Raw genomic sequence first — 115,343 nt, 5'->3', positions numbered from 1 at the left:
CGCAACTACGAAGGTCTGGTGCGGACCGAATTGCAACGCCTGGGATTTGTGCAGCAGGATAACGCCGCCGCTGCGCAACTGAAGGTAGCCCTGAAATACGACATCGCCGCGCGCGATGTCCATGTCGTCGAACCGGTGGTGGCCGATCCGATGTGGTACGGCCCCTACGGTCCTTACGGCTGGGGGCGCTTCGGTCCGCGCTATTTCGATCCTTTCTACGATCCGCTCTGGTACGGACCGCAAGTGGTCGGCCAGCGTGAATATAACTATCAGCTGTTTCTGCGTCGCCTCAATGTCACGATCACGCGCGCCGCCGGCGGCCAGAAACTGTATGACGTCAGCGTCAGCAGCGAAGGAAAAATGAGCTCGCTGCCCGCTGTGATGCCATACCTGGTGCGCAGCGCCTTTACCGATTTCCCGGGCAAGAGCGGCGTGCCGCATGTGGTCAAGATAAAGGTGGAAGACCAGCAGTAAACACCGGCCATGAAAAAAAACGGCCTGTGCTCCCGCACCAGCGGGGTCACAGGCCGTTTTCTTATGCAGCGGCGTCAGCTATAAAGCCATTCGCTGGCAAAGGTGATGAAACCGATCAGTATCACCACCAGCACCAGCACGATCAACAGTCGGCCGAATTTGGGCGAACCATCGCTGCCGGTCGGTTGTTCTTCCGGATGCTGCATCGGATTTTCCAGCCCATCCTGCGGCTGGTCTTTCATTGGGTCATTCATTCATGCCTCAGTGGGTGCTCAGGGAACCAGGATGGTGGAACCGGTGGTCTTGCGCCCCTCCAGGTCCGCATGCGCCTGCGCCACGTCTTTCAGGGCATAGCGCTGGTTGATTTCAATCGTGATCTTTTTGCTCTCCACCATCTGGAACAGATCCGCTGCGGCGGCGTCCAGGTCGGCGCGCGTCGAGATATAGCTGGGCAGCGAAGGCCGCGTGATGGTCAGCGAACCGCGCGACGCCAGTTCGTTCAGGCTGAACGGCGGCACCGCACCGGAGGCATTGCCGAAGCTGACCATGGTGCCCAGCGGCGCCAGGCAATCCAGCGAGCCGATGAAGGTATCCTTGCCGATCGAGTCGTACACTACCGGCACGCCCTTGCCGCCGGTGATTTCACGCACCCGTTCGACAAAATTTTCGGTCTTGTAGTTGATGACATGGGTACAGCCGGCCGCCGTCGCCAGCGCTGCTTTTTCAGCCGAGCTGACGGTGCCGATCATGGTCACCCCGAGCGCCCGCGCCCATTGGCTGGCGATCAGGCCGACGCCGCCGGCGGCCGCGTGGAACAGGATGGTTTCGCCGCCGCGCAAAGGGAAAGTACGGCGGAACAAGTACTGTGCGGTCAAACCTTGCAAGGTCATGGCTGCCGCGGTATCGAAACTGATGGCATCGGGTAATTTGATCAGGAACGCGGCTGGCATCACGCGCGCCTCGGAATAGGCGCCGTTGGGCCGGGTCGCATAGGACACGCGGTCGCCGACTTTCACGTGCGTCACGCCCGAGCCGACTGCCTCGATCACGCCGGCGGCCTCCTGGCCAAGGCCACCCGGCAAGGGCTGCGGATACAAACCGGTGCGGAAATAGACGTCGATAAAATTCAAGCCGCAGGCGGCGTGCCGGATCCGGACCTCTCCCGGGCCGGGGTCGCCAACTTCAACGTCGACATACTCCATGACTTCGGGACCGCCGGTTTTCGATATCCTGATTGCTTTTACCATGATTGCTTTCACCTCCTAATGATTCTCTTGTGCTATTGCTTAACATCGCATGAAACTGCAAAAATCATTATCTGACTGGGCTTTTACGCCTTCTTCTTTGAGATCAGATAAATCCCCACCAACACCAGACCGGTGCCTGTCAGCTGAATCACCGTAATCGGCTCTCCCAAGATCAGCGCACCCAAAAACAAGGTTGAAACCGGCCCCACCATGCCTGCCTGCGCCGCCGTCGCGGGGCCGATGCGCGCCACCGCGATCATCGTCAGGAACACCGGCAGCACCGTGCAAAACACCGCATTAATCAACGACAAGCCATACACTTGCGGAAGCTGCTGCAACAACATCGGCCAAGGCCGCAGCAGCAGGAACTGCACGATGCAGGCGGCGCACGAAACGCACATCGCATACGCCACCAGCCGCATCGCTCCGACCCGGCTCACCAGCTCGCCCGACAGCATCAGGTAGAGCGCGTAGCTGATCGCCGCTCCCAGCACCAGCATGCTTCCCAGGCCGACACTGGCGCCGCCCAGGCGCACGTCATGCAAAAACACCAGCACCGTTCCCAGATAGGAAATCAGCAATGCCGCCCATTCCAGCCAGCTCACCCGGCGCTGATAAAAAAAGAAAGACATCAGCAGCACAAAGGACGGCGTCAAAAACAGTATCAAACGTTCCAGCCCGGCCGAAATATACTGCAAGCCGAGGAAATCCAGAAAACTCGACAGGTAATAGCCGATCAATCCCAGCACCACTATCCGCACCCGGTCCGGATTCGACAGCGGCGTTTCGCTGCGCGCCTTCCACACCGCCACCGCAGCAAACAAAGGCAAGGCGAACAGCATGCGAAAAGTGATCAGCAACACCGCATCGACCGGATAGCGATAAATCAGCTTGGCCACAATCGCCTTGGCTGAAAACAGAATCGCGCCGGCGACGGCAATTGCCAGGCCGCCAAGAAAAAGCTGGCGATCGACCGCCGGTAACTTGCTGCTCATCGAATGCTCATGGGGGAATTGTAATGGGTATGTGAAGATCGCGTTGTTAAGGGATTGGATAGGAAAAAATGGCGATGCCATTTTTCCCGTTCGCGCGATCACGGATTGCCTGCAAAGCGCAGGGGAGGTTTACTTTTTCTTCAGCAAGGAGCCCAGCACGCCGCGTATCAGTTCGCGGCCGACTTGCGAACCGACGGTGCGCGCAGCCGATTTCACCACCGCCTGCACCACGCTATCCTTGCGGCCGGAACCGCCGCCGAGCAAGCCGCCCAGTGCGCTGCCCCAGGAACTGACGGTAGCGCCTATCGATGAATCCGCGCCGGCTTCAGCGCCGTCTTTGGCCGTTGGCGTAGCGCCGCCGCGGCCTTTGAGTTTTTCGTAAGCGGACTCGCGGTCGACCGCGTTTTCATAAACGCCGGCAACGATGGATGTCGCCATCAGCTGCTTGCGTTCCTCATCGCTGATCGGTCCGATCTGTGAAGCCGGCGGCAGGATGAACGCACGTTCGACAATGGTCGGACGGCCCTTCTCGTCGAGGAAAGATACCAGCGCTTCGCCGACCCCGAGTTCGCCGATCACCTCCGCGGTATTCAAGGCTGGATTGGCACGGAAGGTGTCGGCGGCAGCCTGCACCGCCTTTTGATCGCGCGGGGTATAAGCGCGCAGCGCATGCTGCACGCGGTTGCCGAGCTGGCCCAGCACGGTGTCGGGAATGTCGAGCGGATTCTGGGTGACGAAGAAGACGCCGACGCCCTTGGAACGTATCAGGCGCACCACCTGCTCGATTTTTTGCAGCAAGGGTTTGGGCGCCTCGCTGAACAGCAGATGCGCTTCGTCAAAGAAAAACACCAGCTTCGGCTGGTCGAGATCGCCCACTTCCGGCAAATGTTCAAACAGCTCCGACAGCATCCACAGCAAAAAGGTGGAGTACAGGCGCGGCGCGTTCATCAGCTTGTCGGCGGCCAGGATATTCACCACGCCTTTGCCGTTGCCATCAGTCTGGATCAGATCGTCGATATTCAGCATCGGTTCGCCGAAGAATTGCTCGCCGCCCTGCTCGCCGATGCCGATCAGGCCGCGCTGGATGGCGCCGATGCTGGCCGCCGAAATATTGCCGTATTCGGTCTGGAAGCTGGCGGCATTGTCGCCGACGTGCTGCAGCATCGCCCGCAAGTCCTTCAGGTCCAGCAGCAGCAAGCCGTTGTCGTCGGCGATCTTGAACACCAGCTGCAGCACACCCTGCTGGGTATCGTTCAGGTTCAGCATGCGCGCCAGCAGCAGCGGACCCAAGTCAGAAATGGTGGCGCGCACCGGATGGCCTTGCACACCGTAGACGTCCCAGAAAGTGACCGGCGTGGCCTTCCACTGCGGCTCCTCGATGCCGAGCGTCTCCAGGCGCTGCTTCATCTTGCTGGAAGCGGCGCCGGCCTTGGCCATGCCGGACAGGTCGCCCTTGACGTCCGCCATGAACACCGGCACGCCACGCTCCGACAAGGCCTGGGCGATCACCTGCAAGGTCACGGTCTTGCCGGTGCCGGTGGCGCCGGTAATGCAGCCGTGGCGGTTCACCAATGCCGGCAGGAGCATCAGGTCTTGCTTGGCATTCTTGGCTATCAGGAGAGGGTTTGACATGTTTTCGCGAGCTCAGAAGTGGATTTCAAGAAAGGCCAATATGGTAAAATTGCGCTTTGATTATAGCTAACTAGAGCAAGAAAGAACCATCATGGCTGGACACAGCAAATGGGCCAATATTAAGCACAAGAAGGCCGCCACCGATGCCAAGCGCGGCAAAATCTGGACCCGCTTGATCAAGGAAATTACCGTTGCGGCCCGCATGGGCGGCGGCGACATCGACGCCAACCCGCGTTTGCGGCTGGCGGTCGACAAGGCGTCTGACGCCAATATGCCCAAGGATAACGTCACCCGCGCGATCCAGCGCGGCAGCGGCAGCCTGGACGGCGTCAGCTATGAAGAAGTACGCTACGAAGGCTATGGCATCAACGGCGCGGCGATCATCGTCGATTGCATGACTGACAACAGAATCCGCACGGTGGCCGAAGTGCGCCACGCTTTTTCCAAGTTCGGCGGCAACATGGGCACCGAAGGTTCGGTGGCATTCATGTTCAAGCATTGCGGCCAGCTGCTGTTCGCGCCCGGCACCAATGAGGATGCCTTGATGGAAGCGGCGCTGGAAGCCGGCGCCGAAGATGTCATCACCGACGAAGAAGGCGGCATCGAGGTCATTTCCGGCCCGCACGACTTTGCGGCGCTCAAGCAAGCCCTGGAAAAGGCCGGCTTCAAGGCTGAAATGGCGGAAATCATCATGAAACCGGCGACCGAAACCGTGTTTACCGGCGACGACGCGGTCAAGATGCAAAAGCTGCTGGATGCGCTGGAAAACCTGGACGACGTACAAGAAATTTATAGCAACGCAGTCATTGCAGACTGATACTGAAGACAGATACACGGACTCATATGAAAATTCTGGTAGTGGGCTCTGGCGGCCGCGAGCATGCCCTGGCGTGGAAAATCGCCCAATCCCCGCGCATTCAAACGGTCTTCGTCGCGCCTGGCAACGGCGGCACGGCGCTCGACCAGCGCCTGGAAAACATCAACATCACCGATCCGGCCGCCCTGGCCGATTTCGTCGAGAGCGAACATGTGGCGCTGACCGTGGTCGGCCCGGAAACGCCGCTGGCGGCCGGCATCGTGAATATTTTCCGTGCCCGCGGCCTGAAGATCTTCGGCCCGACGCGGGAAGCGGCGCAGCTGGAAAGCTCGAAGGATTTCGCCAAGTCGTTCATGCAGCGGCACCACATCCCTACTGCGGAATACCAGACCTTCTCCGACGTCGCCGCGGCGCATCGGTATATCGATCAAAAAGGCGCACCGATCGTCATCAAGGCCGACGGCCTGGCCGCCGGCAAGGGCGTGGTCGTGGCCATGACCCTGGAAGAGGCGCATGGCGCGGTCGACATGATGCTGTCCGATAATCGCCTGGGCGATGCCGGCGCGCGCGTCGTGATCGAAGAATTCCTGGCCGGCGAAGAAGCCAGCTTCATCGTCATGGTGGATGGCAAGAACATCCTGCCGCTGGCGACCAGCCAGGACCACAAACGCCTCAAGGACGATGACCTGGGACCGAATACCGGCGGCATGGGCGCGTATTCGCCGGCGCCTATCGTCACGCCGGCGCTGCATGCGCGCGTGATGCGTGAAATCATCACGCCGACCGTGCAAGGCATGGCCAAGGACGGCATTCCGTTCAGCGGCTTCCTGTACGCCGGCCTGATGATCGACGACAAAGGCAATCCGAAGACGCTGGAATTCAATTGCCGCATGGGCGATCCGGAAACCCAGCCAATCATGGCGCGCCTCAAGACCGATCTGCTGGTGGTGATGGAACATGCCGTCAACGGCACGCTCGACACGATTGAGCTGGAGTGGGACCGCCGCACCGCGCTGGGCGTGGTGATGGCAGCCGCCGGCTACCCGGACGCACCGCGCAAGGATGACCTGATTTCCGGCATTCCGCCGGAGAACGCCGATACCGTGACATTCCATGCCGGCACCACACTGAACGGCGAACGCCTGACCACTTCCGGCGGCCGCGTGCTGTGCGTGGTGGGTTTGGGCGACAGCGTCAAGATGGCGCAGAAACAAGCCTACGGCGTGGTCGACCTGATTCATTTCAGCGGCTCGCAGTTCCGCCGCGATATCGGCTGGCGCGCGCTGAAAAAGCACGGCTGAGCAGCTTAGCCGCTGGCGGCGGCTGCAGCAAAACAAGTTGGGGTCAGGAGTTTCGTCACGCACGGCGAAATATCCTGACCCCAATTTAACTAAACGGTTTATGCTTTTGACGTTGGCAAACCAGCATATTTATAGGCACCACCGATTCGCACGATGACTTCAAACATCTCTCCCGGCAGTCCGGCCAGCGCCGTCAAATCCTATCTGCTCGACCTGCAGGCGCGCATTGTCGCGGCCCTGGAACAGATTGACGGCAAGCCCTTCGGCAGCGATCAATGGCAACGTGCCGAAGGCGGCGGCGGCAATTCTCGCATCATCGAAGAAGGCAATGTGCTGGAACGCGGCGGCGTCGGCTTCTCGCACGTGATGGGCAGCAGCCTGCCGCCCTCCGCAGCAGCCAACCGCCCGGAACTGGCTGGCCGCACCTGGGAAGCCATGGGCGTCTCGCTGGTCATGCATCCGCGCAATCCGTTCGCGCCCACCGTGCACATGAATGTGCGCTTCTTCATCGCCAGCGCGGAAGGCCAGGAGCCGGTCTGGTGGTTTGGCGGCGGCATCGATCTCACGCCCTACTACGGTTTCAGCGAAGATGTGGAACATTTCCACCGCACCTGCCGCGACGCGCTGACGCCCTTTGACACCGCTGGCGGCCAGGGCCCGGGACTGTATCCGCGCTTCAAGCAATGGTGCGACGACTATTTCTACCTGAAGCACCGCAAGGAACCGCGCGGCGTCGGCGGCATTTTCTTCGACGATTTCAATGCTCTGGGCTTTGAACAAAGCTTCGCCATGATGCAAAGCGTGGGCAATGCGTTCATCCCGGCGTACACGCCGATCCTGGCGCGCCGCAAGGACACGCCGTATGGCGAAACCGAGCGCGATTTCCAGGCATATCGTCGCGGACGCTATGTTGAATTCAATTTAGTGTATGATCGCGGCACTTTGTTCGGTCTGCAATCCGGGGGACGCACCGAGTCTATCCTGATGTCGATGCCGCCCGTGGTCAAGTGGCGCTACGACTGGCAGCCAGCGGCAGGAAGCCCGGAAGCCCGTTTATATTCCGATTTCCTGATCCATCGCGAGTGGGTTTGATAAGCAAGTCCGCAATGACATCCAATCATTCTCCACGATCCAGGCAGTGCGTAGCAGTTCTCGGCGGTAGTTTCGATCCGGTCCACAATGGTCATGTGGCGCTGGCGAAATATTTTGTCACCTTGCTGGCGCCAGACGAGCTGCGGGTAATTCCTGCCGGCAACCCTTGGCAAAAACACGGGCTGGAAGCCAGTCCGGAGCAACGGGTCGAGATGGTGAAGCGCGCCTTCAGCCAGCAAAGCGTGCCGCTGGTCATCGATAGCCAGGAAATCGAGCGCAAGACGGCAACGTATACCATTGATACATTGCAATCATTGCGGGCCGAGCTCGGCCCGCAGGCATCTATCGTTTTCCTGATGGGTGCGGACCAGTTGCAGCACTTGAATACCTGGCAAGGCTGGGATCGCCTGTTTGACTACGCCCATCTGGGCGTGGCTTCGCGGCCCGGTTTTGCCATGGATGCATCGCAGGTTCCAGCCGAGGTCACGCGCGAATTCACACGCCGCGCCGCCACCCCGGAACAGATACGCCAGAGCGCGCACGGCTTGACCTACCTGGCAAGGAACCTGGCTGTAGATATTTCGGCAACAGAAATTCGTGCCGCACTGCACAACGCAAAACGACCCGACACGCTGGTCCCGGCGACAGTACTGGACTATATTGAACAACATCATCTCTATAAGAATTAAATGGATATCAAAAAACTACAAAGTCTCGTCATCGATGCCCTCGAAGACGTCAAAGCCCAAGACATTCGCGTCTACGACACGGTCCACCTGACCGGCCTGTTCGACCGCATCGCGATTGCTTCCGGTACTTCCAACCGCCAGACCAAGGCGCTGGCCGCTTCGGTGCGCGACAAGGTCAAGGAAAACGGCGGCAACATTCTCAGCGTTGAAGGTGAAGACACTGGCGAGTGGGTGCTGGTCGACATGGGCGACATGGTGGTGCACATCATGCAGCCGGCGATCCGCGCCTACTACCGCCTGGAAGAAATCTGGGGCGACAAGGAAGTCAAGTTCGGCGCCGCCAAGCGCGTTTCGACCCGCACGGCAGCCGAAGAAGAAGCGCCGAAGAAGATCTCGCGCCACCTGACCACTTCGCAAGCCTTGAAGCCGGAAGACGACACCCCGAAGAAAGCGCCGGCGCGCAAGAAGCCGGTCAAGACCGACGGCGTCAAGAAGGCGGTCGGCAAGACCATCAAGGTAGCGCCATCGAAGAGCTCGATTCCGCCTAAGAAGACTGCCGCGCCGAAGAAGGCACCGGCCAAGAAGCCGGCCGTCAAGCGCGCTCCGGCAAAAACCAAGGCAGCTGAATAAGCTGCTGCAGGAACAGCTCCAGCAATGCAGCTCATCATCGCTGCGGTCGGCCACAAAATGCCGGCATGGATAGAGACCGGCTTCGGCGAGTATGCGAAACGCATGCCGCCGGACTGCCGCATCGTCCTCAAGGAAATCAAACCCGTCGAACGCTCCGGCAGCAACACGGCCGCTTCCGCCATGGCGCTGGAGCGCAGCCGGATTGAAGCCGTCCTGCCGAAAGGCGTGCGCATCGTCGCCCTCGACGAGCGCGGCAAAGACCTCACCAGCGTCCAGCTGTCGCAGCAACTGACGCAATGGCAGCGCGATGGCCGCGACGTCGCCTTCATCATCGGCGGCGCCGATGGCCTCGATCCTGAGTTCAAGGCCAAGGCCGACAGCCTGCTGCGCATTTCCAGCCTGACGCTGCCGCACGGCATGGTGCGGGTGCTGCTGGCGGAACAGCTTTACCGCGCCTGGTCGATTACCCAGAACCACCCTTATCATCGCGTGTAAACAGCACCTGGGGCGCGGTAAAACACCCCCGTCGAGCGCGTAACTCTGTAATAATCGCTGGAAACATCCGACGCCGCATCTGCCGTAAAGCCAGCAATGAAAAATCCTTACCAGAAAATCTATCTTGCTTCGAAAAGCCCGCGCCGCCGCGAGCTGCTGCGCCAGATCGGCGTGGTCTTCGAATTGCTGCTGCTGCGCGACCAGACGCCGCGCGGCCCCGACGTCAGCGAGGATGTCCTGCCGGATGAATTGCCGCAGCACTATGTCGCCCGGGTCACCATGGAAAAAGCCCGCGCCGCGCATCAGATGATGGTGTGGCGCAGCCTGCCGGCACGGCCGATACTGGCTGCCGACACCACGGTCACGATCGACGGCCTGATTCTCGGCAAACCTGCAAACAGGCGCGAAGCGGTCGAGATGCTGCAAATGCTGTCCGGCCGTACGCATCAGGTGCTCACCAGCGTCGCCGTTATCCATCAGGAACAATCGTGGCAACTCACGCAGGTTTCCGATGTCATATTCCAAAGCTTGAGCGCTGCCATGATCGATGCCTACTGCGATACCAGCGAGCCTTATGACAAAGCGGGAGGCTATGGCATCCAGGGGCCGGCAGCGATCTTCATCGAAAGCATACGCGGCAGCCATTCCGGCATCATGGGACTGCCGCTTTTCGAAACCGCACAATTACTTCAACAGGCAGGCATCCGCATTTTATGAGCGAAGACATCCTCGTCAACATCACGCCGCAGGAAACCCGCGTCGCCCTGATTTTCCAGGGCGCGGTGCAAGAGCTGCACATCGAACGCACCTTGTCGCGCGGCCTGGCCGGCAATATCTACCTGGGCAAGGTGGTGCGCGTGCTGCCCGGCATGCAATCGGCATTCATCGATATCGGCCTGGAACGCGCCGCCTTCCTGCACGTCGCCGACATCTGGGAAACCCGCGCCCACGATGGCCAGGCGGCGCAGCAGACGCCGATCGAAAAACTCTTGTTCGACGGCCAGTCGCTGACCGTGCAAGTGGTCAAGGACCCTATCGGCACCAAGGGCGCCCGCCTGTCGACCCAGATTTCCATCGCCGGCCGCATGCTGGTGTATCTGCCGCAAGACCGCCATATCGGCATTTCGCAGCGCATCGAAAACGAAGCGGAACGCGAGCTGCTGAAAAACAAGGTGCAGAAGCTGCTGCCGCCGGAAGAAAAAGGCGGCTTCATCATCCGCACCATGGCCGAGGATGCGCCGGAAGCGGACCTGCAGATGGACATCGAATACCTGCGCAAGACCTGGTCCTCGATCACGCTGCTGACCAAGACCAAGCCGGCGCCGACCTTGCTGCACCAGGACCTGAGCCTGGCGCAGCGGGTACTGCGCGATTTCGTCAATGACGAGACCACCACCATCCAGGTCGACTCGCGCGAAAATTTCCAGAAGCTGCAGGAATTCGCTGCCAGCTATACGCCGTCGGTGACCGAGCGGCTGATGCACTACACCGGCGAACGTCCCTTGTTCGATCTCTACGGCGTGGAGGAAGAAATCCTGGAAGCCCTGAGCCGCCGCGTGCCGCTCAAGTCCGGCGGCTACCTGATCGTCGACCAGACCGAGGCCATGACCACCATCGACGTCAACACCGGCAGCTTCGTCAATGGCCGCAATTTCGACGACACGATCTTCAAGACCAACCTGGAAGCGGCGCACGCGATCGCACGCCAGCTGCGCTTGCGCAACCTGGGCGGCATCATCATTCTCGATTTCATCGACATGGAAAACGGCGAGCACAAGAGCGCCGTGCTGGCCGAGCTGCACAAGGCCTTGCTGCGCGACCGCACCAAGAAATCGGTATCGGAATTTTCCGCGCTGGGCCTGGTGGAAATGACGCGCAAGCGCACCCGCGAATCGCTGGCGCACATCCTGTGCGAGCCCTGCCCTGCCTGCAACGGCAAGGGCCAGGTCAAGACCGCGCGCACCATCTGCTACGAAATCCTGCGCGAAGTGCTGCGCGAAGCCAAGCAGTTCAACCCGCGCGAATTCCGCATCCTGGCGTCGCAAGTGGTGGTCGACATGTTCCTCGAAGAAGAATCCCAGCATCTGGCAATGCTGGGCGACTTCATCCATAAGCCGATTTCGCTGCAGGTGGAAACGGTTTATCCGCAGGAACAGTACGACATCATTCTTATGTAAGGTTTGCATGAACAATTCTTTACCGCTTTCTTCGGCTGACACTGTAGTGGACGATTCCTTCCACGTCGCCTTCTGCGTCGACGACCACTACTGCCGCAGCATGGGCGCGACCATCGCCTCCATCATCGCCAACAGCCCGGGCGTGAAATTCACCTTTCATGTGTTCGCCTTCAAGCTTTCCGACGACAATCGGACCCGCTTCAAGCAGCTGGAAGCAATGTATGGGCTCAAGACGCACATCCACATCATCGATCCGGATGTATTCAAGCCGTTCGCCCACATCTCGCAATTTTCCTACTACTCGCCAACCATCTTCACCCGCTTACTGATCCCCTCGACCTTGCGTGGGCTGTGCAACAAGGTGCTGTACCTGGACGCCGACATCCTGTGCGTCGGCAGCATGGCCGAGTTGCTCGGCATGGAGTTCGGCGACAGCGCCGCGATTGTAGTGCCGGATGCCGACGAAACTACCAGAAGGCGCTGCGCCGCCCTGCAGCTGGCATCGGGGAAGTATTTCAATTCCGGCGTGATGTACATGCATGTCGAAAACTGGATGGCGCAGGAAATCACTGAGAAAACCATCCACGCCATCCTGGAGAATGGAAAGGAGTATCGTTTCCCCGACCAGGATGCGCTGAACGTGGTGCTGGAAGGGAAAATCCAGTACATCCCGCGCAAATGGAATTTCCTGTATGACCTGATCCATGACCTGGAAAAGGACAAGCGCCAGATGCGCGATATCGGCGCGGTCGTCTTCATCCACTTTGCAGGCGCCGTCAAGCCGTGGAACGACTGGTGCCTGCATGCCTCCAGGGACTTGTTCGTCAAATACCAGGCGCTCTCTCCATGGGCCGACCTGGCGCTGGATAAAGCGCCCAGGAACTACAAAGAGATGAGGATGTATTCGCGCTTCCTGATGAAACGCGGGCAGATGCTGGCCAGCTTCAAGTGGTATATGAAATATCTGGCGGCCAGATAAGTGCCGCTTGTGGGATCACCTTACCCAGCTTTTTTGCAAATCGATTTGACCATGGCAATTTCGCATATCTTGATTTGTCGCACCGATAACATCGGCGACGTCGTCCTCACGCTCCCTCTTACCGCGTATATCAAGCAGCACTTCCCTGAAATAAAAATCAGCTTCCTGTGCCGTGCTTACGCAGCGTCGGTGGTGCGCTACTGCACGACGGTGGATGCCGTGATAGAGATGGAAAGCCTGAGCGATCCGGCTGCCTTTTTTGCGCAATCGGATATCGATACCGTCATCTTTGCGCAGCTCGACAAGCGCCTGGCAGCCGCTGCCTGCAAGGCCCGCGTGCCTGTGCGCATCGGCAATGCCTATCGCACCTGGTTCAACTGGTGGTATTGCAATCGCCCGGTGCACTTTACGCGCGGCGGTTCCGACAGTCACGAAGCGCAACTTAACTTCAAGTACCTGCGTCCGCTCGGCATCAGGCATGTGCCGAAACTGGCTGAGATTCCAGCCATGTATCACTTCAAGATCCCGCACGAGGCGGCACTGGACCAGATGCTGCAGCCGCATCGCTTCAACCTGATCTTCCACCCGAAATCGAATGGGCACGGGCGCGAATGGCCGAGCGACTATTTTGTGCAACTGGCCAGATCCCTGGAGCGGCAGCCTGACGTACATGTGTGGGTGACCGGCAGCGCCGCTGAAGGCCAGTGGCTGGCCGAGCATGCGCCGGAACTGCTGCGGTTGCCGAATGTAAGCAATGTCTGCGGTCAGCTCACGCTGGCGCAGCTGGCTTGTTTCATCCAGGCCGCCGACGGCCTGATCGCCAGCGGCACCGGTCCGCTGCACATGTCGGCGGCATTCGGCCAGCGCACCATCGGCCTGTTTCCTACCGCGCGCTCGATGCATCCCGGCCGCTGGGGCGCGCTGGGACGCCGCGCGCAGTCCCTGTCGCAAACGGTGAACTGCGCCGGCTGCAAAATCAAGCACGCCATGACTTGCGAATGCATGCGCGCCATCACGCCAGAGCAGGTTGAAACGATCGTGCTGGAGTGGCTGGATCAAAAACGCCGTGAGCAGCAGATCTCCGCCAATGCCTGAGACGCCTACCTGGAAGTAAATTTGTTCAGCACGAACCTAGCGTACCAGAGCCAGCCTTGCAGCTGGCGGCCTGACTTGCGCAGGCCCTGCGAATACATGCGGATTTCCTTGTAGTTTTTCGGCGGATGCAAAACAGCGTCTGCCCATGGCGAGATTGCCTTGTACTTGAGAAACAGCTGGTTTTCCGGATTGCAGCACCAGTTGTGCCACGGCTTCAGACGGCCGACAAAATGAACGAACAGCGCCTCTTTCGCAATCTTCTTGCCTGAGGAGGTTTCGCCAAACAAGTCGTACATCCAGTTGAACTTCGGCGGCAGGATCTTGGCGCGGCCATCCAGCACAATGTTCAGGGCATCCTGGTCAGGGAAGGAAAATTTCTTGCTGGTTCCCAGGATCGCCTTCACCGCGCCGTGCCAGACATCGCTGGCCATCCACTTGTCGACGTTGATATACAGGACACCAGAGTTGAAATACCGCTGGTGCGACAGCTGCAAGGTTGCGATCTGCTTTTCCGCGATACTGCCGACGTCGCCGACCGCGGCCACCACAACGTCATCGATATCCATCGCCATCAGCTCCGCCACGCTGCCCTGGCAGACGACGTCCGCATCCAGGTAAAGCACCTTGTCGGCGACGCCCTGCAGCGTACCGGCGATCAGCAGCCGGCTGAAGATCGCCGCCGAATACTGGCTGAAGCTGGGGAAAACGGCGAACTCGTCGAAGATCGACGGATCGATAATGTGCACCTTGATTTCGGTCCCGTAGCGCACCTCGAGCTGGCGCAGCCTGGCGGCATTTTCGTCGGAAATCGACGGCGTCAAGACATGAAAAATCAACGGCTGGCCGCGATTATTTTCCAGCACCGATACCATGGCGACGCCCATGCCGAGAAAATAATTGGCATCTACGCCAAAAGCAATATGCAAGGGCTCTGAAGCATCTGCTGCGCTATTCATATTCATCGCAGATGTCACCTTCCCAAGACCTCGGTTACCTGGGCAACGGTAATCGCTTTCACCCAGTCACGCCGGCTGGCGGTGGCAATCACCACGCTGCGCTCCTGGTCGATTGGCGCCCATTCTGGATTCTTTTGCCGCATCAGGGCCACTACCGGCACGTGCACGGCGTTAGCCAGATGCATCACGGCGGTTTCAACCGATACGATCAGATCGCATTCACTCAGTATCGCCGGCAACTGGAAAAAATTTTCCTGGGCGCTGAACAAGCGCACCCGCTGCCCGGCATGCTGGGCAAAGAACTGCTGCGCATGCGCCATCTCTTCCGGCACCACGTTGACGATGAAATGCGCGCCGCGCCATGCGTCCATCTGATTCAGGGCAGCCACCAGTTCGACCACGCGCTCCAGCGGCCAGCAGCGCTTGTTGTTCTTAGCGTACGGATTGATAAACAGCAGCTTGCCGGTCGCCGGTTGCGCCTGATATTTGAACCCCCATTCCCGCAGCTGGTTTTGGGCATAGCTTTGCCATTGCTCCGGAATCTGCACAAAGGGATAACGTTCGGCGCCGGCGGCAGGCATGCCGAACAATTGCTGAAACCAGCCGGCGTAGACCTCGCTGATATGCATGCCGGAGCGCACGCCATGGTCCGGATCGAGCGCGGCATCCAGCTTGCGATATGCCAGGCGCTTGTGCACGGCGAGCATTCCAAAGGGTTTTTTCATCCCTGCGACAAAGCCGCGCGGGCTGATCTGGCGCGCCAGCGTGGCGTACATCGGCGGACGCAAGGTCGATAGTGACACCACCAGCGGATAATCTTGCCGCTGCGCTTCGGCGATCGATTGCTCGAACAAGGCGGGGCTGTAGGTTTGCTGATAAATCCGTTCAACGAAGGGGCATTCAGCCAGCCAGTCGTACAAGGCATACTTCTTCAGGAACGGCCACGCTTCAGCTTTGCCGGTGCGGCGCACTTCGTCCACCCAGATGTGGATCTTGATATGGGGGAAGGCCTTTGCAAACGCCTGGAAACAGTTTTGCAGGTAGGTAAAGTCACCGAGAGCAAGGTGGGCGATGAACAGGATCTTGTCTGTTTTTTTTAGAATTTCGTCTGGAACGAGTTGTGCTGTCATGAGGTTTCTTTTCTTATTGACGATATTTCCAGATGAAGGCTGGCTGCAGTCTCAAGCATGACGCTCAAGACCGCCGGCATTACATCTCTACATGCATCGCGTCCTTGGAAAACTGGAGGCGATATAGGTTGGCGTATGCCCCTTGCCTGCTCAACAATTCGTCATGCGTGCCGATTTCAACAATGCTGCCGTTCGCCAGCACAGCGATGCGGCTGGCACGCTCAATGGTGGACAATCTGTGGGCAATGACGAAAGTGGTGCGGCCCTGCATCAGCTGATCCAGCGCAGCCTGTACCGCCCGCTCCGATTCGCTGTCTAGCGCCGATGTCGCTTCGTCCAGGATCAGGATCGGTGCATCCTTGTAGATGGCGCGCGCCATCGCCAGCCGTTGCCGCTGGCCGCCCGACAGGCGCGAACCATTATCGCCGACCTGGGTTTCATATCCCTCGGGTAGAGCAGCGATCATTTCCTCCAGGTGCGCTGCCTTGGCTGCCGCTTCGATGCGCGCACGGTCAGGCGCACTGTCGCCATAAGCAATATTGGCGGCGATCGTGTCGTTGAACAGCACGACGTTCTGGCTCACCATGGCGATCTGGGACCGCAAGCTATGCAGCGAAATATCCTCGATAGGCAGATCATCCAGCAGGATGCGCCCTTCGGTGACGGAATAAAATCCGGGAATCAGGTTCACCAGAGTCGACTTCCCGCCTCCCGACATACCCACAAAAGCGATGGTTTCGCCGGGTTCGACGCTCAGGTTGATGCCTTTCAGCGCAAGCTTGTCCTGCCCTGGATAGGAAAACCCGACATTGGAAAATTCGATTTTTCCCATTGCCCGCCGATCCAGCTCTATGCCGCCGGTGCGTTCCACCGGACTGTCGATCAGCTTGAAGACCGCTTCCGCCGCGGCCATCCCTCGCTGCAACGGGCCATTCACTTCAGCCAGCTGCTTCAACGGTACCTGCAGGGCGATCATGGCAGCCAAGAAGGAAACGAAATCGCCGGCAGTAAGCTGGGAGTGGCTCGCCTGCACCAAGCCCATCGTGATCATCACCGACATTGCGCAAGCCATCATGATTTGCGTAACTGGCACGGTAGCGGCAAAAGTGCTGGTCATGCGCATGCTGTAGTGGCGGATATGCTCGGCCGACTCCTCGAAGCGCCGCTTTTCATAGGCTTCGCCGCCGAACACCTTGATGACCTGCTGGGCGCGCGTGGTTTCTTCGATGACCTGGGTCAGCTGAGCATTGACGTCCAGCGAATCCTTGTTCAGCCTTTTCAAGCGCTTGGCCGTGGTGCGCACCACCAGGATCATCAGCGGCATCAGCACCAAGGCAACAATCGTGAGTTTCCAGCTGATAAACAACATATAGCCCAGCAAACCCGCCACAGTCAGGACGCAACGCACGATCGACGTAAACAGCTTGCTGATCATTTCGATGATCTGCTGCACTTCAAACATGATCGAATTGATCACGCGCCCTACCGTATGGGTGGCATGAAAATCGATCGAGACGTTCAGGATGCGGTTGAACATTTGCTGGCGCAGAGTATTCAACACCCGGGTCGAAACCCAGTTGGTCATGTAGGTTGTCAGGAAAGTCGAAGCGCCGCGGGCGACGAATGCGCCAATCACCGCCACCGGCACCAGCCACAGTGGAAAGGTAGGCTTTTCAACAAAACCGTGGTCCAGCAGCACCTTGAAAATATACGCTACCAGCGGCTCCGTCGCCGCCGTCACCACCATCCCGAGCAGCCCAAAGACCAGGCGCTTTTTATAAGGCCGGTGCAGAACTGCGAGACGTTTGAAATAAGTCAAATAGGAAGATGAGCTCATCGGTCAGGCTGCTTTCAATTCTTTTTTACGCTTTATGATGCAAGCAAAAAATGCCGCGACGCTCATGCTATACACACCGCCCAATACGCTCCAGAAAAACATCATGTCGGTCAGGCCGAAGACGAAAAAGCCCAAGCAAAGAACCAGGCCCATACCGGCAGCTGTTCTTACTATGCTGTCCGGATTCCGCAGTTCCCTGGCGAAGTAATAGCCAGGCACCAGGTAAATCGACAGGATCGCCAACAAGCCGAACACGCCCAGGATCGCCATATTGAACAGGATTTCATTGTGCGAGTGCGAAAAGGAAGTGGCCAGCGGCGTAATGACGTTGCGCGCTGCCAGAGACTCCAAGCCATCGCTGAAATTCTCTCGGCCTACACCTACAACCGGGTTTTCTTTGAACAGCTCCCATGATGCCCGCCAAAGTTGCAGGCGAACACCCAATGAAGTGTCGGTGTTTTCCTGGTCGGCATACTGAGTCATATCTGACTTGGCGGCGGCGATTCTGGTTTTAACCACGTCGCTGCAGGTAAATACTGTTCCCAGCGCTACCAGCGTAATCACAAGAATCGTCAGTCTGTAGCGAATACGTATATTCCTAAGCAACATAAGGGCGGTCACAGCGAAAACCGGGATCGCAAGCCAGCTGCCTCTGGTCTGGGACAAAATCGTGACATATATGCCGGCACCACAAGCTACAACTTTCAGCAGTAAGGCCAGTTTTTCGTCAAGATTGTTCCAGCCTATCGAAACCAAAGCGATGACGCCAAACAGCAACGCCATGTCAGAAAATGGAATGGTCGCCAAAAAACCTATATTCTGAGGGCGCATAGTCCCCCCTGTTGTCAGAAGATGGATCTTGATCACAGCAAGAACTGCTCCCAACACAAACGCCCACTGTATCTTTTTCAAATAGTTCAACGGTAGTGCCAGCACAATCCACAATACCGGTGCGAACAAGCCGATTCTGAGCGCCGTATCGTAATACTTTACAGCGAATTTTCCTGTCAAAAGCTGGTTCAGGAATACCGCAATAACCAAAGAAGCCATCGCGAGATGTAGCGGCCAATAGTCTTTCAGCAATTGACTGAATTCTATGTCCATCGGTTTATATCGGCACACTCCGGCAACAATCGCTAGTAATAACAACGAGAACAAACATGCGTTTCCGACATTGTGTAACGAGATTGATAAGGCTGGAAACAGCACAATGGCTAAGAACACTGGCCATTTGAAATAAGACGACAAATTTTTCTCCAAAATTAGTGCAAAGTGCTTTTTACTCATAAGTTGTTGTCGGCAATATTTGGCAACATCTGGTTAGTATTCAATCGCTACCGACTCCTTGCCCAATTTTTCCACCAGCGATCCCTGCAACTCATCGTTGGGCGCGACTCGCCAGTCATCGCCCAGCATGATTTCACAGGCGACGCCGTTGCCGGCATAGCGCAAGGTCAGCGGCAGGCCGTTGTCCGTACGATGCGGCGCCAGCACGCTCTTCAGCAGCGCGGCATCCATCGCCTGCTCGCCGGAGACCAGCGACAACACGAACTGGCGGCCATAATGAATCCGCGCAGTGGCAATATCCATCACCTTTTCAGCAGAAACCCGCAAACCGCCGTTGAAACGGTCTTCCGAGACCTTGCCCTGCACCACCAGGAATTCGTCTTCCTTGAAAAACGCCTTGTTCGGTTCGAACTGCTCGTTGTACACAGTGACGTCAAGCGTCGCGCTGCCGTCATCCAAGGTGACGATCATCATTTTTCCGCGCTGGGTCATCTGCGTCCGCAAGCCGGAAATGATGCCTGCCAGTGTGCGCGGTTCGCGCGACGGTTCCAGGCTGCCGAGCGGCGTGCGCGCAAAACGGCGCGCTTCGGCGGCGTAGGCATGGAACAGGTGTCCCGACAGATAGAAGCCGAGCGCGCTCTTCTCTTCCGTCAGTTTCTGTTTATCGGTCCATGGCGTCGCCTGCACATATTCGATGGGCGCTTCCAGATCGCTGTCGTCGCCGCCGAACAGGCTCACCTGATTGGCAGACGCCAGCTTCTGGTCGGCCGCTTCCATCGCACGCGGCACTGAAGCCAGCAGGATCCCGCGGTCGACCTTGAAACAGTCGAAAGCGCCGGCGCGTATCAGCGACTCAATGGTGCGGCGATTGATCTGGCGCTTGTCCACGCGCAGGCAGAAATCGAAGAGGTCGACAAAGGGCTTTTCCTGGCGGGCGGCGATGATGGCTTCAATCGCATTCTGTCCCGAACCTTTGACGGCGCCGAGGCCGTAGCGGATGAAAGTCGCCTTCTTGCCGGGTTCGCCTTCCGGCGTGAAACGGTAGTCCGACAGATTGATGTCCGGCGGCAGCAGGGTCAGCTTGCAGATGACCAGCGAATCTTCCACCAGGATCTTGATCTTTTCCGTGTCGTCCATCGCCAGCGACAAGTTGGCGGCCATGAACGCGGCGGGGTGATGTGCCTTGAGGTAGGCGGTATGGTAAGACAGCAATGCGTAAGCGGCAGCGTGCGACTTGTTGAAGCCGTAGCCCGCAAACTTTTCCATCAAGTCGAAAATCTCGTCGGCCTTGGCTTCGCTCAGGCCGTCCTTGGCCGCGCCGTCGCGGAAAATCTGGCGATGCTCGGCCATCTCTTCCGCTTTTTTCTTACCCATCGCCCGCCGCAGCAAATCGGCGCCGCCGAGCGAGTAGCCGCCGACCACCTGCGCCATCTGCATCACCTGCTCCTGATACACCATGATGCCGTAGGTTTCGGACAAGATGCCCTCGGTGCGCGGATCCGGATAGTCGAAGCGCTCGCCGTGCTTGCGCTTGCAGAAATCGGGAATCAGGTCCATCGGACCCGGCCGGTACAAGGCCACCAGCGCGATAATGTCTTCAAAGCGATCCGGCCGCGCATCTTTCAGCATGCCTTGCATGCCGCGGCTTTCCAGCTGGAACACGGCGACTGTTTTGGCAGCGGTCAGCAGCTCATAGGAGGCACGGTCGTTGAGCGGCAGTTTCTCCAGGCTGAAATCGGCCATGGCGGGATCGAGCTGCTTGATGTAGCGCACCGCCCGATCGAGGATCGTCAAGGTGGTCAGACCCAAGAAGTCGAACTTCACCAGGCCGACCGCTTCGACATCGTCCTTGTCGTATTGCGAGACCACGCCGGCATCGCCGCCCTGCGTATAGAGGGGGCAGAAATCGGTGAGCTTGCCCGGCGCGATCAGGACGCCGCCAGCGTGCATGCCGATGTTGCGGGCGATGCCTTCGACCTGCTGGGCCAGGTTGAGCAGCTGCTTGACCTCTTCCTCGTTTTCGAGGCGCTCGGCCAGCATCGGCTCTTCCTGGATCGCGTCGGCGATCGTCACGTGCTTGCCGGGCTTGAAAGGGATCAGCTTGGAAATGCCGTCGCAAAAGTTGTAGCCGAAGTCGAGCACGCGGCCGACGTCGCGGATCGCACCCTTGGCAGCCATGGTGCCGAAGGTGGCGATCTGCGATACCGCATCCTTGCCGTACAAATCCTTGACGTGCTGGATGACGCGGTCGCGCCCCTCCTGGCAAAAGTCGATATCGAAGTCGGGCATCGATACCCGTTCCGGGTTGAGGAAACGCTCGAACAGCAGATTGTATTTGAGTGGATCCAGATCGGTGATCTGCAGTGAATAGGCGACCAGCGAGCCGGCGCCGGAACCCCGTCCCGGCCCGACCGGCACGCCATTCTGCTTGGCCCAGCGGATAAACTCGGCAACGATCAGGAAGTAGCCGGGGAAACCCATCTTGATGATGGTGTCGGTTTCAAACTTGAGGCGGTCCTGGTAGCGCTGGCGTTGCTGCTCACGCTTGGCTTCGTCCGGGAACAGATGTACCAGGCGCAGCTCCAGGCCTTCCTGCGATTGCTGTATCAGGAATTCGCCAATCGTCATGCCGTCTGGCGTCGGAAAATCCGGCAGTTGCGGCTTGCCCAGCTGCAGGGTCAGGTTGCAGCGTTTGGCGATTTCAATCGAATTCTGCAGGGCCGCCGGCATGTCCGCAAACAGCTCAGCCATCTCGGCCTGCGACTTGAACGATTGCTGGACATTGAAGCGGCGCACGCGGCGCGCATTCGCCAGCATCTCGCCTTCGGCGATACAGGTGCGCGCTTCATGCGCGATAAATTCTTCCTTGTCCAGGAACTGGGTTGGATGGGTGGCGACCACCGGCACGCCGAACTTCGCCGCCAGCGCCACCGCCTGGCGCACATGCGCTTCCATGTTCGGCTGTTCGGCGCGCTGCACCTCTACATAAAAATTGTCCGGGAAAATATTCTGCCAGCGCTGGATGCAGCGCTCGGCCGCTTCCAGGTTGCCGTTGTCGATGGCCATACCGATATCGCCGAAGTGGGCGCCAGACAAGGCAATCAGGCCGTTGCCGCCATTTCCGTGATCCTTGAGACCTGCCAGCCATTCGGTGCGGATTTCAGCGCGGCCGCGGTGCAGGTTTTCCAGCCAGGCGCGCGACAACAGTTCGCACAGCTGCAGATAGCCGCTGCGATTCTTGACCAGCAGCAGCAAGCGCGACGGCTTGTCGCGTTCGTCGTCATTGGTGATCCAGACATCGCAGCCGATAATCGGCTTGATGCCCTTGCCGCGCGCAGCTTTGTAGAACTTGACCATGCCGAACAGGTTAGCCAGGTCGGAGATGCCGAGCGCGGCCTGGCCGTCGCTGGCTGCTGCTTTCACTACGTCGTCGATGCGCACCAGGCCATCGACGATGGAATACTCAGAGTGGAGGCGGAGATGAATAAATTGCGGTGTCGTCATGGGCGGTATTTTACCCCGAGGCCTGACAGACTTTGAGCAAAATTGGGCAAACCCATGGCCGCCGTTTATAATACTGATAAATCAACGACTTACCGAGAAATTTCCCATGCAGTCCAGTCACTCTTTTGTCAATATTGCGGCCTATAAATTCGTCACTTTCATAGACACAGAGCAGAAACGCCCTGAATTTCTTGCAATTTGTAAGCAATTGCAACTAAAAGGCACGATCTTGCTTACTCCGGAAGGAATCAACCTGTTCCTGGCCGGCCAGCGTGAGCAAATCGACCAGTTTCTGGCGTGGCTGCGTGCCGACGAGCGCTTTGCGGATATCGAAGTCAAGGAAAGCTACTCGGAAAAGCAGCCGTTCACGCGCATGCTGGTCAAGCTGAAAGCGGAAATCATCACCATGAAGCATCCGCTGATCAAGCCGGAACTGGGCCGCGCGCCTGCGGTGCAGGCGCAGACGCTGAAACGCTGGCTGGACCAGGGTGTCGACGACAATGGCAGGCCGGTCGTCATGATGGATACCCGCAATGCCTTTGAGGTCGATGTCGGCACGTTTGAAAACACCATTGACTACCGCATCGAAAAATTCAGCGAATTTCCGGCGGTGGTCGCCGAGCACAAGGACGAACTGGCCGGCAAGACCGTCGTCACCTTCTGCACCGGCGGCATCCGTTGCGAAAAAGCAGCGATTCACATGCAGGATATCGGCTACGACAGCGTGTATCAGCTGGAAGGCGGCATTCTCAAGTATTTCGAGGAATGCGGCGGCGCCCATTACGACGGCGATTGCTTCGTCTTCGACTATCGCACCGCGCTCAATCCGCAACTGCAGGAAACCGCAACGGTGCAATGCTATGCCTGCCGCGCCGTGGTGACGCCGCGCCAGCAACTGTCGCCGCATTATGTTGCCGGCAAATCCTGCCCGCATTGCCTGCCTGAGGCGCCTCCATCCGAAGCCGCTGCAGCCCCGTCGGAAATCAGCGCTGCGCATTAAGCCCCGGCAGTCGCGCCCCCATGAAAAAGCCCGCTTGCAGACAAGCGGGCTTTTCGTTTTCTGAATGCGAGGGGTTGCTTTAGCCCCCTCCCTTTCAGGTTAATTACTTCTTGAACTTCTGCGCCGTCTCGGCAACACGCTGGCCGAACTGGCTGGCGGTTTCCAGATCGCCTGCCGCCGGACCTTCCTGCGGCGACGAGTCGGATGGGCTTTGCGCCAGCGCGCCGGAGAAGCCCCCTACGAAATTGACATCATTGCGTTGCGCCGCCTTGCTGTTGGCAGGCATCAGGCCAGTGCCGACCCACACCATGCTGTGCTGCATCGCGAAGGTGATCAGGTAGCTCATGGTGCTGCCCTTGTCGCCATTCATGGTTGCCGAATTGGTGAAGCCGGCAGCAACCTTGTCCTTCCATTTCTGGCCGAACCATTGCTTCGACGAGGTATCGGCAAATTTCTTGAATTGCCAGGACGCCATGCCCATGTAGGTCGGCGTGCCAAAGATGATGGCGTCAGCGGCTTCCAGCGAGGCCCAGGCGGCGTCGCTCAGGTTGCCTTCAGCATCGATGGCGATCAGCTCAGGCGTCGCGCCCTGCGCACGCAATACGCCGGCGTGTACTGCCTCAGCCTGGTTTTTGGTATGGCCGTAGCCTGAGTGGTAAACGATTGCAACTTTGGTCATGACAATACCCTTTTGATGTAAAACTCAGTTAACAAAGCAAACCAACGGGAAATAACAACGAAAATCGATGGCGGCCGCCGTGCCTGAAAAACTCCGGCGCCGGCGAACCAAAGACAGCATCAGCAGTCAGTTAAGCATGACCTGCCGGAATACAAGCCCGCTCATGATATATGCGAAAAATAATCTCACTATAGAAACAGCGCATAGCTATCCATCGCATTACTTGGCACTATAGACGCAAGAAATAGCTTAGGACAGTGGCAAAATTTCGATATATCATTCAATTTATCTGAATGAAATTTTAACAATAATTGCATGCCATGAGCCCGGCATGACTGTCATCTGATTTTTACTCTTCAAGCAATAATGAAACTGACGCTGGAAGCTTTGCAGATTCTTGACACGATAGATCGCAAAGGCAGCTTTGCCGCCGCCGCTGTCGAGCTGGACCGGGTGCCGTCGGCGCTGACCTACAGCGTGCGCAAACTGGAAGAAGACCTGGACGTATTGCTGTTCGATCGCCGCGGCCATCGCGCCAAACTGACCGTTGCCGGACTCGAACTGCTGACCGAAGGCCGCCATCTGCTGCTGGCGGCGCAAGAACTTGAACGGCGCGTCAAGCGTGCCGCCACCGGCTGGGAAGTCGAACTGCGCATCGTCCTCGACAGCATCATCCCCTTCGATAGCTTGCTGCCGCTGATCGATGCCTTCGATCGCGAAAATGCCGGCACGCGCCTGCGCATTTCGCACGAGGCCTTGTCCGGCGTGTGGGAAGCTTTGTTGTTCGACCGCGCCGACCTGGTGATAGGAGCTCCTCACAGCGGCCCCGACAGCATCCGCATGAGCGGCGGCTTCCAGACCCGCCAGCTGGGCACGATCGACTGGGCCTTTGCGGTAGCGCCGGGACATCCCCTGGAAAATGCCCCCGAACCGCTGACCGCCAGCCTGGTGCAGCAATATCGGGCAATCGCCGTCGGCGACACCGGCCGCACCCTGCCCAGCATCAACTCCGGCTTGCTGAATGGCCAGGATATCCTGACCGTGCCATCCATCCCGGCAAAATTGCAGGCCCAGCTGAGCGGTCTCGGCTGCGGCCATCTGCCGCGCTGGATGGCGGCCCCCCATTTCGCCTCCGGCGCGCTGATCGAAAAACAGACCACCGAGGCCAAGCCTAGCGACAAGACGCAGATCGCCTGGCGCACGCCAGCCGTGGGAAAATCTCTCAAATGGTTCATCGCCCAGCTCAGCGAACCGGCAACGCAGCGCGCCTTGCTCGGATCGCCAGCGCCGTCGGCACCTCACCATGAATCGACCAACAATGCCTAATCAAGCAAACTATATCGGCCGCTTCGCTCCGTCACCCACCGGTCCCTTGCATGCGGGTTCGCTGGTGGCGGCGATGGCCAGCTACCTGGATGCCAAGGCCAATCATGGCCGCTGGCTGCTGCGCATGGAAGACGTGGATGAAGCCCGGACTGCAGCGGGCGCGGCAGACTCGATCATGGCGGACCTGGACGCGCTCGGCATGCATTGGGATGGCGACGTCATGTTTCAAAGCCGGCGCGGCGCGGCTTATGAAGCGGCATTTGACCGGCTCGGACGGCTGGCCTATCCCTGCGGCTGCACGCGGCGCGAAATCGTCGATTCCCGCATCTGCGTCGCCGCCGACGGCGCGGCCGTCTATCCCGGCACCTGCCGCGGCGGCCTGCCGGTCGGCAAGCCGGCCCGCGCCTATCGCCTGCGGGTGCCGGATCCGGGACATATCGATGAACTGATCATCTTTGACGATCGCTGGCTGGGCCGCGTACAGCAGCACCTGGCGATCGAAGTGGGGGATTTTGTATTGAAACGCGCCGACGGCTTCTGGGCCTATCAGCTGGCCGTGGTGGTCGACGATGCCGAACAGGGCGTGACCCACGTGGTGCGCGGCGCCGACCTGCTGGATTCGACCGGCCGCCAGATTTACCTGCAACGCCAGCTGCTGCTGGCGACGCCGCAATACTTGCACGTACCGGTAATCACCAATGCCGACGGCGAAAAGCTATCCAAGCAGAATGGCGCGCAGGCGATCGACATGACGCAGCCGCTGCAAGCGCTCAACAAGGCAGCATGGTTCCTCGGACTGGATATCGGGCAAGTGGAGAATATCGCCGCATTCTGGCCCCTGGCCACCGCGGCGTGGGCGAATCTGGAAGCGACTCGCCCGGGCTGAAGCAATCAGCGCTTAGGCACGCCGCCCAGCAGCGCCGCCAGCTTGACCTTCGGCGATTTGATGGAGCCGCCGACAGGCGCCGCAGCGGCCGGTTGCACATCCGCCGAAAGCGTCGGCTCGTAAGGCTTGAGGAACCACGGATCGATTTTTTCCCGGCGTCCGGTCGGCGTCGAGGTATAGGCGCTGCGCGTATGCTGCTGGCTGCGGCTGGAGGAAGCACTGCTGCTGTCGCCACGGCCTTCGCTGCGCTCAGCACGCCCAGCACGATCGCCTCTGCCGTCAACGCCGTCACGACGGCCCGAGCGCTCAGAGCTCGACGGCTTGGCGACAAACCCGGTCAGTTCAGCGCGCACGAACTTATGCTTGATCATCTTTTCGATATCGACCAGCAAGCGCTCGTCCTTATCGACATACAGGGAAATCGCATCGCCGGAAGCGCCGGCGCGGCCGGTACGGCCAATCCGGTGCACATAGTCTTCGGCGTTGTACGGCAGGTCAAAATTGATCACGCATGGCAGTTCGGCGATATCCAGGCCGCGCGCCGCGACGTCGGTCGCCACCAGCACTTCGATCTCGCCCTGCTTGAAGGCTTCCAAAGCGGCCATGCGCTCATTCTGGGTCTTGTCGCCGTGGATCGCCGAAGCCTTGACGCCTTCGTTCTCCAGGTGACGCGCCAGTTTCGAGGCGCCGATCTTGGTGTTGGAAAAAACGATCACCTGCTTCAGCTTGCGTTCACGGATGATGAACGAGACCGCCTCGGCCTTGGTCTGATCTTCAACCCGGTACATGGTTTGCGTGACGTTGTCGGCGGTGGCATTGCTGCGCGCGACTTCGATGGTGACCGGATTTTTGAGGAAAGTCGCTGCCAGCTTCTTGATTTCACCGGAGAAGGTCGCCGAGAACATCAGGTTCTGGCGCTCTTTCGGCAACAGGTTGATGATGCGCTGCAAATCCGGCAGGAAGCCCATGTCGAGCATGCGGTCGGCTTCATCCATCACCAGGATCTGCGTCTGCGACAGGTTCAACGTCTTTTGCTGGACGTGATCCAGCAAGCGGCCAGGAGTGGCAATCACGATCTCGATGCCGGAACGCAGGGCCGCGGTTTGCGGCCCGATGTCGACGCCGCCGAACACCACCGTCGAGCGCAAGGAAGTATGGCGGCAATAGGCCTTGACGTTGTCCGCCACCTGATCGGCCAGTTCGCGCGTCGGCGTCAGGATCAACGCTCGTACCGGATGCCGCGCCGGCGAGGCGCTGGTGTTGGCGTGCGCCAGCAGCAACTGGATGATCGGCAGGGAAAAACCGGCGGTCTTGCCGGTTCCTGTTTGCGCCGCACCCATGACGTCGCGTCCTTGCAGCACGATAGGGATGGCTTCGGCCTGGATCGGCGTCGGATGCACATACCCTTGATCGCTCAGCGCGCGCAGGATATCTGGAGACAGCCCGAAGTCGGCGAAACGGACGGAGGGTGTGGTTGGCACTGCTGTTTCAGCTTGAATCTCGGACTGTGTGTCTGACATGGTAGTTGGCGGCCTCCGGTGCAAGTTGCACTCAAACAACGAATCCAGGGGCCGATTGGGTCCTGTGTTCGTAAAAAGGCACTAATGCTTTCAATTGAATTCGTGAATTTCGTGTCAGCTCATTAAGGTGAGCCAAATGATTGTGGAAGCGCCTTCAGCAGCGCCGCAAACCAAGTTGTCATTTAAGCATCTACCCGGCGCGTTTTGTACCACAGTCGCGCATTATACGCCTAGCCGGGATTTTGCTAATACTCAGATGCCAAGTTCGTTCAACGGCCAGCGCGGCCGCACATTGAAGGCATAGTTGCGCTGCGCCGCTTCCGGATTGATTTGCAAACGCATGGCGCCGGCAAAGGCGATCATCGCGCCGTTATCGGTGCAAAACTCCAGTTCCGGGTAGTACACGCGAAAGCGCCGCTTGGCAGCCGCGGCATCGAGCGCGCTGCGCAATTGCTGGTTAGCGCCCACGCCGCCTGCGATCACCAGGCGCTTGAGGCCGGTCTGCTTCAATGCGGCCAGGCATTTCGCCAGCAGCACTTCTACCAGCGCATCGACAAAGGCGCGCGCGATGTTAGCTTTGTCTTGCTCGCAAATATTCGCGGGACGATTCTTGACCAGCGTGAGCACTGCGGTCTTGAGGCCGGAGAAACTAAAATCCAGGTTTTTCGAATGCAGCATCGGCCGCGGCAACTGATAAGCCGACGAATCGCCGAACTCGGCCAGGCGTGAAATCGCCGGGCCGCCCGGATAGCCGAGGCCAAGCAGCTTAGCCGACTTGTCGAATGCTTCGCCGGCGGCGTCATCCAGCGTTTCACCCAACAAGCTGTATTGCCCGACGCCGTCGACGCGCATCAACTGGGTGTGGCCGCCCGACACCAGCAAAGCCACAAAGGGAAAGGTCGGCGGCTCGCTGGCCAATAGCGGCGACAGCAGATGACCTTCCAGATGGTGTACGCCCAGCATCGGCTTGTCCAGCGCCATGCCAAGACCGCAGGCAATCGATGCGCCTACCAGCAGCGCACCTGCCAGGCCGGGACCCTGAGTATAGGCAATGGCGTCGATCTCCTGGCGTTCGATGCCGCTTTCGGCAAGCACCTGCTGCAACAGCGGGATAGCGCGCCGGATATGGTCGCGCGACGCCAGTTCCGGCACTACGCCGCCATACTGTTCATGCATCGCGACCTGCGAGTACAAGGCGTGCGCCAGCAAGCCGCGCTTTGTGTCATAAAGCGCAAGACCGGTTTCGTCACAGGAGGATTCAACGCCGAGAACAATCATGGATGGGACAATTCATATGCAATGCCGCATTGTAAAGGAAAGCGGCGCCGCCACTCTACACCGGCGCGATTAATCCTTGCCAAGCCGCTGCATCGCCTGCCGTATGAATGCAAGCTGCTGCGAAAACCGTGTGCAGGCGGTACAGGTCCACAAATGAATGCGCACCCGCGCCCTGGTTAACAGCGACAGCTTGCTATCCTGCGCCTGCGACAAGAGTTGCTGGGTATCTTTGCAATGAGGAATCAGGCGTTTATAGGGCATAAAAGGAAATAAAAGGCTGGGCAAGCACCGCGTCGAGATTGATTGGTCGCGCCATGCGGCAAATGCTTACAATTAATATGGGTGCTCCCTTGGATCTTGCAAGAAGCCCGCGCATCAAGCCTGGACGCCGAACCACGTCAGCTGCAGGCACTCCTTGAGCCGGGTGCGCGCCCGATGCAACAGCACCCACGCATTTGCGGCGGTGATGTCGAGTTCCTTGCATATCGCATCGGTATCCAGTTCCAGCCATTCCCGCATCATGAAAATGCGTCCGGTCTTGGCGGGCAGCTTGTCTATGCATAACTGCAAGATATCGAAAAACTCCTTGCGCTCCAGAGTCTCGTCCGGGTTGCCCCAGCTAGGCGCGGCCTCCAGCGCATGCCCGGCGGGCGTGAACAGAGCATCCATCATGTCGGCGTCGCTGCGGTCGCCGTCTTCGTCGCTGCTCAACTGCACCTCGCGCTTGCCGCGCCGTAGCTGGTCCAGCAGCTTGTGCTTGAGGATGCCGATGACGTAGGTCTTGAACGAAGACTGTTCCTGGAAACGATCGGGATGCTCCAACACCGCCAGCATCGTTTCCGACACGGCATCTTCGGCCAGGGCGTCGTTGCGCAACTGCAGCGCCGCAAAGCGCACCAGCTGTGGCCGCAATATTTCAAGCTGGCGAGGATCGAATGCCATATAAACCCGGATAAGAGATAGATACTGCACAAGAGCAGCGCACAGGATGCGCGGCCAGAGACAAAGAACCGTTTTGAGCGACGATTCTACCCGATGGACCTCTATTCCGGTGGGTAAAGTAAAATCCTTAGCAATATCCTCGCTCTGCTCAAACACGACCAATCACATTGCCTTACCATCCATGACAAATATTCCCACAGCCGAACCGTTCGCCGCCGCCCGCTTCATCAAGGAAATCGGGCGCGGCAAGGATGGCGCGCGCAGCCTGGCGCGCCACGACGCGCATGACCTGTATGCGGCCATGCTGGACGGCCGGGTCTCCGATCTGGAGCTGGGCGGGATCCTGCTGGCGATGCGCATCAAAGGGGAATCGGTAGAGGAAATCGCCGGCTTCCTGGAGGCGGCCGAAGCCTCGTTTACGCGGATAGCACTGCCCCAACTGCCAGGCGTGGCGCGACGTTACGCGCCTGTGGTCATCCCGAGCTACAACGGCGCCCGCCATATGGCCAACCTGACGCCTTTGCTGGCGCTGCTGCTGGCGCGGGAAGGCGTGCCGGTGTTGATACATGGCGTGCGGACCGATCCGGGGCGCGTCACCAGCGCAGAAATTTTCCAGGCGCTGGGCCAGCCGCTTTGCAGCAGCATCGGCCAGGTGCAAGCGTGTTTTGCGCAACGCTTGCCAGCCTTCATGACTATCGACGCGCTGGCGCCAAAGATGGCGCGCCTGTTGGCCATGCGCAGGGTTCTGGGAGTCCGCAACTCGACCCATACCCTGGTCAAGATCATTCAGCCGTTTGTGGTTCCCGCCCTGCGCCTCAGTTCGTATACCCATCCGGAATACTTGACCATGCTTACCTCATACTTCATGACTACCGCGGCGGCTGAGCGGGGAGACGTGTTTTTGATGCGCGGCACGGAGGGCGAAACGGTAGCGAACGCCAGGAAAGCGCAAAAAATCGACTGGTTTCATGCTGCCACGCAGACCACGCTGATCGAAAAGCAGGAAATCGCAAACGAAATCCCGGCTCTCCCCGCACAACGCGACGCGCTCAGCACGGCCAGCTGGATACAGCAGGCGTTGCTGCAGCCGGAGCTGATTCCTAAGGCGATTGCAGCACAGGTTGAACAATGCCTGATGGCTTGCCGCAATCTATATATGCGAGAAGACTCGGCAAGTTTCGGCGGAAAGGGAAAGGCGCCTCAGGAAACAGGCTCAATTTCCCAAGGGAACTAATTTTTGCACAAAAGAACAAACCACACTGATTCGCGACGCCAAAGCGGATACATGTACTATCTGGCAGTCGATATGGCAAAAATTGCCAATAAGCATTATCACAACAGGGATTTCTTAGGCTGCACCTTAAACCGGTGGAATCGCGCAATGGCAATATAATCAAGACAAGGAGCGCGCGCGTAATAGGACTCATGAAGACGCACGAAGACGCAAGGCATGCATTTCAGCATACCCCATTCATCTGCCCATACGGCATCTTGTCCAGCGTAGCATTGACGCTGCAAGACTAACTTTCTGGAGGATCCATGGATTGGACTCTTCCGCCCTTTGCGCTAGCACAGCCCATTCAATGGAATGCGCTGTTATTGTTCGGCAGCTTGCTGCTGTCCGGGCTAGTGGGCGGCTATATCGTCACGAAGAACCCCTGGTTTCCACGCATTACCGGCTACCTGATCGTCGGCTTCCTGCTCGGCGTCGGCGGCTTCAACCTGCTGTCCGGCGACGTGTTGAAGCTGGCCAACATTTTTGCCGACATGGCGATGGCGCTGGTCGTCTACCAGCTTGGACGCTATGTCGACATCGGCTGGCTGCGCCGCGAAAAATGGCTGCTGGCGACAGTCATGCTGAGCGCCGTGCTGTGCTTCGCTTTCGTCAGCGGCGCCCTGATCTGGTTTGGCACCTCGCGCGTGCTGGCCCTGCTGGGCGGCGTGCTGGCCATCGCCACGGCGCCGGCGGTAGTGATGGTGGTGGTGCGCGATCTTAAGGCTGAGGGCCAGGTGACGCGCCGCCTGGCCGCCATGACCGCGCTGAATAATTTTGTGGCCCTGCTGGCCGCCTATGCGCTGCTGCCTGTCGTAGCGCACGAAAGCGCCACCCCCTTCGGCACCTTGCTGGCGCATACCATGTACTCGCTGTGCGGCTCCCTGGTGCTGGCTTACCTGACTTATCGCCTGATGATTCCGCTGGCGCGCTTACTGGGCCGCCAGCCGAGCCGGCAGTTCGTGCTGGTGATCGCGGTCATCACGCTGACGATAGGCGCCGCCCACGCGCTGCAGCTGCCGATCTTGCTGACCATGCTGATCTTCGCCATCATGTCGAAAAACCTGGATCACCAGTACGACTTGATGGAGCTTGAATTCGGGGTCGCCAACGAATTGTTCATCGTCATGCTGTTTATCACGATCGGCGCTTCGATCCGCCTGTCGGACCTGTCGATGGTGGGCGCCTCGGTGGCCGTGCTGATCGCTGCGCGTTTCATCGCCATGGCTTGCGGGGTATTCACGTTTGCGCATTTCGCCAAGATGAAATGGAAGCAGGCGGCGCTCATCACACTGGGCACGCTACCCATGACCGAAGCCGGCCTCGGGCTGATGCAAACCACCGCTTACCTCTACCCCAACACCACCGCCGACGTCTTGCCCTTGCTGGCCGGCTGCCTGATCGTCCTGGAGCTGCTGGGGCCGATCGCCACCCAGTTTGCCTTGATCAAATCGGGTGAAAGCGGACGCGAATGAAAGGTGAACCCATGACCGACAATACACAAGGCGGCGCTGCCAACGCGGAACAAACGCCAGCCGAGATTCTGCCCTTCACCAGTTCCACGCCATTTACGATGGGGATCGAGCTGGAACTGCAGCTGGTGAATCGCCGCAACTACAATCTCGCCAGCGACGCCGTCGATCTGCTGACCTGGATCGAACCGCGCGATCTGCAAAAGCAGATCAAGCTGGAAATGACGCAGGGCATGATTGAACTCAATTCCGATGTGCATACCCGGGTAGACCATCTGATCGAGGAACTGAAAGGTTTGCGCGCTGCCTTGAACCGCGGTGCGCACTATCTCAACATCGACGTCTCCGGCGGCGGCGCGCATCCTTTCCAGCACTGGAACGAACAACGGATTACCCCGAGCGAACGCTTTCATCACCTGCACGAAAAATACGGTTACCTGGCCAAGACATTCACTGTGTTCGGCCAGCACATCCATGTCGGCGTGCCGAACGGCGATGACGCGCTATATCTGACCCACGCGTTTTCGCGCTTTGTGCCGCATTTCATCGCGCTCTCGGCCGCCTCGCCGTTTTACCAGGGTGCGGATACCCAGTTCGAATCCTCGCGCAGCAACGTGGTGCGCGCCTTTCCCTTGTCGGGCACGGCACCGACGCTCACCCGCTGGTCCGATTTCGAGTCTTACTACGATGAATTGCTGCGCGTCGGCATCATCGGCAGCATGAAGGATTTTTACTGGGATATCCGCCCTAAACCGGAATACGGCACGGTTGAAATACGGGTGTGCGACACCCCCCTGACAATTGAACACGCAGCGCACCTGGGCTGTTATGCGCAATTGCTGGCGCGCTGGATCCTGACCGAACGGCCGTTCGTGATCACCAACGACTTCTATCTGTTGTATCAATACAACCGTTTCGAAGCCAGCCGCTATGGCCTTGCCGGCTCTATGGCCATACACAGCAACAACCCGGCCGACTCATCCAAACTGCCGATCTACGAACATCTTCTGGGCCATCTGCAAGACTTACAGCGGTATACTCAGAACGACGCGGAACAACTGACCCTGAATCGTCTGCGCCATATGGCAGAAGGACGCCTGAGCGATGCCGGCTGGCTGCGGCAGACATTTGCCCAGCGCGGCTCGCTGAATGACATGATGCGTTTGTCGTCTGAGCTGTGGATGGGGCAGGAGCCGCCACCGTACTACCAATAACACCAATAAATAATAATAAATACTTAATTTAGATCGATGCAAAAACAATTTGATGTCGCCGTAATCGGCGCCGGAGCGGCGGGCATGATGTGCGCCTCGGTTGCCGGACAGCGTGGAAAAAAGGTTGTTGTGATCGATCACGCCGCCAAGCTGGCGGAAAAAATCCGCATCTCGGGCGGCGGCCGCTGCAATTTCACCAATATCAATGCGGGGCCGCAGAATTTCCTGTCGCAGAATCCGCATTTCTGCAAAAGCGCCCTGTCGCGCTATACCCCGCAAGACTTCATCAGCCTGGTCAAGCGCTACCGGATCGGCTATCACGAAAAACACAAAGGGCAGCTGTTTTGCGATGACTCCTCGGAACAAATCATCGCCATGCTCAAAGCCGAGTGCGACCTGGGCAACGTCAGCTGGCGCATGCCTTGCAGTGTCGCCAATATCGGCAAGAACGGCGAGCTGTTCCGGATCGACAGCAGTGCTGGAGAGATACTTGCAAGCAATGTCGTCATCGCTACCGGCGGCTTGTCCATCCCCAAGATCGGCGCCACCGATTTTGCCTATCGCATCGCCCGCCAATTCGATCTGCGCGTGATCGAAACACAGCCGGGACTGGTGCCGCTGACCTTCGATTCCGCTGCATGGCAGCCTTTTTTGCCCTTGGCCGGGATTGCCCTGCCGGCGGAAGTCGCTGCCGGCGAGAAAAAAAGCCGCGGCGAATTCAAGGAAGACTTGCTGTTTACTCATCGCGGCCTGTCCGGCCCGGCGATCCTGCAGATCTCCAGCTTCTGGAAGAGCGGGACGCCGCTGCTGCTCAATCTTTTACCGGAAATTGATATTGCCAAGACCCTAATCGAGGGAAAATCCTCGATTAAAAAAAATCTGGGGAATGTCTTCGCGCAATGGCTGCCGACGCGACTTGCCCAAGGCATCATCGAAGCAAATAAACTTGACCCGGCGGCCCGCCTGGCCGACACTCCCGACCGCCTGTTGCGGGATTTGGGAGAAGCCGTCAACCGCTGGGCTATCCGGCCAAGCGGCTCCGAAGGCTACCGCAAGGCGGAAGTGACTCTCGGCGGCATCGACACCAGGGAACTATCGCAGCAGAGCATGATGTCCAAGCAGGTAGCAGGTTTATATTTTGTCGGCGAGGCGGTCGATGTCACGGGCTGGCTCGGCGGCTATAATTTCCAGTGGGCCTGGGCGTCTGCTGCCGCTGCAGGGCTGGCAATTTAAATTCCGAACTACCGCCCATTGAATTTTTGCTACTGTAAAATAATATCTAATAATTAATACCAATAATAAAATTCATCAAACTGACTCAATAATCAACTCCATGCCAAATAATTCCCCAAACAACAACAATTCCAGCCAAATCGAAGATGCGGAACTCATTGATCTCGCCGCGATATGGATCAGCATCAAACGTCGGTGGGTGTCGATATTGGTATGCGTTGTCGTCGCGACCGCCGTGGCGGGCGGACTCTGGAGCATCACCCCCGCGCAATGGAGAGCCTCGGCAACCCTGCAAATTGGTCAGTTGCCAGTTACCCCCACCACACTGATCGAATCGACGGCACAAGCAGCAGAACGCTTTAATCAGCGCCAATTGCAAGATCAGGCCCTGGTCTCGGCAGGCCTGCCGCTGGATGAATCCGTAGATAACCGCACACGCCTCCTGCGTAAAACACTTAAAGCGACACCTGGGAAAAACACCAATTTCGTGGACGTTACAGTTGCAGCTTTTTCCCAGGAAAACGCGAAAAGCTACTTGAACGCGGCAATACTTGCCTTGATTAAAACGCATGACGAACGCCTGGCGCCGCTCATGAAAAATCTCGATGACAGACTTGCCGTCAATAGCCGCCAGATGACAGAAGCCGCGGCGGAAAAAATACGCCTTGAGGCCGTCCTGAAAAGTGCCGCTGCGTCAGCAAATGGGATTAAATTCGAACCAAACGTCCTCGCAAGCAATCTTGCATCAAAGCAAGAAGATTTAATTCGCGGCCTGACAGCTGAACGCGCGGCATTGGTAGATCTGCATACCAAAACCAACACTTTCCCGACCATGGTAGTCGATGCCATCTACGCCCCCGCAGCCCCCGCCTCGCCGAAATTGCCGATATTCCTCGTCATCGGCTTGACACTCGGAGCTCTGGCCGGCGTCGTACTAGCTTTGTTTCTGGATCGCAATCGCCCTAAGACATCACGCTAAGCAGAGCTGCTGTTGCAAATAAACGGCAGTATGCAGACAGGCCGGGATAAGACTTCCATTTATTCATTTTCCCGGCTATAATCTCGCTCTTCCCTACACAAACTTGGTTTGAATTTACATGACCACAATTCGTCTTAAAGAAAACGAGCCCTTCGAAGTTGCGATGCGTCGCTTCAAGCGCACTATTGAAAAAACAGGTCTGCTGACTGAGTTGCGTGCACGTGAATTTTACGAAAAGCCAACAGCTGAGCGCAAGCGCAAGCTGGCAGCTGCTGTGAAACGTCATTACAAGCGCATTCGCAGCCAGCAATTGCCGAAGAAACTGTACTAATATTTGCATTAATTCTTCACCGCACTCAGCGCGGTTGATTGAATTGCGTTACAAACCCGCTCCGGTGTTGCTCCGCAGCGGGTTTTGCCGTTTTTCACTTCGTGATTGGCAGCGATAACAATAGTATTGCGCCGCGCAACCGGCATAACAATCCAGCAATTTTGTTTTTCCCGTCTACAATGGAAAACACCACCGAATGGAGAGCTGCATGGGCTTGAAAGAACAGATTACCGAAGACATGAAGGCCGCGATGCGCGCCAAGGAAACTGCAAAGCTGGGCGCCATCCGCCTGATCACCGCAGCCATCAAGCAGAAAGAAGTCGATGAGCGTATCGAACTGGGCGATGCCCATGTGCTGGCGATCATCGAAAAAATGATCAAGCAGCGCAAGGACTCGATCAGCCAGTTTGAAGCCGGCGGCCGCCAGGACTTGGCCGATATCGAAAAAGCCGAATTGGCGATTCTTTCCACCTATATGCCCGCAGGTCTGTCCGAAGCGGAAATCCAGGCTGAAGTTGCCGCCGCCATCAGCGCCAGCGGCGCAGCGGGCCCGCAGGATATGGGCAAAGTCATGGCCATAGTGAAACCGAAGCTTGCCGGCCGCGCCGACATGGGAGCGGTTTCGGCACTGATAAAAGCCGCACTCGCCCAAGCCTGAACGCCTGACATTCCCGCCATGGCGCTGCCTGCCGTCGAATCCAAGTGATCCCGCAATCGTTTATCCAGGACCTGCTCAACCGCGTCGATATTGTCGACGTGGTGGGCAAGTACGTGCAGCTGAAAAAAGGCGGCGCCAACCTGATGGGCCTGTGCCCTTTCCACAACGAAAAATCTCCCAGCTTCACAGTCAGTCCTACCAAGCAGTTCTATCACTGCTTTGGCTGCGGCGCTCACGGTACGGCGATCGGTTTCCTGATCGAATATTCCGGCCTCGGCTTTGTCGAAGCCGTGAAAGACCTGGCGCAAGGCGTTGGCATGGTAGTACCGGACAACGATGACAAGATTCCGCCTGCGCAACGAGCGGAATACCAGGCAAAAAGCCTGGCCCTGTCAGACGCCATGAGCGCAGCCTGCGATTTTTACCGGCAGCAGCTGCGCAATGCACCGAATGCTGTCGACTACCTGAAGAGGCGCGGCCTGACCGGCGAAGTGGCGGCCAAATTCGGCCTGGGGTATTCTCCCGACAACTGGGACAGCTTGCGCCAGGTATTTCCCGACTACGAAGTCACCGCACTGGTCGAAGCCGGCTTGGTGATCGACCGCACCGATGAAGAAGGCAATAACCGCAAGCGCTACGACCGCTTCCGCGACCGCATCATGTTCCCTATTCGCAATACCAAGGGACAGGTGATCGGCTTTGGCGGGCGTGTACTGGACAGCGGTGAACCGAAGTACTTGAATTCGCCGGAAACACCCTTATTTCAAAAGGGTAGCGAGCTGTACGGCTTGTTCGAGGCCCGCCAGGCAATCCGAGACGCCGGTTATGTGCTGGTGACCGAAGGCTATATGGACGTAGTGGCGTTGGCGCAACTGGGATTCCCCCAGGCAGTAGCCACCTTGGGAACTGCCTGCACGCCGACCCATGTGCATAAGCTCTTGCGCCAGACCGACCACGTCGTATTCAGTTTCGACGGCGACCGCGCCGGCCGCAAGGCTGCGCGGCGCGCGCTGGATGCGTGCCTGCCGCACGCCACCGACAACAAGATCATCAAGTTCCTGTTTCTGCCGCAGGAACACGATCCCGACAGCTTTGTACGGGAAATGGGAGCGGAAGCGTTCGAGCGCCAGATCCATGACGCCATGCCCTTATCGCAGTTTTTACTGAACGAAGTAAGCAGTGAAACCGATTTGAGCACATCCGAAGGACGTGCACGGACACAGTACGATGCCAAGCCGCTGCTGCAGCTGATGCCGCCCTCCTCGCTGCGATTGCAAATCGTGCGTGGCCTGGCCCAGCTGACGCAATCGACGCCCAGCGAAATCGAATCGCTGTTTGAGCTGAGCAAACCGATCGCCGCCGCGCGCCGCGCGCCGCCGCGCAGCAACCGCCAGGCGCCGATAGGGCTGGAACGGCAGATTATCCGCCTGCTGGTGGCGCATCCGGCTTTCGCCTCGGAACTGGACGATGCTGCGCTGGACGCAGTCGCCAATTTTGCCCCGGACCGCGCAGAAATGCTGGCGCGCCTGATCACCGCCAGCCACGAAATGGGCGACCAGGCAAATTTTGCAACATTGGCTGAACATTTGCGTGAAGGTGGGGAAGATTTTGAATCGCTGATCGCGGAAATCGCGGCGGAATCGGAATCGGAAACGGAAGCCGCGCGATTAGAACTGGCGGGCGCGATTCGCCAGACTAAAATGAAGATATTGAAGGATGAGCTTGATCAGCTGGCAGCGACCGGACTGGGCTCGGAAGAAGCCCGCAATCGCTATCGGGAGTTGATGCAAAAGCAAGAACAGCTGCGCCGGGAGGCTGAGAGCGAAATGAATTTGCGTTGAAAATGCTTAAAATACAAGCACATCGGATCGGAAAACGAAAATCCGGCGGCGTCGCAAGGCCGCTTGCATTGGAGGATGTCACCTCCATATGCTATAATTAAAGGCTTTAGATTCAAAGCCTTAGAGCTTGCCAAGTTGAGCGCGATTTTGGCGTTCGATTGATAGTAGCACCAGATTGATTTAGATGGATAGGAAGGTAGTGAGGAAAGTAGTAAGAACCGGTGCTCAGAGGATTCTGTCAGCGATTTAAGCTTCTCGACAACGGACAGAGTACAGGCAGCGGCACCCATAGCGCAAATCAGTGTAACCAGATTGGTATTTGATTCCATGGCGAATGCAATGAAGAGACCCGCAAAACCCCTGACATCTCCCGTTAAGAACACGAAGCCGGCTACGGCCAGGCCAAGCGCCTCCTCCTCGACACCGAAGTCTCCCGTAAAAAAAACGGCCGCTTCATCCAAAACATCGCCGCCTGTCAGTAAGCCTGTTAGCAAGAAAGTAGTTTCTAAAGCAACTGCAACGACCACGAAAGCGTCAAGAACTGTTGCAAAACCAGTATCTGTGAAATCGAAAGCCCCTGTGACAAACAAGAAACCACAACTCAAAGTCGTCAAATCAGCCAAAAATGTAGCGGCGGCTCCTGTTAAAGCCGACGTCAGCGTGATGATTGGATCAGGCGTAAGTCAAACCACGGATGCCGCAACCCTGGCGGCGATCGATACCTCCGGCTACATCCTGCCGTCGGTTAAGGTACCTGGACGTCGTGGTCGCAAGCCAAAAGAATTCCAGCCTGAGAACGATGAAGTCGCGGCGCTCAACGCGGTCGAACGCGCTGAACTGAAAGCCGTCGACAAGGCCAAGGCCAAGGATCGCAAAGCCAAGGAAAAGGCTTTGCTGAAAGACGCCTTCTCGTCCGACACCGAAGCCAGCGAAGAAGAACTCGAAGCGCGCCGTCAAAAGCTCAAGACCCTGATCAAGATGGGCAAGGAGCGCGGCTTCCTGACTTTCTCCGAAATCAACGATCACCTGCCTGAAAACATTATCGATCCGGAAGCCATCGAAGGCATCATCGGTACTTTCAGCGACATGGGGATCGCCGTCTACGAGCAGGCGCCTGATGCGGAAACACTGCTGCTGTCGGACAACGTGGCGACCGTCGCCAGCGACGACGACGCAGAAGCCGCGGCAGAAGCCGCGCTGTCGACCGTCGATTCCGACTTCGGCCGCACTACTGACCCGGTCCGCATGTACATGCGCGAGATGGGTTCGGTCGAGCTGCTGACGCGCGAAGGCGAAATCGAAATCGCCAAGCGTATCGAAGACGGCCTGAAGGACATGATCCAGGCAATCTCCGCTTGCCCGACCACCATCGCCGAAATTCTTCTGGCCGCTGAAAAAATCAGCAAGGATGAAATCAAGATCGATGAAATCGTCGACGGCCTGGTGGACCCCAACCAGACCGACGAAGCGCTAGCCGCCAGCGCCGCCGCGCCTGCTGCCGACGAAGACAGCGAAGAAGACGAGGAAGAGGAAGAAGAAGACGAAGAAGAAGATGACGCCAGTTCGACATCCGGCGCTGCGGGCTTCTCGGCGGAACAGCTTGAACAGCTGAAGCGCGATGCGCTGATCAAGTTTGAAACCATCTCGACCCAGTTCGACAAGATGCGCAAAGCGTTTGAGAAGGAAGGCTACAACTCGAAGCCTTACGTCAAGGCGCAGGAAATCATTTCCAACGAATTGCTGGGCATCCGCTTTACTGCCAAGGTCGTCGAAAAGCTGTGCGACACCCTGCGCGGCCAGGTCGATGAAGTGCGCCAGATCGAACGCCAGATCCTCGACGTCGCGGTCAACAAGTGCGGCATGCCGCGTCCGCATTTCATCAAGGTTTTCCCAGGCAACGAAACCAATCTCGACTGGGTCGACGGCGAAGTCAACGGCAACCATGCCTACAGCACTGTGCTCAGCCGTAACGTACCTGCGGTCAAGGAACTGCAGCAGCGCCTGATCGATCTGCAGGCGCGCGTCGTGCTGCCTTTGCCTGACCTGCGCGGCATCAACAAGAAGATGGGCGCCGGCGAAAAGAAAGCACGCATGGCCAAGCGCGAGATGACCGAAGCCAACTTGCGCCTGGTGATTTCGATCGCGAAGAAGTACACCAACCGCGGCCTGCAATTCCTGGACCTGATCCAGGAAGGCAATATCGGTTTGATGAAAGCGGTCGACAAATTCGAATATCGCCGCGGCTATAAATTCTCGACCTATGCGACATGGTGGATCCGCCAAGCCATCACCCGTTCGATCGCCGATCAGGCGCGCACCATTCGGATTCCGGTGCACATGATCGAAACGATCAACAAGATGAACCGCATCTCGCGTCAGATCCTGCAGGAAACCGGCGCCGAACCGGATCCCGCAACGCTGGCGATCAAGATGGAAATGCCGGAAGATAAGATCCGCAAGATCATGAAAATCGCCAAGGAACCGATTTCGATGGAAACACCGATCGGCGACGACGACGATTCCCATCTGGGCGATTTCATCGAGGACAACAACACGCTGGCGCCAGCCGATGCGGCATTGCATGCATCGATGCGCGGCGTTGTGAAGGACATCCTGGATTCGCTGACCCCGCGCGAAGCCAAGGTATTGCGCATGCGTTTCGGCATCGAGATGTCGACCGACCACACGCTGGAAGAAGTCGGCAAGCAATTCGACGTGACACGCGAACGGATCCGTCAAATAGAAGCTAAAGCGCTGCGCAAGCTGCGCCACCCTTCCCGTTCCGACAAGTTGAAGAGCTTCCTCGAAGGTAATTGAGATTTGCGATGAGTCGCCAAGCAATTTTTAGGTGATTCATTGCAATTCGGCTACCCTTAGCTGCGGTATTTTTCTATAATACGAAATTAGTTTTGAGATGCTGTTGTGTTTGTTTGGTTAGGCAGTGCCTACACCGTCAGCACACATGGCAGCGCCCTGAGGAATTGGGCCCCTAGCTCATGCTTGGTTAGAGCAGCGGACTCATAATCCGTTGGTGCCCAGTTCGACTCTGGGGGGGCCCACCAAATAAATAGAAGGGTTACAGGCAACTGCGCTTGTAACCCTTTTTGCTTTCCTGCCCTTGAAATCTTGAAATCCAGCATAGTACCTGCCAAGGTCTTGCAAATTTAAATTCCCGTCTCTGGCTGTCGCCTACCTCTCATCCCGGTATCGCCCCGGCTTGCCGCATCCATTTCCCTCCCCCCAAACCAGCAAACCGCACTCGCGCCATGCACGAGTCCAACATCACGCATGCCGCTATACGGACTTCTCAGCCAAGTCAATCGCGGATAGCCAACACGTCGGAAAACAATACTTTACGGCAAGTATCTTTCGCACCTACAATCTCGCTCGCCATTCCTATAAAGCAATATTTCGCCGCGAAGCCGCTGGCGGCCCCTTTCCTCTTTTAATCAAACCATCAAGTTCTCGATAGCTCAAAGGCAGTGCTTCAACATGCAAAATCAAAGAATTATTCTCGCTTTAGCGTTGCTCGGCATGACGCTGAGCCATTCCGGTTGCGGTGGCGGCGGCGGATCAAGCGACAACACGGCATCTAAGCCAAACTCGATTTCCGCCCCGACCCCAGCTGCTGCCGTGAGTATTGCAGCAGTGTCGGCCCCTAGCACGTCCGCCGGCGCAATCATTACTGTCACCGGCAGCGGCTTTCAAAAAGTGACGGCGGTCAGCATCGGCGGCGTTGCAGTCACCTTTTCCATCGTCAGCGACAGCCAGATTGCGATTACTATCCCGACCGCCTCCGTGAGCGGCGCGATCACCGTATCCGGCCCGGGATTCTCGGTGCAATCGTCAACCACCTTTGTTTCCAGCCTGCCGGCGCCGCTGGTCACCAGCGTCTCCTCCGGCAGCGTGGCGGTCGGCGCCAACTTCACGATCCAGGGCAAGAACCTGAATCTGGCCAGCGCTTATCAGATTGCCGGCGCCAATCTGGCGATAGTCAGCAGCTCCAGCAGCGCTGTAACGCTGACCATGCCGGCGCAGCCGATTTCCGGTGTGCTGACGCTGATCGTCAACGGTGCTCCGGTCAATACTTCCTATCAACTCCACAGCTATCGTCCGGCGTCGATTGTTGCCGTGCTGCCGCAGCTCGGCATCGTCGGCAGCAGCGTGACAATCAATGGCAGCGGCCTGGCGGCAGCGACGAATATCCGCTTTGCAAATGGCACGGTGGCCTCGGTAACGACAGCCTCCAGCAGCGCCGTCACCTTCGTCGTGCCGCCGGGCGCGGCATCGGGCCCGTTGACCGTGATAGATCCCAATCAGGAAGTGGTCAGCGCCAGCGCGTTTACCGTCGTGCCGACAGTCACCGCAACCGCCCTGCAAACCGCCAGCAGCGGCGGCACAGTGGTACTGACCGTAACAGGAACCAATCTGGGCAGCGTCACCGCGGCCACCGTAGGCAATGTCACCGCCACCATCGTCAGCAGCAGCAACACGCAACTGGTGTTGAGCGTTGCCTTGGGAAGCAGCGGCACGCTGACATTGAATGCTCCCGGCCAGGCAGCCATCAACGCCGGCACGATCGACAGCACCGGCAACGTCGGATTGTGGATCAGCGGCGTCGACTTTGTGCATGTATTCGATAAAAGCGCCAGCGACCTGACGCTGCGCCTCACTCCGGGCCGCCCTGCCCTGGTGCGGGCAACCGTACTGGCGCCGGCCGCAGGCGCCAAGAGCCCGCTGGTGAACCTGTCAGCCACCAGCAAGGCAGGCGTAGCGCTTGGCACGCTGGCGATGAACGGCCCGGCCAACCTGCCTACCGCAAAAGACGACTACAACCTGAACAGCACTTTCAATGCTGTCATGCCTGCCGCCTGGGTACAGCCTGGCGTCAAGGTGAGCATCAAGGTAGCGGCAGGCGCCAGCACCAGCCCGGCCAGCCAGGATGCATCGCCGGTAGTCGGCGCGCCGACCAGCATGCGCGTGGTGCTGGTGCCGCTGACAGTGGGCGGCGCTACCGGTGTCCTGCCGCCCTCGCTGTCGGATGTGCAAAAAGCCTTGGCGCGGGTCTATCCGTACGCCAATGGCAATATCGTCGTGCAGAGCCACGCGCCGTTGACAATCAGCGGCGCAAGCAGCACCACGTCGATGGATTGGTCGTCCGCACTGAGCCAGCTGGAAAGCACGCGTGAAACGGAAGACAAGAATGCCTTTTACTATGGCTTGGTGCCGATGTACACGCCGATCCCCGGTTCATTCGTTGCCGGCCTGGGTTATGTAGGCAACCGTGCCAACGGCGGCAATTCCGCGGTCGCGGCGATTGGCCTGGACTGGAGCAGCAGCGCCGGCCAGGGCGATCCGTTCAACAATAACTGGCCGCAATGGCAGGCCATCATGGTCCACGAGATGGGACACAACCATTCCCTGAGCCACGCCCCCTGCGGCGGCGCTGCGAGTCCGGATCCGGCCTTTCCCAACACTAACGCCGACCTGAGTTCGCTGCCGGTCTACAACAGTCTGTATGACAGCGACACGCAGATTGGTACGCTGAGCGCACCGCTCACGCCAAGCAACACGCAGATGAAAGATGTCATGGGTTACTGCGGTGGCACCTGGTTCTCCGATTTCAGCTACGTCCGGGCGCAGCAATTCGCCGAGTCGCGCACCACTGCGATTCCACAGCCGCTGGTGCTCGGCTCCACCGCCAGCATGGCCACCGCGCCGGACGGTTACCTGACCATCGCCGGCGAGATCACTGCGCAAGGCGTGCTGCTGCATCCGGCATCGGCCTCGGCGACCAAATTGCGCCTCGATACCGCGACCGCCAAATCGGCCTATGCGCTGCGCGTGCTGACCGTATCGGGCCAGACCTACACCTTGCCGTTTGAACCGGTCAGCGTCGCCGACACCACCGACAAAACCAGCCATTTCTGGGTCAGCTTGCCGAACCCGGGCGAGATCGCCACTGTCGACGTGCTGTACAACGGTCAACCGCAAACCATGCGCCAGCCTGGCCAGGTGCAACGCGCGAAAGCGTCCAGCGCTACCGCCGGCAATGCCCAGGCAATGGCGTCTTCAGTTGGCTGGAATGTCCAGAACGGCCAATTGAGCGTCACCTGGAATGCTGTTTTGGAACCATTCCTGTCGCTGATGTATATCGCGCCGAACGGCGCTAAAACCGTGCTCGGCAACGGCCTGCAAAACGGCAGCGCAACGTTTGACATCAAGGCCTTGCCAAGCGGCGGCCGCTTTGACCTGAGCTTGTCGTCGGCAATACAGGCACGCCTGGTGAGCTTCCCGCACTGACCGAACCGCCTAATGGCTGGATCATGCACGTGATCCGGCCGATCTCCTCGCAGCAGCAAGCCGGTTCAAGGCTGCTGCGAATCGGGCCTGTCGCTGAAACAACGAAACAGCAGTCAAAAAAAAAACGCCAGGGAGAGGAATCTCCCTGGCGTTTTTATTGTTCCAATCAATTGGCGGCTGCTCTTAGAAGGTGTAGCGAGCACCCACTGTGAAGTAACGCCCCACCGCGCCGGACTGATGCAGCGACGGGTTGTAGTTGATGCGGCCGTAGGTTTGCACGTCCAGCGGCGCCAGGCGGTCAAACAGGTTGGCGACCGCCGCCGTGACTTGCCATTGCTTGCTCACATCCCAGCGGCCGAACAAGTCGACCGTCGTGAATGACGCTACGCGGCAATTCAGCAACGGCTTGTTTGTGACAGGATCCAGGTCCAGGCATGGGCCGCCGGCCTGATTCTTGTCTTCGATGCCGCTGACATAGTTAACCGAGGTGGTGACGTTGAACGGGCCACGATCCCAGGCAACGGAAGCGGAGGCGCGCGTGCGCGGCGTGCCGCCGTTGCCGGACAGGCTAGTGTCGCCGTGCGTGCCGACAAAGTTTTTCGTCTCGCCGTTGGTGGTGCGTTTGAACTCGAACATTTGCGAGACGGTCAGGCCGGTGGTAAGGCGGCCGTAGCTGCTCAGATCGAAGCGGCTGCGCAGATCGATATCGATGCCGCTGGTACGGGTCTGGCCGGCATTGATATACGGCGCCTTGACCAGCAGGATAGGACCGGCCAGGTTAGGAAAATCCGCAGTCGGTTCGCCGCGGACCACTGAGCCGTTGGGGAAACTCGACGGATTATCGATCAACGAGACGGTGTCGGCGCCGGTGATTTCATTTTTTCGGACAATGCGCCAGTAGTCTACCGAAATGCTGGTGTTCTTGATCGGCTCCAGGATAAAGCCCAGGCTGTAACTCTGGGATTTTTCCGGCTTCAGGCTATTGTTGCTGAGCGTCGCGACGTTGATGCTCTTGGTATCGCTGCAATCGGCAGAAAGATTGGTGACAGGGCAGCGAACCGGATCACGCGAGTAGGTGCTGAACGCGGAAACAGCACTGTCGCCGCTCTCGGCCGGTCCCGGAGCGCGGAAACCTTCGGCATAGGTGCCGCGGAAAGCCAGTTGCTGGATAGGCGTAAACTTGAAGCCGATCTTAGGCGTGGTGGAATTTCCAACGTCGGAGTATTGGTCGGTGCGCAAGGCGAGCTGGAACTCCAGCTGCTTGATGACGGGCAGCGCCAACTCGGTGTAAAGCGAGCTGATGTTGCGCGAACCGCGTGCAGAAGCATAACCCAGGCCGACGATATCGTTTGTCTTGGTGAACGGAGTCGCCTCGCTATCCGTCGATTCGTGGCGGAACTCGCCGCCGACCGCTATGCCGATAGGCCCTCCCGGCAAATGGCCGAATTCGCGCGTGCCTTTGAAGTCCCATAAAGCGAGTTTGGTGGTCGCCGAGTTCTTCAGTTCCGGCGATACAAGGCCTATGGTTTGTGCGGAATTCAGCGCGCCAGCCTGACCGATGCGGAAAGAGCCGTCGGCTAGCGCCGTCCTCAATGCACTGGTGCGATAGTAGCCGTTCAAGGTACGCTCGGTTTTGCTTTGCGCATACAGGATGCCGCTGTCATAGTCCCAGCCGAAAGCGCTGCCCTTGACGCCGGTCAGCAAGCGCGTCACCGTCGTATCGAGGTCGCTCCTGCGCGGCCGGTTTGGATCCACCCAGCGCGGACGAGCGCGGTTGTTGGCAAACGGATTGTCCGGATGGCCGATCGGCAGCAGCAGCTGATCGGGGCCGCTGAGGGTGTTGTTGACGCGATTCCCGGCCAGGTCCAGGCCGGTGCCGGTCAGCGCCGACGGCGTGGTCAGCGTCTTGGCGCTCGAATTGAACAAGCCGACTTCTGCGTAGGCCTGGGTATCGCTGCTGAGTTTCAGGGTGCCGCGGCCGTAGATATTGATATTCTGCGTTTCCGGCTGTACGGTCTGGTAACCGTCCTGGATCGAATCGAACAGGCAACCGCCGCCGGAATTGATCGACGTGCCGGTGTCGATATTGGCGCAGCCCGGCAGGTTCTGCACGCCGCGGCCAGGAATGGTGCCGCCGCTTGCACTGACCGGGCGTACCGTCCCAACCAGGCTGTTGCCGCCGCCGCCGCTGCTGGTGGTGGCGCCGGAGCGCTGGTCGCGTCCGCCCCATGGACGGGCATCAGCCTGGCCCAGGTATTCCGGACGGTCCTTCTGCCAGATGGCATTGCTCTGCTTGGCGTCGATGCTGAAGAAATAGTTGTACTTGTCGGTTTCCAGATTGCCGAAACCGAAGGTGCCCGATACGCTGCGCAAGGTCCCGTCGCCGTGGCCTGAAGTGCCCAGCGAACCGGAGATGGTCTTGCCTTCAAAAGTTTCGCGCAGAATGATGTTGACCACGCCGGCGATCGCATCCGAACCGTAGATCGCTGACGCCCCGTCCTTCAGTACCTCGATGCGGTCCACAGCGCCGAGCGGAATTGAATTCAGGTCGACGAAACTGCGCTGGCCGTCATCGCCCAAACCGTAAGGCGCGGTGCGGCGGCCGTTGATCAGCACCAGCGTTGAATTGACCGACAAGCCACGCAAGGAAATGCCGGAAGCGCTGCCCGCAAAACCATTGGTCGATGATGAACTGATGGAACCGTTGTTATCGGCGGACAGACTGCGTACGACATCGGCTACCGATGTCTTGCCCGATTGCTGGATATCCTTGCGCGTCAGGATTTGCGTCGATGCCGGTCCTTCCTGCTGCGTCCGTTTGATGTTCGAACCCGTGATTTCAACCCGTCCCATCGGTTTGTCGTCATTTGTCTCCTGCGCATGCACGGCCGGCGCCATCATGCCGACCCCCATTGCCACGCCACCGGTAAAAAATGCAAGCCGCAGCGACTGTGACAATTTTCTTTCCTTGATCATAAGCAAAACCCCCTATCGTTTTTAGAGTTAATTAGAGTTAAGAATTTAATTATTTGTGTAATCAAACCAGGCTGATCAGATCGCCTTGTAGACGATGCAATTTGCGGTTTGACATCCCTGCTAAGCACTTGCGGAGAGGTAAACCGAATACTTCACCAGAAGGTCTTCCTCATCATCTGGTCTTCCCCGGACTTGCCATCAGCTGCATGGCTTGGCTTTTGTACAACTAATGACAATGCGGTGCATTGACGCAACTAATTGCCGCGCACCAAGACACCGCATGTTTAATCTATACTAAAAATGATACCTTTTGTTACAAATAATTTTGTATAGTTACAAATAGAAATGTTTAGTTACATGTATGAGACAGCGAGTTGTTGAAAAACATCGATGCTGTCGTAAAAAGACAAGTTGACGTTTAGATGAATGTGCTTGCGATCGCTATTTGTCAGCGATGCCGATGTTTGCAGACAGCTATTGCGCTTTGCAGCAGTAATCCGCATTGATGACGATGCAATTTTCGTTACATTTCTATTTATGTAAAAACAAGTTATTGGCAAGCAACCCGGAGGGAAACAGCGACTGGTTTTTCGGTTAATATCACCTACTTTGATTTCAGGTCGTCAGACAAACCTCTGTCAGGTCACCCTTGCCAAGCGGCAGCGGCGCGGCCTGCGATATCGCAACATGATTTGCGCAAGCCACACGCTTTCCGGACCTTGATTTTTCGTTGAATTTGAGTATGCATATAGCAGTTTTCAGTTGGTTCGGATGGTCCTTGCTTTGGCTGGCTCCCATGCTGGTTCGTGTACTGAAGGCGCGCCGCTCGGGCGCGAGCGCGCTGCGCGGCCCCGGCTCGATCCGCCTGTGGCTGGGGACCCTGTTGATACTGTGCGGCAGCAGCGCGCTGGAAGCCGTCTTGCGTACCGGCGAATCCGGCCCTCCCGATGGCGACCACGCCGGTTACGCGATTGCCCAGGGACTGATGAACGTGCTTGGCAGCGTCGGCGGTGTGCTGGCGATGCTGGCCGTCAGCGTCCTCGCCCTGTCATGGCTGTTTGGCAGCACATGGCTGACCTCTATCGGCAACATCCATCCTGCGCTGCGGCGTTTTTTCCCTGGCAAGACAGAGCCAGCCGATACGCCACGCGAAACACGGGTTGCCGCGACGACGGCCCCACCTCACCCGTCTCATTCGTCTCACTCCACTGTGCGGCAAGCGCGCGCACGTGAAAGCATTGCGGCGCCGCCGCGCAGCAGAAAATCCTGGCAGCTGCCATCCAGTTCCGATCTGCCGGAAGTCCCGGGCAAACGATCGAGCGTCCCGGCCAAACGTGCCGAGATGCCCGCTTCCGCCAGAAGCATGGCCGAGTGGGCGACGGTGGAGCGCATCATTCCGACGCCGGCCATGCTGGCGCGCGAAAAGATGGCGCAGCAGGCAAGAGCCGCCAGCGCCGCGCGGAAGGATGCGATGCATATCCGTCAAACCGAGCGCAGCCTGAATCGGCCGGCGTCGCCAACCAGGATCATCAGCACCCGCCCGCTTTCTCCAGCAGCTGCAGCCAGCGCGATTCCCGCAGCATCGCGGCCGCTGGCAGACGATACCGCGATGACGCCTGCACATGCGGCCGATGCAGCGCCATTTGCATCCATATCGGGATTTTCAGAAAAGCCGGATGCCGCAACCCTGCCTGAGGCGGCAATTGCCCTAACGGACACACTCGCCGCCGATAGCTTCGCCGCCCTGCCCGAAAACCCGATAGACAAACCGCAAGCGGCATTGCAGATGCGGCCCGCACCGTTTGAAACTGCGCCTGCCCATCCTGCCGCCGCCATCGCGCAAACCGCCTATATGGCGCCGCCGCCCGCTCCGGCCCAAACGCCCGCTGCCGTCATCGATGATGGCGAAGCCGATTTCTCCTTCCATCCCTTGCACGAACTACGGATCGATTTGCCCGGTCTCGACTTGCTGGACCCGGCAGTCAACGAATTGATCGACATCCCGGTAGAACGCCTGGCGGAAACCGGCTTGCTGATCGAGCAGCGGCTGAAAGAATTCAAGGTGCCGGTGACCGTGCTGGGCGCCGACGCCGGCCCAGTGATCACACGCTTCGAAGTAGAGCCGGCGCTGGGCGTGCGCGGCAGCCAGATTGTCGGCTTGATGAAGGACTTGTCGCGCGCGCTGGGGCTGACTTCGATTCGCGTGGTGGAAACCATCCCCGGCAAAACCTGCATGGGACTGGAGCTGCCCAATCCGCAGCGGCAAATGATCCGCTTGTCCGAGATACTGGAGTCGCCCGCTTACCAGGATTCGGCATCGCACCTGACGCTGGCGCTGGGCAAGGACATCACTGGCAAGCCGATTGTCGCCGACCTGGCGCGGGCGCCGCACATGCTGGTGGCCGGCACCACCGGCTCCGGCAAATCGGTAGCGATCAATGCCATGATCCTGTCGCTGCTCTATAAAGCCACGCCGGAAGAAGTGCGGCTGATCATGATCGATCCCAAGATGCTGGAACTGTCGGTCTATGAAGGCATTCCGCATCTGCTGGCGCCGGTCGTCACCGACATGAAACTGGCCTCCAACGCGCTCACCTGGTGCGTCGCCGAGATGGACAAGCGCTACCGGCTGATGTCGGCGCTGGGGGTGCGCAACCTGGCAGGCTTCAACCAGAAGATCCGCGACGGCAACCTGCGCGGCAAAAAAGTCAGCAATCCGTTCTCGCTCACTCCCGATGCGCCGGAGCCGCTTTCCACCCTGCCCTTGATCGTGGTGATCATCGACGAGCTGGCGGACCTGATGATGGTGACCGGCAAAAAGATCGAAGAACTGATCGCCCGCCTGGCGCAAAAAGCCCGCGCCGCCGGCATCCATCTGATCCTGGCGACGCAACGGCCTTCGGTCGACGTCATCACCGGGCTGATCAAAGCCAATATCCCGACCCGCGTGGCGTTCCAGGTATCGTCCAAGATCGACTCCAGGACCATCCTCGACCAGATGGGCGCGGAAGCCTTGCTCGGCCACGGCGACATGCTGTTCCTGCCGCCGGGATCCGGTTATCCGCAACGGGTGCACGGCGCTTTCGTCTCGGATGCGGAAGTGCACCGGGTGGTCGAACATCTGAAACAGTTTGGCGAGCCGGAATATGAAGAAGCCATCCTCGCCGGCGTACCCGCCGAGGGCGCCAGCACCGACCTACTTGGCGATAGCCAGGATGTGGAAGCGGATCCGCTGTATGACGAAGCAGTTGCTTTCGTCGTCCGCACCCGGCGCGCATCGATTTCTTCGGTGCAGCGCCAGTTCCGTGTCGGCTACAACCGCGCAGCGCGGCTGGTGGAGCAGATGGAAGCCGCCGGCATCGTTTCTTCAGTGGCGACCAATGGCAGCCGCGAGGTATTGACGCCGGCGCAGGCCGAATAAGCGGCCGCATCTCCTGCGGCGACGGCTGTCGCTGATGCTCGCCGCATGCCGGTCCAGCTTGCAGCGCAAACCCGGCGCTTGGGCATTGTTGCGCAAGTCTCCGCCTAGGAAAACGCCGCAGCCCCGGCCTGGGTCTTCATCAAAAATTAATCGAATTGCAGTCGTGTCCGGCTGCCCGAAATGTATACTCTAGGCTCCCCGACTTTTACGCCTGACGAGCAGCCCATGAAATATTCGACATATGTGTTCTTGGCCATGATGGCGTTTTCGGCGGCGCCGGCAATGGCGTTCGATAGCCAGCAATATGACGAATGCGTGCTGCAGTATCTGCGGAACGCCAAGTCCGGCCAGGCCTCGGACATGATTGTCAACGCCTGCCGCAAACTATACAAAGAAGGCGCCTTCCTGCAGAGCGCTGAAAAAACCTATCAAGCTTGCCTGCTGCAAAACCTGCCCGGCGTGGAAAACGACCAGGCCGCCCAATACATCGCAGCAGCCTGCCAAAGACGCAGTCAGCAGTAACGCAATTTCAGCGTATAAGCCTTATTTGCGCCACAGGGCGAATGACCTCCGTCATTCGCCCTTTCTTGTTACACCAGGGTCAGGGTAACGTCGATATTGCCGCGGGTGGCGTTGGAGTAAGGGCATACCTTGTGCGCCTTGTTCACCAGGTCCTCCGCCGCGCCGGCTTCCATGCCTGGCAAGGAAATCTGCAGTTCGACTTCAATGCCGAAGCCCCCTGGAATCTGGCCGATGCCGACCAGGCCCGTGATCGCCACGTCGGCTGGCAGATGGATCTTCTCTTGCGAAGCGACGAATTTCATGGCGCCGATGAAGCAAGCCGAATAGCCCGCTGCAAACAGTTGTTCAGGATTGGTGCCCACGCCGCCGGCGCCGCCCAGTTCCTTCGGGGTGGTCAATTTGACGTCCAGCACGTTATCGGATGAAACAGCGCGGCCGTCGCGGCCTCCGGTTGCTGTGGCTTGGGCGCGATACAGAACTTTTTCGACTGACATGATGATTTCCTTTATTGGCCGTTTGAAAAATCCTTTGGACCAGACCAGTCGGCCGTACTGACGATCCGGATAAAAAAGTACAACACTTAGATGACGCAAGAATGAAAATTCTAAAACAATGATACAGATTACGCAATTATATTGCTAACAATGTATTTCATAAAATAACATACTTTGACCATGCGACTACTCGATATTACCCGCCATTGCCGCGCGCAGGCGTTGCAATTCCCTGGTCAGCATTTTTACTTCATCCAGTGAGCAACCTACGCTGCAACTCACGTGCTGCGGTATCGCCTGCGCTTCATTGCGCAGGTCTCTACCGGCCGCAGTCAGGCTGACAATGACCTGGCGCTCATCATGCACCGCCCGCTGGCGGCGCAAAAAACCGCTGCCTTCCAGGCGCTTGAGCAAAGGCGTCAAGGTGCCGGAATCCAGGAACAGCCGTTCGCCCAGAGTCGACACGGTGACCTCATCGCGCTCCCACAGGGTCAGCAGCACCAGATACTGCGGATAGGTCAGGCCCATTTTTTGCAGCAGCGGCTTGTAAATCTTGGTCATGGTCAGCGATGCCGAATACAGGGCAAAGCATAGCTGGTTGTCCAGCAGCAGACTTTCCGGACCGAGTAGCTCGGGCGGGAGGCTTGCAATCGGCGAATAATGTTTACTGGTTTCCATGGCTTGAATAATATAGCGCTCGAAATTAAATTGCAAGCAATCTAAATTACATTTAAAACTATCGATGCGATTGCTATTAGCTATGCGCCGCCAACAAGCCATACGTCGATGCAGAATATATTACACGCCGCGCCGTGCAATCCGCAGTCCAATGTTCATTTAAAAAACCGGACAAACTTCTGCTATTCCCTGCGTGCTGCCGCATATGAAATCTTGGATAATTGGACTTGTATTATTGCAATACATGATCCCCGCATCGCGCCGATGCCTCAATAAATATAAGCCGTTATAAAAGGTCGCAGCGTGGCACAACAAGGTTTTCTCTTAACCAGACACTGGCGCGACACCCCCACTGGCACGGAAGTCGAGTTCTGGCTGGCGACCGACGACGGTCCGCAGCACATCCGCCTGTCCGCGCAGGAATCGGTGGCATTCATTCCAGCTGAGCAGCAGCAGCTGGCGGACAGCGTGCTGCGCAACGAACGCCGCTACGAGCTGCGCCAGCTGCAGTTGACTGACTTCCATTGCCGCCCCGTGCTGGGCCTGTATTTGCAGCAGCACCGCCAGTTGATCAAGCTGGAAAAACTGTTGAGGGAAGCTGGCGTCGATGTCTACGAAGCGGATATTCGTCCGCCGGAACGCTATCTGATGGAGCGCTTCATTACGGCGCCGGTGTGGTTCGACGGCGAAGCGAATGCCCACGGCCCCATGCTCAACAGCTTTATGAAACCGGCGGCCGGCTATCGTCCGCAGTTGAAGCTGGTGTCGCTCGACATTGAAACCACCGCGCACGGCGACCTGTATTCGATCGCACTTGAAGGCTGCGGCCAGCGCCAGGTGTACATGCTGGGCCCGCCCAACGGCAACGCCAGCGGCATCGGCTTCGATCTCGAATACTGCGACAGCCGCCCGCTCCTCCTGGAAAAGCTGAACCAATGGCTGGAGCGGCACGACCCCGACGCCATCATCGGCTGGAACCTGGTGCAGTTCGACCTGCGCGTGCTGCAAAAGCATGCCGAGCAATACAAGATACCGTTGCGCATCGGCCGCGGCGGCAGCCAGATGGAGTGGCGCGAGCATGGTTTCAAGCCGAACCATCATTTCGCCTCCGCCGCAGGGCGCCTGCTCATCGACGGCATCGAGGCGCTGAAATCGGCGATGTGGAATTTCCCCTCCTTCAGCCTGGAGTATGTCGCCCAGGCCTTGCTGGGCGAAGGCAAGTCCATCACCAATCCCTACCAGCGCATGGCGGAAATCGACCGCCGTTTCGCCGAGGACAAGCCGGCGCTGGCGACCTACAACCTGAAAGACTGCGAGCTGGTGACGCGCATCTTCGCCAAGACCGAGCTGCTGCCCTTCCTGCTGGAGCGCGCAGCCGTGACCGGCTTGCCAGCCGACCGCAGCGGCGGTTCAGTGGCCGCCTTCGGCCATCTGTATCTGCCGCATATGCACCGCCAAGGCTATGTCGCGCCCAACCTGGGCGAGGTCGCGGACGCATCCAGCCCCGGCGGCTTTGTGATGGATTCGCAATCGGGACTGTACGATTCGGTCGTGGTGCTGGATTACAAAAGTCTGTACCCCTCGATCATCCGCACCTTCCTGATCGATCCGGTCGGTCTGATCGAAGGCATGCGCCATCCTGCTGGCCAGGATTCCGTGCCGGGCTTCCGCGGCGCCCGCTTCTCGCGCAGCAAGCACAGCCTGCCGGCGATTGTCAGCCAGATCTGGCAAGGGCGCGAAGCGGCAAAGCGCCAGCATAACCAGCCCCTGTCGCAAGCCCTGAAGATCATCATGAATGCCTTCTGCGGCGTGCTGGGATCGACCGGCTGCCGCTTCTTCGATCCGCGCCTGGCGTCGTCGATCACCATGCGCGGCCATGAAATCATGCACAAGACGCGCGAGCTGATCGAAGCCAAGGGCTACCAGGTGATCTACGGCGATACCGACTCCACCTTCGTCTGGCTGAAACAACCACATACCGAACAGCAAGCGACGCAGATCGGCAATGCACTGGCGCAAGAAGTCAACAACTGGTGGCGCCAGCATTTGCAGCAAACCCTGGGTCTGGAATCCGCACTGGAACTGGAGTTCGACACCCACTACCACCGCTTCCTGATGCCGACCATCCGCGGCACCGAACTGGGCAGCAAGAAGCGCTACGCCGGCCTGATCGTCAATGCCGACGGCGCGGAAGAGATGGTATACAAGGGACTGGAGACGGTGCGCTCCGACTGGACGCCGCTCGCCAAGCAGTTCCAGCAGCAGCTTTACCAGCACATCTTCAAGCGCGAACCTTACCAGGCTTATGTGCGCGACTACGTCAGTCGCACGCTGACCGGCGAGTTCGACGACTTGCTGGTCTATCGCAAGCGGCTAAGGCGTCCGCTGGAAGCCTACCAACGCAACGTGCCGCCGCATGTACGCGCCGCCCGCATGGCCGACGAATTCAACCGCGCGCAAGGCAGGCCGCTGCAATACCAGAACGGCGGCTGGATCAACTACGTAATGACAACGGCCGGCCCGGAGCCGCTGGAAACGCAGCGCTCGGCGATTGATTACGACCACTACCTGACCCGGCAGCTGCAACCGCTGGCGGATGCGATATTGCCGTTTCTGGATGATAATTTTGCGACGCTGGTGGGTGGGCAGAAGGAATTGTTTTAAAGTCGCAAATTGTCAGCGGCAATCCGCTGTCGGAAATCGGATGGTCTCGGCGCTGATTCACCGGCTGTTTCAAATTTTCCCCGGCCACCGCGTTTCGACGGAACGCCAACAAGCTCCACGCAAAATCCACTCTTCGTCCGCATTGAAACGAACGGCGGCTTGATTGAACAGAGCAGCCGTCGATGGAAATTTTTCAACGAGAGGCTGGTTATCTATAGTCTGGCTGGCAGATTAGGTGAAGGGGACGTTATTAAGGGCATCTTGTTTTGTGAAACGAAATACGTATGTTTGATTTGATAAAGCAATCTCATCGGACTTGGAATAACCTGCCCTGTCGTGCCCAAAACCGTACTCCATGTTGATAGCACCTATCAAAAGATTGGCCGTGGTGCAAATTGATCGCGCTGACTCCGTTCTGGCTTCTACTACCGTAATCAAGACATAAGACGGCGAAGTAGATGAGTTATGGATTACAGCTTCGTAGCTCGCTCGGGATTGTACAGATTGGCCTCCGCTAAAGCCCCCCCGCCGCGAAAACTGGTGTCACGACGAGTCCCAACAAGAGGGGCGATAATTTCATGGTGCAAAATCCTAATGGGGATGATGTTTACGTAAGCAATCCGAAGCGCCACCAGTTAGCAGGCACTTTCGACCGTCCCGTATTGACCGATAGCGGGAGTTAACTGCCCGACTTCAAAGAAATTAGACTCATACAATCTAAAACCAATTATCTATTTTTTTGTCACTCGACAATTCGATCAGCCGGGTAGGATCGGTCCTGGTGACAGAGTTGCGGCGTCTGAAAAATCGAATCAAAAAATAACGATAGTTGACTATGCGTGATAACCCATAACAAACGCCACCAAGACAGCCAATAATGGTCATGGCCATAGAAACTGAATAGAGTATTGGTCGTGCTTCCCATGTAATGATGGCATGATGGTATCTGCCAATAGCTATAGGAGCCAAGTGGATCCAAGTATCGAACATGTAGCAAGGATAACCAACCCCAAAAATAATCATTACTAGGCCAGCTATCGGGCCGTCTTTTTTTTGGTCCATATCCAACTCGGTGGAAAACTTGTTTTTTCGTGTGGCCATTGCGAATCCAAATTAGGAATACTCAACACCATTTTCTTTGGCCCATCTGGAATAAGCGGAACTGCCCATAGCATCAAGATTTGGCCATTCGCCAACTCTGACTGTCTGAAAGAAGGATAGGCAGTGTCGCCAGTCAGAGTTATCTGGGTTCTCTTCAAGCCAGCACGTATAGCCTAGACCTTTCCAGTCCAACATATCGTCGCCGTTTGACTTGCGAAGGAGTGCCTCAGCTACTATTTCTGCCCAAGCTTTAGCTTCGTCAGTAGATTTTGCATCAACAAAGATACCCGTCGATGACTCACAATCTTCTACGATACCCTGTTGAAAAAGCGCCCATGTTTCCGGCTCGTGGTACAGCATTCCTATGAGATAGGTAGTCATGTGGGAACGTTTAAGTGAGGGCTAAAATTGAAACGTATGCAACGGCCCTATGGATTAATCGGAATCGCCATCAGTTTAACGGGCCCATTCGACCATCCGCATTTGGCCGTGGATTGCGGCCGTTCAAGTTGAATGACTTTATCAGAGATATTTGAGTTTTCTCGAATGCCACAATGCTGGCCCAATCATCCACCCAATATTTAACACTACGTGACATTTATTGTGTAGCACTTCGACCACACACCAGCATTTCGCCATGCGACAACTGGTATATCAGCACACCCCAGAAAATAATGGATAGCTGCTATCGTCCGTTGTCGCCTTCGCGCGAAAATCCGCAATCATCGAACGGTGCTCTACAAACTGCTTGGCCTTACAAGCGGTGTCGCCGGCGACATCCACTGCGCTCACAAGGATAGAACCGGCTAGGGCATCGTTCTGGAACGTCTCACTCTTGCGGCATAGCGCTAATATCTAAAGGCCTACCACGCGGCCACGTTTACCTTCGCCCTGCGCACCATCTACCCGCCGCTCCCATAGGGTCGAGTAATGACCTCAAGGAGATGACCGTCAGGATCCTCAAAATACACCCCGCGGCCACCATCGTTCCGATTGATTTCTCCAGTCCGGTGCTTGCTTGGGTCGGCCCAATACTGCAGGCCTCGATCGTGAATGCGGGCAAAAGTTTGATCGAAATCGTCTTCACCTATCAAAAAGGCATAATGCTGAGACGAAATCTCGCCATCGCTCTCGTAGAAGTCGAGTGAAACGTTATTGTTGAGTTGAACGACCAGCATTGGTCCGAATCGGGTGGCGAATTGCAGGCCCAGCACTTCCGTGAAGAATGTTGCTGATTTCTGCTTGTCACGGCACCAGACGATAGTATGGTTTAGCTGCACGCTCACGTTGCGCCCTCCTTATTACAATATCCGCGATCGGCTAAATCTGGCCTGACGCATCAGGCTGTGGCCAACCCTAAAGGGACGGTCTGGTTGCCTAAAAATGGCCGTCAGACACCTCGCTCGAATCTTCCCGATCGCCGTGCAGTGCCTCATGGATAGCGGCAGTGATAGCCACAACGTCATCACGCGCCGGAGAGGCATTCCAAACCAATAGCCACCCGAACAGCCCGCCCAATGTCATCCAGAACAACAGAAACACAACGAGTTGCGATGCTTGGCTCAGATTTGATGCGCGCGCGAAAACTGTATGAAGTCCGCCGATCAACCCGCCGCACGACACGAGGCCCAGAACCCCCAAGGCAGTCGCCATACTTAAGCGACAGTAGGCGGAAGACTCGAAGACTCCAACCAATGACGACTGCTCCCCATTTACTTGCAAATGTCCTTGGAATCTCGTGCCATTGTTACGCCTGAAGGTATGCGAGATCCGTAATTCGACCTCCTCTGAACCCACTACCCCCACGATATCGGGCTTTCCAGGACGCCATTTGGTAAGTCCTTGCAATTGAGCAAGTGCCTGAGCCTTAGTGAGAGAACTCGGAAAATCAGCTGGCATTCCCTTGAATGCGCTTGAAAACATTCGCACGAACTTACTTGTGATCATTTGCATTTTGATTTTCATCTGGATTCGCTGGAGCGGCTGCTCCTGGCCGTGTTGAGCCAGTCGCGACAGGTCAAACTCGACCCCAAGTTGCCCTTCGCGTTTCTACAAAGCGGGCATTCGGAATTCGTGACGTGCTCAGCAAATTGGTAGCGGCATCTGCGATTGTCAGAGAATATCCTTAGATATTCAAACCAACTATGAGATAAAACGGTCATTTCGGGGAGGTCGGTCCGTAGCCTCGCTTCCAAATAACAACTGCTTGGTTGCCAAACCGTATTTCATTCACCCCTGAAAGAACTGGTATCTCGTAAGTAAAATTGCCAGACAATCCCTTTTTGACAGGAACCAAATGAACGAAGATAGAAAGAGATTCGTTTTCTAGTTTACTTGTCATCTCGCTTACCGCCAACGAACTATGAAAAGCAAGTCCCGATATTTCAAGTATAGGGGACGATGAAGAGACGGCCTCAACCATTTTAAAAAATTGCACGTCTTTAGACTCTAAAATCATCTCGCTACCCTGCGCGCAAGCCGCCATAAAAAATGTAATCAATGAAAAAAGAATATTTTTCAATTACACTCCGATCAATGTAGAGCGTTAAGAAATTTTAGTTAATGGTTGTTGATTAGCTGCGGTTAGCACCGAACACAGGAAGTCCAGCTGCTGAGAATTCGCCGCTCCAAATCTGTCGGCAGAGTCAATAACCTTGAAACAAATTTCGGTGGAGTTCGTATTTTGATGTGAATTTCAATTGTCCGCTCCTGGCCGTTTACTGTCATTGAAATTCCTAATCAAATCAAACACGGGCGGTCATTTCTGAATTACCGTCAATCACAAAAATTCGAGGCTGATAAGACATTGCAAGATGAGCAGGCCCAATAAACAACTTGCACAAAATCATTCCCCGAAAATCCTTCATTATTTGAATAACTATTATTCCCAATTGACGCCACCACCGGAATTTCGTGCCCACAAATTACACAATCCTTCCTATGTGCGCTTGAAAAGTGCAGATAAGGAACACCTCCGAACTGATGCGTTGGTACCGATAGTTGATTGGCGCGTGTATCATTAAACTTAAAATTAGGCTCGCAATCCACCTCATTCAATTTAAGAATTATGGACTGATCTTCTTTTTCAATCCGCTGCAAACTTAATCGAACCTGCTCGAAAAAGGGAGGGTAATTTTCGTAAGGGAAATCATCGTAATCATCTGTTCCTTTGCAAAATTCCACAATCTCTATCTCACCATTTACGTACCTGTAGCTAAAATCACCTTCGTGAATCTTGCATTTCCAGCTGTACAAAAAATGCATCTCCGGCAAAGTCCAACCAGGAACTAAAAAACCTCCTGGCCCTAGGCTAATGCGCGCAAATTGAGTAAGTGCTAAACCGGTATTCGGGGAAACGGCCCCTCTCAATGAAGTACGTCCCCCGATCATTAATGCCCCACTCTCGGAAGGCGGACCGGCAAAATATCCATTCCCTAGTAGAAATCCCATTGACTTACCTTATTGAGATGTATTGGTAAATGACTGCATCTGGCCGATTACGGCCAATTAATCACTGATATTAGCTGTTGATGCCATCACCTGGATCTGCACGTTTTCAGAATATGCAGTCGTCAAGGTGAACATCATTTTCTTTGCGACTTGGGGTAAAGACCATACATAGGAAATGGTATGCGTTTTGCCGTTAGCTGTGGCCGATTGCGGACTCAATAGTGACATCAATCCAAGTTCGGATTACCGGCACCGTAGATGGCAGTGTAGAGCGTTATATTGGGCTCAGCACGCATTGGCCATCGTCTTGCCATCATTAGCGACACTTTTCTTACGCGACGCCGCACGCAGAGCCGCAAGGGCATCTTCGCTTCCGAGTGGCATCGGGGAACCAACCATTTCACCGATATCCTCATTGAATACTTGAATCGAACTAAGACTTCGCCAACGCACTGCAGGAACAGCAATCTTCACCTGCCGCAAATACTCACATTTCGTTCCGAAAAATCCGAATTCATGTCGTACTTCAATGTGTAGCACTCCGTTCTTCTGAATGTCTTCTGATATATAAGGAGTGTCTAATTCGCCACTTCGATAGAACCAGCTCCTAATCGTCAAATGCAATTCATCGCCTTCTAGGGCTCCTCGAACAAAGGGGGACGTTTGGTCACTTGCATCGAGTGGGGCACTGACGGATATCACCTTCACCCGAGATTCCGCAGACAGATCTTTACGGCCCGTTTGCGTGATGCCAATTAGTCCGCCAGCAAGAATAGCAGCCACAGCAGCACGGGTGACATAAGAGCGTTTGCGCATGTAATAAACCTACATTTTTATTGAGTGCCGTTTTACTAATTACCGACATCGGCTAGGCCATAAGGCCAAGACTTGAATTTGAGTAGGAGAGTTTTTCTGCCTAGGTTTGCGATTCACGCATTGTACATTCAGACAGGATTAAATCTTTGTTAAAAACAACAAATTAGGACTTGTGGCAGCTGCATACTGCCTAGGCAGCCGCAGTGCCCTTCTCGCACTTGGCTGACTAGTTTCGTGTAAATCCAAGAATGCCCGCACTTGGCCGTTTTGAGCCAGTAGCGAAAGGCTCAATTCGACCAAAACGGCACGTCGTAAGCCGCTAGTACCTAGGTAAAAAATGAGGAAACTGCCCTGGGAAATTCGAGTGGAGTATCTGACAGGCGAACTTCTTGGTCAAATCCCTGTAACAAAATCCGTCATGAACAAGTCGAAATGTTGCCACTCTGCTCCCCCGGCTCGGGTAATGCACGTCGATCGCGAGAATCAAAATTATCCCAATAGTTCGAATTGGAACTTACCATGCGCATCTCGAACGAAGTATGCACCCCACTCAGTATTGGCGATGGTGGCAAAGTAGTGTAGCTCAACCTCGGATCGAGAGATTCTTATGTAGGCTAGATGTTCATCATAATCAAAGTTCGTAGGGACCGACCTTGCGGCAGAATCCATCTCGACGATTTGGTATAAGACGTCCTTGGCGACTTCCACCAGCTCTGGATATACGCTCCCCTTCGACGACTCAAGTTCAATGTCAAAATCCACGTCACCAGCCCTAATTTTGTATATGCCGTGTTCTTCTTGCGTGGGTAAATGTATTGTGCCATTCCCTGCCTCTGGCGCCGCGACGAATACGCCATTCTCCAATCTGTAAGAGCCGCCTTTGCGATATGGCAGGATCTCAATTTCTTCTTCCTTGAACATGGCGCGATAATCGGACGACGTGTATGGGAAATTTGATAGGCGAAATGTGTTCATGTCGTGAATAGAATACTGAAGGGGAATTGATAATTTGCCAAAGCCCTAGGTTGGGACAAGGCCCGGCCATCAGTTCGAGATAGTGAAGTGCTCTGCTGCGATTGATCGGCACACGCACTTCCAAATCAGGATACCTTTACATCGTGAAGCAAACTTCCGCTTTGCGGAAGTTTTCCCTAAGACCGCTAATGGCCGAGTGCGGTCAAGCAAGTGATTTAGCGAAACCACGCAAAAAATTTGTTTTGGTTAATCTTATAGTTGATAATTGTAGCCATGAACGATATCCAAAACCGCCCCCCACTTCCTGATCGACTCTCAGTCGATCCTCGTAGCCCTTTCTATAATGCCGCCATATTTGAACATGATGTTGGTATTAAACTTAACGATAAAGAGCGCTTCGAAGTTGAGGAATATTGCATCAGCGAGGGATGGATTAAAATCCCGGCCGGAAAGGCGTTAGATCGGAAGGGCAACCCCTTAATGACTAAAGTAAAAGGCACGGTCGAACCTTTCTATCGGTAGGCGCTGTTCTTTGATTAGCATTTCTTAATTTCTTTGATTATCTGCAAGGCCGTGTGCGCCAGCATTTTTTTCGATGGCGATTACACGTCTGCTTTTGGCCTGTTCGCGTCTACGGCTACGCCTCAGGTTCTTGGCAAACCACTTCGATGTTGTGCCCGTCGGGACCAATGACAAAAGCTGCATAGTAGTTCGCGTTATAGCGCGGGCGCAGACCAGGCGTACCATTGTCTTTGCCTCCTGCCTCCAGGGCTGCGCGATAGAAAGCGTCCACTTGCAGGCGATTCTTGGCGGTGAACGCCAAGTGAAGATGTGCCGGTTTCTCGTCGGTTTGGTACAGACACAACGAAGCCTTACTCGTTGGGCCGATAAGCTCGACACCGCAGGTCTGCGGCCAGTCCGTGTCAATCACGACACCAAGCGGTTCGAGAGCCTTGAGGAAGAATGCTTTGCTTGCTGCATAGTCACTGACTCCGAATTTAACGTGGTCAAACATAATTTCTCCAGAAATGTGTAGGGCTAACGCAATTAAAAATCCCGTCATGCAAATTCTAGCCACTGAATATCAGATGCCTGAAAGCGGAAGTTTGAATCTGACGTCGTATGCTGCCACACAAAAATTGCCAAAACAACGTTAGGCGAGAGCGCGGCGCGAATAGCCGGAGTTGGCGAAAACGGACCTTCAATAACGTCACCTAGGCTACATGGTCGATAAATTGAACGATCGAGATCGCGATTCCATACCAACGCGGCGCTAGCGGCCTGAATAAACGACGTTGTCAGGCGTCAGCCGTATCGTCATTGTTTTGTAAGCCGTGAGGTTGCCGCGCGCCTGCCCGGCGGCAGCGATGTAATTGGAAAAGCTGTAGACACCGATCGCATCGTTATGGCGTTTCGGCAGCGGTACGTTGACGATCATCGCCGGCGCGGCCTGCAGCGATACGACTTCGATGCCGGCCGTCAGTCCATTAATCAATGCGGCTTTCTTGTCGAACCAGTCAGGTCCGGTTTTCGGTAGCAGCCCTGCGGAAGTGGCGTCGTACACGAACACGATGTCGAGCGCGGTCGTGGTGTTCTGGTTAGCGCCACTTTCGGCAACGACCTGGATGCTATCGATTGCCGTTTTCGAAGGCGTGCTGCAGCCGACGAGTGTCGACAGCAATACAAATAGTGGAATCAGATAAGCGCGCATGATCGACTTAGTAAAAGAACCGTATTGTTCTACCGCGAACCACTGTCATCGCCCCTAAGCGGACGCGCAAGAAGGTGGAGTTGCGGCGCCTGCACGGCTTTTCGCGCAGGTCGCATGGAATGCAAGGTCATGCCTCGCCTTCGGCCAGCCACTGCGGATTCCATACAACCTCCCAGAGATGCTGGTCGGGATCTTGGAAGTAGCCTCCATAGCCGCCCCAAAAGGTGTCGTGAGCCGGTTTGACAATTACCGCCCCGGCCTTGCGCGCCTGATCCATGACGACGTCTACTTCTTTCTTGGAGGTGACGTTGTGGCCGATGGAGAGTTCGGTTGCGCTGGGCTGCCCGAGTGGAAGTGTGGAGTCGAGAGAAAGGCTCTTGCGCGGATAGAGAGCAAGCTTCAGACCTCCCTCCAGCTCGATAAACACAACTGCACCGTACTCGAACTCGGTTCCGACGATGCCCTCTGTTTTTAACCCCAGGCCATCACGATAGAAGCGGAGCGATCTTTCGAGGTCATCGACGCCGAGGGTAAGGACGGTAATGCGTGGTTTCATGACTGGCCTCCTTTTGTGCGCGATTTCAGAAGATTTCTTGAGTGGCCGATTGTGACCGATTTCCGCCGCCGGCTACGCTCCCAGCGAGCCGCCCTAGCGTTCTATGCGCACGACATTTGGGCTTTGCGCGTCCATAAACATGAAGCATACCGGCACAGATGGTCGCTCTGGTATCGAACGCTGGGGGATGAACGGCATCAGCGCCCCCAGCCATGACTCGCAACCCTAACTGGCTGTAGCCGCCGCAACGGCTCTGGCCTTATGCAATTTCTTGTAGCTATCGATCAGGCGCTGGTGCCTGTCGAGACCCTCCAGCTTCATGCTCGTTGGGGTTAACCCGAAGAAGCGCACGCTGCCGTCCACTGAGCCCATTACCGCATCCATCCGGGCGTTGCCAAACATCCGGCGGAAATTGACCACGTAATCGTCCAGTTCCAGGTCGTCATCCAGCAGCACTTCTAGCACCACACTCAGGGCCTGATAAAACAATCCGCGCTCGACCGTATTGTCGTTGTACTGCAGGAAGGCTCCCACCAGCTCGTGCGCCTCCTCAAATTGCTGCAAGGCGAGATGAATCAGCAGCTTCAACTCGAGAACTGTCAGTTGCCCCCAGTCCGTATTCTCGTCAAATTCGATTCCGATCAATGTCGCGATGTCAGAATGTTCATCGAGCTCATTGTTATCCAAACGCTCAAGCAGCGCTTCCAGGCTGGCATCGTCCAGGCGATGCAGATTCAAGATATCGGCGCGGAACAACAGCGCCTTGTTGGTGTTATCCCAGACCAAATCTTCTATCGGGTATATTTCCGAATAACCGGGCACCAGAATCCGGCAGGCTACGGCGCCCAAATTGTCATACGCCGCCACATACACCTGCTTGCCCATGTCTTCGAGAATACCGAACAGGGTTGCGGCTTCCTCGGCATTAGAGTTTTCACCCTGGCCGGAAAAATCCCATTCAACAAAATCGAAATCCGCTTTGGCACTGAAAAAGCGCCATGACACGATACCGCTGGAATCGATGAAGTGTTCGACAAAGTTGTTTGGCTCAGTCACGGCTTCACTGGTGAAGGTGGGCCGCGGCAATTCGTTCAGGCCTTCAAAACTGCGGCCCTGTAGCAATTCCGTCAGACTGCGCTCCAGCGCCACCTCCAGGCTCGGGTGCGCGCCGAACGAAGCAAACACGCCACCTGTCCGCGGGTTCATCAAGGTGACGCACATCACCGGGTACACCCCTCCCAGCGACGCATCCTTCACCAGCACCGGAAAGCCCTGCTCTTCCAAGCCCTGAATGCCGGCCAGAATGCCAGGGTATTTCGCCAGCACTTCCTGCGGCACATCAGGCAAGGTGATTTCACCTTCCAGGATTTCGCGTTTTACCGCCCGTTCGAAAATTTCCGACAGACATTGCACCTGCGCCTCAGCCAGCGTATTGCCGGCACTCATGCCATTGCTGACGTAGAGGTTTTCGACCAGGTTGGATGGAAAGTACACCACCTCGCCGTCCGACTGTCGCACATACGGCAGCGAACAGATGCCGCGCTGCGCATTGCCGGAGTTGGTATCGATCAGATGCGAGCCAAATAAGTCGCCGTCGGGATTGTAAATTCGCAGACAATACGCATCCAGAATTTCAGCTGGCAGCTTATCTTTAGGGCCTGGCTTAAACCAGCGCTCGTTCGGGTAATGTACAAACGCCGCGCTGGCGATGTCTTCGCCCCAAAAACTGCCGGCGTAGAAATGGTTGTTATTCAGTCGCTCGATATACTCTCCCAAGGCCGACGCCAACGCGCTTTCTTTGCTCGCTCCCTTGCCATTGGTAAAACACATCGGCGAGTGCGCATCGCGGATATGCAGCGACCATACATTGGGAACAAGATTGCGCCACGAAGCGATTTCAATCTTGATGCCCAAGTTCGCCAAAACGCCCGACATATTGGCGATGGTTTGCTCCAGCGGCAGGTCCTTGCCGACAATATAGGTGCTGACGTCCGAAGACGGCTTCAATGTCAGCAAGGCCTGGGCATCTGCATCCAGGTTCTCTACCTCTTCAATGACAAACTCGGGTCCGGCTTGCACTACTTTTTTCACCGTGCAACGCTCGATGGAACGCAAAATTCCCTGGCGGTCTTTGGCAGAGATATCCGCCGGCAATTCAACCTGAATCTTGAAAATCTGCTGGTAGCGGTTTTCCGGATCGACAATATTATTCTGCGACAGGCGGATATTTTCGGTAGGAATATTGCGAGTTACGCAATATAACTTCACAAAGTAAGCCGCACACAAGGCCGATGAAGCCAAAAAATAGTCGAAAGGGCCGGGCGCCGAGCCATCGCCCTTATAGCGGATAGGCTGGTCGGCCACTACCGTGAAGTCATCGAACTTGGCTTCAAGACGCAGCTTATCGAGAAAGTTGACCTTAATTTCCATGGGGGAACTCTAAAATTGATGTAGCCGCTATTATCCGCCGCCACGCCGGTGCCGTGCAAAATGTATCGCTGGTTTCCTCAATCGCTGCGCCCACCGCTTGAATCCACACTCGGAAGCCGCCAATCACCGGTAAATATTATCGGCCGCTAACGTCTCCGAACCAAGCTCCGCAATCGGCAAGCATCTCGTTACAGACCATGGCCATGGCCCCAGCGCGGCGCTATGCCAATGCTTGCTTGAGCATCAGCGCCAGGCGCATCGCATCCTTCTCATCGATAACATTGGCAAAGCCCAGCAACAATCCCTGCCGCGGCTTTGCATCAATGTACCAGGGCGATAAAGGATGCAGGGCCAGGCCGGCAGTTCGTGCGCGGCCCGCCAGCATGACATCGTCTTCGCGCTCAGCCAGTTTCGCCAGTATGTGCAAGCCGCCCGGTTGCAAATCGATCCGTATGCGATCGCCCAATATTTCCTGGAAAACGCGCGACGTCACCGCGCGACGTTCTGCGTACAACTGGCGCATTTTTTTCAGATGCCTTGAGAAATGACCTTCGGCGATAAAATCGGCAACGCCTGCCTGGAACAGGTATGGGCAGCCTGCGTTCAGGTTGTAGGAAGCTGCCTGAAAGCGTGCAACCGCACTGACCGGTGCGACGGCATAGGCCAGCCTAAGCCCCGGAAACATCGCCTTGCTGAAAGTGCCGCTGTAAATGACGCGATCATTGCGATCCAGGCTTTTCAGCGCCGGCAGCGGCCGTCCCTGATAGCGAAATTCACTGTCGTAGTCGTCTTCGATAATCCAGCTGCCGGCTTTGCTGGCCCATTCCAGAAGCGCCAGCCGGCGTTCCAGCGATAACGTCGCCCCAAGCGGACTTTGGTGCGACGGCGTGACCATCGCGAATTTTGCATGCGGACTGCGCCGCTTGCCTTCTTCCACCATCAATCCATTGTCATCGACCGGCACCGGTACGATCTTGACTGCGGCATTTTGCAGAAACAGGCGCGCAAAAATATAGCCGGGATCTTCGAACCAGAATGCATCGCCGACAGCCGCAAGGCTGCTTAGCGTCAGTTCAAGCGTATTGCGCAAGCCGGTCGTGATGAACACCTGCTCCGGCAGACAGGTCACACCGCGCGAGACGCCCAGATACGTTGCTATTTTTTCACGCAAACGGTCATAACCGGCAGGATCGGGATAGGCCAGCCGCGCCGGTTCGCTGCTGCGCAGGCGATGGCCGACCAGCCGGTTCCACACCTTGCGCGGAAATGCGTCGAGCGCAGGCAAACCCATCTGCAGCGGCTTCGGCGCCTTGCCGTCGTGATCGACGTTTGCTGCATGCGCTTGTCCGGCCATGACTACCTGCGGTTTGAGGACTGCCGGCGGCGGCAAAGACGGCGAAACCACTGTGCCGGCCGCGCCCCTGATCTGCAGATATCCCTCGTCCGCCAGGATGCGATAAGCCATTTCCACCGTACCGCGCGCCAGATTCAGTCCTGCCGCCAGCGCCCGGACCGCAGGCACGCGATCCCCCGCGTGCAGGTTTCCCTGCTCGATCGCCGTCTTGAAACGTTGGCAGATCTGCTGGTACATGGGTAATTCCAGCGCGCGATCGATGTGCAGATCCAGTTCGGGGGATTTCATGGACTAGTCCTTTTGTTATTTCTTGGCCCTTCTAATACGGCCATGATTTTCGCATACTACGCCTCAAGCAATGCCCGCTCGTTCACTTCGATTTACCTAGCCAAGGAGCTTCAAATGCAAACCCGCCTCGATTTCTTCAATACCGACAAAGACGCCATCAAGGCACTGATGGGTGTTGAAAGCCACATCAACAAAGGCACGCTGGACATCCTGCTGAAGGAACTTGTCCGCCTGCGCACATCGCAAATCAACGGCTGCGCATTCTGCCTCGACATGCATGTGGCCGATGCCCGCAAAGCCGGCGAATCCGAACGCCGCATGGCTACCGTCGCTGCATGGCGCGAAACCCCGTTCTTCAGCGAACGCGAGCGCGCCGCACTGGAATGGACCGAATCGCTGACGCTGGTCTCGCAAAACCACGTGCCGGATGCAGTGTGGGAAACAGTCCGCCCGCATTTCACCGATGCCGAACTGGTTGAACTGACATTGCTCGTCACGTCGATCAACAGCTGGAATCGCTTTGCCATCGCATTCCGCAAGATGCCGTCGTAATTGCCGGCTTCGGCAATTGAGTCTGCAAATCCATCGTCCATTTTTTTGGAGAAATGCATGCAGTCCCAGGTAGAGATAAAACATATAGAGAGCGACGCCGATCTGGACGCGTCGTTCCCGGTCATGAAGGAGTTGCGGCCGCATCTGAACGATCGCGCAGCATACAAAGAACAGGTAGCGCGGCAACGCGCACAGGGATACCGTTTGCTTGGGGCCTGGCGCGATGGCGCAATCGTCGGGCTTGCCGGCTATCGATTGCAAGACAATTTGCTATACGGCCGTTTCGTTTACGTCGACGACCTGGTGGTAAGCGCTGCGCTGCATCGCTCGGGCTTCGGCGAACGTCTGCTGCAAGCCGCGCGGCAACAGGCCGCTGCCTTGAACTGCAGGCATCTTGTGCTGGATACAGGCTTGCACATGGCGTTGGCGCAGCGCTTTTACTTCCGCCAAGGGCTGCTTGCAAAAGGCATGCATTTCGTCGAACCACTGATACAGGAATCAAGCACATGACACGCATTTTGCTATTGAACAGCGGCCCGCACAGCGATGCAAGCCACGGTTACCGCCTCGCGAGGGAAGCGATTGCCACGTCCGGCATCGACAATCCACAGATCACCGAACGAGACCTGGTGAAGTCGCCAATTCCCCCCATCGGCCGCGGCTATGCAATGGCGGTCACCGCGCAAGCGGCTCCTGATGTAAAAGAATTCGATTGGTCGGAACGCCTGATCGTCGAGCTGGAACAACACGACATGCTGTTCGTCGTCACGCCGATGCACAACTTTACCGTACCGGCTGCCCTCAAATTGTGGATCGATCACGTGATCCGGATCAATCGCAGTTTCCAGGCGACGCCGCACGGCAAGGTCGGACTGATGAAGGACCGTCCGACCTTTGTACTGGTCAGTTCCGGCGGCTTTTTTGCGGGTGAACGAGCAAAGCAGGCTGATTTCCTGACGCCCTACTTGCGTTATGCGCTGGCATCGATCGGCATCAGCGATGTGCATTTTTTCCCGCTGCAAGGACTGGTCTTCGGCCCCGAAGCAGTGGCGCAGGCAATGCATGAAGCACGCCGGCAATTGTCTGAGAAATTGTCCCTGGCCAGAGCGGGCAAGGGCATCATGCGGCGAGGTTCGACGCCTGCGATCCGTTCGTCAACCGGCGAAACTCAGCCGACGGCTTAAGCCGCCGGCGCCAGGAAGACTTGCCGATAGTTTCCTAAACACTCATATTGCCCAGCGTGCTGGCCCGGTAAGCCGCAACAAAGGTATCAAAATCGCCAGTCTGGCTGCGTTCCAGGCTCTCCTGCTCGGCCAGGGACGTCGCCGCCAGCGTTTCGTAATAATTGCGCTCTTCCGAGCTGGGCGGATTTGCCTGGAAATAAGCTGCATGCTCTTTGCTCAGGCGCAGGGCGAAGCTGCCGAACGATTCCTGATTGTCGCGCAAGATCGCCAGCACGCGCGCCGACGGCGTCAATTCAACTTGATCCAGCTTGAGGCTTTGCTTTGCCAGCGATGCCGCATGGGCGCCGTCGCTGCGCTGGGCGTCGAGCAAATCCGCCGCTGCGCCGATCTGCTCCAGCAGTTCCTTGCCCCAGGCCTGCAGGCTGACCGGCTTGCCGTCGCGCCGCAGTTGCAGGCCGGGACGGCGTCCTTCCTTCACCGCGCGCGCAAAGTTCTCAGTGTTTTCCAGGCTTTCTTCATCGCTGGTCAGCGGACTGTCGTCGAGCGCGCAGAACAGCAGGAAAGCATCGAGGAAGCGCGAGGTTTCCAGGTTGATGCCCATCGGCTCGAAAGGGTCGATGTCCATGCAGCGCACTTCTATATATTGCACGCCGCGTGCCGACAGCGCCTGGATCGGCCGTTCGCCGGAATTGATCACGCGTTTCGGCCGGATGGTCGAGTAGTACTCGTTTTCGATTTGCAGGATGTTGGTGTTGATCTGCACCCATTCGCCGTTGCGGTGGGTGCCGATCTCGGCATACGGCGGATACGGCTGGCTGACCGCGCGCGCCAGGCTCTTGATGTAGCTGTCGAGACTGTTGAACTGCGGCGTCAGGCGTGCCTGGGCTTCGCTGGTGTAGCCAAGGTCGCTCATGCGCAGGCTGGTGGCATACGGCAGGTAGAGGGTGTCTTTGTCCAGCTCTTCAAGGCGATGGTCGCGGCCGTCCAGGAAGCACTTGGACAGCGCCGGCGAGGCGCCGAACAGGTACATCAGCAGCCAGCTGTAGCGGCGGAAGTTGCGCACCAGCGCGATATAGCTTTCCGACTGGAAGTGCATGGCCGTGCCGCTGGCGCCTTCGGCCTGTTGCAAGGTTTGCCACACGCCTTCGGCCAGCGAATAGTTGTAATGGATGCCGGCGATGCACTGCATGCGCTTGCCGTAGCGCAGCGCCAGGCCGCGCCGGTAGACATGCTTCAAGGTCCCCATGTGCGACGTGCCGTACCAGGCAATCGGGATCAGTTCTTCCGCCGGCAGGTGGGCCGGCATCGACTGGCTCCACAGCAGTTCGTCGCCCAGCTTGCTGTAGACGAAGCGATGGATAGTGTCGAGCTCGCTCAGGGCCGTCGCAATATCATGCTCGGCCGGGGTGATGAACTCCAGCAGCGACTCCGAATAGTCGGTCGTGATCTGCGGCTGGGTCAGCGCCGAACCTAGCGCGCGCGGGTGCGGCGTCAGGGCCAGGCGGCCATCGGCGTCGACGCGCAAGGTTTCTCTTTCGATGCCGCGCAGGCCCTGGCCTAGCAGGCCGCGGTGCTGCTCTTGCCCTAGCAGCGCCAGCCGGCGAGTGTAATGATCGGTCAATTCAGCATCCCTCTTTTTAAATTTATCAGCTCCGGCCGTGGATTTGCTGCTTGCATGATGACAGCCGCAGTCGGTGGCATACAGATATCGTAGAAGGCGAGAATAGCCGAAAATGAAAGAACGCGTTGGATGCCGGCCAGACCGCAATTTACGATCGGCCAGCTGCTCGAAAAATGCATTTGGCCGCGCCTTATTTTATCAAAGGCACAATTTCCGATGGATTTACGGGAATCGGCGAGAATTAATTCGCAAGAATCGATAAGTTTCCGCAAAGTAACACGCTGCAGACGCAGTCTTCAGCGCGCACACCCCTTATAATCCTGCTTTGCTTTCAATTTTCAATAGCCCTCACTATGCCAGCCCAACTGATCGACGGAAACCTCCTCTCCCAACAACTCCGCGCCGACGTCGCCAGGCGCGCCGCCGCGCTGACGGCCCAGGGCAAGCAGCCTGGACTGGCCGTGATCCTGGTCGGTGACAGCCCGGCCTCGCAGGTGTATGTGCGCAACAAGGTCAAGGCTTGCGAAGACAACGGCTTGCATTCGGTGCTGGAAAAGTATGACGCCGAGCTGACGGAAGCGGCCCTGCTGGCGCGCATCGACGCCCTCAACGCGGATCCCAAGATCAACGGCATCCTGGTGCAGCTGCCGCTGCCGGCGCATATCGACGCCCACAAGGTGATCGAAGCCATCGCTCCGGAAAAAGATGTCGACGGCTTCCATATCAGTAATGCCGGCCTGCTGATGACCGGCCAGCCGCTGTTCCGTCCTTGCACGCCGTATGGCGTGATGAAGATGCTCGAATCGGTGAATTTCCCGGTGCGCGGCGCCCATGCCGTCATCGTCGGCGCCTCCAACATCGTCGGCAAGCCGCAAGCCATGCTGCTGCTGCAAGCCGGCGCCACGGTTACCATCTGCAATTCCAAGACCCGCGACCTCGGCCTGCATACGCGCATGGCCGACATCCTGGTGGTCGCCACCGGCAAGCGCAATATCGTCACCGCCGACATGGTCAAGCCTGGCGCGGCCGTGATCGATGTGGGCATGAACCGCGACGATAACGGCAAGCTGTGCGGCGATGTCGACTTTGCCAACGCCAAGGAAGTCGCGGGCTACATCACCCCGGTGCCGGGCGGCGTCGGGCCGATGACCATCACCATGTTGCTGGTCAATACCATTGAAGCCGCAGAAAGAATGTAATTGCAATGACCTCTACCGCCATCAACGCCAGCAATCCGCTGCTCGACTTTAGCGGCCTTGCCAAGTTCGACCAGATCACGCCGGCCCACATCACGCCGGCGATCGCAGCGCTGCTGCAGCAAGCGCAGACCGTGGTCAGCCTGCTGGAAGCAGCCACCGATGCCGCCACCTGGGACAACTTCGTCCTGCCGCTGGAGCACGTGACGGAAAAGCTCGGTCGCGCCTGGGGCATCGTCAGCCATTTGAATGCGGTGGCGGACACACCGGAACTGCGCGCCGCCTATAACGAAAACCAGCCCAAGCTGATCGAATTCTGGACCGCGCTGGCGCAGAACCTGGCGCTGTTCAGCAAATACAAGGCGATCAAGAACAATATCGATTTCGCCGAGCTGTCGGCGGCGCGCCGCAAGATCGTCAACAACGCCCTGCGCGATTTCCGCCTGGGCGGCGCCGAACTGACGGCCGCCAAGAAAGCCCGTTTTGCCGAAATCCAGGAAAAGCACGCTGCGCTGACCACCCGCTTCTCGGAAAACATCCTGGACGCCACCAACGCCTACGGTTTGTTCATCACCGACGAAGCCGAGCTGGCCGGCTTGCCGGAAGACGTGCGCCAGGCCGCGCGCGCCGCCGCCGAACAGGATGGCAAGCCAGGCTATAAATTTACGCTGCACTTCCCTTCCTATTTTCCTATCCTGCAATACGCCGACAACCGCGCCCTGCGCGAAAAAATGTATCGCGCCAACGCCACCAAGGCTTCCGAGCTGGGAGAAAAGCCGGAATGGGACAACAGCGCCAACATCGTCGAGATCCTGCGCCTGCGCAATGAAGAAGCCAAGCTGCTGGATTTCAAGAACTACGCCGAACTGTCGCTGGTGCGGAAGATGGCCGACACGCCGCAAGAGGTGATCAAGTTTCTGGAAGACCTGGGCCGGCGCGCCCGGCCGTTTGCCGAGCAGGATCTGCTGGAACTGCGCGCCTTCGCCGCCGGGCAGCTCGGCCTGGCGACGCTGGAAGCCTGGGACCTGGCGTACGCCGCGGAAAAGCTGCGCGAGCAGCGCTATGCTTTTTCCGAGCAGGAAGTGAAACAGTATTTCCCTGAGCCGACCGTGGTCGAGGGTCTGTTCCAGCTGGTGCAGAAGCTGTTCTCGGTCGACATCAGCGCCGACCAGGCCGCGGTCTGGCATCCGGACGTCAAATTTTTCCGGATCGAAAAAGACGGCAAGCTGATCGGCCAGTTCTATCTCGATCTGTACGCGCGCAACGGCAAGCGCGGCGGCGCCTGGATGGACGACGCGCGGGCGCGGCGCCGCCTCGGCAATGATGTGCAAACCCCGATCGCTTACCTGACCTGCAATTTCACCGCGCCGGCCGTGGCCGATGGCGTCAGCAAGCCGGCCCTGTTCACGCACGACGAAGTGATCACCCTGTTCCACGAGTTCGGCCACGGCTTGCACCACATGCTGACCCAGGTCGACGAGATCGGCGTCTCCGGCATTTCCGGGGTGGAATGGGATGCGGTCGAACTGCCTTCACAGTTCATGGAGAATTTCTGCTGGGAGTGGGATGTCCTGCAGCACATGACTGCGGAAGCCGCTTCTGGCGAGCCGCTGCCGCGCGAGCTGTTCGACAAGATGATCGCCGCCAAGAATTTCCAGTCCGGCCTGCAAGCCTTGCGCCAGGTCGAATTCTCTCTGTTCGACATGCACCTGCACGACGATTACGATCCCTACGGCAGCCAGAGCGTGCAAGATGTGATCGACCAGGTGCGCGGCCAGGTCGCGGTCATCGCCCCGCCGGCTTTCAACCGCTTCCAGCATTCCTTCGGCCATATCTTCGCCGGCGGCTATGCAGCCGGCTACTACAGCTACAAATGGGCCGAGGTGTTGTCGGCCGATGCGTATAGCGCCTTTGAAGAAGCAGCGGTGGGCGGCAATGTGGTGTCGGCGGAAACCGGCCGCAAATTCCGCGACGAAATCCTGGCGGTCGGCGGTTCGCGCCCGGCGCTGGAATCGTTCAAGGCATTCCGCGGCCGCGAACCGAATATCGACGCCCTGCTGCGGCACAGCGGCATGGCCGCCTGAACCGAAGAACACAGTACAAGTCAATGGCAACTATACAAACCAGGCTCTTAAATCAAACAAGGGGAAAAGGTATGACGATAGGTATCACGACAGGGATCAGAAGCGCTGCAACGTTTTTTCTGCTGATGCTGGCGGCCAGTGCGCAGGCCCAGCTGTACAAGTCGACCGGTCCGGACGGCAAGGTCACTTATAGCGATACGCCGCCCGCCAGCGGCAATGTGGTGCAGAAGAAGATCGCCGGCGGCGCAGGCGACGACACCGACGGCCTGCCGTATGAACTGGCGCAGGCGGTCAAGAACCATGCTGTCACGCTATATAGTTCAGACAAATGCATTCCCTGCGACGACGGCCGCAAGATGCTGAAGGAGCGCGGCATTCCGTTCAGCGAAAAAACCGTGAAAACCAACGAGGATATCGCAGCGCTGCGCAAGGTCGCCAACGACAACCAGCTGCCGGTGCTGATGATCGGGCGCGACAAGCAAAGCGGCTTTTCCGGCGCCAGCTGGGGCGCTGCGCTGACTGCGGCCGGCTATCCGGAAACCAGCCGCCTGCCAGCAACGTATCGCAATGCGGCGCCGGTTGCAGCAGCGCCGAGCGCCGGCCCGGCCGGCAAAACCACTGCGCCTGCCGCCGCTTCCAACAACGGCGACGTAGCGCCGGCAGCCGGCAATGCGCCGCCCGGGTTCCGCTTTTAAGCGCGGCCTGACCAACCTGCCTATATCAATGACGCAAATCGACTTTCACACCAATATTTCGGACAAATTTCTGTACACCTGCCGACTGGTGCGCAAAGCCCGAACAGCACAACGCCAGATCGTCATCCTGACCGCCAGCGGCGACGAGCTGGCGACGCTGGACCGCACGCTGTGGACGTTTTCGGAACATGACTTCCTGCCACACGTGCGCGCCGGCGACCCGCTCGCCGCGCAAACCCCGGTGATCCTGGCCGCCGACGAGGAGACTGAGTGGCCGCATCACCAGATGCTGATCAACCTGTCCGGCAAGACGCCGCAGCATTTCGCCCGCTTTGAAAGAATGTTTGAAATCGTTTCCCTGGCAGAGGATGACAAGGCCGCCGGCCGCGAGCGCTATCGCTTTTACCAGCAACGCGGTTATCCGCTGACGCACTTTGTCGCTGAAAATGTTTAAACCTGAATCCAGGTTAAGGAACTTGCAATGAACACCGGAAAACTTGACGCCAATATCCCTTTGTTGACCGAGGTCATTATTCCGTTGCCGACCTTGACCGATATTATCGACATGCCAAAGGCGGCCGCAGCACCCGCGGCCGTCGCCGTGCCGGACGATCCAGAGAATTTTGAACTGCCTGTGCCGCAACGCGAAGCCGTCCTCAGCCAGCACGACTGGGAACGGCTGGAGGCGGAGGTCAGGGAAAAAGTGCTGCAGCAACTGCAGGACCGCATCGATTTCGTCATCGAGCAGCGTGTGCGCGACGGTTTGGCCGATGTCTTGCAGACCGCGGTGGAAGGCATGGCGGCGCAAATCCGCGAGGGCTTGCACCAGACCCTGGACGAAGTCATTTCCCGGGCCGTGACGCTGGAATTAGTCAAATTGAAAAAAACAAACATTTAGCGCAAATTTTTTGTTTTTCAGTCACAAATACTTAAACGGTAGCCAAAAGTAAAAATTTTCAGCCTCATTTTGATCGCCTAAAAAATCCCGGTTTTCTTACAATAGCGCTATTGAAAAGGCTGTTCTTGCAATGCGCAGCTGGTTAAAAAACGGTGGTTTTTGGAGATGAGATGAAAGTAATTGTATTGGGCGCTGGCGTAATCGGAACCTCTTCGGCTTGGTTCCTGAACAAGGAAGGTCACGATGTCACTGTGATCGAGCGCCAGCCTGGCGCCGCCCAGGAAACCAGTTTTGCCAACGGCTGCCAGATTTCGGTATCGCATGCCGAGCCTTGGGCCAACCCGCAGGCGCCGCTGAAGGTATTGAAATGGCTGGGGCAGGAAGACGCTCCGTTGCTGTACCGCTTCCGTCCGGAATGGCTGCAATGGAAATGGGCGCTCAACTTCCTGCGCGAATGCACTCCGGCGCGCACCAATGACAATATCCGCCAGATCGTCGCTATCTGCGAATACAGCCGCCAGACCTTGCAGGCAGTGCGCGCCGACACCGGCGTCGATTACGATTGCCTGACGCGCGGCATCCTGCACTTCTATACCGATCAAAAGGAATTCGACATCTCGCTGCCGGCTGCCCAGCTGATGCGCGACCTCGGCTGCCCGCGCGATTCGATCAGCGCCGATGAAGTGGTCAAGATCGAACCGGCGCTGGCGCGCATCCGCGACAAGATCGTCGGCGGCGACTTTACCGCGACCGACGAATCGGGCGACGTCTATAAATTCACTTCGGGCCTGGCCGCCAAGGCTGCCGAAGCCGGCGTCAATTTCCAGTACAACACCAGCGTCACCCGCCTGATCACCGAAGGCAGCGGCGCCGGCGCCAAGATCACCGGCGTCGAAATCATCAATGCCGACGGCCGTCACGAAGTGCTGCACGCCGACGCTTTCGTGGTCGCCATGGGCAGTTTCTCGACACCGCTGCTGAAGCCGCTCGGCATCGACCTGATGATCTATCCGGGCAAGGGCTATTCGGCCACTTACCAGATCACCAATCCGGAGGCGGCGCCCAGCGTATCGCTGACGGACGACGGCTACAAGCTGGTGGTGTCGCGCCTGGGCGACCGCCTGCGCGTGGCCGGCACCTGCGAGCTGAACGGCTACACGCGGGAGCTCAACACTACCCGCTGCGAAGCGATCACGCGCCGCACGCGCGAGCTGTTCCCGGACGGCTGCGACTACGACAATCCGGTCTACTGGACCGGCCTGCGGCCGATGACGCCGTCCAACGTGCCCTACATCGGCAAGAGCAAGATCAGCAACCTGTTCCTCAATACCGGCCATGGCACGCTCGGCTGGACCATGGGCTGCGGCTCCGGCCGCGCCATCGCCGAGATCGTCTCGGGCCGTCGGCCGGAAGTCGATTTCGCGTTTACCGGCATGCCGCGGCAAGCGCCGCAGCCGCTGATCCTGCCGCGTCCGGTACAAGCCTGAAGCGCTTGACCGATCGCTTGACTGCCGCCGCGGCAATGGCCGCCACGGCAATGCCATGAAAAAGACCGATGCTGTCGCCAGCATCGGTCTTTTTTTTTCGCCGTTCGCAGGCGGCAGCCGCTCGCCAGAGACTTGGCGCGGTTTTTGCTCAACTGTATTCAGGGAGCGGTCGGCGCACTGTTGCAGTGCGTCACCTGGCGGCGCGCACTTCCACCGTCGCCGGTTTTTCGTCGAAGGCAACCCGGGTCACGAACTTGGCGCGCTTCATCGGAAAACGCGACTGGAAATGGCGGACATTGCCGGAGCCTGAAATGACCCGGCGCACGAACTGGTAATAGGCATCCATGTCGATCACGTGCACCACCAGGAAGTAGTCGTAGTCGCCGGAAACGAAATAGCATTGCATGACTTCGGCTTCCTTGTTCATGCGCAGTTCGAATTCCTGCATGTGCTCGTCGGACTGGTGGTTGAGCGAGATTTCGAGGAAGGCCAGCATGCCGTAGCCGAGTGCGAAGGGATCGACCAGCGAGACGTCGGCGCTGATGATGCCCGCCTCGCGCAGGTCGCGCAGGCGGCGCAGGCAGGTGGGCTGGGAAATGTGCGCTTTGTCGGCCAGGGTACGGGTCGGCATTTGATTGTCGCGTTGCAACAAATTGAGCAGTTTGCGGTCGACTTTGTCTAGGGTGTGATGTTTGCTCATGCCGGGGGATCAAGGGCTGTAGCTGCCGTTTTAAGAATTCGCAAAAACCGCTATGCGAAGCGTTTTTTATGTTGTAACGTTGCTCTATTCGGACAAGTCTGGGGAAATTTTCAGACTAATTCGAGTAGATAATAAATAAGCAGCGGACGGTGAAACTGTAACTAGATTGTTTTATTTTAAATCCTCAGGAGGATATTCATGCAGAACAAGATCAAAATGATTCCGTTGGCTGGCGCAATTGCAATGGCTTTCGCCTTTGCAGGTCCGGTTTCGGCACAAGAAGTCGTCACCATCGGCCAGGTCAGCCCGCTCACGGGTCCTAACGCCCACATCGGCAAGGACAATGAAAACGGCGCCACCATGGCGATCGAGGAACTGAATGCCAAGGGCACCAAGATCGGCGGCAAGCTGGTGAAGTTCGTACTGGCTTCCGAGGATGACGCTTCCGATCCGAAGCAAGGAACCGCCGCTGCCCAGAAACTGGTGGACGCCAAGGTCAAGGGCATTATTGGCCACATGAACTCCGGCACTACCATTCCAGCATCGAAAATCTATCACGATGCCGGCATCCCGCAAATCTCGCCTTCCGCCACCAATCCTAAGTACACCCAGCAAGGCTTCGACACTGCGTTCCGCGTAGTGGCCAACGACGGCCAGCTGGGCGGCACCCTGGGACGCTACGCCATCAATACGCTGAAAGCCAAGAACATTGCGGTCATCGATGACCGTACTGCTTACGGCCAAGGTGTGGCTGAAGAGTTCACCAAGAGCGCCAAGAAAGCCGGCGGCACCATCGTTGCAACGCAGTTCACCAACGACAAGGCTACCGATTTCAACGCGATTCTGACCTCGATCAAATCCAAGAATCCCGACCTGATTTTCTTCGGCGGCATGGATGCAGTCGGCGGACCGATGCTGCGCCAGATGGACCAGCTGGGCATCAAGGCCAAGTTCATGGGCGGCGACGGCCTGTGCACGACTGAGCTGGCCAAGCTGGCCGGCGCAGGCCTGAAAGACGACCAGGTGGTTTGCGCTGAAGCCGGCGGTGTGCCGGATGCAGGCAAGGCAGCGCTGGAAGCCTTCAAGGCTGCTTACCAAAAACGCTTCAACCAGGAAGTCGTGATCTACGCACCGTACGAATACGACGCGCTGATGACCATGGTGGCAGCGATGGAAAAAGCCGGCTCCTCGGATCCTAAGAAATACCTGCCTGAACTGGCCAAGATCCACTACAAGGGCGTGACCGGCGAAATCTCCTTTGATCCTAAGGGCGACATCAAGGACGGTTCGCTGACTTTGTACACCTACAAAGACGGCAAACGCACTCTGCTGACCGTGACAAAATAATCGTCGCACACAGCTCATGAAAAGCGCTCCGGTTTCCGGAGCGCTTTTTTTATTCCTCTTCATATTTCGTTTGCGCCGTCACCGCCCCCTCCGTCACCGCCTGTGCATGCCGCCTCCCGGCCCAATCCGGCTGGGCGCGAGACGCCGCAATTTCCTCATGGCATACAAGGATATTGTCTAAAAGTCTTTGAGAAGATTTTTTTCTGTTGTAATGTTTACATGCTCCGCGCTGTGAGGCCGGAAAATCTTTCATTGACCTTATCAAATCCTTAGGAGGAAACACGTGCAGATGAAGAACAAGATGTTGCCGTTGGTTGCAGCAATCGCATTGGCCTTGAGCGCCGCCGGCGCAGCCCATGCAGAAGAACAAGTCGTCAAGATCGGCCACGTCGGCCCGGTGACGGGCCCGTCGGCCCACCTCGGCAAGGACATGGAAAACGGCGCCAAGATGGCGGTCGAAGAATTGAACGCCAAGGGCGTCACCATGGGCGGCAAGAAAGTCAAGTTCGTGCTGCTGGCGGAAGACGATGCGTCCGATCCGAAGCAAGGCACGGCGGCAGCGCAAAAACTGGTCGACGCCAAGATCGACGGCGTCATCGGCCACCTGAATTCCGGCACCACCATCCCGGCATCGAAGATTTACTACGATGCTGGCATCCCGCAGATTTCGCCGGCTGCCACCAGCCCGAAATACACGCAGCAAGGCTTCAACAGCGTGTTCCGGGTAGTCGCCAACGACGGCCAGCTGGGCGGCACCCTGGGACGCTATGCCGCGACTGCGCTGCATGCCAAGAATATCGCGGTCATCGATGACCGCACTGCCTACGGCCAAGGGGTAGCGCAGGAATTCGCCAAGGGCGCCAAGGCGGCCGGCGTCAACATCGTGGCGACCCAGTTCACCAACGACAAGGCAACCGATTTCAACGCCATCCTGACCTCGATCAAGGCCAAGAATCCGGACGTGATCTTCTTCGGCGGCATGGATGCGGTAGCCGGTCCGATGCTGCGCCAGATGAAGGCGCTCGGCATCAAGGCCAAGTTCATGGGCGGCGACGGCATGTGCACGGCAGAGCTGGGCAAGCTGGCCGGCGATGGCCTGGTCAATGACCAGGTGGTGTGCGCCGAAGCCGGCGGCGTCGAGGAATCGGGCAAGAAGGGCCTGGACGATTTCAAGGCAGCCTTCCTGAAGAAGTACGGCACCGAAGTAAAACTGTACGCGCCCTACTCCTACGACTCGGTGATGACCATGGTGGAAGCCATGCAGAAAGCCAACTCCGCCGATCCGAAAAAATATCTGCCGGAACTGGCGAAGATCCATCACAAAGGCGTGACCGGCATGATCGCCTTCGACGCCAAGGGTGACATCAAGGACGGCACGCTGACCCTGTACACCTACAAGGATGGCAAGCGGACCTTGCTGACCGTGACCAAATAAACCATCGCAGCATCTTTGCAGAAGCGCCCCGCCCGCAAGGCCGGGGCGCTTTTTTCATGATTTTTGTTTCCGTCGGGCCAGCACCTTACGCATATCATTCTGCCGAATTGATAAAAAAGCATAGAAATGCCCTTTGCGCCGGCTACGGATTGTTGTAACGTTTAACTCCCTCAAGACAGTCCGAACTCGCGGCGCAAGCCGGCTGTCTAAAAACTGCTTTTTTAATAATATCGTCGACAATCCTTAGGAGAAACCCTGGTGCACACTACTAAAATGATGCCGCTGGCTGCCGCCATCGCCCTGTCCCTGGCCGCTTCGGCGCATGCGCAAGAGCAAGTGGTCAAGATCGCCCACGTCGGACCGATCACCGGCCCTATCGCCCATATCGGCAAGGACAATGAAAACGGCGCCCGCATGGCGATCGAAGCATTGAATACGCAGGGCATCGTACTGGACGGCAAGAAGACCCGCTTCGTACTGGTGGCGGAAGACGACGCATCCGATCCGAAACAGGCTACCGCCGTGGCGCAGAAGCTGGTCGACGCCAAGGTCGCCGGCGTCATCGGCCACGTCAACTCCGGCACTTCGATTCCTGCCTCGAAGATTTATTTCGATGCCGGCATTCCGCAGATTTCGCCTTCGACCACCAGCGCAAAATATACCCAGCAAGGCTTCAACACCACTTTCCGCGTAGTAGCCAACGACAGCCAGCTGGGCGGCGCCCTCGGCCGCTATGCGGCCAACACGCTGCATGCCAAGACCGCGGCGGTGATCGACGACCGCACCGCCTACGGCCAAGGCCTGGCGGAAGAGTTCAGCAAGGCGGCAAAAGCGGCCGGCATGACCATCGTCGCCACTCAGTACACCAACGACAAGGCCACCGATTTCAACGCCATCCTGACCTCATTCAAGGCGAAAAAGCCTGACGTCGTGTTCTTCGGCGGCCTGGACGCCGGCGCCGGCCCGATGCTGCGCCAGATGAAGCAGCTCGGCATCAAGGCCAAGTTCATGGGCGGCGATGCCATCTGCACCTCCGACCTGCCGAAACTGGCGGGCGACGGCATCAGCAACGACCAGGTGATCTGCGCGGAGGCAGGCGGAGTTGAAGAGTCGGCCCGGAAAGGCCTGGATGCGTACAGGACCGCATACAAGATCAAGTACGGCAAGGATGTCGTGATCTACGCGCCGTATACCTACGATGCCCTGATGACCATGGCCGATGCGATGCAAAAAGCCAAATCGGCCGATCCGAAGAAATACCTGCCCGAACTGGCGAAGATCCATCACCAGGGCGTGACCGGCATGATCGCGTTTGATCCGAAAGGCGATATCAAGGACGGCACCATCACTTTGTACACTTACCGCGGCGCACTGCGCAGCCAGCTGGCTGTGACCAAATAAGGCGTTTCCGCCCATCCTGAAAAGCGTCCTGCGGGACGCTTTTTTATTGCCGCCGCCAATGTCAATGGCCGTAAAAAAAGCGCTCCTGTGAGCGCTTTATCTCGGCATCGGGTTGCCGGATCATGCTTTTTCCGCCGGCTTACTTGAGCGACAGAATCCATTTCACCAGCGTATGCGCTTCGGCATCGCTGACTTGCGGATTGGCCGGCATCGGGATGGCGCCCCAGGTGCCGGTGCTGCCCTTCAAGACCTTTTGCACCAGCATGTCTTCGGCGCCTTTCTGGCCGGCGAATTTCGCCGCAACATCTTTGTAGGCCGGTCCGACAACCTTGTTTTGCACCGCATGGCACGCCAGGCAGTTCTTCGACTTCGCCAGATCCAGACCGGCGTCAGCCAGTGCAGAACCCGATGCTATTGCACCCAGCAACGCGCAGATCAACAAACGTTTCATTCTTATCTCCGTCAAAAAAATGTGACACCATTTTACCTGCCCGTGCGCATTGTCTCATATCCCGCAATCACCTACCTGCATCAGGAATCCGACATATCAGAGCGACATCCGTTGACCACGGACATCTTTCGCCCTATCCTTTCCGCAAAGAAAAGGGAATGCCATGCCACTGATTATCATTATCGTTTCATTAATAGCGTTAAAATACTTCGAAATCGGTTCGTTTTTCACCAATATGTCCTGGTGGTGGATCGCTGGCCTGATGGCGGTAGCTTTCATCTGGTTCGAATTTCTCGAACGCATGCTCGGCCTTGACAAGCGCAAGGCCCATGAAGAGCTCGAAAAAATCAAGAAGGAACGCGTCAAGAAAACCTTCGACAAGCATAAACGCCCCGGCCGCTGAGACTGTGCGGCAGTCGCGTAATGAAAAACAAAAAGCCGGCTTCTCTCCGGCTTTTTTATTGGATGGCGATAAATGAACATAGAGCTGCGGCAACTGCGCTATTTCGTGGCGGTAGCGGAAGAAAGGCATTTCGGCCGCGCCGCGCTGCGGCTGCATATGACGCAACCGCCTTTGTCGCAGACCATACAGGCGCTCGAAGCCAGTCTCGGCGCCGCCCTGTTCGCGCGCACCAAGCGCAGTGTCGCGCTGACTCCAGCCGGTCAGGCGCTGCTGCCGGAAGCGCAGCGCCTGCTGCAGCAGGCCGCGGCCCTGCCCGACCTGGTCAGGCGTGCCGCTTCCGGTGAATCCGGACTGCTTGCGCTATCCTTCGTGTCCACTGCCGACTACAGCATCCTGCCGCCTTTGCTGCGCTCTTTCCGCGAAGCCTATCCGCAAGTGCGGATCGACCTGCAGGAAGCCACCAGCGACCTGCAGCTGGCGCAGCTGATGGAAGGCCGCATCGACGCCGGTCTGCTGATTCCACCCTTGCCGGACAAGGCCAGGCTGGTGCTGGACTACCAGCCGGTGCTGTCCGAACCGCTGATGCTGGCGGCGCCCAGCGGCCTCAAGGCGCTGCGCGGTAAAGGCAGGATTGCGCTGAGCAGCCTGGCAGACATGCCCCTGATTATTTTCCCGCGCCGCATCTCGCCCGGCTTGCATGACACCATCCTGGGCTGTTTCCGCGCCGCCGGCGTCGCCCCGCACATCGGCCAGGAAGCGATCCAGATGCAAACCATCGTCGGCCTGGTGTCGGCTGGCATGGGGATCGCGCTTGTGCCACAATCGGTGTCGAACCTGCAACGCCCGGGGGTCGATTATCACGAATTGCAAGACCAGACGCCGCTGGTAGAGACCGGGCTGGCCTGGCGCCGCGATAATGCTTCACCTGTATTGCAAGCCTTTTTCGAATTATTAAGAAAGAAATAGAACATGCTGATTCATCCCTTACCCAATACGATAGCCTTCTCCCTGGGCCCGCTGCACGTGCGCTGGTACGGACTGATGTATCTGCTGGCCTTCATCCAGTTCATCTGGGTCGGCCGCATCCGCATCAAACAGCCGCATATCGCGGCGGTCGGCTGGAAGAAGGAAGATATCGACGACATGCTGTTCTACGGCGTACTGGGGGTAGTGATCGGCGGCCGCCTGGGCCAGGTGTTCTTTTACGATCCGTCCTACTATTTTTCGCACCCGGCGGAAATCATTGCGGTATGGAAGGGCGGCATGTCTTTCCACGGCGGCTTTATCGGCGTCCTGATCGCCATGGCATTGTGGGGCCGCAAGGCTGGCCGCAACCTGATGGATATCATGGATTTCATCGCGCCCATGGTGCCGCTGGGCTATGCTGCCGGCCGCCTCGGCAATTTCATCAACGGCGAACTGCCGGGCCGCGTGGTCTCCGACCCGTCGCTGCCGTGGGCCATGATCTGGCCCAACGTGGACAACCTGCCGCGCCACCCGTCGCCGATCTACCAGATGCTGGTCGACGGCATCCTGCTGTTCGTCATCCTCTGGCTGTTCTCGCGCAAGCCGCGGCCGCGCATGGCGGTGGCCGGCATGTTCTCGCTGCTGTACGGCTGCGCCCGCTTCTTCACCGAATACTTCCGCGTGCCGGACTACAACGTCAGCTTCGGCGGCATCACGATTTCCGCCGGACAGATGCTGTCGGTGCCGATGATCGTGCTCGGGATCGTCTTGCTGTTCATCGCATACCGCCATCCGCGCAAGTATGCCGGCGCGGCCGATGCGCCGCCGGCCAAGGCCGCCAACCCTGCCTCGACCTGACACACGACGCTGCCGGCTGTTCCCGCTTGCCGGGACAGCGCCGGCGGCGTTTGCCGAACGTCTTTTTCCTGCCCCGCCATGACCGCCAATCTCTACGCCCTGTTCTCCTCGCATTTCCCTGCCGACAAAACCGCTTGCTGCATCGAAACCCATGACGGCCAGTACTACACCTGGGGCGATGTCGAGCGCGCCTCCGCCCGCATCGCCAACCTGTTCGGCAGCCTGGGCCTGCAAAGCGGCGCGCGGATTGCAGTGCAGGTCGAGAAGTCGCCGGAAGCCTTGATACTGTACCTGGCCACGCTGCGCGCCGGTTTTGTCTACCTGCCGCTGAATACTGCCTACCGCAGTGCGGAGATCGAATATTTCATCGGCGATGCCGAACCGGCCGTATTCGTCTGCTCGCCGAAGAATTTCGGCTGGGTAGCGCAGATCGCCTTCAAGGCCGGCACCCGGCACTTGTTTACGCTGGATGAAATCAGCAGCGGCAACCAAGGCCGCAATTCCGGCTCGCTGCTGGCGCGCGCCATGCACTTCCCGGATCGCTTCGATACCGTGGAAAAGCAGGCCGACGACCTCGCCGTCATTTTGTACACCTCCGGGACCACCGGCCGCAGCAAGGGCGCCATGCTTTCGCACGGCAATATCGCCTCCAACGCCAAGGTGCTGCAGCAGTACTGGCATTGGCAAGCCGGCGATGTCCTGCTGCATGCCTTGCCGCTGTTCCATATCCACGGCTTGCTGGTCGCTGCCAATGGCGCCTTGCTGAATGGCAGCAAGATGATCTTCCTGCCGAAATTCGACGCCGCCGAAGTCTGCCGCCAGCTGCCGCGCAGCACCATCTTCATGGGCGTGCCGACCTACTATGTGCGCCTGCTGGCCGACAAGGAATTCGAGCGCCACGCCTGCCGCAATATCCGCCTGTTCATTTCAGGTTCGGCGCCTTTGCTGGCAGACACCTTTGCCGAATTCGCCGCGCGCACCGGCCACACCATACTGGAACGCTACGGCATGAGCGAGACCGCCATGCTGACGTCCAACCCCTATGAACGGGAGCGGCGCGGCGGCACCGTCGGCCAGCCCTTGCCGGGCGTCTCGCTGCGCCTGGCCGTCACCGGCAGCGACGGCAGCAGCAAGCTGTGCGGCGCCGGCGAGATCGGCGATATCCAGGTAAAAGGTCCGAATGTGTTCCAGGGCTACTGGCGCATGCCTGAAAAGACTGCGGAGGAGTTCACCGACGACGGCTATTTCAAGACCGGTGACGTCGGCAAGTTCGATAGCGAAGGCTATCTGGCGATCGTCGGTCGCAGCAAGGACCTGATCATTTCCGGCGGCTATAACGTCTATCCGAAGGAAATCGAAAGCGTGCTCGATGAAATCGACGGTGTGCTGGAATCAGCGGTCATCGGTATTCCGCACGCCGATTTCGGCGAAGCCGTGACAGCCGTCATCGTCAAACGGCCGGACGCCACGCTGACCACCGCTGGCGTCATCGAACTGATGAAAACCAGCATCGCCAACTTCAAGGTGCCGAAACAAGTGTTCTTCGCCGATGAACTGCCGCGCAACACCATGGGCAAGGTGCAGAAGAACCTGCTGCGCGAACACTACGCCAGGCAGGCCGCCGTCATGCCTTGAGCAGCTTGCCGATGTGGCGCCATTCGGCGGCGCTGACCGGAGTGATGGAAAGCCGGTTGCCGCGCCGCAGGATCTGCATTTCGGCCAGGGCTTCCTGCTCGCGCAGTTCGGCCAGCGGAATCAGCCGGGTTTTCTTGAGCGCCTTGACGTCGACCAGCATCCAGCGCGGGTTTTCACGTTCGGCCTTGGGATCGAAGTATTTACTCTTGGGATCGAATTGCGTGTCGTCCGGATAGGGCGTGCTCGCCACCTCGGCCAGGCCGGCGATGCCAGGCACTGCGCAGCCGGAGTGGTAGAACAACACGCCGTCGCCGACCTTCATCAGGTCGCGCATGAAATTGCGCGCTTGATAATTGCGCACGCCATACCAGGCGATCTTCTGTCCGTCCATGCCCAGCACATCGTCGATGCTGGCGTCGTCCGGCTCGGATTTCATTAGCCAATAATTCATTTGATCTCTTCCCACTCCTGGAAAAACGCAAAAAGAAGGCCACAAAAGAAGTCCGCAAACGAAAAAAGCGGCTGCATGTATATGCAACCGCTTCAGAATCCAGTCCCGCCTGTGCCGCTTTGTCGGCATCCTGAACCAAAGCGATTCAAGTTGGCCGCAGTTAGTTCAACTTCGGGCTCATCGGACTAGCGACGCTCACACCTGTCGAACAATATTCCGCAGCCGGTGCGTATAAATGGTTCAAGGATTTTATGACAATCGCGAACACGGCAGGAGTGAGTAGTCTACTCCAAACAACTCCCAAGTCAAACCCTTAGTCGCAAGTTTTTTTCTTGGATCGGCGCGCCTCAGAACAAGTCTTCCTGTGCCGCCAGGGCTTCATCCAGCACCGTGTGCATCGCCGCAATATTCTGCTTCACTTCCGACACGGTCAGCTCCGACAAAGGTCCCGAAGGCGCTTTGCTGCTCAATAATTCAGCAGCAATGCCGAGCGCCGCGATCACTGCGATACGGTCATTGCCGCGAATCTTGCCGGCGTCGCGGATCGCTGTCATTTTGCCGTCGAGGTAAGTCACCGCTTCCTGCAGGGCGTTTTCTTCGCCTTCCTTGCAGGACAGGGTATAGGGCTGGCCCATGATGTTGACGCTTAACTGGCTCATGCAAGCTCCTTATCCTGCGGCGATGACGGCAATGCCGGAAATTTCTCGAGTAAGGCGGCGACCCGCCGGTGCGCTTCGTCTATCCGCTGTTGCAATTCTGCGTTCTGGCGCTTCAAGTCCTCGCTCTCGCTCTGCAAATCCTTGGCGCGCAGGCGCAGTTCGACGTTTTCGCGGCGCAAAGCGTGCGTCAGCTCGGCCAGCTGGCCTATTTTTTCTGATAATTGGTGGAATTCTGAAATCATTTTGTCACTATAGTGTTGCTGAGGAAATTACGTCAATAGATTCGGCCGATCAATCTCGCGCTTTACGATCAGGTCTTCACCGGCGCCAGTCGTTTCAGCAGAAAGCCATACGCCAATGATTGCAATAATGCCACGGTGCTGCCGGCGATCACCTCGCCGACGCGCAATAGCGCATATTCGAGTTCCTGGTGCAGCCCCTTGCCGCCGATCGCCGCCGACATCAGGATCACCACCGTCGCCGGCCCCAGGCGCCAGTTGGCAGGATAGTTTTGCAGCAGCATGGCAACCAGCACCGATACCGCCAGCGCAATCAGCAAGGACAGGAAGCCCGGACCGAACAGCACCAGCGCCAGGCAAGCCACCACGCAGCCGTTCAGGGTATTGATCAGGCGTGCCTTGAAGCTGGCCTTGGCCAGATTGATGTCCGGCTCGGTCACGATGATCAGCGATATCATGGCCCAGTACGGCTCTTGCAAGCCCAGGGCGCGCAAGCCATACCAGGTGATCAGGGCGCCGGTCAGGATCTTGACCAGATAAACCAGCGCGTTCTTTTTGGGACTGATGAACTGAAATTCCATTGATCCTTGTCCGTCGGTTTACATACAGCGCGAGCGCCATTCTAGCCGAGAACCGGGATCGTCCGAAATTTTACGTTACCTGACAAGCCCCGACAGACTGTTCCGGGCGCCGCGGCGGCCGTATTTACGGATTGCCATCCTGGCTAGAAAACCCTATATTCGTTCATCGAAATAATCCGCCGAAGCGCCCCTCCACTGCGCCAGGTTATCAAGGAAAATATGCCGACTCCGTTATCCGTTTCCCGTCTGTCCCGCCGGCTGACGCTCTCCATCGCCCTCACTACCCTATTCGCCATGACCAGCCTGCCGCTCAGGGCCGCAACGCCCGCCTCTCCCAGTCAGTTCGCCTACGTCGGAACGTATAACCCTAATGGCGAAGGGGTATATCTGTTCAAGGTCGATAGCCAATCCGGCGCGCTAAGCCGGGTCGGGGTCGCCAGCAGCCAGCCCAATTCGGCGCAGCTGGCCGCGGGCGCGGACGGCAAGACCTTGTACGTGGCGAGCGAGATTGCCAACTACAAGGATGGCAAGCACGGTAGCGTGGCGGCCTATGCCGTCAACCGCGCCGATGGCACGCTGAGCAAGCTGAATGAACAGGATTCGCAAGGCGCGACGCCGGCCTTCGTGACGCTCTCAGCGCAGGGGAAGCACCTGTTCGCCGCCAACTACGGCGGCGGCTCCGTGGCGGTGTTCCCGATAGGCGGAGACGGCAGCCTGCAGCCGGCCTCCTCGGTACAGCAAAGCAGCGGCACACCGGGCGCGCCCAAACCGGAAGCGGCAGTCATCGGCAGCTTTGCCGCCAGCGACCACAACGGCCCGCATGCGCACATGATCGCAAGCGATCCCAGCGGCCAGTTCGCGTTCTCTACCGACCTGGGGCTGGACCGCATCTACCAGTGGCGCTTCGACCAGGCCAGCGGCCGCCTGAGCCCGAATGCGCCGGCCTTCATCAAGGCCTCCTCGGCCGGCGCCGGACCGCGCCACTTCGTCTTCCATCCCAACGGCAAGTATGCATATGTCATCAACGAAGAATCGTCGACGCTGACGCTGTATCGCTTCGACCAGGCCAAGGGCACCCTGCAGGAGCAGGATACGGTCTCGACCTTGCCGGAGAACTACCACGGCACCAGTTTCGCCTCGGGACTGATCGTGAGCCCTGACGGCCGCTTCGTGTATGTGGCCAATCGCTTGCGCAACAGCATTGCGCAGTTTGCGGTCGGCGCCGAAGGCAAGCTGACATGGGTAGAAGATACCTGGACCCGCGGCGACTATCCGCGCAGCATCGTGATCGGACCGCAAGGGCGCTTCATGTATGCACTGAACCAGCGCAGCGACAACATCACCCAGTTCGCCATCGACAAGGACAGCGGCAAGCTGGAATTCATCGACCGCTATACCGGGCTGGGCAGCCCGTCGCAGATGGTGTTCCTGCCGTAATTTATTTGAGGGCGGCAGCGTGCAGGCGGATGGCTTCCTGCACGATCGGCATCAGCTCGGCGCCGCCCTGCTGGTCGACATAGGCCAGCAGCTCGCGCCGCATGCGCGGCTCCCAGCTGCGTTTCAGGTGGGCGATCAGGTCCGTCATGGCTTGCGGACGGTCCGGCATGGTGTCAAAAAAAGCGCCGATCTGATTCGCCATTTTGACCAGATGTTCCAGATTCATTGCGTCTACCTTTTCTGCTGCAAGACTGCGTTTAAAAACTAAGCGGGCGCCAGGCGCTGCGGATGCGCATACACCACGTGCCCCGGCTGCCGCACGAAACCCAGCAAGGTGACGCCGGCCTGTTCCGCCAGCCGGATCGCCAGCGCCGTCGGCGCCGATACCGCGACGATAAAGCCGCAACCCATGCTGGCCGCCTTCTGCACCATTTCGTAGCTGGCGCGGCTGGTGATCAGCACTGCGCCGCTGGAAAAATCCTGCTTCGCTTCCAATTGCATCAAGCCGCCGATCAATTTATCGAGCGCGTTATGGCGGCCGACGTCTTCGCGCACCAGTGCAATTTTTCCATCCGCTTGCAACCAGGCCGCGGCGTGCGTCGCTCCCGTGACCTGCTGCAAATGCTGCCGTTTCTGCATCTCCGCCATCGCTGCGTAAATCGCCGCCGCGGAAAAACGTGCATGCGACACCACCGGCGCCGGCTTGCGCACCGCCTGCTGCAAGGTTTCAGCGCCGCACAGGCCGCAGCCGGTACGGCCGGTCAGGTTGCGCCGTTTTTCCTTGAGCATCACAAAGCGTTCCGTGGCGATCTGCATCTGCACCTGGATCCCGTCCGCGGCACTGACGATCTCGCAATCGAACAATTCGCTACGGTCCTGCAAGATGCCTTCAGTCAGGGAAAAGCCCAGGGCAAAATCTTCCAGGTCGGCCGGCGAGGCCATCATCACCGCGTGCGAAATGCCGTTGTACTCCAGCGCCACCGGCACTTCTTCCGCCACCGTGTCGCGGCTGCTGCTGACGCCGCCGTTACGCCACCGCTCCACGGCTACCTCGGTGCTGCTGGCGTATTCTGGTAAGACCATATGCTTTCCTCTGTCCTGTTATTTGGTAACGGCCGCCTCCGTCCCATGATCCGGCTGCCCCTGCAGCAGTTTCAACTGCTGCTCGGTAAAGCGGCTGAATTGCTTCTGCCATGCGGACGGCTGGCTGACCGGCAGCACCTGTACCGCGGTCACCTTGTATTCCGGGCAATTGGTGGCCCAGTCCGAATTATCGGTGGTGATCACGTTGGCGCCCGATTCCGGAAAGTGGAAGGTAGTGTAAACCACACCCGGTTGCACCCGCTCGGTCACCGTCGCCCGCAGCACGGTCTGGCCGGCGCGCGATTCGATGCCGACCCAGTCGTCGTCCTTGATGCCGCGGTCTTCGGCGTCATGCGGATGGATTTCCAGCCGGTCTTCGCTGTGCCACTCGACGTTGTCGGTGCGGCGGGTCTGGGCGCCGACATTATATTGCGACAGGATGCGGCCGGTAGTGAGGATCAGCGGGAATTTCAGCGTCACCTTTTCATCGGTGGCGAAGTACTGGGTATTGATGAATTTTCCCTTGCCGCGCACGAACTGGCCGATATGCATGATCGGCGTGCCTTGCGGCGCTTCATCGTTGCACGGCCATTGCAGGCTGCCGGCCTGTTCCAGCTTGGCGTAACTGACGCCGCGGAAGGTCGGCGTCAGGGCCGCGATCTCGTCCATGATCTGCGACGGATGCGTGTAGTTCATCGGATAGCCCAGCGCATTGGACAGCGCCACGGTCACTTCCCAGTCCGATTTCCCGGCCTTGGCCGGCATCACCTTGCGTACCCGCGAGATGCGGCGCTCAGCGTTGGTGAAAGTGCCATCCTTTTCCAGGAAAGAGGAACCGGGCAGGAACACATGCGCGTATTTGGCTGTCTCGTTGAGGAACAGATCCTGCACCACGATGCATTCCATCGCCGCCATGGCGGCGGTAACGTGCTGGGTATTCGGATCCGACTGCACGATGTCTTCGCCCTCGCAGTACAGTCCCATGAAACTGCCGTCGAGCGCGGCATCGAACATGTTCGGAATGCGCAGGCCCGGCTCCGGGCTGAGCGTGACGCCCCAAACCTGTTCAAACTCGCCGCGCACGGTGCTGTCGGACACATGGCGATAACCCGGCAATTCGTGCGGGAAGGAACCCATGTCGCAGGAGCCCTGCACATTGTTCTGGCCGCGCAGCGGATTGACGCCGACGCCTTCGCGGCCGACATTGCCGGTCGCCATCGCGAGGTTGGCGATGCCGATCACCATGGTCGAGCCTTGCGCATGTTCGGTCACGCCGAGGCCGTAGTAGATGGCGCCGTTGGCGGCGCTGGCGTACAGGCGCGCGGCCCCGCGCAGCTGCTCCGCCGGCACGCCGGTGACTTCCGCCATGGCTTCCGGCGAATTTTCCGGCCGCAGCACGAATTCCTTCCAGTCGGCATACGATTTCTGGTCGCAACGCTCGGCGACGTAGTCCGGCTTTTCCAGGCCTTCCGACAGGATCACATGCGCCAGCGCGGTGATCAGGGCGACATTGGTGCCAGGACGCAGCTTGAGGTGATAAGCCGCCTGCACATGCGGCGACTTGACCATCTCGGTAGTGCGCGGATCGACCACGATCAGCTGCGCGCCCTGGCGCAGGCGGCGTTTCATCTGCGAGGCGAATACCGGATGGGCGGCGACCGGATTGGCGCCGATGACCATGATCACATCGGCCTGCATGACCGAATCGAAGGTCTGGGTGCCGGCCGACTCGCCCAGCGTCTGCTTGAGGCCGTAGCCGGTAGGCGAATGGCAAACCCGGGCGCAGGTATCGACGTTATTGTTGCCGAACGCTGCCCGCACCAGCTTTTGCACCAGATAGGTTTCTTCGTTGGTGCAGCGTGAGGAAGTAATGCCGCCTATCGAATCCTTGCCGTACTTGGCCTGGATGCGGCGAAATTCGCTGGCGGCATAAGCGAGCGCTTCATCCCACGAAACTTCGCGCCAAGGATCGGTGATCTTGCTGCGTATCATAGGCTTGGTGATGCGGTCCTTGTGCGTCGCATAACCCCAGGCGAACCGGCCCTTCACGCAGGAATGGCCATGGTTGGCCTGGCCATCCTTGTGCGGCACCATGCGCACCACCTGGTTGCCTTTCATCTCTGCCTTGAAGGAGCAGCCGACTCCGCAATAGGCGCAGGTGGTGATCGCGCTGTGTTCAGCCTGGCCCAGCATGATCACGGTCTTTTCGGTCAGGGTGGCGGTCGGGCAGGCTTGCACGCAGGCGCCGCAGGAGACGCATTCGGAATCCATGAAATCCTGCATCTGGCCGGCCGACACGCGCGATTCGAACCCGCGCCCATCTATGGTCAGCGCGAAGGTGCCCTGGGTTTCCTCGCAGGCGCGCACGCAGCGGTTGCAGACGATGCACTTGGAGGGATCGTAAGTGAAGTAAGGATTCGATTCATCCTTCTTCATCTTCAGGTGGTTCTCGCCGTCATAGCCGTAGCGCACTTCGCGCAGGCCGGTGACGCCAGCCATGTCCTGCAGTTCGCAATTGCCGTTGGTCGGGCAGGTCAGGCAGTCGAGCGGATGGTCGGAGATGTAGAGTTCCATGACGCCGCGTCGGATATCGGCCAGCTTCGGCGTCTGCGTGCGCACCTTCATGCCGGGCTCGCACGGCGTGGTGCAGGAAGCCGGGTAGCCTTTCCTGCCGTCGATTTCAACCAGGCACAGGCGGCAGGAACCGAACGGTTCCAGGCTGTCGGTGGCGCACAGCTTGGGGACGTTGATGCCGGCTTCGGCCGCGGCCCGCATGACCGAAGTGCCGGCCGCGACTTCGACATTGACGCCGTCGATTTCGAGGGTTACCAGCTGCTTGGCCGTTTTGGCGGGAGTGCCGTAGTCGAGTTCGTTAAGCTGATTCATCACATGCTCCTGGTTCCATCGGAACGTGGGTTAGTCGTGTTCATGCAACTGATTGCGAAATACCTCAGGCGGCCTGGCCGAGTTCGCCCTTGCCGAAATCTTCCGGGAAATGATCGAGCGCCGACAGCACCGGCAGCGGCGTCATGCTGCCCATGGCGCACAGGGAGCCGTTGACCATGGTGTCGCACAGGTCGCGCAGCAGTTTGATCTGCTGCACGGCGACATGAGATTCCCCGCCGACGATCTTGTCGATCACCTCTACCCCGCGGGTGGAGCCGATGCGGCAAGGCGTGCATTTGCCGCAGGATTCGATCGCGCAGAATTCCATCGCATATCGGGCTTGCTTCGCCATGTCGACGCTGTCGTCAAACACCACAATGCCGCCATGCCCCAGCATGCCGCCGACCGCCGCCATGGCTTCGTAGTCGAGCTTGGTGTCGAACAGCGACGGCGGCAGGTAGGGGCCCAGCGGGCCGCCGACCTGCACCGCGCGGATAGGCTTGCCGCTGGCGGTGCCGCCGCCAAAATCTTGCAGCAGCTCGCGCAGGGTTACGCCGAAGGCTTTTTCCACCAACCCGCCGCGGCGGATGTTGCCGGCCAGCTGCATCGGCAGCGTGCCCAGCGAACGGCCCATGCCATAGTTCTTGTAGAAGGCGGCGCCGCGCGCCAGGATGATAGGCACAGAAGCCAGCGAGATCACATTGTTGATCACGGTCGGCTGGCCGAACAGACCCTCGATGGCGGGCAGCGGCGGCTTGGCGCGCACCACGCCGCGCTTGCCTTCCAGGCTTTCCAGCAAGGCGGTTTCTTCGCCGCAGATGTAGGCGCCGGCGCCCTTGCGCACTTCCAGATGGAAGCTGCTGGCCGAGCCGAGGATGTTGTCGCCGAGATAGTTGGCGCCGGTCGCCGTGGCGATGGCCTGGTTCAGTGCCGCGATGGCATGCGGATATTCCGAGCGGACGTAAATATATCCACGCGTGGCGCCCACTGCCAGCGCGGCAATCGTCATGCCCTCGATCAGCATGAAGGGATCGTCTTCCATCACCATGCGATCCGAGAACGTGCCGGAATCGCCTTCATCGGCATTGCAGACGACGTATTTTTGCGTAGCGGCGGTTGCAGCTACCGTCTTCCATTTGATCCCGGTGGGAAAAGCGGCGCCGCCGCGGCCGCGCAAGCCGGAATCCAGCACTTCCTGCACTAGCGCCGCCCCCGGCATGGTGAGGGCGCGCCGCAGCCCGGCATAGCCTTCATGCCCCAGGTAGTCTGGCAGCGAGAGCGGATCGGTAATGCCGACCCGGGCAAAGGTCAGGCGCTCCTGCTTTTTCAGATAAGGTATTTCTTCCACCAGCCCCAGGGCGGAACTGTGCTGGGCGCCGCTGAGGAAACCGGCGTCGAACAGCCCGGCGACATCGTCGGATTCGACCGGACCGTAACCGATGCGCCCGGCCGCAGTCGCCACCTCGACCAGCGGCTCCAGCCAGAACATGCCGCGCGAGCCGTTGCGCACCAGATTGATGCTGATGCCGCGCTGCGCCGCCTGCTGCGCGATGGCCGCGGCGACCTGGTCGGCGCCGAGCGCCAGCGCGGTTGAATCGCGCGGGACATAAATGGTGACCGGGGCGTTCAGGGCGCTCATTGCACACCTCGCTTGGCGCGCAGCGCGCGATTGAATTTGTCGTTGCTGACGCGGGCATGCAGATCGTCATCGATCTGCATGTTCGGGCCGCAGGCGCATTGGCCCAGGCAATACACCGGCTCCAGCGTGAACTGGCCATCGCTGCTGGTGCCGTGGAAGTCGCAGCCTAGGGCCGCCTTGGCGTGCGCCGCCAGCGCATCGGCGCCGACTGCCTGGCAGGCTTCGGCGCGGCAGATCTGGACGATGTGGCGGCCTGCCGGCTGCTGGCGGAAATGGTGATAGAAGCTGATCACGCCGTGCACTTCGGCACGCGAGAGATTCAGCTCGTCGGCGATCAGCGGCACCGCCGACGGCGGCACATGGCCGAGCGCGTCCTGGATCGCATGCAGCACAGGCAGCATGGCGCCAGGCAGCGTCTTGAATTCTTGAATGATGGATCTGACGCTATCCAGATCACCGGTTGGTTGCAACGCTTCTGCGGGAACCTGCGTATGGTTTTGCATGTTGATGACAGTCTCCTCTCGGTTGTACTTCTTCAATACAACATCACGACGGCTAACTTATAGTACTTGTTTTCTTGTCATAAGCAGGCTGCGGCAAACCATGGCCGCAGCCTACAAATTCCTGCAGAGCCGGGAAAATAACTCGGCGGCTCGACTATCTTGATGCCGCGTCCAGGTCAAGCAATCCTTGCCCGTACAAATCGCTATTTGCGTAGACGCCTGTTCGGTTGGCTGTCTGCAGCAGGCGATCGCGCAACTGTTGCGTAGTCATCTCTGGAAACCTGCTTTTCAGCGCCGCCAGCGCACCCGCAACCATCGCTACAGCCGCCGATGTCGCTGTCGCTTCCGAATAAGCACCGTCTCTATCTGTCGTCAACAGACCATTGCCCTTTCCTCCATCGCCGCCCGGTGCCGCAATGCACCAGTTGCGGGCGATGCCACATGCATTTGCTTTATCGGTAATTTTGCTGCCATCGTTTCTTACGGCGGTGACCGCCAGCCAGCCTTTTTCAATGCCCTCCACAAGATAAGGCAATCCAGCCTCCATCAAGGGCTCGCGGCGTATTTCATTTCCGGTAGGGAAGACAAATACAACATCCTTGCCGGTCAAATCCTTGGCCACAGCCAGTGAATCCGGCATCAACTGCCGGTAATGCGATTCACTCAACAAGTGCGCATCAAGTGCATTGCTCCACGAATTGCTCAGAATACGCACACCTTGCGCATAGGAATCCGTCCATGCGCGAGCAATCTGATCGTCTGACTCAAAAGGCTCCGTCCGTCTATCACACCGATCCTTACAACTGGCGCCGAATTGCATCGGCAAAATCTTCGCATCGTAGGCGACGCCATGCATCCCCCGATAATCCCTGTTCGCGGCAATCAAGCCAGCCATCTTGGTGCCGTGATTCAAGGGATCGTCCACCACGCGCGCTACATCTTCGATATAGTTGTAACCCGGTCCGGCGAGACGATTTGCAAATTCCTGATGACTCGGCATCAGTCCCGAATCGATCACCGCTACCGTCACCCCGGCCCCCGTCCCGCCACGTTCGTACAACGCTGCCGCCTTGACCACTGCAAGGCCAGGCTGCGCCAGATATTCGGGTGTCGCGAAAGAACGGTCCGCCGGCTCGCGTGCTGTGGAACAAGACAGCACTCCAAAAATACATGTAAAAACAATGACGCTCTTCATGACCACTCCTCATTTTTAGAAACCGCACTCGTCCAGGCTGTTGTCGGACGATGCAGATGGCAAATGCCTCGTCCGCCGCTTGTTCAAAATCTTGCTGGAACAATAGAACGAGTTGCCACATACGGGGAAAGATCCCGCACTTCCAAAAACATAAGAATGTACCTAGGTCACTGCTTGCATGGCGTACTGCGACATACGCCATGCTATCGCTTGTCCTTCCTTATTTGAACAATATTGCCGATTTTTGCAACGTAATCGAAATCCCCCAGACCAGCGGAATGATGACCGCGGCCCACGACAGCCACAACAGCGCAGGACTGCCGCCGCTGCCGATGCGCGCCATCACTTCCGGCGGCAGCACTGCCTCGCCCTTGGCCGAAGCCTGCTCGTGCGCCAGCTGCTTTTCGCGCGCCAGTTCTTCCGGCGTCATGAAATGCTTGGCTGCGATCGGACGGATCATCAGGTTGCACAGCAAGCCCAGCACCAGCATCCCCGCCAGGATGTACATGGTGGTGTTGTAAACCGATTCACGCGGCATGCCCAGGCCGAGCTGGTACTCGCGCATGTAGTTCACCACTACCGGTCCGAGAATCCCGGCGGTCGCCCAGGCAGTCAGCAGACGGCCGTGGATCGCGCCCACCATCTGGGTGCCGAACAAGTCCGCCAGATAAGCCGGCACGGTAGCAAACCCGCCGCCGTACATCGACAGGATCAGGCACACCGCCGCCACGAACAAAGCCACGCTGCCAGTCGTGCCGGACCAAGGCAGGCTTACATACAGCACAAAGCCAAGTACAAAGAACACCACATACGTCATCTTGCGCCCGATGTAATCCGAGCAGCTGGCCCAGACGAAGCGGCCGCCGATATTGAACAGGCTGATCAGGCCGGTAAAGCCCGCGGCAATCGCCGCAATCGCCTTCACCTGGTCGCCCGACAATTCGGAAAACTTCGTGGCGACGCCGAGCAGGTGGCCGCCGAACATCTCCTGCAGCATCGGCGACGCCATGCCGATCACGCCGATGCCTGCCGATACGTTCAGGCACAGCACCAGCCATACCAGCCAGAACTGCGGAATGCCCCAGACTTTGCTGGCATGCACGTGGTTCTGCGTGATCATGGCGTTGCTGCTGGCCGCCGGCGGGGTCCAGCCGGCCGGTTTCCAGCCGCTGGGCGGAATCCGGTAGCCGAAAGCGCCTGCCATCATGAACACCAGGTAAATCAAAGCCATCACCACAAACGTCTGCCACACGCCGACCGAGGCATCGGTCGCGAAATGCTTCATCAGCTTGTCCGCCAGCGGGCTGCCGATCAGCGCGCCGCCGCCGAAACCCATGATCGCCATGCCGGTCGCCATGCCGCGGCGGTCCGGAAACCATTTGATCAGGGTCGACACCGGCGAGATATATCCCAGGCCAAGGCCGACGCCGCCGATCAGGCCGGAGCCCAGCCAGATCAGCCAGATCTGATGCTCATAAACGCCCAGCGCCGAAATCAGCAGGCCGCCGCACCAGCACAGCGCGGCTACGAATCCAGCCTTGCGCGGACCCACGTGTTCCAGCCAGCCGCCCCAGATTGCCGCCGAGGTTCCCAGCAAGACGAAGAACATGGTGAAAATCCAGCCGAGCATCGAAATCTTCCAGTCGCAATTGCTGGCGAATATTTCGGCAAAAAAACTCATGTCCTTGGCACAGACCACCGACTCCTTGATGCCGATCGCCTTCGACAGCGGCAGCCAGAACACCGAAAAACCATAAGCCATGCCAATACACAGATGTATCGCCAACGCCGCCGGCGGCACCAGCCAGCGGTTGAAGCCCGGACCTGCAATGGTCCGTTGTTTGTCTAAAAACCCCATCAAATTCCCCCCGGAAATGAAAAAGTATTATATGTACCATAGGTAATTGCTTACATATAGTTTTATGCGCGAAATATTTTCATTTCCCTTGCACCATCAAAAAATATCACTAGCAGCGCGCATACTCAATAGGCTATATTTTGCATAATGTTTAAAGTCAAAATCAAACCGCACTGGGAAATCTCGCGCGACGCCGAGCAGCCGCTGGATACCGCCGTGCTGCTGGCGTTGCTGACGGCGATCCAGGAAACCGGCTCGATCGCCAATGCCGCCAAGCAGATCGGCAGTTCCTACCGGCACGCCTGGGGCTTGCTGCGGGAAGCGGAAACGATGTTCGGCCACCCCTTGATACAAACCGGCCGCGGGCGGGGCAGCGAATTGCTGCCGCTGGCGGAAAAACTGATCTGGGCCGATCGCCGCATCGCGGCGCGGCTGTCGCCGACGCTGGAAAGCCTGGCGTCGGAACTGGAAGGCGAATTGAGCAAGGCGGTCAGCGTCCAGCCGCAGGTGATCCGGCTCAACGCCAGCCATGGCTTTGCCGTGGCGGCGCTGCTCAACCAGTTGAACGAACAGCATTTGCCGGTGGAACTGCGCTATCGCAACAGCGCCGATGCGGTGGCGGCGCTGGCGCGCGAGGAATGCGACCTGGCCGGCTTTCACGTGCCGCTGGGAGAATTTGAAGAAGCCGCGGTGGCCGGCTACAGCCATTGGCTGGACAAGCACAAGCATTGCCTGATCCACCTGGCGGTGCGCAACCAGGGCTTGATGGTCGCGCCCGGCAATCCGAAGCATATAGTCAGCCTGGCCGACCTCAGCCGCGACGGCGTGCTGTTCGTCAATCGCCAGCCGGGTTCAGGCACCCGCATGCTGCTGGAGCTGATGCTGTCGCGGCAAGGCTTGTCGCCGACCGCCATCGACGGTTTCGAGACCGCGGAATTCACGCACTCGGCAATTGCCGCCTTCATCGCCAGCGGCATGGCCGATGTCGGCTTCGGGGTCCAGACCGCCGCCGAACGCTTCGGCCTGGACTTCATCCCCCTGATCCGCGAACGCTACTTCTTTGCGGTGCCGATCAGCACCATGAAAGATCCTTTGATGCAGCAGGTCATCGACATCCTGCAATCAGCCTCGTTCCGCGCCATCGTCAACCAGCTGCACGGCTACGACGGCAACGCCACCGGCGAGATCCTGCCACTTGCCAAGGCCTTCAAGAGCCTGCGCTAAGGGCACTAAGGGCCTGCATACGCGCCAGGCCCGTGGCAATCGGCCGCTGCAGACAGCCCGGCAATTCCTGGCTGGACCGGGCGCTGGCCGCCAGGCTGGGTTCCAGCGTCGGGGTCAAGCTGCGAGACATCTATTTATTTCCGTGCCGCATGAACCGCAGGGGGCTTTTATGCGCAATGATTTATATAAATCATTGTGAAATGCAAAGATGAATCTAAAATAGCGGATTATTTCTAGCAATATTGCCAAAACAATAATTTCATACCGGGGCAGCGTGCCATGGCCGGCAACTGTTCCCGGGAAACCATTTCGTTGTTGATATAAATCGAACCAATCGAACGAATTTAACGAATCGAACGAATTGAACACTTTACCGATATTTACAGGAGATATTCAATGAAACGAATTTTCAATCTGAGTCTGTGCGTGCTGTCCGCCGCGCTATTGCTGGCTGCCTGCGGCAAGCAAGAGCCGAAAACCGCGGCCGTGGCCGAACCCAAGGAATACCTGGTCGGCGCCGAAGCGACTTTTGCGCCGTTTGAATACCAGAATGAACAGAAGGAAATCGTCGGCTTCGATGTCGACGTCATGAACGCCATCGCCGACAAGGGCGGTTTCAAGATCAAGTTCGTCAACACGCCGTTTGAAGGCATCTTCAACTTCCTGGCGCAGGGCGACCGCGACCTGCTGGCGTCAGCCATCACCATCACCGACGAACGCAAGCAGACGGTCGACTTTTCCGAACCTTACTTTGAAGCGAATCAGCTGATCGTGGTGCCGAAGGATTCCAAGGTCACCAAATTCACCGACCTCAAGAGCATGAAGGTAGGCGTGCAAAGCGCCACCACCGGCGATGAAATCGTGCAAAAGGAACTGGGCAAGAGCAATCCGAACATCAAGCGCCTGGAATCGGCGACGCTGGTGATGAAGGAGTTGGAAGGCGGCGGCGTCGAGGCTGTGGTTTCCGACAATGGCGTGATCAAGAATTACATCAAGAACAACCCGTCCGAAGGTTTCCGCTTCATCTCCGATCCGGCCTTCCCTAAAGAGTATTACGGCATCGCCGTCAAGAAAGGCAATGCGGAACTGCTGGCCAAGGTCAACAAGGGACTGACGGCAATCAAGGCCGACGGCACCTACGACAAGATCTACGCCAAGTATTTCGCCGATACAGCCAAATAAGCCGGGAGCTAAAATGAAACAACGATATCTTCCCGCGCTGGCGCTGCTGTGTTCGCTGGCTGTGCTGACTGCCTGCGGCAAAAAAGAAGCATCCTCGGCCACGGCTGCGGCCGCCACTGAATACGTGGTCGGCGCAGACGGCGCTTATGCCCCCTTCGCATCCGAGAATGAACAAAAGGAACTGGTCGGCTTCGATGTCGAGATCATGAAAGCGGTGGCCGACAAGGCCGGCATCAAGGTCAAGATCGTCAATACGCCGTTCGACGGCCTGTTCAATGCGCTGGCCCAGGGCGACCGCGACATCCTGATTTCCACCATCACGATCAACGACCAGCGCAAGCAAAGCATGGATTTCTCCGAGCCCTACTTCGTGGCCAAGCAGCTGATCGTGCTGCCGGCCAGTTCCAAGGTCGCCAAGTTCGAAGACCTGAAAGCCCAGAAAATCGGCGTCCAGAGCGGCACCACCGCGGATGAAGCGGCGCAGAACCTGGTCGGCAAGAACAGCCCTAGCGTCAAGCGCTTCGAATCGATGCCGCTGGCGTTCCAGGAGCTGGAAGGCGGCGGCGTCGATGCCGTGGTCGGCGACAATGGCGTGGTCACCAATTTCGTCAAGAACAATCCGGGCAAGAATTTCCGCATCGTCAACGATCCGGCTTTCCCCAAAGAGTACTACGGCATCGCGGTCAAGAAGGGCAACAGCGAACTGCTGGCCAAGCTCAACCACGGCCTGGAACTGATCAAGGCAGACGGCACGCAGGACCGGATCTACAAGAAATATTTCGCGGACGAGAAACTGTAGACCGGCTCGGCGCCCCAGCTACGCGCCCCGGCCACGTCATTCCCGCGAACGCGGGAATGACGGAATGTCGAGAGATTGCTTGTAATACCAACGCTGAATCCGACCTTAGTCGACTTATTTTTGCGAGTACACCATGAAAAAATTGTTAAGCCGCTATCTGCCGCTGTGCGCCCTGAGCTTGAGCCTGCTCGCCCTCGGTGCCTGCGGAAAAAAGGAAGAGGCGCCGGTCGCGGCAGCCAAGCAAACCCTGTTTGTCGTCGGGGTGGAATCGGCTTACGCACCGTTTTCCGCGGAAAACGAAAAGAAGGAAGTGGTCGGTTTCGACATCGACCTGATGAAGGCGATCGCGGCCAAAATCGGCATCGAGGTGAAATTCATCCCGACGCCGTTTGAAGGGATCTTCAATTTCCTGGCGCAGGGCGACCGCGACCTGCTGATTTCAGCCATCACCATTACCGATGAACGCAAGCAGACGGTGGACTTTTCGACGCCTTATTTCGAAGCCAGCCAGTTGATCGCCGTCCCCCAAGGCAATGCCTCGGTCAAGCAGTTCAGCGACCTGAAGAGCCTGAAGATCGGCGTGCAAAGCGCCACCACCGGCGACGAAGTGGTGCAGAACCTGGTCGGCAAGAACAACCCCAGCATCAAGCGTTTCGATTCCACCACGCTGGCCTTGAAGGAACTCGAAAGCGGCGGTGTCGATGCCGTGGTGGCCGACGATCCGGTGGTGCGGAATTACATTACCAACAATCCGTCCGCCAGCTTCCGCGTGGTGACCGACGCCAGCTTCCCGAAAGAGTATTACGGCATCGCGGTACGCAAAGGCAATACCGAACTGCTGGAGAAAATCAACAAGGGGCTGGCCGACGTCAAGGCGGATGGCAGCTTCGACAAGATCAACCAGAAATATTTTGGCAATGCCAAGTAATTGCGCTGCCAGCCCGCAGACTGCCGTTTTTTGGCGGTCTGCGGCAACTACGGTATAATTTTCCGCTAATTTTTTAATATCCTTATGCGCAGCCTGGCGAATGCCGGTCCCGGCTTGCGTGTCCGTCTTCATCCTCGCATCATTTCTTCTCAATAATTTATGGATTTCCGCTGGAGCATCATACAAGGCTACGCGCCGCTATTCGTCAAAGGCTTCTTCATGACGCTGCAGGTCGCCGTGATCAGTATCATCATCGGCACCATCCTCGGATTATTTCTAGGCATGCTGCGCCTGGCTGAAGTCAAGCAGGGGCCATGGAAGTGGCCCTTCCGCGTGCTCAAGGGCCTGGCCAGCTTCTACGTGGCCTTCTTCCGCGGCACGCCGCTGTTCGTGCAGATCCTGCTGATCCACTTCGCCGTGATGCCGGTGCTGATTCATCAGGACAACGGCTTGTTGATTTCCGGCGAACTGGCGCGCACCATCAAGCAAGACTACGGCGCTTTCATCTCCGGCGTGGTGGCCTTGTCGCTGAACGCCGGCGCCTATATTTCCGAGATTTTCCGCGCCGGCATCCAGTCCATCGACCGCGGCCAGAGCTATGCCGCATCCAGCCTCGGCATGGGCTATAAGCTGACCATGCGCTACGTGGTGCTGCCGCAGGCGTTCCGCCGCATGCTGCCGCCGCTCGGCAATGAAGCCATCACCCTGCTCAAGGATTCCTCGCTGGTGTCCGCCATCGGCCTGGCCGAACTGGCTTATGCGGCGCGCACCGTGGCCGGCGCCTATTCGCGTTACTGGGAGCCGTACATCACCATTTCCGTGGTGTATTTCGCCATGACGATGATACTGGCGACGCTGGTGGGCCGGCTGGAAAAGAAATACGCGGCGCCGCATCATCGCTGATCGCCTCCTGTCCTGAATTGAAAAAGCCCTTATTTCCTGTCATGAAATAAGGGCTTTTTTGTCGCTAGTCGATTTCCCACAAGCGCCCGTCCACCGTCAGCAGCGCTGTACGCAGGCGCCTGTCGGCAAACACGGGCTGGGCCGCCTGCCGGTAGCTGCGCAGCTGGGCGGTATAGGCCGCCCGTTCGTTGTCGAGCAGATTGCGCTTGTAGTCCAAGATCCAGACCTCGTTCTCGAACACCACCACGCGGTCGAAACGCAGCACGGCGTCATCGGCGATGATTTCCATTTCATTGCGCGCATGCAGGTGCAGGGCCGGATTGAAGAAATGTTCCAGCTCGCTTTGCCCCAGGATGGTCTGCGCCTGCAACCGGACCTGCCTTGCCAGCATCAGCGGACATGGCAGCCAGCGCGCGATCGTCTCGGCGGACGGCAGCACTACCGGCCATTGCCCGTGCTGGGTGACTCTTTCCAGCAAGCCGTGCAAGGCAATTCCTTCGGCGATCGCCTGGCTGTCGAAAGTGGCGGCGACAGCAGCCGGCGGCGGCGGCAGCTGAGGCGGGTCGAAGATCTCTTGCTGAAAGCGCTGGACGTCGCTGGCGGCCTCGGCATGTTCCGCAATGGCATCGATGGCTGTCTCCGGCACCTGCTCCAGCCGCGCATACCAGCTGTCTTCGGTGACGCCGCCGCTTCTGCCGGCAACGCCGCTGATGATCAGCAGTTGCTTGGCGCGGGTGGTGGCGACGTACAGCAAGTTCCAGTCTTCCTGTGTCTTGAAGCCCTCTTCCGCCGCGAACAGCGGATCGCGCGCAGCGCCGCGTTCGGCACTGCTGCCGAAGGCCGAAAAATGCCGGGGCGCTTCCGCATCCTGCGGCCAGTCGCACAGGATGCCGTAGTCGTCGCGCGCGGGCTTGCTGTGATTGGCGTCAAGCAGCGCCACCACCGGCGCTTCCAGACCCTTGGCGCTGTGCACGGTGAGGATGCGTACGGCGTCGGTGGCGGCAGCTATGCTGGCTTCATCGGGCGCATCGCCGCCAGCGGCATTTTGCAGGGCGCGCAAGGCGTCGATGAATTTCGGCAGGCTGGGATAGCGGCCGGCATCCATGTTCAGGGCCAGCTCGACAAAGGTTTCGATATTGCCGATGGCCTGGCTGCGCGACAGCGGCGCCGCCGCCTGGGCGTAACGCGCCAGCAGCTGGCCTTGGTGCAGGATCTGGTCGAGCAGGTCATGCACCGGCAAACGCGGTGCCGCCAGCAGCCATTGCTCCAGCAAGGCGGCAGCGCGTTGCAGCGCCGGCGCCGCCGCTTCAGCCGCTACCGCGGCGCGCAGGCGCGCCCACCAGCCGCGCTCGCCGCGCTGCGCCAGGGCGATCAGGTCGTCGTCGCCGGCGCCGAAGATCGGCGATTTCAGCACGTGGCCGAGCGCGCGCGCATCGTCCGGCGTAATCAGGAAAGTCAGCAGAGCGATGAGGTCGGAAATTTCCAGCGACTCCAGCAAGCCGCCGCGCTTGTCGGACATGAACGGGATGCCGGCTGCGCGCAAGGCGCTTTCGTAGGCGCCCAGATGGCTGCGCTTCTTCACCAGCAGCATCACATCCGACCAGCGCAAGCCGCGGCTGCCGTTTTCCTGGCGCACGCTCAGTACTTGCCGGGCATGCCACAAGGCTTGCGCCAGTTGCGCTCCTTCGTCGCGGCGGCGCGCATCTTCCGATTCTTCTCGTGCAGTGGTCAGGGGATTGCGCAAGCCTGGCGCGGCTGCGTCATCTGTCGCATCGTCCGATGCTTGCTGGATCAGCGGCAAACGCCACACCGCGCCACCGGCTTCACCCAGTGTGGTTTGCGCTGAAAACAAGGGATTGGCGCGGAAACTGGCGTTCAGCACCTCGACGATGGCGCTGGCATTGCGGCGGGTCTGGTTGGCTTGCAATACCGTGGCGCCCTGCTCCTGCAATAAACTGCGGGCGGCTTCAAACACACGCGGCTCGGCGCGGCGGAAGCGGTAGATCGATTGCTTGGGGTCGCCCACCACAAACACGCTGGGCTGGCCGGCGTCTTCGCCATAGGCGCTGAGCCAGGCGCGCACGATGCTCCATTGCAGCGGGTTGGTGTCCTGGAATTCATCCAGCAGGATATGTTTGTAGCGCGTATCGAGCCGGCTCTGCAGATACGCTGCGCTCTCCGGATTGGTCAACAAGCGGTAAGCCTGCCATTCCAGGTCGGCGAAATCGAACACGCGCTGCTCGGCCTTGAGCGCCTGGTAGCATTCCAGATAGGCATTGCCGACGCTGAACAGATGCTGGTTCATGCTCAGCACCGTGCGCTCGTGGCTGCGCTTGCGCAATAATTGGAGCGCCGCGCCGGTGGCGCCGAACTGCTCGTCGAAGGCATCGAGGGCATCGCTGCCCAGGTTGTTTTCCAGCGCCTTGAGGAAATCCTTGGCCTTGCCGTTGCTGCGCGGCTTGCCGTTATCATCGAAAAACTGATGGCACAAGGCGTCGAAATTCTCCACCGAGGCGCCGGCCGTCAGCGCCATCTCGATCGCGGTTGCGCGTTTCTGGTTGGTGGCCGAACCCTGGCCCAGCAGCCAGGCAATCTGCTTCACTTGCGATGACAATTTCTCGTCTTCCCACAACGACAGGCGGGCGTCGACCTCGGCATCCTCGCCGCACAGTTCGCGCAGCCATTCCAGCGGCACATCGGCACCCTGCCGTATCACGGCCCACCACTCTGCCCGCTTATCGATAAACGCATTGAGCAGCTTCCTGGTGCTGAAATCGCCGGTCAGCTGATACATGGCCAGCAAATCGTCCTTGATTGCGCTGTTCTCTTCATCGTTCAGCGATTGCATGAAACGCAGATAGGCATCGGCCAGCAGTTCGCCGGTTTTTTCGGTCAGGGAGTAACCGTGCGGCACGCCTGAGGCCAGCGGCGCGATCTGCAGCAGCCGCGCAAACCAGCTGTGGAAGGTATCGATCGACAGGCTTTGCGGACTGGCCAGCACACGTTCATACAGACTGCGCGCCGCAGGCAACACCTGCGTCAGCTCTTGCGGCGCGATGCCGCGTTCCAGCAGCAGGCTGCGTACTTTGGCTTCCGGCTGCAGCGCCAGGTCGTGCAGCAGCTCCAGCAGCCGCTCGCGCATTTCCTGCGCCGCCTTGCGGGTAAAGGTAATCGCCAGCAATTCAGACGGCGCTGCGCCGGCCAGCAGCAGGCGCAGCATGCGCGCCACCAGCAGCCAGGTCTTGCCGCTGCCGGCGCAGGCTTCCACTACCACCGAATGCTGGGGATCGCAGGCGGCATTGGTGAAATCCTGGGCTTCGACTACGTTGCCATTCAAGCGGTAGGCGCTCGGTAGAGAAATCGGCGCGCTCATCACCACGCTCCCTTGCGGCACAAGCCGCGCACATCGCAATACTGGCAGACCGACGCGACGCCGTTGGCGGGCAAGCCGACGCCGCCGGCAATCGCCTCGACGTTGATTTTTATCTGCGCCGCCAGCGCGCCTTGCGCCTGCTCATAGTCGGGCGCGCTGACGTCGCCGACCTTGTCCTTGGTCGTCTCCAGCGCAACGTAATGCGCCGAAGACACCGGCCGGTCGGACAGCAAACCGTAGAACGCCAGCTGGTGGTCTTCGTGGTCTTTCAGTTTTTTGTTGAGCGCCAGCAGGTTGTTGGTCTTGTAGTCGAGCACGGCGCGTTCCCCGGCGTCGTTTTCGTCGATGCGGTCGATACGGCCGTGCAAGGTCAGGTCGCGATCCGCCAGCGGCAACAGCTTTTCATAAGCCTGTTCGCCAAACACAAAGCGCCATCCTGCGGCCTCGTGTTCATTCGCCCAGGCCACATACGGCGCGATCACTTTTTGCCAACGCGCGTAATAACCCAGCGCAGCCGCATTCTTGCTGATGACGGCATCGAACAGCTTTTTTGATATGGCCGCCAGCAAGGCTTCGCGCTGCGGCAGCGGCAACGGCTGGTCCCGCAGGGCTTCGTGGTAGGTCTCCAGGATCTCATGCAGCCAGCCGCCGTAATCGCGCTTCTCCGGCAGGTCCGATAGTTCGTCAAGCGAGGCCAGGCCCAGCATGCGGCGTGCAAAGAACTGATAAGGACATGCGATGAAACTGTTGTAGGCGCTGGCGGTCAGCCGGCCTGGCGTCAATTGCGCGGCGGCCGGCGCCGGCATGCGCGATGGCGCCGGCTGCAAATTTTGCACGGCAATCGCCGCCCGCAGCTCTGGCAATGCCGGCGCCGCAACCCGCGCCAGCGCCAACTGCAGGCGCTGGATCCAGGGACTGACCGGGTTCGGTTCGCCATCCTTGTGCGCCTGCCAGGACAGGACCACTTGCGGATTCATGGCCAGCAGTTCGACCACGTCGCGCAGTTGCTGGCGCTGCCGGCTCTCGCGTGTCGCCAGGCCCAGTTCGCGCCGTACGGTGTTGGCGAAGAACAGTGTTTCCTGCGGCTGCGACGGCAGGTGATCGGCGTCCGCGCCGACCATCAGCACGGCATCGAAACTGCGCAGGCGCGCGCCGTTCAGCGGCAACATCACCACCCGACGGTCGTTGATGGCGCTGATGAAGCTGGTGTCGTCGAGTTGCAGGTTGACCAGCGCGCGCCATTCGGGAAAGGAAAACAGCGCCGCATAATCTTGACCCGGATCATTGCCCGGCGGCGCGATGTTCTGCAGCAGTTGCAGGATCTGCTGGCCTGCCGAATCAGCGTTCAAAGCAGCGCTGATGCCCAGCGTATCCAGCGCCGCAGTAGTGGTGGCGATCCAGTCGCGCAGATTCTTGCGGCCGCTGAACAAGCCGGCCTGCTGCGCCAGCAAGGCCACCGCCTTCTGTTCGGCCGGCGCCGCGCTGAGCGCGCCGGTTACCGCACGCCATTCTCCGAGCACGTTGGCGCGCCGCAGCAGCAGTTCTATCTTCATCACCAGCGCCGATTTGTTGGCAATGCTGTCCTGCTCATCCTGTTCGCCGTGCAGCAGATCGGTGGGCGCTGCCTTCAAAACGAACGGCGACTTCAGCAAATCGAGCAAGGCAGTGGTTTCGCCGCGCGCGGCAATCACGTCGAACCAGGCCGAGATGGCTGAGGCGGCGCGGGTGGTCGACAGCTTCCAGCCGGTTTCATCGGCCACATGGATCTGCGCCCGCTCCAGCAAGGCGCGGATGCGCCGCGCCACAACCCGGTCCTGCGCCACGATCGCCAGATTGCTCTTGCCGGCCTGCAGCCAGTCGATCACCATTTGCGCACCCTGCACTGCCTCATCTTCGACGCTCTGCGCTGCGCACAATGCGAGTTCAGTGGAGAGCGCATAATCATGCGTCGCATGTTCCCCCGGCCCGGCCGCGGCTTCCACCATCTCCGGCCAAGCCAGCGCATAAACCGGCAATAAGGCCGGAGCGCGCCAGTCGAGCGTGATCGTCAATACTTGCTGTCGCCGCGCATAGGCATCGAGGAAGGCTTGCTCCAACGGTTCCGGCGCCACCGAACTGATCCAGACCATGGGCTGGCTGGCGCTCTCGGCCAGCTGCAACATTTGGCTGAAGCGGGCGGCGATCGCATCGTCGGCATCCAGCTGGCTTTTCCAGATCGACCACACCAGCTGGGTTTCATCCGACAGCAGCTTGCGCGCATCTGGCGACAATTGTTCCAACGCATGCTGCCAGCGTTGCGCGATCTCGTCGCCATCGCTGCCATCGACTCCATCGCCGCCCGCGTGCAGCGACGGCAGCATAGCCTGCGTCAATTCATCTGATAGCGCTAACAAGGTTTGAGCCAAGGGCAGCAGATCGGTATTGCGACGTGCGGTAAATAATTTTTTCAGCCAGCCGTGCTGGCGCAATTCTGCGTACAGCCGCATCAGGCGCTCGCTGGCCGGCAATACATTCGGCAACGGCGGCATGGTCATCAGCAAACCGGACAGCGTAAAGAATTGCGGCGGCAGGAAAGTCCCGCCCAGCTGCGCGCTCAGTGCGGCTTTCAGCTGCTGGGCATGGGCAAAGGTCGGCAGGATGACGCGCCAATGCGAAAAATCGCGCATGCCATCGTCGCCCGCACGGCAGCTCGCCAGCAGGGCGCTCGCTGCAGCAGGCCAGAAGTTGGCGGAAGGCGCGATGAATATTGACTTTAAGGACATGAGGCTCACTGAAGTGTTGCGGCGATGCGGGCAGCCCCGAAAACTGGCGCACTGGTGCGGGGCCCTTTTTTGCAACAATTACCTGTCATTTTATGCGAGCCCCTCAAAAAATCGCTGCAAAATAAAATCATGCGTCACACTTTTTATTAAAATCGGTTATTATTTAGTGAATATCCCGCCGCAATACCTCTTACCACACCCACAGAAACTTGAATTCGCGCACGGCATCCCCACTTATTCACTAGAATAGGGAACGCCGCAGGCAGCCACCAAGCAGGAATGGTAAGTCGTCTTGGCACACATTGATTATTTTTCCCTCACACTGAGGAAACCATGAGCGAACATATTAAACACACATCCGACGCAGCTTTTGAAGCAGACGTACTCAAATCCGACAAACCGGTCCTGGTCGATTTCTGGGCCGAGTGGTGCGGTCCATGCAAGATGATCGCCCCTATCCTGGAAGAAGTAGCCAAGGAATACGGCGACAAGCTGCAGATCGTCAAGCTGGATGTGGATTCCAACCAGGCAGTCCCGGCCAAGCACGGCATCCGCGGTATCCCGACACTGATCCTGTTCAAGAACGGCGTTCCTGCCGCGCAAAAAGTCGGCGCATTGGCCAAGGGCCAGCTGACTGCATTCATTGATTCGAACATATAACAAGAACCGCGGCGATGCGCCCGCATCGCCGCTTGTGTTTTACTGACTACACCACGCAGTTCCCTCCCCCACCCAATATTTCCCATCCCGGGACACTCATACCTATGCATTTATCTGAATTGAAGGCGTTACACGTCTCCGCCCTGCTAGAAATGGCAATCGGCCTGGACATCGATAACGCAGCGCGTTTGCGCAAACAAGAACTGATGTTCGCGATCCTGAAAAAGCGCGCGAAATCAGGAGAACAGATTTTCGGCGATGGCGCCCTCGAAGTCCTGCCCGACGGCTTTGGCTTCCTGCGCTCGCCCGACGCCAGCTACATGGCGTCCACCGACGACATTTATATCTCGCCTTCGCAAATCCGCCGCTTCAACCTGCATACCGGCGATTCGATCGAAGGTGAAGTGCGCACGCCGAAAGACGGCGAACGCTATTTCGCACTGGTCAAGGTCGACAAGGTCAACGGCGAATCGCCGGAAGCGTCGAAGCACCGCATCCTGTTTGAAAACCTGACGCCGCTGCACCCGAACAAGCCGCTGCCGCTGGAACGCGACATGCGCGGCGAAGAAAACATCACCGGCCGCATCATCGACATGATCGCACCTATCGGCAAAGGCCAGCGCGGCCTGCTGGTGGCGTCGCCGAAATCCGGTAAATCGGTCATGCTGCAGCACATTGCGCATGCGATCACCACCAACCATCCCGACACCGTGATGATCGTCCTGCTGATCGACGAACGTCCGGAAGAAGTGACCGAAATGCAGCGCTCGGTGCGCGGCGAAGTGGTTGCATCCACTTTCGACGAACCGGCCACACGTCACGTACAAGTCGCCGAAATGGTGCTGGAAAAAGCCAAGCGCTTGGTGGAAATGAAAAAAGACGTGGTGATCCTGCTGGACTCGATCACCCGCCTGGCGCGCGCCTACAACACCGTGATCCCTGCCTCCGGCAAGGTGCTGACAGGTGGTGTCGACGCCAACGCGCTGCAACGTCCGAAACGTTTCTTCGGCGCCGCCCGCAACATCGAAGAAGGCGGTTCGCTGACCATCATCGCTACCGCCCTGATCGAAACCGGCAGCCGCATGGATGACGTGATCTACGAAGAATTCAAGGGTACCGGCAACATGGAAGTGCACCTGGAACGCCGCCTCGCCGAGAAACGCGTTTACCCATCGATCAACCTGAACAAGTCCGGCACCCGCCGCGAAGAATTGCTGATCAAGCCTGACCAGCTGCAAAAAATCTGGGTGCTGCGCAAGCTGCTGTACAGCATGGATGAAATCGAAGCGATGGAGTTCATCCTCGACAAGATGAAGTCAACCAAGAACAACGCCGAATTCTTCGACATGATGCGACGCGGCGGCTGATCGAGGCTGAATGTTCCGGTTGCAGCCAGCTGTAACCGGAAGCCCGAAAAATCTGGCCTGCGCAAGCACGCCGGATTTTTTTTCGCGTTGCGAAACGGCGGCAGCGCACTCTTCCTCTGAAGCGGCAGTCAATCGATGCAAATAGTGTTTTTAAGCAACAGATACCTACAGAATCATCCTACATAGTCAAAACAAGCCTTCCGGTTAAATGCTATCCTTGCGAACCTCCTTTTTTCGCAAGCACATCATGGCGACTACACAATCCAGCCAATCGAAATTCGGCACAGTTCTGCGGGTTACCAGCGGTAACTTCATGGAGATGTTCGATTTCTTCCTGTTCGGTTTTTACGCGACCTACATCTCCAAGACATTTTTCCCGGCCGGCGACGAGTTTGCCTCGCTGATGCTGACCTTCATGACCTTCGGCGCCGGTTTCCTGATGCGGCCGCTGGGCGCGATCATCCTCGGCGCTTATGTCGACCGGGTGGGCCGCCGCAAAGGCTTGATCACGACGCTGGCGCTGATGGCGCTCGGCACCATGCTGATTGCTTTCGTGCCGGGCTACGCCACCATCGGCTATGCGGCGCCGTTCCTGGTCTTGATCGGGCGCCTGCTGCAAGGCTTTTCGGCCGGAGTGGAACTGGGCGGCGTCTCGGTCTATCTGTCGGAAATGGCGACGCCGGGCAACAAGGGTTTCTATGTCAGCTGGCAGTCCGCCAGCCAGCAGGTGGCGATCATCGTCGCCGCGGCGCTCGGCTTCGGCCTGCAAGTGTGGCTGCAGCCGGCGCAGATCGCGGACTGGGGCTGGCGCGTGCCGTTCTTCATCGGCTGCCTGATCGTGCCGGTGCTGTTCGTGATTCGCCGCTCGCTGCAGGAGACCGAGGAATTCATGGCGCGCAAGCACAAACCGCCGGTACGCGAAATCCTGCGTTCGATGGTGGATAACTGGGGCCTGGTGATTGCCGGCATGATGCTGGTCTCGATGACGACCGTGTCTTTCTACCTGATTACCGTCTACACGCCGACCTTCGGCAAGAGCGTGCTGCACCTGAGCACCACCGATGCCTTGCTGGTGACCTTTTGCATCGGCATTTCAAACTTCATCTGGCTGCCGGTGATGGGCGCGCTGTCCGACCGCATCGGCCGCAAGCCGCTGCTGATCCTGTTTACCGTCCTCACCATCCTGACCGCTTATCCGGCCATGTCGTGGCTGGTGGCCGATCCGACTTTCCAGAAGATGCTGATGGTCGAGCTGTGGCTGTCCTTCCTGTACGCCAGCTATAACGGCGCGATGGTAGTGGCCCTGACTGAAATCATGCCGGTCGAAGTGCGCACCGTCGGCTTTTCGCTGGCGTATAGCCTGGCGACGGCCATTTTCGGCGGTTTCACCCCGGCCATCGCTACCGGCCTGATCGAATACACCGGCGACAAGGGCGCGCCGGGCATGTGGATGACCGCAGCGGCAATATGTGGCTTGATTGCAACATTGTATTTGTATCGTAAAAGCGGCAATCAAACGCCTGTCGCGGTCAAAGCCTAGGTCTGACGAGGGTGGACGCTTTGTCCGCCCGGGGTTCCCACAGCACGGGAAGCGAAGGAAGCGCTGCTGTTTTACATGCCCAAGGCACTGATTTCATTCATTTTTTCCAAATCCCGGCGGGATTTATTGTATAATTTGCGGTTTTCCACCCCCGGCAAGTGATCGACAATCGGGTCAAGAAGCAAGACGACCGACGAAGTGATTGATTGGCTACCACTCAATTGAGGCAATTATGAAAGACGGCATTCACCCAAATTACCGCGAAGTTCTGTTCCACGACGTGTCGAACGATTTCAAGTTCATCACACGTTCGACCATCCAGACTCGCGAAAACATCACCCACGAAGGTAAAGAATACCCTCTGGTGAAGATTGAAGTTTCCTCGGAATCGCATCCGTTCTACACCGGTCAGCACAAGATCGTCGACACCGCCGGCCGCGTTGACAAGTTCCG

103 protein-coding genes, 1 tRNA gene and 1 other RNA gene (2 of these 105 cut by a window edge) are annotated in these 115,343 nt (G+C 58.2%); 55 read left to right on the top strand and 50 right to left on the bottom strand.

What is annotated here, in order from left to right; all coding sequences use genetic code 11:
- On the top strand, window positions 1–474 hold the 3' portion of the coding sequence (locus KHU30_RS18240) for a DUF4136 domain-containing protein (RefSeq protein ID WP_211444043.1). It extends 168 nt beyond the left edge of the window; the window shows 474 of its 642 coding nt (coding positions 169–642); the start codon falls outside the window, past its left edge; it ends in the stop codon at window positions 472–474.
- A gap of 74 nt (window positions 475–548) precedes the next feature.
- On the opposite strand, the gene KHU30_RS18235 is transcribed toward KHU30_RS18240, so the two are convergent.
- From KHU30_RS18235 to KHU30_RS18220, 4 genes are all read right to left on the bottom strand, one after another.
- Window positions 549–728: a hypothetical protein gene (locus KHU30_RS18235; protein ID WP_211444042.1), complete on the bottom strand. Its 180-nt coding sequence runs from the start codon at window positions 726–728 to the stop codon at window positions 549–551.
- Window positions 729–746: 18 nt separating this feature from the next.
- Window positions 747–1,721, bottom strand: a complete 975-nt coding sequence (locus tag KHU30_RS18230; protein WP_211444041.1) for a quinone oxidoreductase family protein — start codon at window positions 1,719–1,721, stop codon at window positions 747–749.
- Window positions 1,722–1,804: 83 nt separating this feature from the next.
- Complete coding sequence (locus tag KHU30_RS18225; RefSeq protein ID WP_211444040.1) at window positions 1,805–2,716, bottom strand: DMT family transporter; 912 nt, start codon at window positions 2,714–2,716, stop codon at window positions 1,805–1,807.
- A 129-nt stretch (window positions 2,717–2,845) separates the two neighbouring features.
- The gene (locus KHU30_RS18220; RefSeq protein WP_211444039.1) at window positions 2,846–4,348 is read right to left on the bottom strand and encodes a helicase HerA-like C-terminal domain-containing protein; all 1,503 of its coding nucleotides are present in this window, start codon (window positions 4,346–4,348) and stop codon (window positions 2,846–2,848) included.
- A 91-nt stretch (window positions 4,349–4,439) separates the two neighbouring features.
- Here KHU30_RS18220 and KHU30_RS18215 point away from each other — a divergent pair, with 91 nt between their 5' ends.
- The 10 genes from KHU30_RS18215 (at window position 4,440) to KHU30_RS18170 (ending at window position 13,623) form a co-directional block, all read left to right on the top strand.
- A complete protein-coding gene (locus tag KHU30_RS18215; protein ID WP_211444038.1) occupies window positions 4,440–5,165 on the top strand; it encodes a YebC/PmpR family DNA-binding transcriptional regulator in 726 nt (241 codons plus the stop codon).
- A gap of 26 nt (window positions 5,166–5,191) precedes the next feature.
- Window positions 5,192–6,466 (top strand): phosphoribosylamine--glycine ligase, encoded by a 1,275-nt coding sequence (gene purD, locus KHU30_RS18210; protein ID WP_211444037.1) that lies wholly within the window; start codon window positions 5,192–5,194, stop codon window positions 6,464–6,466.
- 153 nt (window positions 6,467–6,619) lie between these two features.
- A complete protein-coding gene (gene hemF, locus KHU30_RS18205; RefSeq protein WP_211444036.1) occupies window positions 6,620–7,558 on the top strand; it encodes an oxygen-dependent coproporphyrinogen oxidase in 939 nt (312 codons plus the stop codon).
- A 14-nt stretch (window positions 7,559–7,572) separates the two neighbouring features.
- A complete protein-coding gene (locus tag KHU30_RS18200) occupies window positions 7,573–8,247 on the top strand; it encodes a nicotinate-nucleotide adenylyltransferase (protein ID WP_211444035.1) in 675 nt (224 codons plus the stop codon).
- The gene (rsfS, locus tag KHU30_RS18195) at window positions 8,248–8,877 is read left to right on the top strand and encodes a ribosome silencing factor (RefSeq protein WP_211444034.1); all 630 of its coding nucleotides are present in this window, start codon (window positions 8,248–8,250) and stop codon (window positions 8,875–8,877) included.
- Between the two features lie 24 nt (window positions 8,878–8,901).
- Window positions 8,902–9,372, top strand: coding sequence for a 23S rRNA (pseudouridine(1915)-N(3))-methyltransferase RlmH (rlmH, locus tag KHU30_RS18190; protein ID WP_211444033.1), 471 nt, complete (start codon window positions 8,902–8,904; stop codon window positions 9,370–9,372).
- A 96-nt stretch (window positions 9,373–9,468) separates the two neighbouring features.
- Window positions 9,469–10,089 carry a Maf family protein gene (locus KHU30_RS18185; RefSeq protein ID WP_211444032.1) on the top strand — a complete coding sequence of 207 codons (621 nt, stop codon included), beginning with the start codon at window positions 9,469–9,471 and terminating at the stop codon, window positions 10,087–10,089.
- Window positions 10,086–11,549: a ribonuclease G gene (gene rng / locus KHU30_RS18180; RefSeq protein WP_211444031.1), complete on the top strand. Its 1,464-nt coding sequence runs from the start codon at window positions 10,086–10,088 to the stop codon at window positions 11,547–11,549. Before KHU30_RS18185 ends, rng begins: the two co-directional genes overlap by 4 nt.
- Window positions 11,550–11,556: 7 nt before the next feature.
- Window positions 11,557–12,528 carry a glycosyltransferase family 8 protein gene (locus tag KHU30_RS18175; RefSeq protein ID WP_211444030.1) on the top strand — a complete coding sequence of 324 codons (972 nt, stop codon included), beginning with the start codon at window positions 11,557–11,559 and terminating at the stop codon, window positions 12,526–12,528.
- A 51-nt stretch (window positions 12,529–12,579) separates the two neighbouring features.
- On the top strand, window positions 12,580–13,623 hold the full coding sequence (locus KHU30_RS18170; protein WP_211444029.1) for a glycosyltransferase family 9 protein: 1,044 nt from the start codon (window positions 12,580–12,582) through the stop codon (window positions 13,621–13,623).
- Window positions 13,624–13,628: 5 nt separating this feature from the next.
- Here KHU30_RS18170 and KHU30_RS18165 read toward each other — a convergent pair whose 3' ends face one another.
- The 5 genes from KHU30_RS18165 to dnaE form a co-directional block, all read right to left on the bottom strand.
- Entirely contained in the window at window positions 13,629–14,585 is a 957-nt protein-coding gene (locus KHU30_RS18165) for a glycosyltransferase family 8 protein (RefSeq protein ID WP_211444028.1), read from the bottom strand.
- A gap of 8 nt (window positions 14,586–14,593) precedes the next feature.
- Window positions 14,594–15,709, bottom strand: a complete 1,116-nt coding sequence (locus tag KHU30_RS18160) for a glycosyltransferase family 9 protein (protein WP_211444027.1) — start codon at window positions 15,707–15,709, stop codon at window positions 14,594–14,596.
- 79 nt (window positions 15,710–15,788) lie between these two features.
- Entirely contained in the window at window positions 15,789–17,546 is a 1,758-nt protein-coding gene (msbA, locus tag KHU30_RS18155; RefSeq protein WP_211444026.1) for a lipid A export permease/ATP-binding protein MsbA, read from the bottom strand.
- A 3-nt stretch (window positions 17,547–17,549) separates the two neighbouring features.
- Window positions 17,550–18,833: an O-antigen ligase family protein gene (locus KHU30_RS18150; protein ID WP_211444025.1), complete on the bottom strand. Its 1,284-nt coding sequence runs from the start codon at window positions 18,831–18,833 to the stop codon at window positions 17,550–17,552.
- A 33-nt stretch (window positions 18,834–18,866) separates the two neighbouring features.
- A complete protein-coding gene (gene dnaE, locus KHU30_RS18145; RefSeq protein WP_211444024.1) occupies window positions 18,867–22,337 on the bottom strand; it encodes a DNA polymerase III subunit alpha in 3,471 nt (1,156 codons plus the stop codon).
- Between the two features lie 106 nt (window positions 22,338–22,443).
- Here dnaE and KHU30_RS18140 point away from each other — a divergent pair, with 106 nt between their 5' ends.
- A complete protein-coding gene (locus KHU30_RS18140; protein ID WP_211444023.1) occupies window positions 22,444–23,337 on the top strand; it encodes a sulfurtransferase in 894 nt (297 codons plus the stop codon).
- 103 nt (window positions 23,338–23,440) lie between these two features.
- On the opposite strand, the gene KHU30_RS18135 is transcribed toward KHU30_RS18140, so the two are convergent.
- Window positions 23,441–24,016 (bottom strand): flavodoxin family protein, encoded by a 576-nt coding sequence (locus KHU30_RS18135; RefSeq protein ID WP_211444022.1) that lies wholly within the window; start codon window positions 24,014–24,016, stop codon window positions 23,441–23,443.
- A 366-nt stretch (window positions 24,017–24,382) separates the two neighbouring features.
- Between KHU30_RS18135 and KHU30_RS18130 the strand changes: the two genes are divergently transcribed.
- Window positions 24,383–25,342 carry a LysR family transcriptional regulator gene (locus KHU30_RS18130; protein ID WP_211444021.1) on the top strand — a complete coding sequence of 320 codons (960 nt, stop codon included), beginning with the start codon at window positions 24,383–24,385 and terminating at the stop codon, window positions 25,340–25,342.
- On the top strand, window positions 25,335–26,228 hold the full coding sequence (gene gluQRS, locus KHU30_RS18125; RefSeq protein WP_211444020.1) for a tRNA glutamyl-Q(34) synthetase GluQRS: 894 nt from the start codon (window positions 25,335–25,337) through the stop codon (window positions 26,226–26,228). Before KHU30_RS18130 ends, gluQRS begins: the two co-directional genes overlap by 8 nt.
- Window positions 26,229–26,233: 5 nt before the next feature.
- Here gluQRS and KHU30_RS18120 read toward each other — a convergent pair whose 3' ends face one another.
- From KHU30_RS18120 to KHU30_RS18105, 4 genes are all read right to left on the bottom strand, one after another.
- A complete protein-coding gene (locus tag KHU30_RS18120; RefSeq protein ID WP_211444019.1) occupies window positions 26,234–27,748 on the bottom strand; it encodes a DEAD/DEAH box helicase in 1,515 nt (504 codons plus the stop codon).
- Window positions 27,749–28,000: 252 nt separating this feature from the next.
- Window positions 28,001–29,026 carry a tRNA (adenosine(37)-N6)-threonylcarbamoyltransferase complex transferase subunit TsaD gene (gene tsaD, locus KHU30_RS18115; RefSeq protein WP_211444018.1) on the bottom strand — a complete coding sequence of 342 codons (1,026 nt, stop codon included), beginning with the start codon at window positions 29,024–29,026 and terminating at the stop codon, window positions 28,001–28,003.
- Window positions 29,027–29,095: 69 nt separating this feature from the next.
- Window positions 29,096–29,287 (bottom strand): zf-HC2 domain-containing protein, encoded by a 192-nt coding sequence (locus KHU30_RS25400; protein WP_268907191.1) that lies wholly within the window; start codon window positions 29,285–29,287, stop codon window positions 29,096–29,098.
- Between the two features lie 114 nt (window positions 29,288–29,401).
- Window positions 29,402–29,968 carry a sigma-70 family RNA polymerase sigma factor gene (locus KHU30_RS18105; RefSeq protein WP_211444016.1) on the bottom strand — a complete coding sequence of 189 codons (567 nt, stop codon included), beginning with the start codon at window positions 29,966–29,968 and terminating at the stop codon, window positions 29,402–29,404.
- Between the two features lie 181 nt (window positions 29,969–30,149).
- Between KHU30_RS18105 and ybiB the strand changes: the two genes are divergently transcribed.
- The 8 genes from ybiB to dnaG all read left to right on the top strand — a co-directional run bounded on the left by ybiB (window position 30,150) and on the right by dnaG (window position 38,969).
- On the top strand, window positions 30,150–31,202 hold the full coding sequence (ybiB, locus tag KHU30_RS18100; RefSeq protein ID WP_211444015.1) for a DNA-binding protein YbiB: 1,053 nt from the start codon (window positions 30,150–30,152) through the stop codon (window positions 31,200–31,202).
- A 305-nt stretch (window positions 31,203–31,507) separates the two neighbouring features.
- Entirely contained in the window at window positions 31,508–32,716 is a 1,209-nt protein-coding gene (locus KHU30_RS18095; protein WP_211444014.1) for a cation:proton antiporter, read from the top strand.
- Between the two features lie 11 nt (window positions 32,717–32,727).
- A complete protein-coding gene (locus KHU30_RS18090) occupies window positions 32,728–33,927 on the top strand; it encodes a YbdK family carboxylate-amine ligase (RefSeq protein ID WP_230427452.1) in 1,200 nt (399 codons plus the stop codon).
- Between the two features lie 36 nt (window positions 33,928–33,963).
- Window positions 33,964–35,160, top strand: a complete 1,197-nt coding sequence (locus tag KHU30_RS18085; protein ID WP_211444012.1) for a BaiN/RdsA family NAD(P)/FAD-dependent oxidoreductase — start codon at window positions 33,964–33,966, stop codon at window positions 35,158–35,160.
- A gap of 100 nt (window positions 35,161–35,260) precedes the next feature.
- Window positions 35,261–36,139: a Wzz/FepE/Etk N-terminal domain-containing protein gene (locus KHU30_RS18080; protein WP_211444011.1), complete on the top strand. Its 879-nt coding sequence runs from the start codon at window positions 35,261–35,263 to the stop codon at window positions 36,137–36,139.
- Window positions 36,140–36,257: 118 nt separating this feature from the next.
- Window positions 36,258–36,470 (top strand): 30S ribosomal protein S21, encoded by a 213-nt coding sequence (rpsU, locus tag KHU30_RS18075; RefSeq protein ID WP_005665410.1) that lies wholly within the window; start codon window positions 36,258–36,260, stop codon window positions 36,468–36,470.
- A gap of 208 nt (window positions 36,471–36,678) precedes the next feature.
- Window positions 36,679–37,128, top strand: coding sequence for a GatB/YqeY domain-containing protein (locus KHU30_RS18070; RefSeq protein WP_211444010.1), 450 nt, complete (start codon window positions 36,679–36,681; stop codon window positions 37,126–37,128).
- A gap of 44 nt (window positions 37,129–37,172) precedes the next feature.
- Entirely contained in the window at window positions 37,173–38,969 is a 1,797-nt protein-coding gene (gene dnaG, locus KHU30_RS18065; RefSeq protein ID WP_211444009.1) for a DNA primase, read from the top strand.
- Here the strand turns inward: dnaG and KHU30_RS25240 are convergent.
- A complete protein-coding gene (locus tag KHU30_RS25240; RefSeq protein WP_230427451.1) occupies window positions 38,900–39,592 on the bottom strand; it encodes a hypothetical protein in 693 nt (230 codons plus the stop codon). The genes dnaG and KHU30_RS25240 overlap by 70 nt on opposite strands.
- Here KHU30_RS25240 and rpoD point away from each other — a divergent pair.
- From rpoD to KHU30_RS18050, 3 genes are all read left to right on the top strand, one after another.
- On the top strand, window positions 39,549–41,786 hold the full coding sequence (gene rpoD / locus KHU30_RS18060; protein WP_329956694.1) for an RNA polymerase sigma factor RpoD: 2,238 nt from the start codon (window positions 39,549–39,551) through the stop codon (window positions 41,784–41,786). The two genes, KHU30_RS25240 and rpoD, sit on opposite strands and share 44 nt — an antisense overlap.
- 166 nt (window positions 41,787–41,952) lie before the next feature.
- Window positions 41,953–42,031 (top strand) — tRNA-Ile (locus tag KHU30_RS18055).
- Window positions 42,032–42,602: 571 nt separating this feature from the next.
- On the top strand, window positions 42,603–45,272 hold the full coding sequence (locus KHU30_RS18050; RefSeq protein ID WP_211444007.1) for an IPT/TIG domain-containing protein: 2,670 nt from the start codon (window positions 42,603–42,605) through the stop codon (window positions 45,270–45,272).
- 183 nt (window positions 45,273–45,455) lie between these two features.
- On the opposite strand, the gene KHU30_RS18045 is transcribed toward KHU30_RS18050, so the two are convergent.
- The gene (locus tag KHU30_RS18045) at window positions 45,456–48,230 is read right to left on the bottom strand and encodes a TonB-dependent receptor (RefSeq protein ID WP_230427450.1); all 2,775 of its coding nucleotides are present in this window, start codon (window positions 48,228–48,230) and stop codon (window positions 45,456–45,458) included.
- A gap of 814 nt (window positions 48,231–49,044) precedes the next feature.
- On the opposite strand from KHU30_RS18045, the gene KHU30_RS18040 reads away from it, so the two are divergent.
- Complete coding sequence (locus KHU30_RS18040; RefSeq protein ID WP_230427449.1) at window positions 49,045–51,669, top strand: FtsK/SpoIIIE family DNA translocase; 2,625 nt, start codon at window positions 49,045–49,047, stop codon at window positions 51,667–51,669.
- A 225-nt stretch (window positions 51,670–51,894) separates the two neighbouring features.
- The gene (locus KHU30_RS18035; protein ID WP_211444004.1) at window positions 51,895–52,191 is read left to right on the top strand and encodes a VF_A0006 family four-cysteine protein; all 297 of its coding nucleotides are present in this window, start codon (window positions 51,895–51,897) and stop codon (window positions 52,189–52,191) included.
- A gap of 68 nt (window positions 52,192–52,259) precedes the next feature.
- Here the strand turns inward: KHU30_RS18035 and KHU30_RS18030 are convergent, their stop codons facing one another.
- Complete coding sequence (locus KHU30_RS18030; protein ID WP_098495642.1) at window positions 52,260–52,685, bottom strand: organic hydroperoxide resistance protein; 426 nt, start codon at window positions 52,683–52,685, stop codon at window positions 52,260–52,262.
- 186 nt (window positions 52,686–52,871) lie between these two features.
- Window positions 52,872–53,363, bottom strand: coding sequence for a MarR family winged helix-turn-helix transcriptional regulator (locus KHU30_RS18025; RefSeq protein WP_211444003.1), 492 nt, complete (start codon window positions 53,361–53,363; stop codon window positions 52,872–52,874).
- Window positions 53,364–53,666: 303 nt separating this feature from the next.
- Between KHU30_RS18025 and KHU30_RS18020 the strand changes: the two genes are divergently transcribed.
- The gene (locus KHU30_RS18020; RefSeq protein WP_211444002.1) at window positions 53,667–56,027 is read left to right on the top strand and encodes a DNA polymerase II; all 2,361 of its coding nucleotides are present in this window, start codon (window positions 53,667–53,669) and stop codon (window positions 56,025–56,027) included.
- A gap of 717 nt (window positions 56,028–56,744) precedes the next feature.
- Here the strand turns inward: KHU30_RS18020 and KHU30_RS18015 are convergent.
- The 9 genes from KHU30_RS18015 to KHU30_RS17980 all read right to left on the bottom strand — a co-directional run bounded on the left by KHU30_RS18015 (window position 56,745) and on the right by KHU30_RS17980 (window position 62,315).
- Window positions 56,745–57,128 carry a hypothetical protein gene (locus tag KHU30_RS18015; protein ID WP_211444001.1) on the bottom strand — a complete coding sequence of 128 codons (384 nt, stop codon included), beginning with the start codon at window positions 57,126–57,128 and terminating at the stop codon, window positions 56,745–56,747.
- Between the two features lie 12 nt (window positions 57,129–57,140).
- Window positions 57,141–57,509, bottom strand: coding sequence for a hypothetical protein (locus KHU30_RS18010; RefSeq protein WP_211444000.1), 369 nt, complete (start codon window positions 57,507–57,509; stop codon window positions 57,141–57,143).
- A gap of 521 nt (window positions 57,510–58,030) precedes the next feature.
- Entirely contained in the window at window positions 58,031–58,414 is a 384-nt protein-coding gene (locus tag KHU30_RS18005) for a VOC family protein (RefSeq protein ID WP_211443999.1), read from the bottom strand.
- A gap of 91 nt (window positions 58,415–58,505) precedes the next feature.
- Window positions 58,506–59,093: a hypothetical protein gene (locus tag KHU30_RS18000; RefSeq protein ID WP_211443998.1), complete on the bottom strand. Its 588-nt coding sequence runs from the start codon at window positions 59,091–59,093 to the stop codon at window positions 58,506–58,508.
- A 193-nt stretch (window positions 59,094–59,286) separates the two neighbouring features.
- Complete coding sequence (locus tag KHU30_RS17995; RefSeq protein ID WP_211443997.1) at window positions 59,287–59,649, bottom strand: hypothetical protein; 363 nt, start codon at window positions 59,647–59,649, stop codon at window positions 59,287–59,289.
- A 254-nt stretch (window positions 59,650–59,903) separates the two neighbouring features.
- The gene (locus KHU30_RS17990; protein WP_211443996.1) at window positions 59,904–60,578 is read right to left on the bottom strand and encodes a hypothetical protein; all 675 of its coding nucleotides are present in this window, start codon (window positions 60,576–60,578) and stop codon (window positions 59,904–59,906) included.
- A 57-nt stretch (window positions 60,579–60,635) separates the two neighbouring features.
- Window positions 60,636–60,806, bottom strand: a complete 171-nt coding sequence (locus KHU30_RS25785; RefSeq protein WP_407928102.1) for an NMCC_0638 family (lipo)protein — start codon at window positions 60,804–60,806, stop codon at window positions 60,636–60,638.
- 57 nt (window positions 60,807–60,863) lie between these two features.
- Complete coding sequence (locus tag KHU30_RS17985) at window positions 60,864–61,394, bottom strand: hypothetical protein (protein ID WP_211443995.1); 531 nt, start codon at window positions 61,392–61,394, stop codon at window positions 60,864–60,866.
- A 489-nt stretch (window positions 61,395–61,883) separates the two neighbouring features.
- Window positions 61,884–62,315 (bottom strand): hypothetical protein, encoded by a 432-nt coding sequence (locus tag KHU30_RS17980; RefSeq protein ID WP_211443994.1) that lies wholly within the window; start codon window positions 62,313–62,315, stop codon window positions 61,884–61,886.
- Between the two features lie 327 nt (window positions 62,316–62,642).
- On the opposite strand from KHU30_RS17980, the gene KHU30_RS17975 reads away from it, so the two are divergent.
- Window positions 62,643–62,891: a DUF3297 family protein gene (locus KHU30_RS17975; RefSeq protein ID WP_211443993.1), complete on the top strand. Its 249-nt coding sequence runs from the start codon at window positions 62,643–62,645 to the stop codon at window positions 62,889–62,891.
- A 115-nt stretch (window positions 62,892–63,006) separates the two neighbouring features.
- Here the strand turns inward: KHU30_RS17975 and KHU30_RS17970 are convergent, their stop codons facing one another.
- From KHU30_RS17970 to pdxR, 5 genes are all read right to left on the bottom strand, one after another.
- Window positions 63,007–63,384: a VOC family protein gene (locus tag KHU30_RS17970; protein ID WP_211443992.1), complete on the bottom strand. Its 378-nt coding sequence runs from the start codon at window positions 63,382–63,384 to the stop codon at window positions 63,007–63,009.
- A 258-nt stretch (window positions 63,385–63,642) separates the two neighbouring features.
- Window positions 63,643–64,080 (bottom strand): hypothetical protein, encoded by a 438-nt coding sequence (locus KHU30_RS17965; protein ID WP_211443991.1) that lies wholly within the window; start codon window positions 64,078–64,080, stop codon window positions 63,643–63,645.
- Between the two features lie 127 nt (window positions 64,081–64,207).
- Complete coding sequence (locus tag KHU30_RS17960) at window positions 64,208–64,636, bottom strand: VOC family protein (RefSeq protein ID WP_211443990.1); 429 nt, start codon at window positions 64,634–64,636, stop codon at window positions 64,208–64,210.
- 225 nt (window positions 64,637–64,861) lie between these two features.
- A complete protein-coding gene (locus KHU30_RS17955) occupies window positions 64,862–67,066 on the bottom strand; it encodes an OsmC domain/YcaO domain-containing protein (protein ID WP_211443989.1) in 2,205 nt (734 codons plus the stop codon).
- A gap of 220 nt (window positions 67,067–67,286) precedes the next feature.
- Entirely contained in the window at window positions 67,287–68,708 is a 1,422-nt protein-coding gene (pdxR, locus tag KHU30_RS17950) for a MocR-like pyridoxine biosynthesis transcription factor PdxR (protein WP_211443988.1), read from the bottom strand.
- Window positions 68,709–68,822: 114 nt separating this feature from the next.
- On the opposite strand from pdxR, the gene KHU30_RS17945 reads away from it, so the two are divergent.
- Genes KHU30_RS17945 through KHU30_RS17935 form a run of 3 tightly spaced genes read left to right on the top strand, consistent with a single transcriptional unit; the run spans window position 68,823 to window position 70,444 of the window.
- Window positions 68,823–69,260 (top strand): carboxymuconolactone decarboxylase family protein, encoded by a 438-nt coding sequence (locus KHU30_RS17945; protein WP_211443987.1) that lies wholly within the window; start codon window positions 68,823–68,825, stop codon window positions 69,258–69,260.
- Between the two features lie 57 nt (window positions 69,261–69,317).
- On the top strand, window positions 69,318–69,770 hold the full coding sequence (locus KHU30_RS17940; protein ID WP_211444210.1) for a GNAT family N-acetyltransferase: 453 nt from the start codon (window positions 69,318–69,320) through the stop codon (window positions 69,768–69,770).
- Window positions 69,767–70,444, top strand: a complete 678-nt coding sequence (locus KHU30_RS17935; protein WP_211443986.1) for an FMN-dependent NADH-azoreductase — start codon at window positions 69,767–69,769, stop codon at window positions 70,442–70,444. The genes KHU30_RS17940 and KHU30_RS17935 overlap by 4 nt, the downstream gene beginning before the upstream one ends.
- Window positions 70,445–70,478: 34 nt before the next feature.
- Here KHU30_RS17935 and gshA read toward each other — a convergent pair whose 3' ends face one another.
- Window positions 70,479–72,065, bottom strand: a complete 1,587-nt coding sequence (gene gshA, locus KHU30_RS17930) for a glutamate--cysteine ligase (RefSeq protein ID WP_211443985.1) — start codon at window positions 72,063–72,065, stop codon at window positions 70,479–70,481.
- A gap of 353 nt (window positions 72,066–72,418) precedes the next feature.
- Between gshA and folD the strand changes: the two genes are divergently transcribed.
- From folD to KHU30_RS17900, 6 genes are all read left to right on the top strand, one after another.
- Complete coding sequence (gene folD, locus KHU30_RS17925) at window positions 72,419–73,264, top strand: bifunctional methylenetetrahydrofolate dehydrogenase/methenyltetrahydrofolate cyclohydrolase FolD (protein ID WP_211443984.1); 846 nt, start codon at window positions 72,419–72,421, stop codon at window positions 73,262–73,264.
- Between the two features lie 5 nt (window positions 73,265–73,269).
- Complete coding sequence (locus KHU30_RS17920; RefSeq protein WP_211443983.1) at window positions 73,270–75,345, top strand: M3 family metallopeptidase; 2,076 nt, start codon at window positions 73,270–73,272, stop codon at window positions 75,343–75,345.
- Between the two features lie 71 nt (window positions 75,346–75,416).
- Window positions 75,417–76,040 (top strand): glutaredoxin family protein, encoded by a 624-nt coding sequence (locus KHU30_RS17915; RefSeq protein WP_230411233.1) that lies wholly within the window; start codon window positions 75,417–75,419, stop codon window positions 76,038–76,040.
- A gap of 28 nt (window positions 76,041–76,068) precedes the next feature.
- Window positions 76,069–76,494 carry a DNA polymerase III subunit chi gene (locus KHU30_RS17910; protein WP_211443982.1) on the top strand — a complete coding sequence of 142 codons (426 nt, stop codon included), beginning with the start codon at window positions 76,069–76,071 and terminating at the stop codon, window positions 76,492–76,494.
- Window positions 76,495–76,521: 27 nt separating this feature from the next.
- Window positions 76,522–76,938, top strand: a complete 417-nt coding sequence (locus tag KHU30_RS17905; RefSeq protein ID WP_211443981.1) for a hypothetical protein — start codon at window positions 76,522–76,524, stop codon at window positions 76,936–76,938.
- Between the two features lie 170 nt (window positions 76,939–77,108).
- Window positions 77,109–78,425, top strand: a complete 1,317-nt coding sequence (locus KHU30_RS17900) for a D-amino acid dehydrogenase (protein ID WP_211443980.1) — start codon at window positions 77,109–77,111, stop codon at window positions 78,423–78,425.
- Between the two features lie 190 nt (window positions 78,426–78,615).
- Here the strand turns inward: KHU30_RS17900 and KHU30_RS17895 are convergent, their stop codons facing one another.
- Window positions 78,616–79,125, bottom strand: a complete 510-nt coding sequence (locus tag KHU30_RS17895; RefSeq protein WP_211443979.1) for an Lrp/AsnC family transcriptional regulator — start codon at window positions 79,123–79,125, stop codon at window positions 78,616–78,618.
- 198 nt (window positions 79,126–79,323) lie between these two features.
- Between KHU30_RS17895 and KHU30_RS17890 the strand changes: the two genes are divergently transcribed.
- Window positions 79,324–80,472 (top strand): branched-chain amino acid ABC transporter substrate-binding protein, encoded by a 1,149-nt coding sequence (locus tag KHU30_RS17890; RefSeq protein ID WP_098495627.1) that lies wholly within the window; start codon window positions 79,324–79,326, stop codon window positions 80,470–80,472.
- A 49-nt stretch (window positions 80,473–80,521) separates the two neighbouring features.
- Here the strand turns inward: KHU30_RS17890 and KHU30_RS17885 are convergent, their stop codons facing one another.
- The gene (locus KHU30_RS17885; RefSeq protein WP_211443978.1) at window positions 80,522–80,725 is read right to left on the bottom strand and encodes a hypothetical protein; all 204 of its coding nucleotides are present in this window, start codon (window positions 80,723–80,725) and stop codon (window positions 80,522–80,524) included.
- A gap of 36 nt (window positions 80,726–80,761) precedes the next feature.
- Between KHU30_RS17885 and KHU30_RS17880 the strand changes: the two genes are divergently transcribed.
- Both KHU30_RS17880 and KHU30_RS17875 read left to right on the top strand, forming a co-directional pair.
- The gene (locus KHU30_RS17880; protein WP_230427465.1) at window positions 80,762–81,907 is read left to right on the top strand and encodes a branched-chain amino acid ABC transporter substrate-binding protein; all 1,146 of its coding nucleotides are present in this window, start codon (window positions 80,762–80,764) and stop codon (window positions 81,905–81,907) included.
- 273 nt (window positions 81,908–82,180) lie between these two features.
- Window positions 82,181–83,308, top strand: a complete 1,128-nt coding sequence (locus KHU30_RS17875; RefSeq protein WP_407928107.1) for a branched-chain amino acid ABC transporter substrate-binding protein — start codon at window positions 82,181–82,183, stop codon at window positions 83,306–83,308.
- 139 nt (window positions 83,309–83,447) lie between these two features.
- On the opposite strand, the gene KHU30_RS17870 is transcribed toward KHU30_RS17875, so the two are convergent.
- Window positions 83,448–83,759, bottom strand: a complete 312-nt coding sequence (locus KHU30_RS17870; RefSeq protein ID WP_211443976.1) for a c-type cytochrome — start codon at window positions 83,757–83,759, stop codon at window positions 83,448–83,450.
- Between the two features lie 163 nt (window positions 83,760–83,922).
- On the opposite strand from KHU30_RS17870, the gene KHU30_RS17865 reads away from it, so the two are divergent.
- The 4 genes from KHU30_RS17865 (at window position 83,923) to KHU30_RS17850 (ending at window position 87,621) form a co-directional block, all read left to right on the top strand.
- Window positions 83,923–84,162: a TIGR04438 family Trp-rich protein gene (locus KHU30_RS17865; protein WP_211443975.1), complete on the top strand. Its 240-nt coding sequence runs from the start codon at window positions 83,923–83,925 to the stop codon at window positions 84,160–84,162.
- A gap of 72 nt (window positions 84,163–84,234) precedes the next feature.
- On the top strand, window positions 84,235–85,128 hold the full coding sequence (locus KHU30_RS17860; RefSeq protein ID WP_211443974.1) for a LysR substrate-binding domain-containing protein: 894 nt from the start codon (window positions 84,235–84,237) through the stop codon (window positions 85,126–85,128).
- Between the two features lie 3 nt (window positions 85,129–85,131).
- The gene (lgt, locus tag KHU30_RS17855) at window positions 85,132–85,986 is read left to right on the top strand and encodes a prolipoprotein diacylglyceryl transferase (RefSeq protein WP_211443973.1); all 855 of its coding nucleotides are present in this window, start codon (window positions 85,132–85,134) and stop codon (window positions 85,984–85,986) included.
- 78 nt (window positions 85,987–86,064) lie between these two features.
- Window positions 86,065–87,621, top strand: a complete 1,557-nt coding sequence (locus tag KHU30_RS17850) for a malonate--CoA ligase (protein WP_211443972.1) — start codon at window positions 86,065–86,067, stop codon at window positions 87,619–87,621.
- On the opposite strand, the gene KHU30_RS17845 is transcribed toward KHU30_RS17850, so the two are convergent.
- The 5 genes from KHU30_RS17845 to KHU30_RS17825 all read right to left on the bottom strand — a co-directional run bounded on the left by KHU30_RS17845 (window position 87,611) and on the right by KHU30_RS17825 (window position 89,551).
- Complete coding sequence (locus tag KHU30_RS17845) at window positions 87,611–88,072, bottom strand: EVE domain-containing protein (RefSeq protein WP_211443971.1); 462 nt, start codon at window positions 88,070–88,072, stop codon at window positions 87,611–87,613. The genes KHU30_RS17850 and KHU30_RS17845 overlap by 11 nt on opposite strands.
- Window positions 88,073–88,170: 98 nt before the next feature.
- Window positions 88,171–88,351, bottom strand: a non-coding RNA gene (gene ssrS, locus KHU30_RS17840) — 6S RNA.
- 68 nt (window positions 88,352–88,419) lie between these two features.
- Window positions 88,420–88,731, bottom strand: coding sequence for a cell division protein ZapA (locus KHU30_RS17835; RefSeq protein WP_211443970.1), 312 nt, complete (start codon window positions 88,729–88,731; stop codon window positions 88,420–88,422).
- Window positions 88,728–88,973 (bottom strand): cell division protein ZapB, encoded by a 246-nt coding sequence (gene zapB, locus KHU30_RS17830; protein WP_098495617.1) that lies wholly within the window; start codon window positions 88,971–88,973, stop codon window positions 88,728–88,730. Before zapB ends, KHU30_RS17835 begins: the two co-directional genes overlap by 4 nt.
- 68 nt (window positions 88,974–89,041) lie before the next feature.
- The gene (locus tag KHU30_RS17825) at window positions 89,042–89,551 is read right to left on the bottom strand and encodes an FUSC family protein (protein WP_098495616.1); all 510 of its coding nucleotides are present in this window, start codon (window positions 89,549–89,551) and stop codon (window positions 89,042–89,044) included.
- A 219-nt stretch (window positions 89,552–89,770) separates the two neighbouring features.
- Between KHU30_RS17825 and KHU30_RS17820 the strand changes: the two genes are divergently transcribed.
- The gene (locus KHU30_RS17820; RefSeq protein WP_211443969.1) at window positions 89,771–90,988 is read left to right on the top strand and encodes a lactonase family protein; all 1,218 of its coding nucleotides are present in this window, start codon (window positions 89,771–89,773) and stop codon (window positions 90,986–90,988) included.
- Between the two features lies 1 nt (window position 90,989).
- Here KHU30_RS17820 and KHU30_RS17815 read toward each other — a convergent pair whose 3' ends face one another.
- The 7 genes from KHU30_RS17815 to KHU30_RS17785 form a co-directional block, all read right to left on the bottom strand.
- Window positions 90,990–91,214: a formate dehydrogenase subunit delta gene (locus KHU30_RS17815; RefSeq protein ID WP_211443968.1), complete on the bottom strand. Its 225-nt coding sequence runs from the start codon at window positions 91,212–91,214 to the stop codon at window positions 90,990–90,992.
- 38 nt (window positions 91,215–91,252) lie between these two features.
- Complete coding sequence (gene fdhD, locus KHU30_RS17810) at window positions 91,253–92,071, bottom strand: formate dehydrogenase accessory sulfurtransferase FdhD (protein ID WP_211443967.1); 819 nt, start codon at window positions 92,069–92,071, stop codon at window positions 91,253–91,255.
- 18 nt (window positions 92,072–92,089) lie between these two features.
- Window positions 92,090–94,957 (bottom strand): formate dehydrogenase subunit alpha, encoded by a 2,868-nt coding sequence (fdhF, locus tag KHU30_RS17805; protein ID WP_211443966.1) that lies wholly within the window; start codon window positions 94,955–94,957, stop codon window positions 92,090–92,092.
- A 64-nt stretch (window positions 94,958–95,021) separates the two neighbouring features.
- Window positions 95,022–96,596 carry a formate dehydrogenase beta subunit gene (locus KHU30_RS17800; RefSeq protein ID WP_211443965.1) on the bottom strand — a complete coding sequence of 525 codons (1,575 nt, stop codon included), beginning with the start codon at window positions 96,594–96,596 and terminating at the stop codon, window positions 95,022–95,024.
- The gene (locus tag KHU30_RS17795; protein WP_211443964.1) at window positions 96,593–97,099 is read right to left on the bottom strand and encodes a formate dehydrogenase subunit gamma; all 507 of its coding nucleotides are present in this window, start codon (window positions 97,097–97,099) and stop codon (window positions 96,593–96,595) included. The genes KHU30_RS17800 and KHU30_RS17795 overlap by 4 nt, the downstream gene beginning before the upstream one ends.
- Before the next feature lie 154 nt (window positions 97,100–97,253).
- Window positions 97,254–98,294, bottom strand: a complete 1,041-nt coding sequence (locus tag KHU30_RS17790) for a S8 family peptidase (protein ID WP_211443963.1) — start codon at window positions 98,292–98,294, stop codon at window positions 97,254–97,256.
- A 220-nt stretch (window positions 98,295–98,514) separates the two neighbouring features.
- Entirely contained in the window at window positions 98,515–100,152 is a 1,638-nt protein-coding gene (locus KHU30_RS17785) for an OFA family MFS transporter (RefSeq protein WP_211443962.1), read from the bottom strand.
- Between the two features lie 147 nt (window positions 100,153–100,299).
- Here KHU30_RS17785 and KHU30_RS17780 point away from each other — a divergent pair, with 147 nt between their 5' ends.
- The 5 genes from KHU30_RS17780 (at window position 100,300) to KHU30_RS17760 (ending at window position 105,188) form a co-directional block, all read left to right on the top strand.
- Window positions 100,300–101,376, top strand: coding sequence for a substrate-binding domain-containing protein (locus tag KHU30_RS17780; RefSeq protein ID WP_211443961.1), 1,077 nt, complete (start codon window positions 100,300–100,302; stop codon window positions 101,374–101,376).
- A 396-nt stretch (window positions 101,377–101,772) separates the two neighbouring features.
- A complete protein-coding gene (locus tag KHU30_RS17775; protein ID WP_211443960.1) occupies window positions 101,773–102,558 on the top strand; it encodes a basic amino acid ABC transporter substrate-binding protein in 786 nt (261 codons plus the stop codon).
- Between the two features lie 13 nt (window positions 102,559–102,571).
- Window positions 102,572–103,357 (top strand): basic amino acid ABC transporter substrate-binding protein, encoded by a 786-nt coding sequence (locus tag KHU30_RS17770; protein WP_211443959.1) that lies wholly within the window; start codon window positions 102,572–102,574, stop codon window positions 103,355–103,357.
- A gap of 133 nt (window positions 103,358–103,490) precedes the next feature.
- Window positions 103,491–104,285, top strand: a complete 795-nt coding sequence (locus KHU30_RS17765; protein ID WP_211443958.1) for a basic amino acid ABC transporter substrate-binding protein — start codon at window positions 103,491–103,493, stop codon at window positions 104,283–104,285.
- 159 nt (window positions 104,286–104,444) lie between these two features.
- Window positions 104,445–105,188, top strand: coding sequence for an amino acid ABC transporter permease (locus tag KHU30_RS17760; RefSeq protein ID WP_211443957.1), 744 nt, complete (start codon window positions 104,445–104,447; stop codon window positions 105,186–105,188).
- Between the two features lie 64 nt (window positions 105,189–105,252).
- Here KHU30_RS17760 and KHU30_RS17755 read toward each other — a convergent pair whose 3' ends face one another.
- Together KHU30_RS17755 and KHU30_RS17750 are read right to left on the bottom strand one after the other, a co-directional pair.
- A complete protein-coding gene (locus tag KHU30_RS17755) occupies window positions 105,253–108,561 on the bottom strand; it encodes a UvrD-helicase domain-containing protein (protein WP_211443956.1) in 3,309 nt (1,102 codons plus the stop codon).
- The gene (locus KHU30_RS17750; protein ID WP_211443955.1) at window positions 108,561–111,323 is read right to left on the bottom strand and encodes a PD-(D/E)XK nuclease family protein; all 2,763 of its coding nucleotides are present in this window, start codon (window positions 111,321–111,323) and stop codon (window positions 108,561–108,563) included. The genes KHU30_RS17755 and KHU30_RS17750 overlap by 1 nt, the downstream gene beginning before the upstream one ends.
- A gap of 333 nt (window positions 111,324–111,656) precedes the next feature.
- Between KHU30_RS17750 and trxA the strand changes: the two genes are divergently transcribed.
- From trxA to KHU30_RS17730, 4 genes are all read left to right on the top strand, one after another.
- Complete coding sequence (trxA, locus tag KHU30_RS17745; RefSeq protein ID WP_061532392.1) at window positions 111,657–111,983, top strand: thioredoxin TrxA; 327 nt, start codon at window positions 111,657–111,659, stop codon at window positions 111,981–111,983.
- Window positions 111,984–112,087: 104 nt separating this feature from the next.
- Entirely contained in the window at window positions 112,088–113,350 is a 1,263-nt protein-coding gene (gene rho / locus KHU30_RS17740; RefSeq protein ID WP_014004861.1) for a transcription termination factor Rho, read from the top strand.
- Between the two features lie 247 nt (window positions 113,351–113,597).
- Window positions 113,598–114,890, top strand: a complete 1,293-nt coding sequence (gene tcuC / locus KHU30_RS17735) for an MFS transporter (protein WP_211443954.1) — start codon at window positions 113,598–113,600, stop codon at window positions 114,888–114,890.
- A gap of 232 nt (window positions 114,891–115,122) precedes the next feature.
- A protein-coding gene (locus KHU30_RS17730; RefSeq protein WP_038486217.1) for a type B 50S ribosomal protein L31 crosses the window boundary here: on the top strand, window positions 115,123–115,343 show its 5' portion. The gene runs 49 nt beyond the window's last position; only the first 221 of its 270 coding nucleotides appear in the window; it begins with the start codon at window positions 115,123–115,125; its stop codon lies off the right edge, out of view.

The sequence above is a fragment of the Collimonas humicola genome (genome assembly GCF_018304945.1).
GTDB lineage: Bacteria > Pseudomonadota > Gammaproteobacteria > Burkholderiales > Burkholderiaceae_D > Collimonas > Collimonas humicola.
This window is presented reverse-complemented; position numbering and strand designations above follow the sequence as displayed.

Bases quoted from the DNA above. Each gene is read 5' to 3' on its own strand.
- KHU30_RS18235 (WP_211444042.1), bottom strand. From the start codon at position 728: ATGAATGACCCAATGAAAGACCAGCCGCAGGATGGGCTGGAAAATCCG.
- KHU30_RS18230 (WP_211444041.1), bottom strand. From the start codon at position 1,721: ATGGTAAAAGCAATCAGGATATCGAAAACCGGCGGTCCCGAAGTCATG.
- KHU30_RS18225 (WP_211444040.1), bottom strand. From the start codon at position 2,716: ATGAGCAGCAAGTTACCGGCGGTCGATCGCCAGCTTTTTCTTGGCGGC.
- KHU30_RS18220 (WP_211444039.1), bottom strand. From the start codon at position 4,348: ATGTCAAACCCTCTCCTGATAGCCAAGAATGCCAAGCAAGACCTGATG.
- KHU30_RS18215 (WP_211444038.1), top strand. From the start codon at position 4,440: ATGGCTGGACACAGCAAATGGGCCAATATTAAGCACAAGAAGGCCGCC.
- purD (WP_211444037.1), top strand. From the start codon at position 5,192: ATGAAAATTCTGGTAGTGGGCTCTGGCGGCCGCGAGCATGCCCTGGCG.
- hemF (WP_211444036.1), top strand. From the start codon at position 6,620: ATGACTTCAAACATCTCTCCCGGCAGTCCGGCCAGCGCCGTCAAATCC.
- KHU30_RS18200 (WP_211444035.1), top strand. From the start codon at position 7,573: ATGACATCCAATCATTCTCCACGATCCAGGCAGTGCGTAGCAGTTCTC.
- rsfS (WP_211444034.1), top strand. From the start codon at position 8,248: ATGGATATCAAAAAACTACAAAGTCTCGTCATCGATGCCCTCGAAGAC.
- rlmH (WP_211444033.1), top strand. From the start codon at position 8,902: ATGCAGCTCATCATCGCTGCGGTCGGCCACAAAATGCCGGCATGGATA.
- KHU30_RS18185 (WP_211444032.1), top strand. From the start codon at position 9,469: ATGAAAAATCCTTACCAGAAAATCTATCTTGCTTCGAAAAGCCCGCGC.
- rng (WP_211444031.1), top strand. From the start codon at position 10,086: ATGAGCGAAGACATCCTCGTCAACATCACGCCGCAGGAAACCCGCGTC.
- KHU30_RS18175 (WP_211444030.1), top strand. From the start codon at position 11,557: ATGAACAATTCTTTACCGCTTTCTTCGGCTGACACTGTAGTGGACGAT.
- KHU30_RS18170 (WP_211444029.1), top strand. From the start codon at position 12,580: ATGGCAATTTCGCATATCTTGATTTGTCGCACCGATAACATCGGCGAC.
- KHU30_RS18165 (WP_211444028.1), bottom strand. From the start codon at position 14,585: ATGAATATGAATAGCGCAGCAGATGCTTCAGAGCCCTTGCATATTGCT.
- KHU30_RS18160 (WP_211444027.1), bottom strand. From the start codon at position 15,709: ATGACAGCACAACTCGTTCCAGACGAAATTCTAAAAAAAACAGACAAG.
- msbA (WP_211444026.1), bottom strand. From the start codon at position 17,546: ATGAGCTCATCTTCCTATTTGACTTATTTCAAACGTCTCGCAGTTCTG.
- KHU30_RS18150 (WP_211444025.1), bottom strand. From the start codon at position 18,833: ATGAGTAAAAAGCACTTTGCACTAATTTTGGAGAAAAATTTGTCGTCT.
- dnaE (WP_211444024.1), bottom strand. From the start codon at position 22,337: ATGACGACACCGCAATTTATTCATCTCCGCCTCCACTCTGAGTATTCC.
- KHU30_RS18140 (WP_211444023.1), top strand. From the start codon at position 22,444: ATGCAGTCCAGTCACTCTTTTGTCAATATTGCGGCCTATAAATTCGTC.
- KHU30_RS18135 (WP_211444022.1), bottom strand. From the start codon at position 24,016: ATGACCAAAGTTGCAATCGTTTACCACTCAGGCTACGGCCATACCAAA.
- KHU30_RS18130 (WP_211444021.1), top strand. From the start codon at position 24,383: ATGAAACTGACGCTGGAAGCTTTGCAGATTCTTGACACGATAGATCGC.
- gluQRS (WP_211444020.1), top strand. From the start codon at position 25,335: ATGCCTAATCAAGCAAACTATATCGGCCGCTTCGCTCCGTCACCCACC.
- KHU30_RS18120 (WP_211444019.1), bottom strand. From the start codon at position 27,748: ATGTCAGACACACAGTCCGAGATTCAAGCTGAAACAGCAGTGCCAACC.
- tsaD (WP_211444018.1), bottom strand. From the start codon at position 29,026: ATGATTGTTCTCGGCGTTGAATCCTCCTGTGACGAAACCGGTCTTGCG.
- KHU30_RS25400 (WP_268907191.1), bottom strand. From the start codon at position 29,287: ATGCCCTATAAACGCCTGATTCCTCATTGCAAAGATACCCAGCAACTC.
- KHU30_RS18105 (WP_211444016.1), bottom strand. From the start codon at position 29,968: ATGGCATTCGATCCTCGCCAGCTTGAAATATTGCGGCCACAGCTGGTG.
- ybiB (WP_211444015.1), top strand. From the start codon at position 30,150: ATGACAAATATTCCCACAGCCGAACCGTTCGCCGCCGCCCGCTTCATC.
- KHU30_RS18095 (WP_211444014.1), top strand. From the start codon at position 31,508: ATGGATTGGACTCTTCCGCCCTTTGCGCTAGCACAGCCCATTCAATGG.
- KHU30_RS18090 (WP_230427452.1), top strand. From the start codon at position 32,728: ATGACCGACAATACACAAGGCGGCGCTGCCAACGCGGAACAAACGCCA.
- KHU30_RS18085 (WP_211444012.1), top strand. From the start codon at position 33,964: ATGCAAAAACAATTTGATGTCGCCGTAATCGGCGCCGGAGCGGCGGGC.
- KHU30_RS18080 (WP_211444011.1), top strand. From the start codon at position 35,261: ATGCCAAATAATTCCCCAAACAACAACAATTCCAGCCAAATCGAAGAT.
- rpsU (WP_005665410.1), top strand. From the start codon at position 36,258: ATGACCACAATTCGTCTTAAAGAAAACGAGCCCTTCGAAGTTGCGATG.
- KHU30_RS18070 (WP_211444010.1), top strand. From the start codon at position 36,679: ATGGGCTTGAAAGAACAGATTACCGAAGACATGAAGGCCGCGATGCGC.
- KHU30_RS18040 (WP_230427449.1), top strand. From the start codon at position 49,045: ATGCTGGTTCGTGTACTGAAGGCGCGCCGCTCGGGCGCGAGCGCGCTG.
- KHU30_RS18035 (WP_211444004.1), top strand. From the start codon at position 51,895: ATGAAATATTCGACATATGTGTTCTTGGCCATGATGGCGTTTTCGGCG.
- KHU30_RS18030 (WP_098495642.1), bottom strand. From the start codon at position 52,685: ATGTCAGTCGAAAAAGTTCTGTATCGCGCCCAAGCCACAGCAACCGGA.
- KHU30_RS18025 (WP_211444003.1), bottom strand. From the start codon at position 53,363: ATGGAAACCAGTAAACATTATTCGCCGATTGCAAGCCTCCCGCCCGAG.
- KHU30_RS18015 (WP_211444001.1), bottom strand. From the start codon at position 57,128: ATGGCCACACGAAAAAACAAGTTTTCCACCGAGTTGGATATGGACCAA.
- KHU30_RS18010 (WP_211444000.1), bottom strand. From the start codon at position 57,509: ATGACTACCTATCTCATAGGAATGCTGTACCACGAGCCGGAAACATGG.
- KHU30_RS18000 (WP_211443998.1), bottom strand. From the start codon at position 59,093: ATGAAAATCAAAATGCAAATGATCACAAGTAAGTTCGTGCGAATGTTT.
- KHU30_RS17990 (WP_211443996.1), bottom strand. From the start codon at position 60,578: ATGGGATTTCTACTAGGGAATGGATATTTTGCCGGTCCGCCTTCCGAG.
- KHU30_RS25785 (WP_407928102.1), bottom strand. From the start codon at position 60,806: ATGTCACTATTGAGTCCGCAATCGGCCACAGCTAACGGCAAAACGCAT.
- KHU30_RS17985 (WP_211443995.1), bottom strand. From the start codon at position 61,394: ATGCGCAAACGCTCTTATGTCACCCGTGCTGCTGTGGCTGCTATTCTT.
- KHU30_RS17980 (WP_211443994.1), bottom strand. From the start codon at position 62,315: ATGTTCAAGGAAGAAGAAATTGAGATCCTGCCATATCGCAAAGGCGGC.
- KHU30_RS17975 (WP_211443993.1), top strand. From the start codon at position 62,643: ATGAACGATATCCAAAACCGCCCCCCACTTCCTGATCGACTCTCAGTC.
- KHU30_RS17970 (WP_211443992.1), bottom strand. From the start codon at position 63,384: ATGTTTGACCACGTTAAATTCGGAGTCAGTGACTATGCAGCAAGCAAA.
- KHU30_RS17965 (WP_211443991.1), bottom strand. From the start codon at position 64,080: ATGCGCGCTTATCTGATTCCACTATTTGTATTGCTGTCGACACTCGTC.
- KHU30_RS17960 (WP_211443990.1), bottom strand. From the start codon at position 64,636: ATGAAACCACGCATTACCGTCCTTACCCTCGGCGTCGATGACCTCGAA.
- KHU30_RS17955 (WP_211443989.1), bottom strand. From the start codon at position 67,066: ATGGAAATTAAGGTCAACTTTCTCGATAAGCTGCGTCTTGAAGCCAAG.
- pdxR (WP_211443988.1), bottom strand. From the start codon at position 68,708: ATGAAATCCCCCGAACTGGATCTGCACATCGATCGCGCGCTGGAATTA.
- KHU30_RS17945 (WP_211443987.1), top strand. From the start codon at position 68,823: ATGCAAACCCGCCTCGATTTCTTCAATACCGACAAAGACGCCATCAAG.
- KHU30_RS17940 (WP_211444210.1), top strand. From the start codon at position 69,318: ATGCAGTCCCAGGTAGAGATAAAACATATAGAGAGCGACGCCGATCTG.
- KHU30_RS17935 (WP_211443986.1), top strand. From the start codon at position 69,767: ATGACACGCATTTTGCTATTGAACAGCGGCCCGCACAGCGATGCAAGC.
- folD (WP_211443984.1), top strand. From the start codon at position 72,419: ATGCCAGCCCAACTGATCGACGGAAACCTCCTCTCCCAACAACTCCGC.
- KHU30_RS17920 (WP_211443983.1), top strand. From the start codon at position 73,270: ATGACCTCTACCGCCATCAACGCCAGCAATCCGCTGCTCGACTTTAGC.
- KHU30_RS17915 (WP_230411233.1), top strand. From the start codon at position 75,417: ATGACGATAGGTATCACGACAGGGATCAGAAGCGCTGCAACGTTTTTT.
- KHU30_RS17910 (WP_211443982.1), top strand. From the start codon at position 76,069: ATGACGCAAATCGACTTTCACACCAATATTTCGGACAAATTTCTGTAC.
- KHU30_RS17905 (WP_211443981.1), top strand. From the start codon at position 76,522: ATGAACACCGGAAAACTTGACGCCAATATCCCTTTGTTGACCGAGGTC.
- KHU30_RS17900 (WP_211443980.1), top strand. From the start codon at position 77,109: ATGAAAGTAATTGTATTGGGCGCTGGCGTAATCGGAACCTCTTCGGCT.
- KHU30_RS17895 (WP_211443979.1), bottom strand. From the start codon at position 79,125: ATGAGCAAACATCACACCCTAGACAAAGTCGACCGCAAACTGCTCAAT.
- KHU30_RS17890 (WP_098495627.1), top strand. From the start codon at position 79,324: ATGCAGAACAAGATCAAAATGATTCCGTTGGCTGGCGCAATTGCAATG.
- KHU30_RS17885 (WP_211443978.1), bottom strand. From the start codon at position 80,725: ATGAAAGATTTTCCGGCCTCACAGCGCGGAGCATGTAAACATTACAAC.
- KHU30_RS17880 (WP_230427465.1), top strand. From the start codon at position 80,762: ATGAAGAACAAGATGTTGCCGTTGGTTGCAGCAATCGCATTGGCCTTG.
- KHU30_RS17875 (WP_407928107.1), top strand. From the start codon at position 82,181: ATGATGCCGCTGGCTGCCGCCATCGCCCTGTCCCTGGCCGCTTCGGCG.
- KHU30_RS17870 (WP_211443976.1), bottom strand. From the start codon at position 83,759: ATGAAACGTTTGTTGATCTGCGCGTTGCTGGGTGCAATAGCATCGGGT.
- KHU30_RS17865 (WP_211443975.1), top strand. From the start codon at position 83,923: ATGCCACTGATTATCATTATCGTTTCATTAATAGCGTTAAAATACTTC.
- KHU30_RS17860 (WP_211443974.1), top strand. From the start codon at position 84,235: ATGAACATAGAGCTGCGGCAACTGCGCTATTTCGTGGCGGTAGCGGAA.
- lgt (WP_211443973.1), top strand. From the start codon at position 85,132: ATGCTGATTCATCCCTTACCCAATACGATAGCCTTCTCCCTGGGCCCG.
- KHU30_RS17850 (WP_211443972.1), top strand. From the start codon at position 86,065: ATGACCGCCAATCTCTACGCCCTGTTCTCCTCGCATTTCCCTGCCGAC.
- KHU30_RS17845 (WP_211443971.1), bottom strand. From the start codon at position 88,072: ATGAATTATTGGCTAATGAAATCCGAGCCGGACGACGCCAGCATCGAC.
- KHU30_RS17835 (WP_211443970.1), bottom strand. From the start codon at position 88,731: ATGAGCCAGTTAAGCGTCAACATCATGGGCCAGCCCTATACCCTGTCC.
- zapB (WP_098495617.1), bottom strand. From the start codon at position 88,973: ATGATTTCAGAATTCCACCAATTATCAGAAAAAATAGGCCAGCTGGCC.
- KHU30_RS17825 (WP_098495616.1), bottom strand. From the start codon at position 89,551: ATGGAATTTCAGTTCATCAGTCCCAAAAAGAACGCGCTGGTTTATCTG.
- KHU30_RS17820 (WP_211443969.1), top strand. From the start codon at position 89,771: ATGCCGACTCCGTTATCCGTTTCCCGTCTGTCCCGCCGGCTGACGCTC.
- KHU30_RS17815 (WP_211443968.1), bottom strand. From the start codon at position 91,214: ATGAATCTGGAACATCTGGTCAAAATGGCGAATCAGATCGGCGCTTTT.
- fdhD (WP_211443967.1), bottom strand. From the start codon at position 92,071: ATGGTCTTACCAGAATACGCCAGCAGCACCGAGGTAGCCGTGGAGCGG.
- fdhF (WP_211443966.1), bottom strand. From the start codon at position 94,957: ATGAATCAGCTTAACGAACTCGACTACGGCACTCCCGCCAAAACGGCC.
- KHU30_RS17800 (WP_211443965.1), bottom strand. From the start codon at position 96,596: ATGAGCGCCCTGAACGCCCCGGTCACCATTTATGTCCCGCGCGATTCA.
- KHU30_RS17795 (WP_211443964.1), bottom strand. From the start codon at position 97,099: ATGCAAAACCATACGCAGGTTCCCGCAGAAGCGTTGCAACCAACCGGT.
- KHU30_RS17790 (WP_211443963.1), bottom strand. From the start codon at position 98,294: ATGAAGAGCGTCATTGTTTTTACATGTATTTTTGGAGTGCTGTCTTGT.
- KHU30_RS17785 (WP_211443962.1), bottom strand. From the start codon at position 100,152: ATGGGGTTTTTAGACAAACAACGGACCATTGCAGGTCCGGGCTTCAAC.
- KHU30_RS17780 (WP_211443961.1), top strand. From the start codon at position 100,300: ATGTTTAAAGTCAAAATCAAACCGCACTGGGAAATCTCGCGCGACGCC.
- KHU30_RS17775 (WP_211443960.1), top strand. From the start codon at position 101,773: ATGAAACGAATTTTCAATCTGAGTCTGTGCGTGCTGTCCGCCGCGCTA.
- KHU30_RS17770 (WP_211443959.1), top strand. From the start codon at position 102,572: ATGAAACAACGATATCTTCCCGCGCTGGCGCTGCTGTGTTCGCTGGCT.
- KHU30_RS17765 (WP_211443958.1), top strand. From the start codon at position 103,491: ATGAAAAAATTGTTAAGCCGCTATCTGCCGCTGTGCGCCCTGAGCTTG.
- KHU30_RS17760 (WP_211443957.1), top strand. From the start codon at position 104,445: ATGGATTTCCGCTGGAGCATCATACAAGGCTACGCGCCGCTATTCGTC.
- KHU30_RS17755 (WP_211443956.1), bottom strand. From the start codon at position 108,561: ATGAGCGCGCCGATTTCTCTACCGAGCGCCTACCGCTTGAATGGCAAC.
- KHU30_RS17750 (WP_211443955.1), bottom strand. From the start codon at position 111,323: ATGTCCTTAAAGTCAATATTCATCGCGCCTTCCGCCAACTTCTGGCCT.
- trxA (WP_061532392.1), top strand. From the start codon at position 111,657: ATGAGCGAACATATTAAACACACATCCGACGCAGCTTTTGAAGCAGAC.
- rho (WP_014004861.1), top strand. From the start codon at position 112,088: ATGCATTTATCTGAATTGAAGGCGTTACACGTCTCCGCCCTGCTAGAA.
- tcuC (WP_211443954.1), top strand. From the start codon at position 113,598: ATGGCGACTACACAATCCAGCCAATCGAAATTCGGCACAGTTCTGCGG.